The sequence below is a fragment of the Flexivirga sp. YIM B11880 genome (assembly GCF_058148645.1).
Genome location: NZ_JBMAMH010000008.1, coordinates 1 through 107,076, shown reverse-complemented (window position 1 = coordinate 107,076; position 107,076 = coordinate 1). Strand labels below are relative to the sequence as shown.

The following is a 107,076-nucleotide window of genomic DNA, read 5'->3' as shown; positions in this document are numbered from 1 at the left end:
CCACCTCGGCCTGACCAAGCCGTTCTACAAACCCGATGCGTCGACGGTGGAGAAGTCGAACTACTGGCGGCTCACCGAACCGGGCGACGGACCGTTGGGCACCGCGATCCCAGGCAGACCTGAGACGATGACTCCGGCGCCGCCGACGGTGCCGGCGAGCACGCGCTCGAAGCGCAGCCGGGCGCGCCGCCTCGCCGGGCGGGTGCGCAGGACGTTGACCGGCGGCCGGCGACGCCGACAGTGAGGACTGACCGCATGCCTGCACAGACGGCGACCCAGCTCTGCCCGCCCCTGGACACCCTCGACGACCTTCTGCTGCTCCGCAGCGGTGCCGTCCGCGTCGACCCGGAGCACCCGTGGCGGCTGGACCTGCCCGGGGCGCCGACCGGCGGCGCGCTCGAACTGGTGGACCCGGAGGGCGTCCCGCTGGCTCGCGTCGACAACCCGGCGGTGGACGGCGATGACCTCGTCCTCACTGACGAACCAGTCTGGCTGGCAGCGGTGTCCACCCGGCCGTTCGAGCAGCTCTACCTCGCTCCGGACGAGGTACGACGAGAGGCGCGCACCGACGGCTCGACCGCAGTGGTCGTCGAGCGTCCGCTGGAGGCGGCCGAGCTCGACCGCTTCGGTGACACCCCACTGGCACTGCTGGTGCCGGCCGCGCCGTCCGTCGAACCCAGCGCGGCAACGCTCGCGGTCATCCGCTCCGCGCTCGCGGTCAGCACGCAGCGCGCCGGCACCCGGGTGGTGGCCGTGCCGGTCAGTGCCGCCCGTGCAGCAGCGGAGCCGGCGCTGTTCGCGTCCGTCGTCGACGCCTACAGCGCGCAGGCGGCGGAGCGGTTGCCGTCCGTGGACGCCACGGCCGGCGAACCGTCGCCTGCCGGAGCGGTGCTGTTCTTCACCGGGCTGTCGGGCTCCGGCAAGTCCACCGTCGCGCGCGCGGTGCGCAATGCCGTTCTCGAACGCAGCGGGCGGCCCACCACGCTGCTGGACGGCGACGTCGTGCGCCGCAACCTGTCGGCCGGTCTCGGCTTCTCGGCCGCCGACCGGGAGACCAACATCCGGCGGATCGGCTGGGTGGCAGCCGAGATCGCGCACCACGGCGGTCTCGCGATCTGCAGTCCGATCGCGCCATACGACAGCACCCGGCAGGAGGTACGCCGGATGGTGACCGAACGCGGCGGCTCGCTGGTGCTCGTGCACATCTCGACTCCGGTCGAGGAGTGCGAGCGCCGGGACCGCAAGGGCCTGTATGCCAAGGCGCGGCGCGGCGAGATTCCGTTGTTCACCGGCATCAGCGCACCGTACGAACCGCCCGCGGACGCCGATCTCGTACTCGACACGACGCACTTGACCATCCCCGAGGCACGAGACGAGGTGCTCCGCCTGCTGGACCGGCGTGGCCTCTGACCGTCCTGGCCCGGTCGCTAGGATCGCCCGACATGACTGCCTCGATGTCGTCACGCTCGATCACCGTTGCCGCCGCCTGCGTGGTCCTCGCCGGCGTCACCGCGTGCTCGTCGCCGGCGCACCCGGCGACGTCATCCAGCAGCAGCCAGATCTCGGTCCCGACGACGGTCACCGCCGCCCCGACGCCGACGCCGAGCACCTCGGCCGCGGCCGGCAGCATCACCAGCGGTGACAAGTCGTTCTCCGTGGTCGCGCCGACCGGGTGGAAGAAGTTCGACGCCAAGCCGGCGACGTTGGCGATCAAGGCGCCCTCGCCGCAGGACAAGGTAGACACCAACTTCGACGTGGTCGTGCAGAGCCCGCAACCCGTGCCGGCGCTGGACGATGTCGTGTCCCAGGCGGAGATCGCGTGGCGGCAACAGGGGGTGCGGGTCACGGACCGGCCGGAGCGCACCATCGGCGGCCTGCCGGCGAGCGGCTACACCTTCACCCGGACGGCTCAGGGCACGAAGTTCACCCAGACGCAGTTCTTCGTGGTCTACCGCGAGCACGTCTATTCGCTCACCATGACCAGTGCCGCCACCTCCGCGGCCTCGGCGGCCGCCGACCAGGCGCTCGGCGCGATCCTGTCCACCTGGGCCTGGCAGCGGAGCTGACGCCTGTCCTGCTCCGGCCCGGCCACGGTCGTGCTGCCGAACGGCCGGTCGCGTGCGACGATGGCGGACGTGAGTGAGAAGCAGCAGAAGTCGCAGTCCCGCAGCCAGCCGTCCCCGGAGGCGTTCCGCAAGTTCATCAGCTCCGGCTGGGCTCCGCGCAGTGACGAGCGGCCGGCTCGCGCGGAGGTCGCCGAGCACGCGGCGCGACGCCGTGCGGCCGTGTCGGACGCCTTCCCCGGGGAGCGGCTCGTCATACCCGCCGGTGGGTTGAAGGTCCGCAGCAACGACACCGACTATGTCTTCCGGCCGCACTCGGCGTTCGCCCACCTCACCGGGCTCGGCGCGGACCGTGAGCCGGACGCCGTGCTCGTGCTCGAGCCGAGGGAGGGCGGCGGGCACGACGCCGTGCTGTTCTTCCGGCCCCTGGCGGGTCGGGACACCGAGGAGTTCTTCGCCGACGCGCGGTATGGCGAGTTCTGGGTCGGGCGCCGGCCGACGCTCGAGGACGTCGAGGCGGAGCTGGGCGTCACCGCCCGGCACATCGACGAGTTCGCCGACGCCGTCGCCAAGGACGCCGGTGAGATCGGCGTCCGCGTGGTGCGGGACGCCGACCCCGACGTGACCGCGACTGTCGAGAAGGCCCGCACCAGCGAGACGGAGGCCGAAGGCGCTGTGGAGCAGCGCACCGAGGCAGACGAGGAGCTGGCCCGTTTCCTGTCCACGCTCCGGCTGGTCAAGGACGACTACGAGATCGAGCAGATGCGGCTGGCCGTCGCGGCCACTGCGGAAGGCTTCGAGGCCGTCATCGCCGAACTCGCGGAGGCCGTCCGGCGGGGTCGCGGCGAGCGCTGGGTCGAGGGTGTCTTCGGCCTGCACGCCCGGCACCGTGGCAACGGGGTGGGCTACGACTCCATCTGTGCGGCAGGCGATCACGCCAACACGCTGCACTGGATCAAGAACACCGGCGACGTGCACGAGGACGACCTGGTGCTGCTCGACGCCGGGGTCGAGGTCGACTCCCTCTACACCGCCGACATCACCCGCACCCTGCCGGTCGACGGCGACTACAGCGAGCAGCAGCGCAAGGTCTACGAAGCGGTGTATGCCGCCCAACAGGCCGGCATCGCCGCGGTCAAGCCGGGCAACAAGTTCTCCGACATCCACGCGGCCGCGATCCGGGTCATCGCCGAGCACCTGCACGAGTGGGGTCTGCTGCCGGACGGTGTCGACGTCGAGGCGACGCTCGACAAGGAGAAGGGCCAGTTCCACCGGCGCTGGATGGTCCACGGCACGAGCCACCACCTCGGCATCGACGTGCACGACTGTGCGCTGGCGCTGCGCGAGGACTACATGGACGCCGAGCTCAAGCCGGGCATGATCCTGACCGTAGAGCCTGGCCTCTACTTCAAGGCCGACGACGAGCTGGTCCCGCAGGAGCTGCGCGGCATCGGCGTGCGGATCGAGGACGACGTGCTGGTGACCGAGGAAGGCCACGAGGTGCTGTCCGCCGCCATCCCGAGCAAGCTCGAGGACGTCGAGGCGTGGATGGCGCGAGTGAGCTCCGGCGCCCAGCACTGAGTCGCCACGGACATGCGATCGGCGGGTGCCGACGCGCTCACGCTGCGTCGGCACCCGCCGTTCGTCCCCCGAATCTCCGGTCCCCGAACCGGAGGCGAGTCCCCCGATGTGCTGATACCGGTATGACGACGCAGCCGCCGGCTTTGTTGCGGCCGGCTGCCATCCGTGTCCGTTTCGTTACCTGGCCGCGGCCACTCGAGGGCTGACCCGCAGCGCCAGCAGGTAGAAGAGGATGCCGGCGACTCCCCCGACGATCCAGGAGACGTCCACGTGTCCGAGGGCACCGACCAGCGGCCCGGTGAAATAGGTCTGGTCGATGAACGGCAGCTGGACGAGTACGGCGAGCAGGTAGGCGACGAGCCCGGGCCAGATGAAACCCGGATAGCTGCGGTCCGGGGTGAAGAACGACTCCACGTCATACCGTCCGTGCCGGATGAAGTAGTAGTCGGTGAGGTTGATCGCGCTCCACGGGATGAAGACGTAGAGCAGCACGTTGAGGAAGTTCGACAGGTTGTCGACGAACTCGCGATAGCCGAGCAGCGCGCACAGTGTCCCGGCCGCCACGAGGAGCACCGACCCGAGGACCCGCAAGGCGATCGATCTGCGGACCGTCCGGAAGCAGCTGACGATGCTGACCACCGCGAGCATGCCGGTGTAGGCGTTCGCGACGTCGGACCCGATCAGGCTGAGCGCCATCACCAGCAGCATCCAGCGGCCGCCGACGTCGGCGATCGCGCCGATCGTCGAATCGGCGTGCGGCAGCAGGCTGGTCAGGTAGGCGCCGAGCACCGCGCAGCCGATCTGCGGGATCGCCGCGCCGGCGAACACCGCCCAGAAGGTCTTGGTGCGGGAGACCGTCTCGGGCAGGTACCGCGAATAGTCGGAGACGTATGGCGCCCAGCTGACCACGCTGATCACGAACATGCTGGTGCCGGCCATGAAGATGGCCAGGGACGGGAACCCGGTCGACGCGGCCATGCCGGTCGGCCCGCCGCGGAGGAGCGCGCGGACCCACAGGATCGCGAACGTCAGCGCGAGCACCACCGTCATCCAGCGCTGCCAGCGGTGCAGCCAGTCGTGGCCGAAGATCGTGATGATCAGGACCGGTATGGCGATGAGGGCGATCCAGGCCGGGATGCTGACCGAGCCGATCAGCAGGTGGAGCGCCTGCGCCTGGATCACCAGTTGGGCCGCCAGGAAGCCGAAGTCGAGCACGATCGAGGCGGCGAAGACCAGCACCGCGCCGTAGAAGCCGAACTGGGCGCGACTCTGGATCATCTGCGGCACGCCGAGCCGCGGACCCTGGATGGCGTGGAAACCGACCAGGAGCAGCCCCAGCACCACACCGACCACGATCGCCGTCGCCGCCCACAGCAACGGCAGCCCGATGACGACGAGGAGGCCGCCGAGCACCACCACGAAAATGTTGGCGTTCAACCCGAACCACATCGTGAACTGGTCGCGGACCCGTCCGTGTCGCTCGTCGACCGGGACCGGGTCGATCGACAGCAGTTCCGGACCCGCCGTCCCCGGTTCCGCCGGCCGGTCTGCCTCGGCAGCTCTCATGACGTCCTTCTCCGGCGAAGATCGAAGTGTTCACCACGACGATCGCCGGATCGCCGGTTCGCGGCCACCCTGCTGACCGCACCCCCAAGGTAGTGCTACCCGGTCTTCGGCTTCCTGGTGACCCGGAGCCGGTCGGTCAATACACGTAGACCTGCCGACCGTTGACCAGACAGCCGGACCGAATCAGCATGTCCTGCGCGGCGATCGACAGACGGCAGCACCCGTGCGACGCGTTGTACGGCGGAATGCTCGTCGAGCCGTGGACGGCGATGCCGCCGTTGAAGTAATAGGGCTTGTACATCGATCCGAGCGCCCCGGTCTGCCAGCCGTTGGCATGGCTGGAGACCCCGAACTTGCCGCTCGGCGTACGGCCGTCCCACCACTGCCCCCAGGCGTAGAACGGCGTGTTCGCGCCGGTGCTGGTGTTGAGCGTGAAGCGCACCGTCGAACCCCAGACGACGAGCAGCAGTTGCCGCGCCTTGTCGATCTCGACCCGGTAGCCGTAGCCGTACCGCGCCGGCCGACGGGTGTTGGAGGCGACTCTGCCCCACGTCATCGGTCCGACGACGCCGTCCCGCACCAGCCCCCATGCCTTCTGCAGCGCGAAGACGGCTTGCTGCGTCTGCGCTCCGAAGACACCGTCCACCGTGCCGCACCAGTAGCTCACGGCGTTGAGCCGCTGCTGCAGGTAGACCACGTCCGGACCGCGGCTGCCGTACTGCACGGTCGCACGAGTCGCCGCTTCTGCGGTGCCGGTGCCGGCGATCCCGAACGCACCGACAAGACCTGCTGCTGCCGTCGCACAAAGCATGTGCCGACGGCCCACCACTGTTTCCATGGCATCCCCCGATGTCCCTTCATCCCGCTCGCGAGAGCGGACCTTCTCCGGTCGAAGCGCCGTCGGCGGCCTGCTGCCGGGACCGGCTTGCCGGTATGACGCCTGACCAGTCGGTCCGGTTGTCCAGCTGTCCAGGAAATCTTCCTGGACAGGACTGGCTACAGTCGGGTCCGTGTCAGACGTGACGACCGCATTGGCCAAGTCGAAGGTCGCGTGGCTCCTCCTCGCGCCCGACAGCACCGTGCCCTGCTGGTATGCCGGGGTCGGGGAGACGGCATACATCGTCGGGGGTGACGGCGAGCAAACGATCCCGCCACTGCCGGAGAACCTGCGGATCATCCTGCGCGACAAGGAGACTCGCGCCGCGATCGGCCCAGTGCCGGCCCGGGCAACACGCGTCGAGCCGGGCTCGGAGGAGTGGGACACGGCGACGACGGCGCTGCTCGCGACCCGGCAGAACACACCGCCCGGCGATCGCCGGGCGTTCTGGGCCGAGCACGCGACCGTCTGGGCCGTCGACCTGTCTACCGGCCACGCCGAACCGGAGCAGCCGGAGGACAGCTCACCCCACTAACCTTTCGCAGGTGAGCAGCCGAGTTTTCGTCGCCCGGATCGCCGGACTCACCGTGCTGGACCCGCTCGGGGACCGGGTCGGTCGGGTGCGGGATGTCGTCCTGACCTTCGGCAGCTCGCAACCTCGGGCGATCGGTCTGGTGATCGAGGTGCCCGGCAAACGCCGCGTCTTCGTCCCGATGACACGGGTGACGAGCGTCGACGCCGGCGCGGTCATCACCACCGGGTTGGTCAACATGCGCCGCTTCGAGCAGCGCGCTGGCGAGACCCTCGTGTTGGCAGAACTTTTCGACCGCCGGGTGCAGGTGCGTCACGATGGCGAGGAATTCACCGGCCTCGTCGAAGACATCGCGATCGAGCAGGACCTGCGCCGCGAGTGGGTGCTGGTCAAGGTGTTCGTCCGGCAGGTCGACGGCATCTCGTCGGCGTCCAAGGCGATGTCGCGGCTCACCCGCCGGCGCAGCGGCAAGACGCTGCTCGTCGACGCCCGCGACGTCACCGGGCTGCACCAGCAGGCCGGCGCGCAGAGCGCCGAACGCCTGCTGGAGGAGTATGACGACCTCCGGGTGGCCGACCTCGCGGAGGTGATCCACGACCTCTCCCCCAAGCGTCGCGCCGAGGTCGCCGCGGCGATGGACGACAACAAGCTCGCCGACGTGCTCGAGGAGCTGCCCGAGGACGACCAGATCGAGATCATCGCCGGGCTGGACACCGAGCGCGCCGCGGACGTGCTGGAGGCGATGGAACCCGACGACGCGGCCGACCTGCTGTCCGACCTGCCGTCGGAGCAGGCCGAGCAGTTGCTGCAGCTGATGGAGCCGGACGACGCGGCTCCCCTGCGCCGGTTGCTGAGCTATGACGAGAACACCGCCGGCGGCCTGATGACGACCGAGCCGGTGGTCCTCGGGCCGGAAGCCACCATCGCGGAGGCGCTCGCGGTCGTCCGGCGCGAGGAGCTCGCGCCGGCCCTGGCGTCCGCGGTCTTCGTCAGCCGCCCGCCGTTGGAGACCCCGACCGGCCGGTTCATCGGGCTGGTGCACACCCAGAAACTGCTGCGCGAACCCCCGCAGACGGCGGTCGGCACGATCGTGGACAAGACGATCGAGCCGGTCGGCGTGGAAGCGCCCCTGGGCGAGGTGACGCGCCAGCTCGCGACATACAACCTGGTCAGCATGCCGGTGGTCGACGACGCCGGCCGGCTGCTCGGCGCGGTGACGGTCGATGACGTCCTCGACCACATCCTGCCCGACGACTGGCGCGAGGCGCGCCACGACGTACGCCCGTCCGACGCCCCCGCGACCGACGAGGATGTCGTCTGATGGCGGACCGCGACGAGGAGCGTCGCGAGGCGCGCTCCCGCCGCGAGTCCGCGCGACTGGATCAGCCGCGCGAGGCGGTGCGCCGATGGCTACCCCGCCCGCGGATGGACTCCGACACCTTCGGCCGGTTCGCCGAGGACTTCGCGCGCTTCATGGGCACCGCGCAGTTCCTGGTCTGGATGACGGTCTTCGTCATCGTCTGGATCACGATCAACCTGGTGGGGCTCTTCGGGCTGAAGTGGGACCCCTACCCCTTCATCCTGCTCAACCTGTTCTTCTCCACCCAGGCGTCGTATGCCGCACCGCTGATCCTGCTCGCCCAGAACCGCCAGGACGACCGAGACCGGGTCACTCTCGAGGCCGACCGCGCGCGCGACGAGCGCAATCTCGCCGACACCGAGTTCCTGACCCGCGAGGTGGCGTCGCTGCGACTCGCGATGCGCGAGACCGCGACCCGCGACTTCGTGCGTTCCGAACTCCGCTCGCTGCTGGAGGAGATGGAGGATCGCGGTTACCTGCGTTCTGTGGATCCCGAGGGGGACACCGACGAGGAGGCCGCACGGGCGTGAGCAGGGCGCTCGGTCCCGTCGAGTGATCCACGGGCGAACGCCGGGTGATCTGGGCCACGACCTACCATGGAGGCATGCCCACCCCCTCGCTGGACGCCATTCGCGCTGCACTGGCAACTGTGCAGGACCCGGAGATCCACCGCCCCATCACCGAGCTCAACATGGTCGAGTCGGTCGAGGTCGCCGACGACGGCAAGGTCACCGTGACCGTGCTGCTGACGATCGCGGGCTGCCCGATGAAGACGCGGCTGCAGACCGACGTCTCGGCGGCGGTCGGCAAGGTCGAGGGTGTCACCGCCGTCGAAGTACGGCTGGGGGTGATGTCCGACGAGCAGCGGACGGCGCTGCGCGACCAGTTGCGCGGCGGTCAGGCGGAGAAGGAGATCCCCTTCGCCAAGCCAGGTTCGCTCACCCGCGTCTACGCCGTCGCCTCCGGCAAGGGCGGCGTCGGCAAGTCCTCGGTGACCGTGAACCTCGCTGCCGTGCTTGCCGATTCGGGCTTGCGGGTCGGCGTGGTGGACGCCGACATCTACGGCTTCTCGGTGCCCCGCATGCTCGGGGTCACCAACCGCCCGACCCAGGTCGAGGACATGATCCTGCCTCCGGAGAGCCAGGGCGTGAAGGTCATCTCGATCGGCATGTTCGTGCCGGGCAACCAGCCGGTCGTATGGCGCGGCCCGATGCTGCACCGCGCGCTGCAGCAGTTCCTCGGCGACGTCTTCTGGGGTGACCTCGACGTGCTGCTGCTCGACCTGCCCCCGGGCACCGGCGACATCGCCATCTCGGTGGCCCAGCTAATCCCGAACGCCGAGATCCTCGTGGTGACCACCCCGCAGCAGGCGGCCGCCGAGGTCGCCGAGCGAGCCGGCGCGATCGCGCTGCAGACCAAGCAGCGAGTCGCGGGCGTCATCGAGAACATGTCCTGGATGGAGCTGCCCGACGGCACCCGCCAGGAGCTGTTCGGCAGCGGCGGCGGCCGGCAGGTCGCCGAGTCGCTGACCCGGTCGATCGGCGCACCGGTCGAACTGCTCGGGCAGATCCCGCTCGACATGTCACTCCGCGAAGGTGCCGACGACGGCACTCCCGTCGTGCAGGGTCACCCGGACTCCCCCGCGGCCGTCGCGCTGCGCGCCATCGCCAAGGGTCTGGCCACGCGCTCTCGCGGACTCGCCGGTCGCTCGCTGGGTCTCACCCCCGCCGGCCGCTGAGCGAACGTCGCCCGACGCCGTCGGAGTGCGGCGCCCCGCTGCTCGCACCTCGCGACGATCGCGACTTCCACGCGCCCCGCAAAATCCCGCAGACAACTCGCGACGGTCGCGACTTCCGCACGCCATACCGCGGGATCCCGCACACAACTCGCGACGGTCGCGACTTCCGTGCGCCATACCGGAAGGCCCCTGCACCCAACTCGCGATAGTCGCGACTTCCGCGCGCCCCGCGACGGTCGCGACTTCCGTGCGCCATACCGGAAGGCCCCTGCACCCAACTCGCGATAGTCGCGACTTCCGCGCGCCCCGCGACGGTCGCGACTTCCGCGCGCCATACCGGAAGACCCCTGCACCCAACTCGCGACAGTCGCGACTTCCGCGCGCCTCGCGACGGTCGCGACTTCCACGCGCCACACCGGAGAATCCCGCACACAACTCGCGACGGTCGCGACTTCTGCGCGCCTGCCTCAGGTCGCGTCGGCGTCGAAAGGGGTGGCGCGGTCGGGGTCGAACTTGTGCGGGTCGTATGACGGGGCGCCGGTCACCGGCGGCTCCGTGTCGGGGGCATCGTCGACCGGGTCCGGATCGGGGTCGAACAGCGCCTCACGGACGATCTTGCGCGGGTCGTACTGCCGCGGGTCGTAGGCGCGCCAGTTGATGTCCTCGAACTCCGGACCCATCTGGTCCTTCAGCTGCGACTTGGCGCCTTCGGCCATGTCGCGGGCCTGCCGGATGTAGCCGCGCAGCTTGCTGACGTATTCGGGCAGCCGGTCGGGACCGATGAGGGCAGCGGCGAGCGCGATGAGAATGAGGAACTCCCACCCGCTGATGCCAAACATGTCGCGTCCGAACCTTTCACGCTGAAGCCACGGCGGGACGATTGTCGCACCCGCACATGCTGAGTGCAGCGGCGGCGGCTGGGTGCGGCGAGCCGGTCCGCGGGCTCAGGGAGTGGGATGCGCCGCGACCTGCACGAACATCGGCACCGGCTGGCTGACCGACTCGCGTGACTCGGCGCGCTGCGTCACCTGCGGGCTGGAGACGTCGCGCACCAGCGCCGCTCCTCGGCCGGGCGCCTGCTGCCCGGTGCCGTCCGGGCTCTGCGCGACACCGGAGGCGGTGGACGCGACGAGCGCGACCCCGACACAGCCGGCGACGGCGAAGAGCGCGCACGCCATCGACTTGCGCGCCGACTGGTACTGCGGCGGAGCGCTGGAGGTGACGATCGCGGGAGCCGGACGGTCGACGGCCGGTGTCTTCCGCGACGCGGCGGCACCGACGGGCGCGCCCGGCTCGGAGCTCGCCAGCGACAGCAGGCCGGCCATCAGCTGTTCGTGGCCGCCGCAGTCGAAGCTCACCGAGCGCAGCTGCTCGATGATCGCGCGCTCCTGCTGCACGGCGTAGCGGCAGTGCTCGCACACCATCAAGTGGAGGTCGGCACGGTATTCGTCGTCCGCGCTGAGCATGCCGTCGACGTAGTCCGCGACCCGGTCGCCCAAATGCTCCTGCGCTCCACGCAGCTTCTCCCCCACCTGGCCGGGGCGCGGCGAGAACGGCATCACCGCGTCGCTCCGGCGGGCGTGAAGGTCGGCAGGCCGACGTGGGTGCGGGCTGCCGGGCGGTTCTCCGGGGCGCGGTGCGCCAGTGCCTCACGCAATTGAGCGCGGCCACGGTGGATGCGGGACCGAACCGTGCCCAGTTTGATGCCCAGCGTCGCAGCGATCTCCTCGTAGGACAGGCCCTCGATGTCACACAGCACGACGGCGGCGCGGAAATCGGGCGCCAGCGCGTCCAGTGCGCGCTGGATGTCGTCGTCGAAGTGCGCGTCGGCATACAACTGCTCGGGGCTGCCGTCCCGGCTGGGCAGCCGCGCGGCCGCGTCGTCGGCGAGCGCGTCGAAGCGGATGCGCTGCTTGCGGCGCATCTTGTCCAGGAAGACGTTGGTGGTGATCCGGTGCAGCCAGCCCTCGAAGGTGCCGGGCCGGTAGGAGTGGAGCGACCGGAAGACCCGCACGAACACGTCGTGCGTCAGGTCCTCGGCGTCGTGCACGTTGCCGGTGAGCCGGTAGGCGAGCCGGTAGACGCGGGCCGAGTGCTCGGTGACGATCTCCTCCCAGGTCGGCGGCTCCCAGCCCGGGGGCGCCACATCGGGCACCTCGGTCTTCACTGCACCCCGCAGCAGTTGGTCGGTCATCGCGTTCGCGCTTCCATCTCGTGTCGGTGGACCTCGTGCCGAGGCCATTGTGGAGCATGTCCTTATGCCGGCGCTGTGACGCGGCGCGGCGGTGACCCGCTCCCACCTCGACAACGAACGACACCCGCCGATCGTTACCCGCGAGTTGCACTCGATGGGTCTCGGTTCGGCAACGGACCCGCGGAAGCACTAGATTCGGTCTCATGTCATCACAGCGGGCGGCCAGCTGGGGGTATGCCGAGGAGTTCGTGCCCGAGCCGGAAGTCGTCGAGCAGGCCAGAGTGCGGGGCGAGCAACTCGGCTGCACGCCGATCGGCCCGGGCACTGGTCCCGCCCTGCGCCTCCTCACGGCGGCCAGCCGCGCCCGGTCCGTCGTCGAGGTCGGCACCGGAGCCGGTTCGTCCGGCCTGTGGCTGCTCGCCGGTATGCCGCCGGACGGGGTGCTCACCACCATCGACATCAAGGCGGAGCACCAGAGCGCCGCACGGCAGGCGTATGCCGCGGCCGGCATCCCGGCCGCGCGGACCCGCCTGATCACCGGTGACGCGCTGCAGGTGATGGGACGTCTCGCGGACGGCGGCTACGACCTGGTCTTCGTGGACGCGCACAAGCCGGACTACCCGGCATACATCGACGCCGCCCGCCGGCTGCTCCGGCGCGGGGGCCTGCTGCTCATCGACAACATGCTCTGGCACGACACGGTCGCCGATCCGGCGGTCCGTGACGAGACCACGGTGCTCTTGCGCGACCTCGGCAAGCAGCTGCGGGACGACCCGGAGTGGACCACGACCCTGCTGCCGGTCGGCGACGGCCTCCTCGCCGCCGTCAAGGCCTGACGGACGACGACACGAAGCGGCCGCCCACCGGAATCCGGTGGGCGGCCGCTTCGGCGTTCGGAGCCTAGGTCAGCCGATGCAGCCCTTGATGGCCGCGCCGAGGGCTTCCGCCTCCTCGGCGTTCATCTCGACCACCAGGCGGCCACCGCCCTCGAGCGGCATACGCAGCAGGATGCTGCGGCCTTCCTTGGTGACCTCGAGAGGGCCGTCTCCAGTCCTCGGCTTCATTGCCGCCATGGGCTTCCCCTTCCGTCCGCGCGGCTCAGATCTTCGGGCGCACCACTGCCACGCGGGTGATTCGGCGCCGGGGTCCCGGCAGGTGCGACCAACAGTCGATGACATTATTTCAGTCTTTGTCGCGCGGAGGGAAATCCTCACGCCGCCGGCGCCGCCGGCAGGAGCATCGCCCGCCCGGGCACCCGTCGCCGCGACTACCCTGCTGTTCGCCGGGTCCTACACACCACCGCCGCGCCGGCGGACCGCGCCCGAGCGACCGCCCGAGAAGGAGACCGCATGTCCGAGTCCGTCGCCACCGCGTCCGTCGTCACGGAGAGAGCCGGTGGGGTCGCCACCGTGCGGCTGAATCGCCCCGACGCGATGAACTCGCTCGATCTCGCGACCAAGGAAGCACTGCTGACCGCGCTGCAGGAGGTCGCGAACGACGAGGCGGTGCGCTGTGTGGTGCTGGCCGGCACCGGTCGGGCGTTCTGTGTCGGCCAGGACCTCAAGGAGCACGTGGGGCTGCTCGCCGAGGGCGCCGACGCGCTGTTCACCACCGTGCCGGAGCACTACAACCCGATCGTCACGCTGCTGTCGACCATGGACAAGCCGGTGATCGCCGCGGTGAACGGTGTCGCGGCAGGTGCGGGCGCGGCCTTCGCGTTCGCCGCGGACCTGCGCATCCTGTCCGCCGCCGCGGGTTTCAACCTCGCGTTCACCGGCATCGCCTTGTCGAGCGACTCGGGTTCGTCGTTCTGGTTGCCCCGACTGGTCGGTGTCGCCAAGGCCAAGGAGTTGCTCCTGCTGCCGCGCACCGTGCGGGCCGACGAGGCACTGGAGCTCGGGCTGGCCACGCAGGTCGTGCCGGCGGAGGGCTTCGAGCAGACGGTGGCGGAGCTGGCCGGTCGGCTGGCGCAGGGCCCGACGAAGGCGTATGGCGCGGTGCGGCGGGCGGTGGAGTTCTCCGCGACACACACGTTGGCGGAATCGCTGGCGCACGAGGCGGAGCTGATGAGCCTCACCGGCGGGACGGCGGACCACCGCGCCGCTGTCGACGCGTTCCTCGCCAAGGAGCAGCCGGTCTTCGAGGGACGCTGAGGACCCGGGGCTTCGGTAGCGGATCACCTCGAACGGAGCCGGCGTCCCCGCGAAGTATTCGCGGGAGCGAGGCGGGGTCCCCGCGGAGTATCGCGGGAGCGAGGCGGAGACACTTCGTGGGGTGGCGCGAAGCCGCAACCTCGTGACGGCGATCACGGCCGGCGGCGCCATACATGAAAGACTCTCGTCATGGCGGCACTGATCTGGTTCGCGGGCGGGGTGCTGCTGGCCGCCGCGGAGGCGCTCAGCGGTGACTTCGTGCTGCTGATGATCGGCGGCGGAGCGATCGCCGCCGGCCTCGCGATGTTCCTCGGGGCCCCACTGTGGCTGGCGACCATCGTCTTCGCCCTGGTGTCGGTCGGGCTGGTCTTCGGGCTGCGGCCGGTGCTCAAGAGACACCTGCTGAGCAGCCCCACGGTCCCGACCGGCATCGACGCGCTGCGCGGCCGGGAGGCGACCGTCATTCGCGCCTTCGGCAACGACGGTGGCCAGGTGCGGCTGGCCGGACAGGTCTGGACGGCCCGACCGGCCGACGAGAACGACACGTTCCGCACCGGCGAGAGCGTGATCGTCCAAGACATCGACGGCGCAACGGCCGTCGTGAGAAGGGGAGATGACTGATGGTTGTGCTGATAGTTGTCGCGGTGATCGTGATCCTGGTGATCGCGATCGTCGCGAAGTCCGTGGCACTGATCCCGCAGGCGGAGGCCGCGGTGATCGAACGACTCGGCCGCTACACCAAGACGGTGTCCGGGCAGCTGACGCTGCTGATGCCGTTCGTCGACCGGGTGCGTGCCCGGGTCGACCTGCGTGAGCGGGTCGTGTCCTTCCCGCCGCAGCCGGTGATCACCGAGGACAACCTGACGGTCAACATCGACACCGTCGTCTACTTCCAGGTGACCGACCCGCGATCGGCGGTCTACGAGATCAACGACTACATCGTCGGTGTCGAGCAGTTGGCGACCACCACCTTGCGCAACGTCGTCGGCGGTATGACGCTGGAGGAGACGCTCACCTCCCGCGAGATCATCAACGCCCAGCTGCGCGGCGTGCTGGACGAGGCGACCGGCCACTGGGGCCTGCGCGTCGCCCGTGTCGAGCTGAAGTCGATCTTCCCGCCCCCGTCGATCCAGGAGTCGATGGAGAAGCAGATGAAGGCCGACCGTGAGAAGCGGGCGACCATCCTGGCGGCCGAGGGTCACCGGGAAGCCGCGATCAAGTCCGCCGAGGGTGACAAGCAGAGCCAGATCCTCGCTGCCGAAGGCGCCAAGCAGGCGGCCATCCTCGCCGCCGAGGCCGACCGGAAGTCCCAGGTGCTGCGCGCCGAAGGTGAGCGGGCCGCCCGCTACCTGCATGCGCAAGGTGAGGCCAAGGCCATCGAGAAGACCTTCAACGCCATCCGCGCGAGCAAGCCGACCCCGGAGCTGCTCGCCTACCAATACCTGCGCACGCTGCCCGAGATGGCCAAGGGCGAGGCGAGCAAGGTGTGGGTCGTGCCCAGCGACTTCGGTTCGGCGCTGCAGGGCTTCGCCAAGTCGTTCGGCGTGCAGGGCGACGACGGGACCTTCCGCTACGAGATGCCGGCGACCGAGGAGCCGGCGCCGGTCGACGACGCCGAAGTCGCCGACTGGTTCAAGCTGGAGCGCGACCCCGACGTCGTCGAGGCCGTGGCCGCTGCCGAGGCAGTCGCCCGGCAGACGACCGAGGCGAACGAGTTGCCGTCCGGCCGGTCGCGGCCGAGCCTGCCCAAGGTTCCGGCCCCCAGCACGTCGGCTCCCGATCCGGAGCGCCAGCACGAGCCGCCGGCCCGCGCGGACGAGGCCACGCAGGCGCAGCCGCAGCTCACCAGTCCGCCGCCGCAGTACCCGCCGCAGGGCGTGCAGCTGCCGGGCCAGTCGCAGCACGCGCCGCAGCCGGCAGCACCGCCGCAGCAGGGCCCCGGGCAGCAGCCTTACGTGCCCGGTCAGCCGGGTCCGGGAAACCCGCCGCAGCACGATTGAGCGGCATAGCCACACCGTGAGCGGCGTACCGAATCGGCCCGATTCGGTACGCCGCTCCATGCAGAGGTATGCCGGTCGATCAGCCGGGCGCCGCCACGCAGGTGTGGCGGCGACGCGTCAGACGGGATCACCGCTGAAGTGCTTGAGCACCAGCAGGGTCCAGCACCACCAGACCTGCCAGCCGAGCCCGAGGCCGACCCAGATCACGGTGCGCCAGCCGACCAGCAGCCGCTGAGAGTTCTGCTTCCAGCCGGCCCCGACGAACACGATCAGCAGCGGGAACATGAAGAGCAGATAGCGGTAGGTGCTGGTCCACGCGTCCAGCACGGCGAGCAGGTAGAACGCATACGCCAGCAGCCAGGTGCGCATGATCGGTCCCATAGAGTCGGCCCAGGGACCGAGGGTGATGACCAGGAAGCCGACAACGAGGATCACCAGCAGGAGCACGGCGAGCGCCCCGTTGCCGAGCAGCATGTCGAAGTTGGCCACCCACGGCTGGAAGTAGGTGACCGTGCCGTCGCTGCGCCAGGCGCCCATCGTGTCCGTGTATGCCGAGGGCATGCCCGTCACGACCCACGCGACCGCCGGCCAGATGCCGCCCGCGACACCGCACCCGACGAGCGTGGACGTCATCGCGATCCACTCGCGCCGGCCGATCGGGTCGTCCTGACGGTCGCGCCACCTCAGCCACAGGGCGACCAGCGCGACGACGGCGAGTGGCACCGCCACGGGCCGGGCGAGACCGGTGGCGAGCGCGGCGAGCGCCGCCAGCCACCACTGCCGCCGCTGCAATGCGAGCAGCGCGCCGATCAGCAGCACCAGCGCGAGCGACTCCGTGTAGGTCATCTGCAGCACCGGTGACGGCGGGGACGCCGCGAAGACGCACACCACGCAGAACGCCGCAACCGCACCGACCTTGTCCCGGACTAGCAGCGCCATCAGACAGACCGCGACGCCACCGAGAACGAGGGACAACAGCGACCCGACCACCGCGAACGATCCACCGCTGAGATACATCAAGAGCCACACCAGGCCCGGGTACATCGGGTAGAACGCCCACTGGTTCTGCTGCACGACTCCGTCGATGGTCGGCAGCTGCGACGGGTAGCCCTGCTCGACGATCATCTGGTACCACCGGCCGTCCCACACGTGGGTCATCTGCCAGTAGTCCCGGTGGCCGGTCGAATAGAAGAGCAAGCTCGGGTCCTGCCGCCACGCCACCAGCTGCATGACCACCGCGGAGAAGAGACGCAGCAGCAGGTAGGCCACGACGACGCACAGCAGCAGCCGGCGGTGCAGCAGGTCCACCCCGCGTGCTCGCCATCTCTGCAACCTGGTCATCGGTATGACGGGCGGCTGCTCGTGCCCGGACTGTCCGCTCGCCACGGTGGTTGCGGCCGCCATCACACGCTGCCGCGGAAGCACCCGACCACATGGTCGTCGACGACTCCGCACGCCTGCATGGCGGCATACATGGTGGTGGGACCGACGTGGGCGAACCCGGCCTTCTTCAACGCCTTTGCCAGGCTCACGGATTCGGGCGTCTGCGCGGGCGTCGCGGCGAAGTCGCGGGGGCGCCGATGGGTGGTCGGCTGGTGTGACCAGATGAGTTCCTCGAGGCCACCGGACTCACGCAGCCGCAGCACCGCCCGGGCATTGGTGATGGCCGCGTCGATCTTGCGGCGGTTGCGCACGATCGCGGCGTCCTGCATGAGCCGCTCGACGTCGGACGCGTCGTACGAGGCGACGACCTCGGGGTCGAAGCCGGCGAACGCCGTGCGGAAGGCGGGTCGTTTGCGCAGGATGGTGATCCAGGCCAGTCCGGACTGGAAGGCCTCGAGGGTGATGCGTTCGTAGAGCGCGCGTTCGCCGTGCACCGGCACGCCCCACTCGGTGTCGTGGTAGATCCGGTAGTCGTCGCTGCCGTCACCCCAGGCGCAGCGGGCGACGCCGTCCGGCCCGACGACGACCGATGCGCTGTCAGCAGCCACGTTCGGCCTCCCGGACGATCGACCGGACGACGTGCCGGTAGAGCGGAGCCGCGGTCAGCCGGGTCAGCGGTGCCAACAGCCGCCGGGCCAGCGGATTGGCCGGCCCGACATCGGTGCTCCAGCGCAGGAGTGACCCCTGCGCCGACGGCTCGACCGAGAGCGTTGTCGAGCCGCCCAACACCGTTCCCAGCTTTCGCAATTCGCATCGTCCGGACTCGCCGGGCGGGTCCCAGCGAGTCACGATCATCGGGTCGCGGAACCGGACCGGGCCGAGCCGGGTCGTCGCCTCGAAGCGCTGCCCGACGCCCCGCCGGCCGGCCGGCACTTCCATCGTGGTGAGCGGGAAGAACCGGCCGTGCTCGGCCCAGTCGGTCGTCACCTGCCAGAGGTCGGCCACGGGCGCCGAGCACTCGCGCTCCACCACTACCCCCATGATGCGGTCAGTCGCGCGGCGGGCGAGGACCGCCGACCCGCTCGCCCCGGAGCATCGCGATCTCGTCGTCGCGGGCCTGCAGTTCGGCACGCAGCCGGTCGAGAACCTCGTCGACCTGGCCCATGCGATAGCCGCGCAAGGTCTGGTCGAAGCGCACCTCGTCGATGTCCTCCGGCGTGACGATGCCGCGTGGCAGCGACTCGAAGGGTGAAGTGCCGGTCGGATCCTCCAGGTGGGCGCCGAAGTGGCCGAGGATCGCGAAGATCACGAGGCCGATGACGACCACGAGCAGCGCGATGAGAAAGACGAGCACGGCGTCAGCCTAACTCCCGACATCCCCAGCGACCGACCGTCGGCACTTCGGGACGCCGAACCCGCCGGAAACCATCCCCACGGACCGACCGTCGGCACTTCGGGACGCCGATCTACTCCGGACGGGTGGCGCCGAGGTTCTCCCCGTCGGAGCGGATGATCCGCACCGCCTCGCCGGGCTCGTCGACCACCTGCATCCGCCCCAGGTCCTTCTCGCCGACCATGCCCTCGGCATACAGGGTGTCGCTGATGAAGGAGATCATCGGCTTCCAGAACTTCGTCCCGAGCAGCACGATCGGGAAGCTCGTCACCTTCTGGGTCTGCGCCAGGGTGACCGCTTCGAAGAGTTCGTCGAGGGTGCCGAACCCGCCGGGCAGCACGACATACCCCTGGGCGTACTTCACGAACATCGTCTTGCGCGCGAAGAAGTAGCGGAAGTTGACGCCGAGGTCGACATACGGGTTGAGACCGGACTCGAACGGCAACTCGATGCCGAGACCGACGCTGGTGCCACCGGCTTCGACGGCCCCCCTGTTGGCCGCCTCCATCGCGCCCGGGCCACCCCCGGTGATGACCGCGTAGCCCGCTTCAGCGAGCAGCCGGCCCAGCTCGACGCCTTTGGCGTAGTAGTCGCTGTCCGGTTTGAGCCGCGCGGAACCGAAGACGCTGACCGCCGGGCCCAATTCGGCGAGCGTGCCGAACCCTTCGACGAATTCGGCTTGGATGCGCATCACCCGCCAGGGGTCGGTGTGCACCCAGTTGGTGTCCTGCGACTGGTCCAGCAGTCGCTGGTCGGTGGTGGTCGTCGGGACGTGGCGGCCGCGCAGTGTGGTCGCGCCCTTCTGGTATGCCTCGGGTTCCTTGGTCACGCGCTCAATCTCTCACGTCGGCATCGATCGCTTCCGGTATGTCAGTCGCGCCGTATGGCGCGCCGTATGGCGCGCGATCGGCATACCCGGAAGGAGACCGTGTTCAACCCAGCCAGCGGCGCAGCGCGTCATACGAGTCCGTGATCTGCTGCACCGGGCAGCGCTCGTCGTCGGTGTGCGCCAGGTTCGGGTCGCCCGGTCCGAAGTTGACCGCCGGGACACCGAGTGCGGAGAAGCGCGCGACGTCGGTCCAGCCCTCCTTCGCGGTCACCGGCAGGCCGAGCGCGGCGACGAACGACTGTGCGGCAGGGGTGTCCAAGCCGGGCCGGGCGCCGTCCGCGCAGTCGCCGAGGCTCACGTCATACCCGCTGAACACCGAGCACACGTGCGCATACGCCTCCGAGCCGGTCTTGTCCGGCGCGAAGCGGTAGTTGACGGTGAGCACGCAGCGGTCCGGGATGACGTTGCCGGCGATGCCGCCGCTGATGCCGACCGCGCTGAGGGCCTCGTGATAGTCCAGCCCGTCGACGGTCACCGTCTCCGGCTGGTATGCCGCGAGCTTGTCGAGCACCGGCCCCGCGTCGTGGATGGCGTTGTGGCCGTTCCATGGACGGGCCGAGTGCGCGCTGATGCCCTTGGTCACGATGTCGACCCGCAGTGTGCCCTTGCAGCCGCCCTCGATGCCCCCGTCGGTCGGCTCGAGCAGCACGGCGAAGTCCGCGGCCACCCAGTCCGGATGGTGCTCGACGATGCGGCGCAATCCGTTGAACTCCGCGTCGATCTCCTCACAGTCGTAGAAGACGAAGGTGATGTCGCGGTTGGGTTCGAGAACTGTTGCCGCCAGGGCCAATTGGACGGCGACGCCACCCTTCATGTCCGTGGTGCCGCGGCCGACGAGCAGGTCGTCGACCCGGCGGGTGGGCAGGTTCGGCGGGTCGGTCAGGGGCACGGTGTCGAGGTGCCCTGCGAGCACGACGCGTTCGGCGCGGCCCAGCTCGGTGCGGGCCACGACGGTGTTGCCGTCGCGGTCGACGCGGAGGTGCGGCAGTGCGCGCAACGCGGCCTCCACCGCATCGGCCAGCTCTTGCTCGCCGTGGCTGACCGACTCGATGTCGCACAGGTCAGCGGTGAGGTCGACGACGTCGCGAGTGAGGTCCAGGTGCGCCATACCCGCATCTTCTCCCATCGGTGGGTATGACGTGGCGCGGGTCTCAGCACCGGGTCACCGGCCACCCGAGCACCCCTCGATACCCTTTCCCCATGACTGACTCCCCCCGCACCGCCTGGGGTTACGGCCTCGCGACCGAGACCTACGGCGGGGTGCTGCTCGATGCGTGGTTTCCCGAGCCGCAACTGGGCGACGCACCGGCCGCGGATCCCTACGCCGAACCGGCCTCACTTGCGGCACTGGCCCGTGACTTCCCGGCCCGTGAGGTGCGCACCCAGGTCGTGCAGGTCGCGATCGACCTGGACGCGCCGCCCGCCGACGTGCCGGATGCCTACCTGCGGTTGCACCTGCTGAGCCACCGGCTGGCCCTGCCCAACACGATCAACCTGGACGGGCTCTTCGGAGTGCTCCAGAACGTCGTGTGGACCAGCGTCGGCCCGTGCGCGGTCGAGGGTTTCGAACGCGTGCGGCTGCGGCTCCGACAGGACCGCCCGGTCCAGGTCTTCGGCGTCGACAAGTTCCCGCGGATGACCGACTACGTCGTGCCGTCCGGTGTGCGCATCGCCGACGCGGACCGGGTACGGCTCGGTGCCCATCTGGCCGCCGGCACGACCGTCATGCACGAGGGTTTCTGCAACTACAACGCCGGCACGCTGGGCACCTCGATGGTCGAGGGCCGGATCGTGCAAGGCGTCGTCGTCGGCGACGGATCGGACATCGGCGGTGGGGCGTCGATCATGGGCACCCTGTCCGGGGGCGGCACCGAGCGGGTGTCGATCGGCAAGCGGTGCCTGATCGGCGCTGAGGCCGGCATCGGCATCGCGCTCGGCGACGACTGTGTCGTCGAGGCAGGCCTTTACGTCACCGCCGGGACCAAGGTCACCCTGCCGGACGGAACGGTCGTGAAGGCCCGGGAGTTGTCCGGTCAGGACGGCCTGCTGTTCATCCGCAACTCGACCACCGGCGTGGTCGAGTGCCGTCCGCGGACCGGGCACGGCATCGCACTCAACGACGCCCTGCACGCCAACTGACCACGCACCCGACCAGAAGCAGCGAACCGGACCCCAATGCCTTTGCGCCGCAACCGCGACAACAGCCCGAGTGACCGTGAGGTCCACCGGTTGTACGGCGGCAGCGGCCGCGACGACGAAGTGCATCCCGCCCGCTACGTCCAGCACGGCGAGCGCCTCGCCCATGACCCCGAGGAATTCGAGCGCGGCCCGCACGACGGGTTCGACCACGACCCGGAGGACGATGCGGACTGGGCCTTCGGGGACGAGCTCTTCGATCAGGAACACCGCTCGCGCGGGCCGCTACGGCGCACCCTCGGCTGTCTGCTGCCGGTGGCGATCGTCGCCGCTATCGCCGGCGGCGGCTACCTCGCCTACCAGCACGTGCTGGACACGTGGGGTTCCCCGTCGTGCAAGTTCGTCGCGAACGGTTACGACTACCAATGGGATCCGGATCAGGCACGGTCGGCGTCGACGATCGTGGCGGTCGGTGTCTACAAGAAGGGCGTGCCGTCACGGGCTGCGGTGGTGGCGACCACCACCGCCATACAGGAGTCGAAGCTGCGCAACCTCGCGTATGGCGACCTCGACTCGCTCGGGTTGTTCCAGCAGCGAGCCAGTCAGGGCTGGGGCACGACCGCGGAGATCCAGGACCCGGTCTACTCCAGCGGCTCCTTCTACAACGCGCTGCTGCAGGTGCCCGGCTGGGAGTCGATGCCGATCGGTGAGGCGGCCCAGGATGTGCAGCGCAGCGGTTTCCCCGACGCGTATGCCGAGCACGAGACGCAGGGTCAGGTCCTCACGGCGGTGCTGACCGGCACCGCGCACCAGGCGGTCGGCTGCCGGCTCGACCCGACCACCGCCAACGGCTCGCCGGCGCACATCGTCAGCGAGTTGAACGACGAGAGCGGGCTCACCGCGCAGGCGGGGCCGGGCGAGGTGACCTACCGGGCGAAGTCGGTCAACGGAGCATTCGCGGTCGCGTCGTGGGCGATCACCCACGCAGCGGACGACAACATCACCACCGTCACCGTCGGCGACCGGTCGTGGGAGCGGCACCGGGGCCGGGACGGCTGGACGTGGCACCCGGCGCAGCGTCCGACCAGTGGCGCCACCGACGTGCGGATCGCCGTGGAGACCGCCAAGTAGCTCGCCGCGACCGCCCACAACCCCGCGTCGTACCCCCTCGCGCCCCTTCTCGCCAGTGACGGCTTCCTCGCCGAGCGACAGCGAAATCGCGCCGTCAATCGGCGACTTGACCGTCACTCGGCGGTGGCGGGCCGCCCACAACCCGCAACCGTCGCGACCTATATGCAGGAACCCCGCCCGGACCGCCCACAACCCGCGACCGTCGCGACTTATATGCAAGAACCCCGCCCGGGCCGCACGGAACTCGCAACCGTCGCGACCTACGCGCAGCAAGCCCGCCGCGATCCGCAAGACGGCCCCGCAACAAAGGGGCGGGTTTCACGAACTCGTTCGTGAAACCCGCCCCTTTGCGTGGTCGTGAGCAGAACCTCAGCGGCCCTCGACGGCGACGTAGTCGCGCTCGGTCTCACCGATGTAGATCTGCCGCGGGCGGCCGATCTTGGTGGCCGGGTCCTCGATCATCTCGCGCCACTGGGCGATCCAGCCCGGGAGGCGGCCGATGGCGAAGAGCACGGTGAACATGTCCGTCGGGAAGCCCATGGCCTTGTAGATGAGACCGGTGTAGAAGTCCACGTTGGGGTAGAGCTTGCGCTCGACGAAGTAGTCGTCGGTCAGCGCGACCTGCTCCAGCCGCATCGCGATGTCGAGCAGCGGGTCGTCGACGCCCATGGCCTTCAGCACCGCGTCGGCGGACTTCTTGACGATGGCGGCGCGCGGGTCGTAGTTCTTGTAGACCCGGTGGCCGAAGCCCATCAGCTTGACGCCGGCTTCCTTGTTCTTGACCTTCTTGACGAAGGTGTCGACGTCGTCGCCGCTGGCCTGGATGTCGGCGAGCATGGACAGCACGGCCGAGTTGGCGCCGCCGTGCAGCGGGCCGGAGAGGGCGTGGATGCCGGCCGAGATGGAGCCGAAGAGGTTGGCCTGACCGGACCCGACCAGTCGCACGGTCGAGGTGGAGCAGTTCTGCTCGTGGTCGGCGTGCAGGATGAACAGCTGGTCCAGGGCACGCGTGACGACCGGGTCGACCTCGTAGTCCTCGGCGGGGAAGCCGAACGTCATACGCAGGAAGTTCTCGACCAGACCCAGCTTGTTGTCGGGGTAGAGGGTCGGCTGGCCCTGGCTCTTCTTGTGTGCGTATGCCGCAATGGTGGGCAGCTTGGCCAGCAGCCGGATGGTGGACAGCTCGACCTGGTCCTTGTCGGTGATCGACAGCGAGTCCTGGTAGAACGTGCCGAGCGCGGAGACCGCGGCGGACAGCACCGACATCGGGTGCGCGTCGCGCGGGAAGGCCGCGAGCAGGTCCTTGAGGTCCTCGTGCAGCATCGTGTGCCGACGGACGCGGTTGGTGAAGTTCTCCAGCTCCGTGGCGCTGGGCAGCTCGCCGTAGATCAACAGGTAGGCGACCTCGAGGAAGGTCGACTTCTCCGCCAGCTGCTCGATCGGGTAGCCGCGGTAGCGCAGGATGCCCGCTCCGCCGTCGATGTAGGTGATCGCCGACTTGCACGAGGCGGTGTTGACGAAGCCCACGTCGAGGGTGACGTTGCCGGTTTCGCTGAGCAGCTTCGAGATGTCGTAGCCGTCGTTGCCCTCGGTCGCAGGAACGATCCCGAACTCGAGGGTCTTGTCCCCCGCCGTGAACGTGGCAGGTGCCTGGTCAGTCATGTGCTTTCCGTCCTCTTACGTGAACCGGCATCATCGCCGGGGAAGTCAGCGAAATCGACGGTACCTCAGCATCTTTTCTGCCTCGCGAGAGACCCCGCGTCAAGAAATCAATCTCTTCGCAGCAGCGGAAATTCGCTCGTCGGTGGCCGTCAGGGCGATGCGCACATGATGGTCACCGGCCGCGCCGTAGAAATCGCCGGGAGCGGCGAGTATGCCGAGGGCGGCCAGGTCCGCGACGCTCTCCCGGCAGGGCTTGCCCTGGGTGGCCCACAGATAGAGGCCCGCGTCGGAGTACTCGATTTGCCAGTCTGCTTGCAGCAGAGCGGTTTTCAGTTCTTCCCGGCGGGCGGCGTAGATCGCCTTCTGTGCCGCGACGTGCGCGTCGTCCTGCACCGCGGCCAGGATGACGCGCTGGACCGGCCACGGCACGATCATCCCGGCGTGTTTGCGCACCTGCACAAGGCGGTGGACCAGGTGGGTGTCCCCCGCGACGAAGGCTGCCCGATAGCCGGCGAGGTTGCTCTGCTTGGACAGCGAGTAGACGGCGAGCAGCCCGCTGTGACTTCCGCCACAGACCCGGTCGTCCAGGATGCTCGGCGTCGTCGGACCGTCCGGATCGTCACGCCAGTCCAACTCGGCGTAGCACTCGTCGCTGGCGACGATCACGCCGCGCTGGCGGGCCCAGGCGACGACCTTCTTGAGGTGGTCGAGGCCCAGCACCTGCCCGTGCGGGTTGGCCGGGCTGTTGATCCACAGCAGCTTCGGCGCCGAGGGACCGTACTGCAACAAGCTCGCCGCGGGCCTCGGGGTCGCACCGGCGATGCGGGCGCCCACGTCATACGTCGGGTAGGCCAGCTCGGGGAAACCGACCGCGTCGCCCGGCCCGAGACCGAGGAGCGTCGGCAACCACGCCACGAACTCCTTGCTGCCCACGACCGGCAGCACACCGTCGGGGTCGACGCCGGAGGCGCTGCGGCGGCGCGCGAACCAGGCGGCGATCGCCTCGCGCAGGTCGGGCGTCCCCCAGACCTGGGGATAGCCGGGCGCGTTGGACGCCGCGACCAGCGCATCCTGCAGGACCTGCGGCGTGGGGTCGACCGGCGTGCCGACCGACAGGTCGACGATCCCGTCCGGGTGGGCCGCCGCCATCGCCTTGGCGGCGGCGAGCGAGTCCCACGGGAAGTCCGGCAGGTCAGCGACTGGCATGGTGCACGAGACCCCTCGAGGTCACTCCGCCGCGTTCTGCGGCGGCAACGCGGCGATCAGCGGGTGGTCCTTGTCGATGACGCCCAGCTTGGCCGCGCCGCCCGGGCTGCCGATCTCGTCGAAGAACTCCACGTTGGCCTTGTAGTAGTCCGCCCACTGCTCGGGGACGTCGTCCTCGTAGTAGATGGCTTCGACCGGGCACACCGGTTCACACGCTCCGCAGTCGACACATTCGTCGGGCTGGATGTAAAGGCTGCGGTTGCCTTCGTAGATGCAGTCGACTGGGCACTCCTCGACGCACGCACGGTCCTTCACATCGACGCACGGCTGTGCAATGACGTAGGTCATCTCGAACGGTTCCTCCACTGGGTGCGCGGCCGTGAAATGGACGGCCGGCGGGTCGATATCCGCATCTAGTATGCCGCCGTGCCCTTGAAGCCCATCAGCCAGTCTCACCTCAGCTCGGTGGCGGTGGTGGGCGCCCGGGTCGTCCTTCGCCTGCGGCTGCCCGAGACGGAGGTGGCCGCGGGTTGCCCCCACCACACCGACGTGATCGGTGAGGTGCGGTCGATCGACGAGGCGTCGGTGGTGATTGCCACCCGCCGGGGCGAGGTCGCCGTCCCCCGCGACCGCGTCGTGCTCGCCAAACAGGTGCCTCCGGCGCCGACCCGCAAGCGCCGCCGTCCGCCGGTCGCCACGGACGGGACCGGCATCGACGACCTCCAGCTGTTGATGACGGCCGGTATGCCGCCGCTCGACTCGGAGCACGTCGGTGACTGGCAACTCCGGGCGGCGGAGGGCTACACCGGTCGAGCGAATTCCGCCCTTGCCGTGGGAGACCCCGGTATGCCGCTGTCGACGGCCATCGACCACGTCACTGCGTGGTATGCCGAACGCGACCAGCCGGCGCTCGTCCAGCTGCCGCATCCCTCCGGCCAGGACCCGTCCGCGTCGACATTGGGATCGCTTCTCACGGCACGTGATTGGCGCTTCTTCATGCGCACGCTGGTCATGACGAAGCCCGCGTCCTCCGCTGTAGGCGGCGGCCGAGTGCGGATCGACGTCTCCGCTGCCCCCACCGACGACTGGTGGCTCACCGCCTCACCCCGCTCGCTCGAGCATCGGGACACCCTGGGCCGGGTGCTGGCGCGGATCCCGGAGGCGGCATACCTCACGGCATACGTGGGCGACGCTGCTGTCGGCCACGTACGGCTGGCGTTCACCGACGGTTGGAGCGGTGTCTTCGACCTGCACACCGACCCATCGGCACGGCGGCAGGGCGTCGGGAGTGCGCTGCTCGACGCGGCCGACGCGGCAGCCGCGCAACGACGAATCACCGTCCAATACCTGCAAGTTGCCGCCTCGAACAAGGAAGCGGCCGGCCTCTACGAGTCGCTCGGGTGGCGAGTGCACCACGAATACCACTACAGCACGCCCGATGTCTGACGGTCGAAATCGGTATTGACGGTCGAGTTGGGCCGTCAGCGGCCAAATGCGACCGTCAGAGTCTTCTCGCCTTGTGGATAAGCGCCTGGGCGCAGCGCGGGCTGCCACGATCGCCGTATGGCGCATCAGCCGCTCAGCGAGCACGAGATCCTCAGCATCGACCAGCTGCGTCGACAAGGCGTCGCCCCATGGGGGCCGATCGCCCGAGGGGAAGGCAGCTGGACCCGCGTCCGACGCGGCGAATATCTGGCGAAGGGGCGCTGGCAGCGGCTCACGCCGCTCGATCAGCATCGTGCGCTCGTGGTAGCGACCCTGCGCCGCATGAACGAACCGCTCCCCGTCGTGTCCCACTTCTCGGCGGCGGCACTGTGGGGCATGTCGATCATCGGTCAGTGGCCGGACCGGGTCGACGTCACGCTCGACGCGGCCGCGGCCGGTTCCAGCACTACGGTCCGCCGGCATCGGGTGTCCCAGCTGCCCGACCCGACCCTGCTCGGCTCGATACCGGTCACCTCTGCCGCCCGGACAGTGCTCGATCTCGCACGATCCAGCGACCTTGCCTGCGCACTCACGGCTGCGGATCAGGCGTTGCGTCACCGTCTGTGCAACTACGCGGAACTGGATGCCGAGTTGCTCGCCATTCCGAAGCGCGCTCCCGGACGTCGACGCGCGCACACCGTCTGGTTGTTGGCCGACCCGCGGTCGGAGTCGCCCGGGGAGTCGCTGAGCCGGGCGCGGATGTATGAGTACGGCTTTCCCCAACCCGATCTACAGGTCCCGCTGCGCGACATCCTCGGCGACTTCGGCCGTGGTGATTTCGGCTGGCCGGGGCTGGTCGGTGAGTTCGACGGATTGCGCAAATATCGTGCGACGGGCGATGCCGGTGACAGAGCGAGCGAGGACATCGTCATCGAGGAGAAACAGCGCGAGGACCGGACACGCCGCACGGGCGTCGGTGTTGCCAGATGGATCTGGAGCGAAGCGTTGCACGGCGTCGGCATGGTGCGATCTCTGCAAGTCGCCGGTCTGCCGGCGCATGGCGACCACGAATGGGTGCGTCGCACTCCAGCGCGGTGGCATGTCTGACGGTCCGATTGACGGCCGACGGCCGAATTCGACCGTCACTCGTCACTATGGCCGTCAGACTTAGTCGTCTGCCGGGCATCGGTCGCCGGCGGCGGGCCCGGGTCAGTTGCAGGTGACGCGGACAGCGGGCTGGTAGTGCGTGGTGACGCTCTCGTTCTTGACCACCGTTCCCGCGAGGTCCTTGACCACGCGCGTCACCGTCACGCTGAAGCCGTCCTCCGGCTCCTGCGGGATGCACTTCGGGCCGCTGAGGTGCTTGGTGGGGCCGGGCGGGACGATGTGGAACTTGCCGCTGGTGGTTGTGCTCACGGTGAAGGTCTTCACGCCATACAGCCGTATGACGGCCGCGTTGCCTTCGATGCCGGCCTGCATCCGGATCGGGTGACCGGTGTCGTTGGTCCACTGGTTGTCGATCGTGGGGTCCCACATGGTGGCTTCCCGACCCATCGGATAGCGCGGGATCCAGTAGGCGTGCGCGGTGTGCTCGACCAGCTTGACGCCGGCGAAGAACGTCGCGTTGTAGAGCGTCGTGGACACCTGGGAGATGCCGCCGCCCATGCCGGGGACGTCGATCCCGCCCTGCAGCGTCGGCGCGTCGACGTAGCCGTGTGCCGCGTCGAACGGCCGCAGCGTGTTGAGCAGGGAGAAGGTCTGGCCGGGCTGCACCACGATGCCGTTGAGCTTGGCCAGCCCCACCCCGATGTTGTGGGTTCGGGCGGCGTTTTCCGGGCCGGTCGGGAAGACCGACACGAACTGCGAGATCAGCTGGTCTCCGACCGTGGTCTTCTTCAGCTCGGCGGCGGTCACGGTGGGGTGGACCGGCGTGGTCTGCAGCGACATCGTTCGGTCGGGGGCGGTGAGCGCCGCGATCAGCAGCTTGTCGGCACCCTTGGTGTCCGGAGCGGTGCCGTCCGTGCCCGGCGTGATCGTCCGCTTGCCGCCCTGGTAGCTCAGCTTGGCGTTGACGGCAGGTGTGGTCAGGTCACTCGTCCGCTGGTCGATCAGCTTGGCCAGCGCCTGCTGGTCGACCTCGGGGACCAGCTTCGTGCCGTCGAACGTCGTGCTCAGAAGGTTCGAGATGTCGGCGACGGGCAGCATGGAGGTCTTGCCCGCCACTTTCAGCGTGACGGGAGCCGACATCGCAGGATCAGCGAATTCCTTGACGAACCGCTGGATCTCGGCGTCAGTCAGCGGCGCCGGCCGGTGCGAGAGCGTGGCGCTGAACGTCGTGGTGCCGGGCCAGCGTTGCGCGATCTTGCTGCTGATAGCGGCCGCGTCGACGCCGTTGCCGGGCGTGGACCTGGTCGTCACGACCTTGCCGCCGAGGAACTTCACCGTGCCGTTCTTCGGCGCACCCCGCAGCCTGTCCGTGACGTGGGTGACCGCGGCGAGCAGCGTGGTCCGGTCGATCTTCGGGGTGAGGCTGCGGTGCGGGCCGTCGCCGGTCAGCCGGTGCCACACGGTCGACGGGTTGAGCGAGAATCCGCTGAGCCCGTCGAGCACTCCCGTGGTGTCCATCGACAGGCCGGCCTTGGCCGGGTCGAGCCGCAGCGTCGTGCCGTCGACATTGAGGACGACCGGTGTCTTGAGCGGTATGGCGGCAGCGGCCGTCACCTGGGCCTGGGCCGCGGACGGGCTCATGCCGCCGATGTGGCGTCCGGCAACGGTCGTGCCCCGCTCGATCGTGCCGGACTGGGACGCCGCGAGTCCGACATACGCACCCCCCAGCAGCACGACGGCCACCGGGGCGCCGATCAACAGCCCCTTGCGCAGCCTGCTCTTCTTCCTGTCCGCACCACAGCTCGCGCGGTCCCGGACCGATGCGTCTGTCCTCAACGTTGTACTCCAAATGCGCCCCGGTAATAGATCAGGGCGTCCCCCGGCCTATCTGCGATCGACACCGAGACTACGTGCCCGATCACCAGAGTGTGGTCTCCCGCGCTGACCGTGTCGTAGGTGTGACATTCGAGCGTGCCGAGCGCGTTGTCGAGGAGCGCCATACCGGTTCGCGGGCCGCGGTGGAACTGCACCCGGTCCAGCTGCCCGTGCAACGGACGTCCTCGGGTGGCGAGCCAGGCCGCGGTCTTGCGCTCCGACTCCGGCAGCAGGCTCACGCCCCAGGCGCCGGCGTCGGTGACGGCGTCGTGGAAGCGGGCCTCCTTCTCGACACTGATCACCATCAGCAACGGTTCCAGCGAGACCGACATGAGCGCGTTGGCCGTCATGGCGTGGTCGATGTCGCCGATGCGGGTCGAGATGATCGACACGCCGGTGGCGAAGCGCCCCATCACCTGCCGGTAGGCGTCCGGGTCGACCTCACTCTCCGAAGGGCTTCTCCCGAGGTCACTCACGGCTCGAGCCCCGTATGCCGCAGGCCGTCCGTCACCGGCGGCAGCGGGACACCGCTCGCCGCATCCAGTCGCACGAACGCCTCCCGGGCGGCCAGCCGCGTCGCGACGTCGTTGGACAGCGTGTAGTAGCCGTCGAAAACGCTGACCTGGGTGCGGTGCCGGCGCAATGCAGCCGTCTGCCGGACGAGCGCTTCCTCGTCGATCACGGCGTGTGTGACGGCCGCGTCGTCGACCACACTCGGCAGGAATGTCTCCTCGGGTGCGGGCACGATGACGTCGGGCCGGGTCACGTGTTCGGCGAGCCATCCGCGGTCCTGGACGGCCCAACTGCGCGGCGTGACAACGGTGTAGAACGCGGGCGGCGCGGCCGGGCCAGCCACCGCGGTCCGAGTCGCCTCATGGGTCCGGATGTGGTCCGGGTGTCCGTAGCCGCCGTGCGGGTCGTACGTCACGACGACGTGCGGCTGCACCTCCCGCAGGTATGCCGCGATGCAGCCGCTCGTCTCCGCCACCGTGGCGCCGGTGAACGCGCGCGGGTGCTCGGCAGAGGGCGTGCCCGCCATACCGGAGTCGCGGTAGCGACCGTCCGCCAGCACGGTGACCGAGCTGACCCCGAGTTCCTTCACGGCAGAGTGCAACTCGTCGCGCCGGACGTCGGCGAGCGGGTCCGGTGCCGCGGGGTTGCGGGCCTCCCCCGCAGCCAGCTCGAGGTGCCGCAGCTCCGGCGGGATGACCTCGCCCTCCTCACCGAGAGTGCAGGTGAGGACGTGCACGTCATCGCCCCGCGCCGCATGGTGCGCGATGGCGAGGCCGGTCCACAACGACTCGTCGTCGGGGTGGGCGTGCACGAAGACCATTCTCATGGTTACTGTTTCGCGGCGCTCCGGGCGCGAGCGGCGGTGCGAGCGCGCTCGGCGGCATTCAGGACGACCTTGCGGATGCGCACGGTTTCCGGTGTCACCTCGACGCATTCGTCCTCGCGGCAGAACTCCAGGCTCTGCTCGAGCGACAACTTGCGCGGCGGGAAGATCTTCTCGAAGTTGTCCGCGCTGGAGGCGCGCACGTTGGTGAGCTTCTTCTCCTTGGTGATGTTGACGTCCATGTCGTCGGCGCGGGAGTTCTCACCGACGATCATGCCCTCGTACACCTCCGTGGTCGGCTCGACGAAGAGCACGCCGCGCTCCTGCAGGTTGACCATGGCGTATGACGTCACGGCGCCGGAACGGTCCGCGACGAGCGAGCCGGACAGTCGTGTGGTGATCGTGCCGTGCCAGGGCTCGTAGCCGGAGAAGACGTGGTTGGCGATGCCGGTGCCGCGGGTCTCGGTGAGGAACTCCGTGCGGAAGCCGATCAGCCCGCGCGATGGAACGACGAATTCCATGCGGACCCAACCGGTTCCGTGGTTGGTCATCTGCTCCATGCGCGCCTTGCGAGCGGCCATGATCTGGGTGATGGTGCCGAGGTATTCCTCCGGCGTGTCGATCGTCAGGTGCTCGACCGGCTCGTGCAGCTTGCCGTCGATCTCCTTGGTGACGACCTGCGGCTTGCCGACGGTCAGCTCATAACCTTCGCGGCGCATCTGCTCGACCAGGACGGCCAGCGCGAGCTCGCCGCGGCCCTGCACCTCCCAGGCGTCCGGGCGCTCGGTCGGCAGGATCCGCAGCGACACGTTGCCGATCAGCTCGCGGTCCAGCCGGTCCTTGACCAGCCGGGCGGTCACCTTGGAGCCGCGCACCTTGCCGGCCATCGGTGAGGTGTTGGTGCCGATCGTCATCGAGATCGCCGGCTCGTCAACGGTGATGAGCGGCAACGGGATCGGGTTCTCCGGGTCGGCCAGCGTCTCACCGATGGTGATCTCGGGGATGCCCGCCACCGCGATGATGTCGCCGGGACCCGCCGACTCCGCGGGCTCGCGCTCCAGACCCCGGGTCATGAGCAACTCCGTCACCTTGACGGTCTGTTGCGAGCCGTCATGGCGGCACCAGGCGACCTGCTGGCCCTTCTTGATCCGGCCGTTGTGGACGCGCAGCAGGGCGAGCCGGCCGAGGAAGTTGCTGGAGTCCAGGTTGGTGACGTGCGCCTGCAGCGGCGCCTCGTCGTCATACTGCGGCGCGGGGATGGTCTCCAGGATGGTCTTGAACAGCGGCTCGAGGTCGGAGCCCTCCGGCAGTCCGCCGTTCTCCGGGCGCGTCGTCGAGGCGATACCCGCCTTGGCCGAGGCGTAGACCACCGGGAAGTCGAGCTGGTCGGCGTCGGCGTTGGCGTCCTCGAGCAGGTCCATGAACAGCTCGTAGGTCTCCTCCTCGACCTCCTCGATGCGCGAGTCGGGCCGGTCGACCTTGTTGATGCACAGGATCACCGGCATCTTGGCCGCGAGCGCCTTGCGCAGCACGAACCGCGTCTGCGGCAGCGGACCCTCGCTGGCGTCGACGAGCAGCACCACGCCGTCGACCATCGACAGGCCGCGCTCCACCTCGCCGCCGAAGTCGGCGTGCCCCGGGGTGTCGATGATGTTGATCGTGATCGGGTGGCCGTCGGCCGACGGCCCGTCATACGAGATCGCGGTGTTCTTGGCGAGGATCGTGATGCCCTTCTCACGCTCCAGATCGCCGGTGTCCATGACGCGTTCGCCGGTGGTCTCCACCGTCTGGCGTTCGCTGAAGGCGCCCGTCTGCCAGAGCATCTTGTCGACGAGTGTGGTCTTGCCGTGGTCGACGTGGGCAACGATGGCGACGTTACGGACGTCGCTGCGGGACTTCATGGCCATGGAGTTGTCGAGGCTGCGGCGGCACGGGCCGGCAGACTTCGTCCTTTCTTCGTGCGTCTATGGGATCCCCACCAGTGTCTCAGGGTTTTTCCCGCCGGTTGACCACGCCCCGATCGCGGTGGCGATCCCCTCCGTCGTCGGGTCCCGCCATTCGCCTGCGGTTGTTTGTCGCTCGCTGCGCTCGCTCATGGCAACAAGAGGCCACTGTCGCCGAACTCGTGCCACCGGTACCCCTCCCGCACCGCCGCGTCGTATGCCGCCTGCGCCAACGCCGGCCCGGCCACCGCCTCGACGAGCAGCAGGTGCGACGCGTGCGGGTCGTGCCAGCCGGTGATCAGCCCGTCGACCACCCGCGGCGGTTCGGCCCGGGTGATCACCCGGTCCGTCCGGCCCGCGCGCCCGACCAGGAATCCGTCGCCGGCGACGGATTCCTGGTCGGGCGCGCGGGCTGGGCGGACCGGGTGGTCACCCGGTCCGTCCAGCCCGCGCGCCCGACCATGAATCCGTCGCCGGCGACGGCCGACTCCAGCGCCCGGGTCACCGTGGTGCCGACCGCGACGACCCGGCCGCCGGCCGCACGCGTCGCATTGACCAGCCGCGCGGTCGCGTCCGGCACCTCGAAGCGCTCCGCTTGCGGGCCTTCACCGGCTTCCTGTGACGACACGCCGGTGTGCAGCGTGATCGGCGCGACACCGACGCCGGCGGCGACCAGCCGGGTCACCACCTCGGGCGTGAACGGTCTTCCCGCCGACGGCATCTCGGCACTTCCGGGCACTGTCGCGAATGCGGACTGGTAGTCCGCCAACGGATAGCGCCGGTCCAGGTAGCCGTAGCTGATCGGGCGTCCGTGGACCGCCAGGTGCGCGGCCAGATCACCGTCCACCTCGGCACGCCAGAGGCGGTTGCCGTCCCCGGTCGGCGACGACACGAAGGGGTATGGCGCCCGCAGCGTCACCACGAGCGGGCCGAGCTCGAGGTGATCCCCAACCTTCGCGTCGAGGACCGCACGGGCGGCGTCCGGCGCGGAACGCACCTCGACCACCCACGTTCCGTCCTGTAGTGGCGTCGCGGCGTGCAGGACGACGGCGCCGCGGCCGGCCAGCCGGGCGTCGGCCTGCCACGGCATGGTGGCCGAGTTGTTCACCACGACGAGATCGCCGGCATTGAGGTGCTCCGGCAGGTGCCGAAACGTCGTGTGCTCGATGCCGTCGCGACTGGCGACGAGGAGCCGGACCTCGTCCCGTGCGATTCCGCGGCTCTCGGCCGGAGCGGGTGCGGTCCGCTCCTCCGGTGCCGCGAAGGTGGTCAGCGGTTCGACCGCGAGGACGCTCATGCTGGCACCCCGGCCGGCAGGTCGGCCGCCCGGTAGCGCCCGGACGTCGGGCGCGTCTCCCACAGCCGTCGCAGCGCCGGTATGACGGACGCCGGTTCCGGCCGGTCCGAGATGTCCTCGCCCGCGAAGGCCGCCTGGTGCATCGGCGTGCGCATGTCCCCCGGATCGACGGCATAGGCGTGCAGCGACGGGTTCTCCGCCGCCAAGGTGAGCGTCAGGTGGTCGAGTGCGGCCTTGGCGGCGCCGTAGAGACCCCAGCCCTCGTAGTGCTCGACGGCAGCGTCGGACGAGATCGACAGCAGCACACCGTCGTTCGCCAGGAGGTCGGGCAGCAGTTCAACGGCGAGCCCGAACGGCGCGCCGACGTTCGTGCGCCATACCTCGGGCAGGTCCTCGACCGTGCGCTGCGCGAGCGGCGCCAGCGGGGTCGGCCCCAGGGTGCTGGCGTTGTTGACCAGCAGGTCGAGCCGTCCCTCGGCCCGCACCGCGGCGACGAGCGCGTCGCGGTGCGCGAAGTCGGTCACGTCCCCGGTCATCGCCAGCACACCGGGCAGGTCCCGCGTCGCCGCCGCCAGCAGCTCACCCCGGCGACCGTCGGTGATCACCCGCCAGCCATCGGCGGCCAGTGTGCCGACCAGCTCCTGCCCCAACCCCGAGGATCCGCCCGTGACCAGTGCGACTTTGTTGTCAGGCATCGAATCTCCTTGTTGTTCGGTCAATGCCTGCAATCCTTCAAGTTGAAGTAAGCTTCAAGTCAAGCACTCATTTTGCCGAGAGGCTCAGAAAACCTCGAGAGGCTCAGCAAGATCGCCGTTTTCGCGCTGTGTTTCTGAGCCTCTCGACACCGATCTGAGCCTCTCGGCGAAGTGCACACGAGTGGAGTCACTGAGGAAGGAACGGCCACAGATGGACACGCACGACCTGCTCACCGTCGGAGCCGTCGCCAAGCGCAGCGGTTTCGCCGCATCCGCACTGCGCTACTACGAGGCGCAGGGCCTCATCACCGCGCAGCGCAACTCCGGCGGGCAGCGCCGCTTCGAACGCAGCGTGCTGCGCCGCCTCGCCTTCATCCGGGCAGCGTCCAATGTGGGACTGACCCTCGAGGAGATCCGCGCGGAGCTGGGCCGGCTTCCCGAGGGCCGCACGCCGACCAAGGCCGACTGGCAGCGCATCACCACCCACTGGCGCGGCCGCCTCGACGAGCAGATCGCCGCGCTGGAGCGGCTGCGCGACGGACTCGACTCCTGCATCGGCTGCGGCTGTCTGTCGCTGAAGCGCTGTGCCATCTCCAACCCGTATGACGTGGCGGCCGACGGCCAGGGCGCGCCCGGCGCGGCATACCTCCCTCCCCTGCTCCGCAGGCCACACAAACCGAGCTGACGGGCACGCGAAGAAGCATGATCACATTGCGAGATGGTGACGGTGCGCGTCGAAAGCGTTCGCGAGCTCCGGTGACTGGGTAACGTTCGCAACACCGTTTTCAACCTCGGAAGGGTTATACCCATGCCCGTCACCAAGACCGCAGCAACCGTCGCGCTGCTGGCCGCCTCGGCACTCGCCCTGACCTCGTGCGCCAGTTCCAAGCGCGGCGAGACCGGCAAGTCCGGCAACGGCGCGGCGAACACCAACGCCACCCTCAACTTCGGCGCAGCCGGTGCGCCCGCAACGTTCGATCCCTATTACGCATCCGACGGTGAGACGTTCCGGGTGAGCCGGCAGATCTTCGAGGGTCTGGTCGGCTTCAAGCCCGGCACGGCCGAGGTCGCGCCGCGCCTCGCCACGAGCTGGACGCCGTCCAAGGACGGCAAGACCTGGACCTTCAAGCTGAAGACCGGCGTGAAGTTCACCGACGGCACGCCCTTCAACGCCGACGCCGTCTGCAAGAACTTCAAGCGCATGGACAGCCAGAACAGCGCGGGCCAGACGGCCTCGGAATACTGGCTGACCAACATGGGCGGTTACAACGGCGCCAAGGGCGAGCTCTACCAGGGCTGCACCGGCAAGGACGCGTCGACGGTGGTGCTCAAGATCGCCCGGCCCACCTCGAAGTTCCCGGCGCTGCTCGGCCTGCCGGCGTTCTCCATGCAGTCGCCGACCGCGATGGACAAGTACAACGCCAACGGCATCAAGGCCCAGGGCCAAGGCTTCGTCTACCCGGCCTACGCCAACGGCCACCCGGTCGGCACCGGTCCGATGAAGTTCCAGTCCTACGACAAGACCAACAAGACCGTGACGCTGGTCCGCAACGACGACTACGCCGGCAGCGACAAGGCCACCGTCAAGAAGATCGTCTTCTCGATCATCCCCGACGAGACGGCGCGCAAGCAGGCCCTCGCGTCCGGTCAGATCGACGGTTACGACCTGCCCAACCCGGTCGACTGGCCGTCGCTGAAGCAGAACGACAACCTGGAGATCCGGCCGGCGTTCAACATTCTCTACCTCGGCCTCAACGCCAAGGTCGACCCGGACCTGAAGGACCTGCGGGTGCGGCAGGCGCTCTACTACGCCATCAACCGCGACCAGCTGGTCAAGTCGCAACTGCCCACCGGTGCAAGCGTGGCAACCCAGTTCATGCCCAGCACCGTCGCCGGCTACAACAAGTCGCTGCAGCCCTACAAGTACGACCCGGCCAAGGCCAAGTCGCTGCTCAAGGCGGCCGGCAAGTCCAACCTGAAGATCACCCTCTGGTACCCGACCGAGGTCACCCGGCCCTACATGCCCGCACCGGACAAGATCTTCAACGCGATCAAGTCCGACTGGCAGGCCGTCGGCGTGCAGGTGACGCCGAAGCCGATGCCGTGGGCCGGTGGTTACGTCACCGGCACGCAGAACGGCAACGCCGCGGCATACCTGATGGGTTGGACCGGTGACTACAACACACCGGACAACTTCCTCGGCAGCTTCTTCTCCGACCCGAAGGGTCAGATGACGGTCGGCGCCTACCCGTGGGGCAGCAAGCTGGACGCCGCGCTGGCGGCGGACGACTCGATCGTCGACGAGTCCGCGCGCGCCGCGGCATACGAGAAGCTCAACCAGCAGATCATGGAGAACTACCTCCCCGGCCTGCCGATCTCGAGCTCGCCGCCGGCGATCGTCTTCAGCAAGAAGGTCACCGGCGTCACCCCGAGCCCGTTGACCGACGAGCACCTGTGGACGGCGAAGGTCAGCAAGTAGCCGCCCGCCCGCGTGACCGGCGCCCGCGACTTCGCGCGGCGCCGGTCACCGGCGTTCACCCCCGGTAGGAGCAACCCCTCGTGCTGCGATTCATCGTCCGGCGACTGCTGCAGGCCGTGCTGGTCATGTTCATCGTCTCCATCCTGCTGTTCGCCTGGCTCCGGTCCCTGCCCGGCGGCCCGGTCGACTCACTGCTCGGCGAGCGGGCGACGCCCGCCACCCGTGCCGCCCTCAGCAAGACGCTGGGCCTGGACCAGCCGCTGCCGGTGCAGTACTGGCACTTCCTGAGCAATGCCGCCCACGGCAACTTCGGCACCTCCACGCAAGTGCAGGCCGGCACTGACGCCCTCGACCTGTTCCTGCAGCGGTTGCCCGCGACCGTGGAGTTGTCCTTCTTCGCGATCATCATCGCGCTCGCCACGGCAATCCCGCTCGGCTACTTCGCGGCCAAGCGGCACGGTGGGCTGCTCGACACCGGCTCGGTCGTGCTCTCCCTGGTCGGCGTGGCCGTCCCGGTCTTCTTCCTGGCCTTCGTGCTGAAGTACGTCTTCGCGATCCAGTTGCACTGGCTGCCGGTGGCCGGCCGGCAGAGCCCCGACCTGGACGCGACGCGGATCACCAATTTCTACGTCCTCGACGGGCTGTTGACCCGGGAGTATGACGCGTCGTGGGACGCCATCCTGCACCTCGTGCTGCCGGCGATCGCGCTGGCCTCGATCCCGTTCGCGGTGATCTTCCGGATCACCCGCGCATCGGTGCTGGAGGTGCTCAACGAGGACTACGTGCGCACCGCGGAGTCGAAGGGCCTGTCCAACCGGATCATTCGGGGCCGGCACATCCTGCGCAACGCGCTGCTGCCGGTCGTGACCACCATCGGGCTGCAGGTGGGCGGCCTGCTCACCGGTGCGGTGCTGACCGAGACGGTCTTCGCCTATCCCGGCCTGGGTGACGCATTGGCCCAGGCGTTCAGCCAGCGAGATTACGCCGTCCTGCAAGTCCTGATCACGATGGCGGCGATCGGCTACGTCCTGGTCAATCTGCTCGTCGACATCGCGTATGCCGTCATCGACCCGCGCATCCGGACGAGGTGAGTGCGATGAAACCCATGCAACGCAAGAAGGACCGCATCGACGCGCTCGCCGCAACGACCGGCGACGTCACCGATATCCCGGACGCGGGTCACATCAGCGAGTCCGGCGGGCTGAGCCTGATCGGCAGCGCCTGGCTGCGGCTGCGGCGCAACCCGGTGTTCCTGGTCGGGGCCACCATCACGATCCTGTTCGTCCTCGTCGCGATCTTCGCGCCGCTGATCGCACCGCACAACGGCACGACGAAATACCTGATCTCTCAGGTCACCCCCGACACGCCGATCCCGCCGTCGCAGAACGGCTTCCCGCTCGGCGGCGACGATCAGGGGCGCGACTTCCTGTCGCGGCTCATCCTCGGCTCCCGGCAGACGCTCATCGTGGGCGTGCTCGCGACGCTGGCCGGGCTGACCGGCGGCCTGGTGCTCGGCACCCTCGCCGGCTCACTCGGTGGCTGGGTCGACTCGGTCGTCATGCGCATCGTCGACGTGATGCTCTCGCTGCCGTCGCTGGTGCTGGCCCTGGCTGTGGCAACACTCTTCGGCCGGCCGTCGCAGTGGACCCTGATCATCGCGATCTCGATCGTGCAGGTGCCGATCTTCGCCCGGCTGTTGCGCGGCTCGATGCTCACGCAGCGCGCGAGCGATCACGTGCTCGCGGCGCGGGCGCTCGGGGTCAAACCGTCCGCGATCACCTTCCGGCACATGCTGCCCAACTCCCTCGGCCCCGTGCTGGTGCAGGCGACGCTCGTGCTCGCCACCGCCATCATCGAGGCCGCAGCGCTCAGCTTCCTCGGGCTGGGCAACCCGGACGACTCCTCCGCCGAGTGGGGTCAGATGCTGGGCAAGGCGCAGAACCTCTTCGACATCGCGCCGCACGTGGCCTTCTGGCCGGCCGGCTGCATCGTCGTGGTCGCCTTCGGCTTCACCCTGATGGGCGAGTCCCTGCGCGAAGCTCTCGATCCCCGGAACAGGAGGTGAGCGGGATGACCACCGCGGCACCGGAGAAGACCGAAACCCTTTTGTCCGTGCAGGACCTCGTGGTCGAGTTCGGCATCAAGGGGCAGCAGCCGTTCCGCGCCGTCGACGGCGTGTCGTTCGACGTGCGCCCGGGTCAGACCGTCGGCCTGGTCGGCGAGTCCGGCTGCGGCAAGTCCGTCACGTCGCTGGCCATCATGGGCCTGCTGCCGAAGCGCGGCAACAAGGTCGCCGGGTCGGCGATGTATGACGGCACCGACCTGCTCACCCTGGACGACCGGGAGATGCGCGACCGGCGCGGCCGGGACGTCGCGATGATCTTCCAGGACCCGCTGTCGTCGCTCAACCCAGTGGTGTCCATCGGCATCCAGGTCGCCGAGGTCCTGCAGCGCCACCGCGGGATGAAGAAGGCTGCCGCGCTTGCCGAGTCGCGCGACCTGCTCGACAAGGTCGGCATCCCGGACCCCCATCGCCGACTGAAGGAATATCCGCACCAGCTGTCCGGCGGCATGCGCCAGCGCGCGCTGATCGCCATGGCGTTGGCCTGCAAACCCCGACTGCTCATTGCCGACGAGCCGACGACGGCCCTCGACGTGACGATCCAGGCGCAGATCCTCAACCTGCTCAAGGAGCTGGTGGTCGACTCCGGGACCGCGTTGATCATGATCACCCACGACCTCGGGGTGGTCGCCGGTCTGTGCGACGAGGTCAATGTGCTCTATGGCGGCCGCATCGTCGAAACCGCCTCTCGGCACGAGATCTTCGCCAATCCCCGACACCCCTACACCAACGGCCTGCTCGGCTCGATCCCCCGGCTGGACGGTTCGCGGAGCGAGCAGCTGGCCGCCATACCAGGATCCGTCTCGGACAACATCCCCTGGACGTCGGCGTGTGCCTTCGCTCCCCGCTGCCCGCGCGCCATCGAGGTGTGCCGGAAGGAAACTCCTGTCCTCGAGCAGGACTCAGCGTCTCTGGAGGAGCACTGGTTGCGGTGTCACAACCCGTGGCCGACGGGAGGAGAGCAGTGATGACCGAGCAGACGGTGAGCCCGGGCAAGAAGCCGCCGGTCGCAGCGCATGAGGTGCTGCTCGACGCCCGTGACGTGGAGGTTCATTTCCCGATCAAGCGCGGCGTGATCTTCGACAAGACGGTCGGCTACGTCTACGCGGTCGACGGCATGACGTTGCAGATCCGCCAGGGCGAGACCTACGGCCTGGTGGGCGAATCGGGTTGCGGCAAGTCGACGTTCGGCCGCGCGCTGCTCCGGCTCGAGGAGCCGACCAACGGCACGGTGACCTTCGCCGGCACCGATCTGTCCACGCTCAAGGGCGAGGCGCTGCGCGCCAAACGGCGCGACATGCAGATGGTCTTCCAGGATCCCCTGGCGAGTCTCGACCCCCGGCAGACCGTCGAGTCGCTGCTGCTGGAAGGCATGCACGCGCACGGTCTGACCAAGGACAAGCAGGCCGCGGGCGCTCGGCTGCGCGAGCTGCTGTCCGCCGTCGGACTGCCTGCGGCGGCGTTGCGCAAATACCCGCACGAGTTCTCCGGTGGTCAGCGACAGCGGATCGGCATCGCCCGCGCCCTGTCGGTCGACCCGCAGCTGATCGTGGCGGACGAGCCGGTCAGCGCCCTCGACGTGTCGGTGCAGGCCCAGGTCATCAACCTCCTGGAAGACATCCAGGAGCAGTTCGGGCTCACCTACCTGGTGATCGCGCACGACCTCGCCGTCGTCCGGCACATCAGCGACCGGGTGGGCGTCATGTATCTGGGTTCCCTTGTCGAGGAAGCGGATTCGGACGAGCTCTATGCGACGCCGCTGCATCCCTACACGCGGGCGCTGATGTCGGCCGTGCCGATCCCGGACCCAGTCGTCGAGGATCGGCGCGAGCAGATCATCCTGGCCGGTGACCTGCCTTCCCCCGCTAATCCGCCGAGCGGCTGCCGCTTCCACACCCGATGCCCCTGGCGTCAGGAAGAACGCTGCGACACCGAACGCCCGCAGCTGCGGGTGGTGCAGATCGACGGCGTCCCCGCGTCCCACCGCGTCGCCTGCCACTATGCCGAACAGATCCAGTCCGGCGAGATCGAGCGGCACGAAGTGGACGCCACCGCCGTCGACCCGGCGGCGATCCTGGACGCCCCGACGGTCAACACCCAGGAGAACGCCGGCGGGCAGCCCTTCTCCACGCCCTGACCGTGAGAGCCGGCTTGTCCGGGGGGTAATAGCAGCCTTGCCTGCGTGGACAAGGGAGACCGATCGCGGCAGGCTGCTGCCCATGAGCAGGTTACTGACGGACGAGGAGATCACCCGGCAACTCGAGGCGCTGCACGGCTGGTCGCGTGAGGGTGACGAGCTGCAGGCGACATACAAGGCAAAGACGTTCGCCGAGGGCATCGAGTTCGTACGGCTGGTCGCGGCCGACGCCGACCACATGAACCACCACCCGGACATCCGGATCTCCTACACGACCATCGCCTGGTCGCTCTCGACGCACAGCGAGGGAGGCATCACCCAGCTGGACATCGAGCTGGCGCACCGCATCGTCGAGGCCGGCGAGCAGACCGGTGCTCAGGTGAACGCGTGACGTCAGCGATCGACCCGCACGAGGGCGAGCAGCACGACGAGACCCTCACCGGTCGACTGAACTGGTTGCGCGCCGGGGTGCTCGGCGCCAACGACGGCATCGTGAGCGTGGCGGGGATCGTGGCCGGTGTCGCCGGTGCCACCACCGGTCGCAACGCCATCGCCATCGCGGGCATCGCCGGCCTCGTCGCAGGCGCCTTGTCAATGGCCGCAGGTGAATACGTCTCGGTCAGCACCCAGCGCGACAGTGAACGCGCCATGCTCCACAAGGAGAAGCGCGAGCTGCACGAGCTGCCGGAGGAGGAGCTCGAGGAGCTGACCCAGATCTACCAGTCGAAGGGCTTACGACGGGAGCTCGCAGCGCAGGTCGCCGAGGAACTCACCGCCCACGATGCACTTGCAGCGCACGCCGACGCGGAGCTGGGCATCGACCCCGATGACCTGACCAATCCGTGGGAGGCGGCCGGAGCGTCCTTCCTGTCCTTCACCGTGGGCGCCCTGATCCCGCTCATCGCGATCCTGCTGCCGCCGCCCCATTTTCGTGTGCCGGTCTGCTTCGTGGCGGTCGCCGTCGCGCTGGTGCTCACCGGCGCGGTGAGCGCGCGTCTGGGTGCAGCGCCCGCGCGGCCGGCCGTCATACGCAACGTGCTCGGGGGGCTGCTGGCCATGGCGATCACCTATGGCGTCGGCACGCTCGTCGGCACGGCCGTATGACGGGCGTGCTCGATCGCTGAGGCCCCGGCTCAGCCGGCGCTCTCCAGCTCCGCAATGTCCTGCTCGGACAAGGAAACCGAACCGGCGGCGAGGTTCTCCTCCAGATGGCGCAGGGACGATGTGCCCGGGATCAGCAGGACGTTGCCGGAGCGCTGCAGCAGCCAGGCCAGGCCCACCTGGGCCGGAGTAGCGCCCACACGCTGTGCCACTCGTTGCACCACGTCGGAGTCGGTGACCTTCGGCATCTCCGGGAACGCCGAGCCCAGCGGGAAGAACGGCACGTAGGCGATGTTCCGGTCCGCGCACAGCTGCAGCGTCGCGTCGTCGTCCCGGTGGAGGAGGTTGTACGCGTTCTGCACACACACCGCACCGGCCTCGACGGCCGTGCGAGCCTCCTCGGTGGTCACGTTGCTCACGCCGAACGCCTCGATCAGCCCGTCCGCGACCAGCTCGTGCATAGCGGTCAACTGGTCCTCCAACGGACAGAAGTCGGCGTCGCCGATCTCCTCGCGCGGCAGCACCCGCAGGTTGACGACCGGCAGCCGCTCCACCTCGAGCGCCTGCAGGTTCTGCGCCACCTGGTCCTTCAGCTGTTCCGGTTGCTGAGCGGGCAGCCAGCCGCCGGCCTCGTCGCGCCGCGCGCCGATCTTGGAGACCAGCACCAGGTCGTCGGCGTAGGGATGCAGCGCTTCGCGGATCAGCTCGTTCGACACGCCGGGGCCGTAGAACTGTGCGGTATCAATGTGATTCACGCCCAGCTCGACGGCGCGGCGAAGCACCGCGAGCGCCTCGGCGTGATCGCGCGGCGGACCCATCACGCCCGGGCCGGGCAGCTGCATCGCGCCGAAGCCGATGCGACGTACGGAATGACCGGCCAGCGGGAAGCTCTCGTTCGTCATACCCTCAGCTCAGCACATGACCGGCCGCCCGGCGACACCGGCCGCGCCCCGGATGGCCCGCCGGGCACGCGCGTCAGGAGGTCGCGTTGCTGGCCTTGCCACGCACCTCGTCGTGCGTCACGAACCCGCCTGCTTTCGCCCTACCTGCCTTGGTCACCCAGACGGCGGGTAAGAAGCTCCGAGTGACCGATCGAGGGTTGTGATCTGGGCCACCCTCTGCCATAGTGCAGTTAATCGATTTACAAGGAGCAACCATGGTGGTCCGGCTGCGCGACGTCGCTGCGGCGGCGGGCGTCAGTGACGCCACGGTCTCCTTGGCGCTCGCCGGCAACCCGCGCATCTCGTCGGCGACCGCGGCGCGGGTGATCGCGGTCGCCAACGAGCTCGGCTATCGGCCCAACTCGGCGGCACGCGCCCTTCGCACCGAGTCCACCCGCAACCTGGGGCTGATCGTCAGCGATGTCGCCAACCCGTTCTTCGCCGAACTCGCCGGAGCCATCGAGCGGCAGGCCGCACACGAGGGCTACTCGGTGATCCTCTGCAACTCCGACGAGGACGCCGGGCGACAGGACGAATACCTCCTCAACCTGCTCGCCGGCAGTCAGGTGGACGGTGTGCTGCTGGTTCCGACCTCGTCGACGACACCGGGTCTCAAAGCAGTCGCCGGGTCCGGCGCCAAGGTCGTCCTGCTCGACCGCCCGATCACGGTCACCGGCAACAGCGCGGCAACGGCCGGTCTGCGCGCATTACCTTCTGTCAGCAGCGATTCCCAGCAGGCACTGGCTGACGCAGCACAACTGCTCAGCACTCTCGGCCATCGGCGCGTCGGCGTCGTCGCACCACCGCTGGACACACCACTGGGGCGGGTCCGCCGCAAGCAGATCCGCGACGCACTCATCGATGCCGGCATCCGCAGCCGAGACATCTTCGTCGAGGAGGGCGACTTCCGCCAGGACAGCGGCTTCCGGGCCACGACCAGCCTCCTGGAGAAGCGCCGGCCGACCGCGATCATCGCCGCCGACGGACCGATGGGCGTCGGGGCGCTCAAGGCGCTGCGCGCACATGGGTTGCGCGTCCCGCACGACATGTCACTGATCTGCTTCGACGACGCGCCCTGGTTCGACCTGTTCGACCCGCCGCTGACCGCCATCGCCCAGCCGATCGACGCTCTGGCCCGCGCCGCCGTGGCGACGATCCTCGCGCTGCTGCACGGTGAGGCGCCGGGCCGGCCACAAGACAGACACCCGTCGTGCAGCTTCATCCGCCGATCGTCCTGCGGCGTCCCCGCCGAATCGCGCTGAGCCCGCACCTTCCTTCCCAGCCCGTCCAGAACAAGTCAACGGAGAGTCCAGATATGAGAACACAATTCAAATCCACAGCGGTTGCCGTCGTCATCGGCGGCCTCACTCTCACCAGCCTCGCGGCGTGCGGCCGCGGTGGCTCCGATACTGCTAAATCGTCTAACTCGTCCGCGAAGGCCAAGATCGCCATCGTCACCCGCGACTTCTCCAACCCCTACTGGGCGGCGCTACGTGACGGGGCGATTGCCGAGGGCAAGGCGCAGGGTGTCACCGTCACCGTCAAAGCCGGTTCCAACGAAACGGATTCGCAAGGCGAGAACGCGCAGCTCCAGACCCTGGCCGGTCAGGACTACAACTGTTTCGGTGTCGTGCCGGTCAACGCCACCAACGTCATCACCCCACTCGTGCCAGTCGCACGCAAGAAGATCCCGATCCTCGATCTGGACACCCAGATCGACCCGACGGCGTCCAAGAAGGCGGGCGTGTCCTATGCCTCTTTCATCGGTTCGGACAACCTGTCCGCCGGTGAGCAAGCGGGCACTCAGTTGCTGAAGGCGCTCGGTGGCAAGGGCGACGTGGCGGTGCTGCAGGGCATCGCCGGTGAGCAGAACGGGATCAACCGGCTGACCGGCTTCAAGAAGGTCACCGCCGGCAAGCTGAAGATCGTCGCGTCCCAGCCCGCCAACTACGACCAGAACCTGGGCCTCACCGTGACAACCGCGATGCTGCAAGCACACCCGAACATCACCGGCATCTTCGCCGCCAACGACACGATGGGCCTCGGCGCCGCGCAGGCCGTGAAGAACGCCGGCAAGCAGGGCAAGGTCAAGATCATCTCGGTGGACGGCATCCAGGCGATGCTCAAGTCGGTCAAGACCGGGGCGAACACCGGCACCATCACGCAATACCCGTATGCCGAGGGCCAGATGGCCGTGCAGGCGTGCATTGCGAAGGTCGCCGGAAAGTCCATCCCGAGCCGGGTCGTCGCCCCGATCGCCTACATCGACTCCGCCAATGTCGCCAAAGCGATCAGCAACTTCCCGAAGCCGTTCGGTCCCTTCGACGACCCGTTCGGCACCCCGAAATCCAGCAAGTGACCACTGTTTCCAGCAACTGTAGGTGAACCCATGACCGTGCAAGCCGCAGCAGAGGCGCAGGCACCGCCGGCGCTGCACCGGGGCGCGGGCGAGACGATCGCCCGGCATGCCGCGCCCATCGCCCTGGTCGCACTCTTCGTCGTCTTCTTCATCGCCACGCCGAAGTTCCTGACCACGAGCAACATGACTGCGTTGTTCATCTCCGCCGCGATCCTGGTGGTGCTGTCAATGGGTCAGCAACTGGTCATCACGGTGGCCGGCATCGACCTGTCCGTCGGGTCGAACCTGCCCTGGGCTGCCACAGTGATCGGTTGGACCTGGTCGCACGGCTGGGGCACGCCGGCCGCGATCGCGGCCGGCATCGTCGCCGGCCTGCTCGTCGGCATCGTCAACGGCGTGCTGGTGGCCCAGCTGAAGATGGCGGACTTCATCGTGACGCTGGGCTCGCTCTCGGTGGTGAGCGGCTTGACCCTGCTCATCACCAGTGGCAACCAGACTGCGGTGTCCTCCGGCTTCCTGCAGGGCCTGGCGCTGGACGGCATCGGGCCGATCCGGTGGTTCTGGCTGGTCGGCGTGATCGTGGCCGCGCTCACGGCATACCTGCTGTTCCGAACCCGCACTGGCACCTATCTGCTCAGCACCGGCGGCAACCTGGACGCCGCTCGCGACGTCGGGATCCCGGTCAACCGGATCCGGCTGCTGGCGTATGCCGCGTCCGGTCTGGCCTGCGGGATCGCCGGTGTGCTCTTCGTGTCCAACAACGGCGGCTCGGACCCCACGATGCAGACCAATCTGCTGCTCAGCTCCATCGCCGCAGTCGTCCTGGGCGGCTCCAGCCTGGCGGGCGGCCGGGCGTCCGTGCTCGGCGCGGCCGCGGGGGCGGTGCTCTTGCAGACGCTGCTCAACGGGTTCACGCTGCTGAACATCTCGCAGTACTACCAGCCGATCGCGGTCGGCATCGTGGTGCTCGGGGCCGCCTTCCTCTCCCGCTTCCAGCGATAGGACCGACAGCGTGAACACTCAAGTGGAGCTGAAGAAGCCGGTCGGGCAGGACCTACTGCTCGAAGCCGGTGGGCTGAGCAAGTCGTTCGACGCCGTGCGGGCCCTGCGCCACGCCGACCTGACGCTGGAGCGCGGCAAGGTCACCGCACTACTGGGCGACAACGGCGCCGGGAAGTCGACCCTGGTGCGTTGTCTCACCGGTGTGCACCCGCCGGACACCGGCACCATCACGATCAACGGGGAGCAGGTGCACTTCGCCAGTCCCGCAGACAGTCGGCGAGCCGGGATCGAGACCGTCTACCAGACGTTGTCGCTCATCGACGACCTACCGGTGTGGCAGAACCTCTTCCTGCGCCGGGAACTCACCCGCGGGGCGGGGCCGCTGCGCGTCCTGGACAAGAAGGCGATGCGCAGCCAGGCGACGAAGATCCTGACCGAACTGGACGTCGACATCCCCAGCGTTTCCAGCACTGTTCGCCGTATGTCGGGTGGCCAGCGACAGAGCATCGCGATCGCCCGGGCAGCGCACTGGGGCAAGCAGCTGGTGATCATGGACGAGCCGACGGCGGCCCTCGGCGTTCGCGAGACCGCGGCGGTCGAAACGCTCGTCCGCCGACTGCGCGATCGCGGTGTCACCGTGCTCTTGATCAGCCACGACATGGCGCAGGTGAAGCGACTGGCCGATGTCGCGGTCGTGCTACGCCGCGGCACGACGGTCGCCCGACGCGAGGTCGCCACCGTGTCGCCGGACGACCTGGTCGCGCTCATCACCGGCGCGCAACCGGGAGACACCGGTGAGTGATCGGGTCGTGGTCATCGGCTCGGTCAACGTCGACCGCACCGTGACCGTTGATCGTTTTCCACGCCCGGGTGAGACGTTGCTCGCCTCGTCATTGTCCACCGGGGTCGGCGGCAAGGGAGCGAATCAGGCTGTGGCGGCAGCGAAGTCCGGGGCTTCCGTTGCGATGGTGGCCTGCCTCGGCCCTGACGCGGAGGGTGACATCGCGTTCCGCGCTCTGGCCGACGCCGGCATCGACACGAGCGGTGTTCGACGGGTGACGGATGCGCCGACCGGGAGCGCGTGGATCACGGTCGCGTCCGGTGACAACACGATCCTGGTCGTTCCGGGTGCCAATCATCGGTGGTCCGAACACCTTCCACCGCTGACTCCGACCGACGTCGTGCTCTGCCAGCTGGAAATCCCGATGGCGGTGGCGCACGCCGCAGCGACGGCGGCGTCGGGGAGATTCCTGCTCAACGCCGCGCCGGCGGCGCAGCTCAGCGACGAGCTGCTCGGGCGCTGCGACGTCCTCATCGTCAACGAACACGAGCTTGCAGAGGCCAGTGGACAGGCCGCCGTCGACATCGCCAACCACGGCTCGATCGTCACAGCGTCGCGGGCGCTGATCGACCGAGGCGTCGGTGCGGTCATCACGACCCTCGGCGAACGTGGAGCGGTGCTCTGCACGCCCGATGGCGTCTGCACGGCGCCGACTCCGCCCACGCCGTCCGTCGTCGACACCACCGGCGCGGGCGACGCGTTCTGCGGTGTTCTCGCCGGTCGGCTCGCCGCCGGGGCTGCGTTGCCCGAGGCGCTGCGGTATGCCGTCACCGCAGGCTCCCTCGCCGTCGCCGCGCCGGGCGCCCAGGGAGGATACGACCGTTTCGCCACGCTTTCCCATCTCATCGACCGAACACCGCCCATCACCACGGAATCGAGCACATGATCACCACCGGCATCACCCATTCGGAGCTCGCCCGGCAGCTCGGTGGTTTGCGACACACCGAACAGTTCGTGGTGTGCGACAGCGGCCTCCCGCTCGGGAACGTTCCAACTGTCGACCTCGGATACCGCTACGGCGCCGCGAGTTTCGTGGATGTCGTGCAAACGGTGTTGCCGGCGTTGACGCTGGAGGCGAGCTGGATCTCCCGCGAGATGCTCGAGGCGAACCCGACCTGCCTGGACGCTCTCACGCACCTCGGTCTCTCCCCCGAGCCGATCGACCACGAGCAGTTCAAGCGCCGGGCGCTGGCCGCCAAGTTCGCCATTCGCACCGGTGAGGCGACGTTCTTCGCCAACGTTCTCTGCCAGGCCGGAGTGCCCTTCGGCGCGTCCTGACCGGACCGCTCGAGCCCACGTTTTCACAATGAATTATGGTGAAAACCATGTCGAGCTTCGGTCATGGCGTACTGGTGACGATCCTGGTCCTCAGCACCAGTGTGTGGATCGGTGGGTATGTCGCGATCGGTGTCGTTGCACGCGCCGCCACCGCCACGATTGATCCAGCAGCGCGGGTGGCGTTCTTTCGCTCGCTCGGCCGCAGCTATCTGTGGGTCGGCACGCCGGCGCTCGTGATCGGTCTGATCAGCGGCGCGCTGGTCGCGCGCGATCATCCCTGGGATGCGGCGCTGATCATCAGTCTGGTCGTCGCGATCCTGCTGATCGTCCTGCTCGGCGTCGCCGTTCAGCAGGCCCGGCGGATGACCCGATTGCGGCACGCCGCGCTGGAGTCCGGACAGAACCCGGCCACGGCGGAGGCCATCCGGCGAGGCCGTCGCTCGGCCGACGCGCTCCGCGCAACACTCGGCGTACTCAGCCTCATCCTGGTCGTGCTCGGCTGTTTCATGGCCGGCTGAGCCGAGAAACGACATCGGTCAGCAGCTCACTCATCCGGCGGCAAACGCAACGATTCGTCGCCTCGGTCGAACTTGTCGCGCAGGAACACGTCGTTGACCTGCATCTGTTGCTCGCCGCGTTCGGTCGCGCGACGCCGGATCTCCCGGGTGGCGTGCAGCAACGTCGTCAGGTTCCCGACGAGCACCTGGCCCAGCGTCCGGCCGTCAGGCAGGGTGGTGCCGAGGGCGTCCGGCACGGAGACGTAGCTCTGCACGACCGTCGGCGCGTGCTCGTCGCGAATCTGCTCCACCTCGTAGCGGTCGCGCACCGCCGTGGGGTCACGCGCCAGGTACTGCAGTGTCTGCGTCGTCTCGGTGTCCAGGGTGTGGAGCAGCGTCCGCGCCTCCTCGGGGATCCGCGAGGTGCGCGCGAGACGGCCGAGCGCACTCTCCTGGCCCTGAGGAAGCAACTCCGAGAAGGGTTTCGGCACCGACGGACCGTATTCGGGCGGCGGCGGCATCAAGCCACCCCACGAAGTTTCTCCCCCGCTCCGGCACCCCACGGAGTTCTCCTCCGCTTCGCTCCCCCGATACTCCGCGGGGACCCCGCCTCGCTCCTCCGAATACTTCGCGGGGACCCCGGCCCTCCCGTGCCGGCGCTTCCCATGGCCGAACATCAGGTGTCCAGGCTGAGCGTGAGATTCGGCTCCGGCATACCGCTCTCCGGCGAACTCACCACACCGGTGCCGATCGCGAGGAACTCCGACGCGTGCTCACCCCAGATGTGCGCACTGACGTCGGTGCGCACGCCGACGATCCCGTCGGCGCCGAAACGATTGGCTTCGTTCTCCATCCGGGTCATCGCGAGTTCCCGTGCGGTGTATGCAGCTTCGGTGAATTGCGGCATCTCCATGTTGCGGCCGGCCATCTTCATGCTCTGCCGGATCCCTTGGTGGGCAACGTGATAGACGCAGGCACCGAAGACGAATGCCCGCGGGAAGTGGCCGGCACGCACCAGCGTGTAGAAGTCCTGCCCGGACAGGTCGGAGGTGAACGGGCCGCCGTCCTGCAGCTTGTATGACGCACTCGGCTGCCGCGCGCGGATCGCGGTGCCTTGCGCGATGAACTCCAATTCGCCCTGCTGCCAGGCATATCGCTGGATCTGCAGTTTCACGCCGACGATGCCGTCGGCGCCGAGCGCGTGCGCTTCGCTGCGCATCCGCTCGACCGCCAGCGATCGGGCGTGGTACATCGCCGCGGACAACACTTCCAGCTCCATCGATTGTCCCCAGCGCTGCGCCTGGAAACCGATGTGGTAGATCGACGTGCCCATGACGTAGCCGACGGCGTCGAAGCCGAGCTTGTGCACGAGCAGGAACTCGCTCACCGACAGATCGGAGGTGAACGCCGACTTGTCCTGCCGTTCCCGCGCGGCGAGTCGCTGCACCCGCTCCATGGCCGCCGCGGGAATGCCGGACGGGTTCGCCGGCGGCGGCCCGGGCACAGCCTGCGGAGGTGGCGCTCCTTGCGGAAGCACAGTCTGCGGATCGTTGTCCTTCTTGCCGAACGCCATGCGCGATACCCCTCCACGTGGTCCGATGCTGCAGCTTCGGACGAGTTGCTGTGGATTCGCTGAACGCCGCCCGCAGCGCAACGTCACAAATCCTTCTCCAGCAGCGTGAACTCCAGGTCGTCCCGCTGCGGTATGCCGAAACGCTCGTCGCCGTACGGGAACGGGGAATGAATGCCGGTGTCCCGATAACCGCGCCGCTGGTAGAAGGCGATCAGATCGGTGCGCTGGCGGATCACAGTCATCTCCATGTGCCGGCTGGCCCACTGCTCGGCGGCATACCGCTCGGCATACCGGATGACGTGCGTGCCGACGCCGCTGCCCTGCAGGTCCGGCGACACGGCGAAATGCCGAAATACGCTCGTACGCCGCGCCGTTGGAGCTGGCATGTGCCGACGACGCGCCCGCCGCGAAGGGCGACGAGCAGCACACCGTCCGCGCCGGCCAGCAGTGTCGAAACCTCTTCCGCGTCGGTCCGCTGGCCGTGCAGCAGGTCGGCCTCGGTCGTCCAGCCGGTCCGGCTCGACTCACCGCGGTACGCCGACTCCACGAGCGTGACGATCGCCGAGACGTCGGACGAAGTCGCCAGCCGGAAGTGCAGCTCACCGCCGGCAGCCGGCGTCGTGCATCGGCCAGGTTGTGTCACAGTCGCCTCGGCTCTCTCGGGCTGGGTCACGTGCTCCTATTGTGCAAGCCCCCGTCGGCGGCCCGGATGTCGTGTTCCGGGAGACAGCCGATTCCTTGCACGGGACACTGGAACATGTTCATCTCCGAAGCTCCTGCATCCCCGGAACGTGACGCGGCATACGACGCCGATCTCGAAACCGACGGGTATGTCGGAAACCTGACGCGGCTGTGGGCCTGGCGACCCGACCTGCTGGACGCATTCAGCGCTCTCCGGGGGCAAGTATTGGAGTCCAGCGCGCTCGACGACCTGGACCGAGCGGTCCTCGTGGTCGCGACAGCGCGTGCCCGGGAGGACTCGTATTGCTCACTCGCCTGGGGCAGCCGACTGGCCGAGCTGGTCGGCGAGCACCGGGCGGCCGAGGCGCTCCACGGACGGCCCGAGGCATTGGCGCTCCGGCAGCGCACCCTGGCGCACTGGGCGCACGCCGTCGTGTCGGACCCGAACGCGACCACAGCCGAGCAGGTCGCCGAACTGCGGGAGTGCGGACTCTCCGATCAGGCGATCTTCGAGGCAACGGTGTTCATCGCGCTCCGGCTCGCGTTCTCCACCGTCAACGACGCGCTCGCCGCCGCGCCCGATGCGCAGTTGGTGAAGGACGCACCCGACGCGGTGCGCGCCGCGGTCACCTACGGACGGCCACCAGCGGCAAGCCGCTGAGGAGCGGAACGGGCAGGCTCCGGCTGGATCCGCGATGATCGGCGCATGACACCGGAGATGCGATCACCAGCCGACTGGCACTTCGAGGACTTCGCCGTCGGTCAAGTCTTCGACACGCAGGGCCGGACCATCACCGAGGCGGACATCGTGTCGTTCGCCGGCTGGAGCTGGGACACCAATCCGGTGCACACCGATGCGGTGCACAGCGCCGGCGGACGGTTCGGTGAACCGATCGCGCACGGGATGCTCGGCCTGTCCGTCGCGCTCGGCCTCGTCTCCCGCCTGGGCGTCTTCGAGGGGTGCTCGATCGCGCTGTTGGGCATCGACGGCTGGCGTTTCGAGCACCCGATCGTGGTCGGCGACACCGTGCGATGCACGCTGACCATCACCGGCGTGCGGGCCACGAGCAACGGCAAGGCCGGCATTCTCGACCGTGAACTGGTCCTGACCAACCAGGACGGGACGGTCGTCCAGCGCGGCAACATCGGGCTCATGGTCTCCCGCCGGCCGGCCCGGGTCGCGAAACTGTGACCAGTCGGCCCCGACGTCGGCGCTGCTGAGGTAGGTCCGATCAGCGCTTCGCCTGCGGGATCCCGAACGCCTCGACCATCTGCACCCGGCCACCCGGGTCCTTCGCGGCGTCGAAGCCGAGCACCGCGAACGGCGCCCCGAAGGCGACACGGGCGAGGATGTGCAGCACTCTCACCGGGACGCCTCTTTCGGGTATGCCGGCAGCCGTTGTTCGCCTCGAGAGCCTGGCAATCGGACGTCGTCATACGAGCGTCCGAGCGAGGCGCTCAGGGCAGCGTGGCAAGGAACGACAACGTGCGCTGCAGCACCAGACGGGCCGCCTCCGGGTCATAGGACTTGAGCGAGGAATCGGCGAACAGGTGCTGCGTGCCCGAGTAGAGGAACAGCTCGACCGTCGGCGTGGAGTCGGCCAACTGACGGGCGAACTCCAGGTCTTCGGCGAACCATTCGTCATCCGTCCCGCCGTGGATCTGCGCAGGCAAGCCCTCCGGCCACTCGCCGAACTCGGCAACCGGCAGGCAGGAGTCGAAGAACAGTGCGCCGGCCGCGCCCGGACGGGTCTGCGCGAGCTTCTGCGCCGACATCACTCCCATCGAAAAGCCGGCGTAGACAATGTCTTTCGGCAATGCGTCCGCAGCTGCGACGCCTCGTGCCAGGACGTTGTCGAAGCCGATCTCGCGAGCGTGGTCGACCCCTGACTCGACGTCGTCGAAGGTGCGCCCGTCGAACAGGTCGGGGACGTGCACCGTGTGCCCCGCCGCGCGCAGTTCGTCCGCGAATGCGCGGACACCCTCGGTGAGCCCCTGGGCGTGGTGGAACAGGATGATTTCGGACATTGTCTCCGCCTAATGATCCGGAAAAATAGAACGTTCGAAAACGCTAGTATGTTCTGTCATGGATGGCAAGCCGCCCGACTACGACCTCGAGGACCGTCGGGTTCTCACCGATCCGGCGCAGGTCCGCGCACTCGGCAATCCGCTCCGCAATACGATCCTCGGCCTGCTGCACGAGCGTGCGGCGAGCGTGACCGAGCTCAGTGCCGCGGTGGGCCGGCCGAAGAGCACCGTCGCCCATCACGTCAAGGTGCTCGCCGACGCGGGCTTGGTGCGCGTGGTCCGCACGCGCCGGATCCGCGCGATCGACGAGGCGTTCTACGGCCGAACCGCGCGGTTGTTCTACGTCGCACTCCAGGGCACGGACGGTGAGGGCGAACAACCGTTGGACTTCAACGATTTCGAGGTCGCCGCGCGGGAGTCGGCCCCGGCATACCATGAGGGACAGCTGTGGGGCTTCATCCGGCATGCGCGCATCAGCGACCAGCAGAAGAAGGAGTTCTGGCGCCGTATGATTGAGCTGGTCGACGAATTCGACGCTCTCCCCCGCCGCGGCGACCTCGTGCACGGCTTCGCGATCGGGATCTATCCGGTCCGCGACTACCCGCACCTTCCACCGCCGTCGGATCGGGTCACCGAGATGTGAGTTGTTGTCGTTCTCGCCGCCGCAGAACGACAACAACTCACATCTCGCGACGCTCAGACGTTGAAGCGGAACTCCACCACGTCGCCGTCCTGCATGACGTAGTCCTTGCCCTCCATCCGCGCTTTGCCGTGCGCGCGGGCCTCGGCGACCGAGCCGAGTTCGATGAGGTCGTCATACGAGATGACTTCCGCCTTGATGAAGCCCTTCTGGAAGTCGGTGTGTATGACGCCGGCCGCCTGTGGCGCGGTCCAGCCCCGCCGGATGGTCCACGCCCGGGACTCCTTCGGACCCGCCGTCAGGTAGGTCTGCAGGCCGAGGGTGTGAAAACCCTTGTGCGCCAACTGATGAAGGCCCGACTCGGTGGCGCCGAAACCCTGCAACATCTCCAGGGCCTCCTCGTCCGACATCTCGGTGAGGTCCATCTCCAGCTTGGCGTTGAGGAAGATCGCGTCGGCCGGCTCGACCAGCTTCTGCAACGACGCCTGCAGCTCGTCATCGATCAGCTGGTCCTCGTCGACGTTGAAGACGTAGAGGAACGGCTTTCCGGTCAGCAGGCCCAGCTCGCGGATCGGCGTGACGTCGAAACCCTTGGCGAACAACGTGTCTCCGGCCTCGAGGATGGTCTGCGCCTCGCGCGCGGCGTCCAGCACCGACTTGTCGGTCTTCTTGCCCTTGACCTCCTTGTCCAGGCGCGGCAGGGCCTTCTCCAGCGTCTGCAGGTCGGCCAGGATCAGCTCGGTGTGGATCGTCTCCATGTCCGATTCGGGCGAGACCTTGCCGTCGACGTGGGCGACGTCGTCGTCGTGGAAGACCCGGATCACCTGGCAGATCGCATCCGCCTCGCGGATGTTGGCCAGGAACTTGTTGCCCAGGCCCTCCCCCTCGGAGGCGCCGCGCACGATGCCGGCGATGTCGACGAACGACACGGTGGCCGGGACGGTCTTGTCGGACTTGAACAGGGCGGCCAGGTTGTCCAGGCGTTCGTCGGGCAGCGGCACCACCCCGATGTTCGGCTCGATGGTCGCGAAGGGGTAGTTCGCCGCCAGCACGTTGTTCTTGGTCAGCGCGTTGAACATGGTCGACTTGCCGACGTTGGGAAGTCCGACGATTCCGATGGTGAGTGCCACGGGTTCAGGATTCTAGTGGTCGCCGAGACGAGCGGCCGCCGCCATACACTCGGCAGCCACGCACATCGCTGTCAGCTTGCCGATTTGCCCGGCGAACACCGTTGTGAGAACTTGGCATCGGGCCCGATCCCGGCCCCCGGACGATGGCGCCGTACCCGGACAGCGACAAGACGGCCAGTCCGAAGGAGTGTGCCGTCATGGCGTGGATCGTGCTCATCCTGTCCGGGGCGATGGAGGCCGTCTGGGCAACGGCCCTGGGCAAATCGGCGGGTTTCACCCGTCCCGGACCGACCGTCGTCTTCGTCGTCGGCCTGGTCGCGAGCATGACCGGCCTGGCCGTCGCCATGCGCAGCCTGCCGATCGGCACCGCGTATGCCGTCTGGGTCGGCATCGGCGCGGTGCTCACGGTCGTCTGCGCGATGGCCGCCGGCACCGAATCGGCGTCGTTCCTGAAGATCGCGTTCCTGCTCGGCATCGTCGGCTGTGTGATGGGTCTCAAGCTGAGCCACTGACGTCCGCGGCTCGCAACTCGTAGGGTGCGGAACATGCTGGTACACCTGCGGTTGACCGCTCCGGAGAACCTGTCTCGTGCGGTCGTCGGCCTGCTGGAGAAGGACCCGTGCGTGACCAATCTCGTCGTCCTGCCCGGTGCCTGCCGTGATCCGCGCGGCGATCTGATCGAGTGCGACGCGGCGCGCGAGTCCGCCGGGGACCTCCTCGACGCGCTGCGGCGCACCGGCCTGGACGAACACGGCGGCATCGTCATCACCGAGCCCAACAGCACACCGTTCCGGCGGGCCGCCGAACTCGAGCAGGCGGCTCCGGGCGAAGCGGACGACGCGGTGATCTGGGACGAGGTGCTGGACACCGCCCGCTCGGAGAGCCGACCGACGGTCTCGTACCACGTCTTCCTCGTGCTCGCGACCGTGCTCGCGGCGATCGCCGTGATCACCGACTCGTCCGTCCTCGTGGTGGGCGCGATGGTCGTCAGTCCGGACTTCGCTCCCGTCGCGGCGCTGTGCACGGGGGTGGTCTTCGGTCGGGCGGCGCTGGTATGGCGCAGCGCTCAACTGCTCATCGTGTCGTTCCTCTTCGCGATCGCTCTGGTGGCGCTGGTGGCGCTCGCCGCACGCGGCGCGCACCTGATCACGCCGGCGGACGTGACCCGGCCGCGACCGCAGACCGGGTTCATCTGGCAGCCGGACCGGTGGTCGTTCATCGTCGCCCTGGTGGCCGGCGCGGTCGGGGTGCTCGCGATGACGACCGACAAGGCGACCGCGATGGTCGGCGTCTTCATCTCGGTCACGACGGTTCCGGCGGCGGGCAATCTGGCCCTCGGCCTGGCGACCTGGGAGCCGTCGGAGCTGCGCGGGTCGGCGGCACAGCTCGGCGTCAACCTGGCCGGCATGGTGCTGGCCGGCATCGTGACGCTCACCCTGCAACGGCTCTTCTGGCAGCGCCTGACAGCCAGTGCCCACCGCCTGTTCGGCCGGGCCGCGTCCGATTGATCCCATCGATTGTCGGAGGCTCGTGCCAGGGTTTCTCCATGACCGAATTCCTGAGCGGCGTCGTCCTGGGTGCCGTGCTGGCCGCGGTCGTCACGTGGGTCCTGCTCCGGCAGTCGTATGCCGCCGGGCGCGCCTCCCTGGCCACCGAGCGTGACCTGTTGCGCGAGCGGGTGATCGACCTGGAGTCGACCGTTGCCGACGACCAGCAGACCGCGGCGGTGCTGGCACCGCTCAGCGCGACGCTCGGGCGGGTCGAGCAACAGGTCGCAACGCTGGAGCGCGACCGCGTCGAGCAGTTCGGCGAGCTCGGCGAACGTCTCGCGGAGGTCGGCCGGGTCACCGGCGCACTGCACCAGGAGACCACCCAATTGGCCGGTGCATTGCGGGCCACCTCGACCGGCGGCACCTGGGGCGAGGTGCAACTGCGCCGGGTGCTCGAGCACTCCGGAATGCTGGCGCACTGCGACTTCGACGAGCAGGTCACCGCGGTGAGCAGACACGACGCACGGGTGCGCCCGGACGTCGTGGTGCGGCTGCCGGGCGAGCGGGTGCTGGTCATCGACAGCAAAGCACCCACCCGTGCGTTCCTCGACGCCCAGGCGGACGGCCGGTCAGCCCAAGAGCGCGACGCGCTGCTCGGCCAGCACGTCAAAGCGCTCCTCCGACATGTCGATTCGCTGTCCGCGAAGGATTACTGGAGCGCGTTCGAGCAGTCACCACAGCTGGTCGTGTGCTTCATCCCGGCCGATGCCATGCTTGCGGCCGCACTGCGGCAGGACCCGTCCCTCCTCGACCGGGCGATGAGCCGCAAGGTCGTCCCGGCGTCGCCGAGCACGCTGCTGGCGCTGCTGCGCACCAGTGCAGCGGCGTGGCAGCAGGACAGTCTGGCGCGTGGCGCTCGGGAGCTGCTCGCGCTCGGCCAGACCCTCTACGACCGACTCGGCACGATGAGCCGGCACACCGCTCGGGTGGGGCAGTCCCTGACCAGGTCGGTCGAGGCCTACAACGCGATGATCGGCACGCTGGAGTCCCGGGTGCTGGTGACGGCGCGGCAGCTGCACGCGCTCGGGCTGGCGCAGGACGGTCCGCCCGAGGAGTTGCGTGCTGTCGAGGTGGGCGCCCGTCCGCTCACGGCGCACGAACTCATCGATGCACTGGACGCAGACGTCGCACGGCCGATGCTGGACTTCACTGCAGCAGCCCCGTCCTCATCCGGTGAGGAAGCCGCGCGTGATGCCGGCTGACGTCAGCGCAACGATCCGGCGTCGTGCCGGACCTGCACCGTGTCGTCGTGACCCCTGGCCTTCAGGTCGCGGCGCAGCTCGGTCGGCAGCGCGAAGAGCAGACTCTCCTCGGCCGCGGTGATCGTCTCCACGTCGGCATAGCCGCGCTCCGCGAGATAGCTCAGGACGTCGCGCACCAGGATCTCCGGCACGGAGGCACCCGAGGTCACGCCGACCGTGGTCACGCCGTCCAGCCACGACTCGTCGATCTCGTCGGCGTAGTCGACCAGCTGACCGTCGCGCGCGCCGTGCTCCTTGGCGACCTCCACCAGCCGCACCGAGTTCGACGAGTTGCGGCTGCCGACCACGATCATCAGGTCCGTCCGCGGCGCCATCTGCTTGACCGCGAGCTGGCGGTTCTGGGTCGCGTAACAGATGTCGTCCGACGGCGGATCCTGCAGATTGGGGAAGCGCTCCTTCAGCCGGCGCACCGTCTCCATCGTCTCGTCCACCGACAGCGTGGTCTGCGACAGCCACACCAGCCGGTCCGGATGCCGTACCTCGACCGTGTCGGCCTGTTCCGGCGACTCGACCAGCACGATGTTGTCCGGTGCCTCGCCCGAGGTGCCGACGACCTCCTCGTGGCCGGCATGACCGATGAGCAGGATGTCGTATTCGTCGGAGGCGAAGCGCCGGGCCTCCCGGTGCACCTTGGTCACCAGCGGGCACGTCGCGTCGATCGTCCGCAGCGACAAGGCCTTCGCCTGGTCGCGCACCGTCGGGGCGATGCCGTGTGCGGAGAAGATGACGGTGGCGCCTTCGGGCACCTCGTCGGTCTCGTCCACGAAGATGGCGCCGCGCTTCTCCAGCGTCGCCACGACGTGCTTGTTGTGCACGATCTGCTTGCGCACGTAGACCGGTGGACCGTAGAGGTCGAGTGCCTTCTGCACCGTCACGACCGCGCGGTCGACGCCGGCGCAATAGCCACGCGGCGCCGCGAGCAGCACGCGCTTGCGCTGCTCGGCGACGGCCTGGTCGGTGTCGGTCGGTGCGGGCGAAGTCATGTCTCCATGCTAAGCGGCGGAGCGGGCCGCACCCGACCGGGCGGCACCCGCGGTCACACCTTGCCGGCCAGCATGTCGGTCAAGCGCTCGATCACCGCGCCGGTGCGCAGGCCGTCGTGCTCGTACTCGTTGGTCACCCACGGCCGCACGTTGCCGACCCGGCGCGCGGTGTCCAGCGAGAGGTAAGAATCGACATACATGTCGTCGAAGTACACCGCCGCCACCACCGGGACCTCGTTGGCCGCCAGCCGCTCCAGGTCGTAGAGCGGCGGCCAGTCGTCCACCGCCGCGAGCAGGTCGGCCGCGCCGGCGAACGGCCGGAGCAGCGGGATCTGGTCGAACATCCAGCGGAACATCGTCTCCCCGGTGAACAGCAGCGGGTCGGCGTCCGCGGCGAACTCCGGCCGCCGCCCGATCTCCCGGTCCGCGGCCCAGCCGGTCGGCTTGCCGGGAGCGCCGTAGAGGTATTCCTGCAGTGCGTAGATCGGCCCCTGCGCGTATGACGTCTCCGCCATCACCGACTGCCGAAAACGATCGGCGATCTCATCCCCGTCCCACACCGTCTCGAGCAGCCAGTGCACGTGCTCGTAGCCGTAGCTCATCCCGAAGATGCTGCCGATCAGCCGGAACCGCTCGGGGGTGAGCCGCGAACCGTCCGGCAGCAGCACCTCGTGCGTCGCGAGGTGGTCGGCGATCCGGCGCACCGCGGCCACGTCGTCCGGGTACCGCTCGTAGTAGGCCGCGTTCTTGCGGGCGATCCGCGGGAAGGTGCGGGCGTAGACATCCGCCGCGTCCGCCTGCACGCCGGCCAGCCCGCCCGTCACCAGGCAGCCCGCCAAGCCCTCCGGTGCCTGCGACAGGTAGGTCAGGGTGATGAAGCCGCCGTAGCTCTGCCCGAGCGTCGTCCACGGCTTGCCGCCGGCGAGCCGCTGCCGGAAGATCTCGGCGTCGGCGACGATGCTGTCCGCGCGGAAGTGCCGCAGGTATGCCGTGATCTCGGCGGCCGTCATACCGGCGACGGAGCGGGCCGTCAGCGGTGTCGAGCGTCCGCAGCCGCGCTGATCGAGCAGCAGCACCCGATGGGACTTGGTCAGGTGCCCGAGCCAGCCGTCCGCTCGCATCGGCCGGGGACTCTCCCCGCCCGGCCCGCCCTGGAGGAACACCAGCCACGGCAGGTCCTCGCCCACCTTGTCGACCGCGACCGCTTCGCGCGCGAACACATCGATCGTCCCGCCGTCCGGGTCGGCGTGGTCCAGCGGTACCTGCAGGGTGTGATCGGTCAATGCGAGACCGGGGATGCGGATCGTCATACCGCTGAGCGTAGTTCGGGCCGCGCTCAGTCCAGCAGCGACGCCGCGTCCGCAACGCGCAGGGTGACTTCTTCGTCCGTGCGCACCGCCACGGCACCCGCGACTCCGGAACCCAGGTCCAGTTCATCGAGCCAGCACGGCACCGGCGAGCCGTCGGTTGCCGCCCTCGCCGCCCCGGGGACCTCGGGCGGCAGTTCGACCTCCGGCGCCGGCGGGTGCGGGCCGTCGGTGACCGCAGCCGCCACCGCGTCGTGGCGAACGTCCGCCGCGCCGCCGGCTGGACCGACCGCGAGGCCGACCTCACCGGCTGCGGACGCGGCGGCCACGACGAGCGCATCCGCTCCGACCGTGGTGTGCGTGACGGCGACGTGCAGCCGCCGGATCGGCAGCCGGGGTCGCCCGTGCCGCTCGTCACAGGCCGAGCACTCCCGCTCGACGTCCAGGCTGCGCGCAAATTTCTGCCGGTCGTAGATGGACAAGTCGCCGAGGACGAATTCGGCGGCCGCCAGCCGCAGGAGTCCGGCCGCGGTCGTTGCGGCCACTTCCTCCAGCGGGTGCGGTTGCCGCGCCGCCTGGTCGAGCTCCGCCTGGCTGGCAACGGCCAGAACCACCTCCGGCACACTTCTCCCCCGCCAGTACCAGACGTCGCAGGCGGGCCATGATCCGGCGGGCTGGCTTGTCGGCATACCGACCATCCTGGTGCACCTCCCCGGCACGGTGGCCGGGACCGCACCATTCATGCGCAGCACGACCGGGATCGGGCCGGCGCCGCACGCAAGTCGCGACCGTCGCGAGTTATTGCACGAAACCAGGCCCCCACGTGCGCGTACGTCGCGACCGTCGCGAGTTCTGCGCGCGAATGCGGCTGCAGGTGTCCACAAGTCGCGACCGTCGCGAGGTGTGCGCGCGGTGGAGCACCGGAAGTCCGACCGTAAAGTGGCGCTGTGACCAACGCCATGCCGGAGAAGGCGGCCGATACCACGGCCGAGCAGCCGTGGCCGGTGCGCACGCTGTCACTGAAGATCAGCGACTACGTGGACAAGATGTCGCCACTGTGGGTCGAGGGTCAGATCGTGCAACTCAACCGGCGGCCCGGCGCGCCCACGGCATACGTGACGCTGCGCGACCCGGAGGTCGACATGTCGCTGTCGGTCACCGTGCACGTCAACACGCTCGACGCGATGGGCCCGGGGCTGCAGCAGGGAGCGCGTGTCGTCGTGCACGCCAAGCCGCGCTTCTGGACGAAGCGCGGCACGTTGCACCTCGAGGCACGCCAGATGCGGCCGGTCGGGGTCGGTGAGCTGCTCGCTCGCCTGGAGCATCTCAAACAGTTGTTGCGCAGCGAAGGACTCTTCGAGGCGGCGCGCAAGAAGGCGCTGCCGTTCCTGCCACGCACCATCGGGCTGATCTGCGGGCGGGCGAGCGCGGCCGAGAAGGACGTCGTCGAGAACGCTCGCCGCCGTTGGCCGGCAACGCGTTTCGAGATCCGGCAGGTCGCGGTCCAGGGGCCCGACACCGTCCCGCAGGTGACCGCCGCGCTCGCCGAACTCGACACGGCACCGCACGTGGACGTCATCGTGATCTCGCGGGGCGGCGGCGGCTTCGAGGACCTCCTACCGTTCAGCAACGAGACGTTGGTGCGGGCGGTGGCCGCAGCGCGCACCCCGGTGGTGAGCGCGATCGGGCACGACGAGGACACGCCGCTGCTCGACTTCGTCGCCGACGTCCGCGCGTCCACGCCGACGGACGCAGCCAAGCGGATCGTGCCCGACCTCGCCGACGAGTTGCGCGGGCTGCGTCAGCTGCGCACCCGCGGTGCGAGCGGCCTGCACCGCCGGCTCACCGTCGAGCGGCGGCACCTGGAGCAGCTGCGCAGCCGACCGGTGCTCGTGGCGCCGGCCACGATGGTCGCCACCCGGCGCGCGACCGTCGAAGCACTGCGCGACCGGTCACGCGCCCGGGTGACGCACCGACTGGATCGCGCGCACGACCAGGTCGCGCACCTGCGCGGCCAGTTGCGCGCCCTGTCGCCGCTGCAGACGCTCGAGCGCGGGTATGCCGTCGTCCGGCACGCCGACGGCGCGGTGGTCACCGACGTCGCGACGGCGGAGGCCGACGAGCTGCTGCGCGTCACCGTCGCATCCGGCGATTTCGCCGTCCGTCCGGTCTCCTGACCGCGCCGGCGCGTCAGTGCAGTCGCGGCAGGCGCTGCTCGGCATACAGGACGCCGCGGAAGAGGTCACCCCGTTCGGCGAGCCGGTCACCGATGGTGCGGATGGTGAACCGGTCCGGTCGCAGCTCCGGGTCGTCCAGCTCGTCCCAGCTGATCGGCGCGGACACCGGTGCGCCCGGTGCCGGCCGCGGGCTGTAGGGGGCGACCAGCGTCTTGTTGATGGCGTTCTGGGTGTAGTCGAGGCGAGCACGACCACGACGCTCGTTCTTGACCCACTTCCAGCTCACCAGCTCGGGCAGCACCGCGCCCACGGTCCGGGACACCTGCTCCACCCAGGCGCGGGTCTGCTCGAAGCTCGGCCCGCGGGCGATCGGCACCCAGATATGGATGCCACGGCGGCCGGTCAGTTTCGGGAAGGCCCGCACGTCCAGGTGCTCGAACGCCGTCCGGTGCAAGCGGGCCAGCTCGAGCACCTGCTCCCAGGAGGTCTTCTCCCCTGGGTCCAGATCGAACAACGCATAGGTCGGCTGTTCCGGCTCGTCGGTGCGGGACGTCCACGGATGCCATTCCAGCGCCCCGAAATTGGCCGCCCAGACGAGCGCGGCCGGCTCGTTGGCGACCAGATAGGTGTGGGCCTCGCCGGTCTCGGCCGCGGGGTTCTCCCACCGGGCCAGCCAGTCGGGTGCGTGCCCCGGCAGCGACTTGTGCCAGAAGCCCTTGTGGCCGGCGCCTTCCGGATAGCGGTGCATGTTGAGCGCGCGGCCGGCGACATACGGCAGCACGGTCGGCGCGATGCTTGCGGTGTAGCGCAGCAGTTCGCGCTTGGTGACCGGCTCGGCGTCGTCGGTGCCGGGGAAGAGGATTTTGTCCAGGTTCGTCACCCGCAGCGACCGACCGAAGACCCGCCAGGTGCCGTGGTCGCCGAGGTCGTCCAGCGCGGCGAGGGCGTCCTCGTCAGGACCGGCGACCGGCGCGCCGTCGAGCTCGACCGAGGCGGCGGCGGCCGGCAGGTCGGAGCGCCAGAGCCGGTCCGGTTCGGCCTTCACCTCGTCGTTGGTGCGGCCGCTCAGCACCGAGCGTGGATGGTCCTCCGGATCCCAGCCGGGCACCGCGTCGTCGTCGTGCTTGTGCAGCAGCAGCCACTGCTCGTGATCCGACGGCTCGCCGCGGCGCACCAGCACGAAGCGGCCGCGCAGCTTCTCGCCGTACAGATCCGCGTGGAAATCGCCGTCCGCGACGGCCTTGGCCGGGTCATCGGTGTTGTGCGGCTCCCAGGTGCCGCGATCCCAGACGATGACGTCGCCGCCGCCGTACTCCCCGGCCGGTATGACGCCCTCGAAGTCCTCGTACTCCAGCGGATGATCCTCGACGTGCACCGCCATCCGTCGCACGTCCGGGTCGAGCGTCGGCCCCTTGGGCACCGCCCAGCTGACCAGCACACCATCGATCTCGAACCGCAGATCGTAGTGCAGCCGCCGGGCGCGGTGCCGTTGCACGACGAAGCGCCGCGCCCCCTTCGCGGTCGGCGCCGGTCTGGGGTCCCCGGACGGCTCGGGCGTGCGGTCGAACTTCCGCTTCTTGCGGTATGCCGACAACGGCTCGCCACCACGCGACTTGCTCGGCACGCTGTCACCTCCCGCCCAGCCCTACCCGTGACGCGGCGTGCTGACGCGCCGCGGGGCGAAGCCGGGTGTCGCGCTCTGGTTAGGCTGCCCGGTATGCCGAAGAACGCCGCACCCGACGACGACGCCGACGCCGATGTGGCCGAGCTCGGCTACGAGGACGCGCGCGACGAACTGGCGGCGATCGTGGCCCGCCTGGAGAGCGGCACCGAGACGCTCGAGGAGTCGATGCGGCTGTGGGAACGCGGTGAGGCGCTGGCGGCGCACTGCGAGCGCTGGCTGGACGGTGCGCAGCAGAAGATCGACGCGATGACGGAGGACGCCGCGGACGACTAGCCCGCGGCCGTGGTGGCGCCCTTCGTCGCGAGCGAACTCCTGCTCAACGGCTTGAGCGCCGTCGCGAAACGCGTCAGCTGCGACCAGTCACCAGTGCCGTCGACGACGGTCGTGAGTCCGCCGAGCGGCGCACTGCGCACCAGGCTGCGTTCGCCGCCGTCGGCCCGCTCCACCTTCGACCACCGCACACCGTCGATCGTGACGCTGCCCTGCCCTGCGCCGCCGCCGGTCTGGGTCTGCACCCAGTCCGAGCCGCCGTCCTTGGTCTGCAGCACGCGGATGTATTTGTCACCCGGCACGTCATACCCCGCCTGCCAGGTGTCGGGCAGCCGAACAGCGGTGACGAGCCGGACGTTGACCGGCTGCCAGCCCGTCGGCAACCCGTCGGCGACGGCCGGGTCCCAGTGCTCGGAGATGCCGACCTCGCGGGCGATGCCGGCGATGTCGGCGACCGGCTGCGCCGGCTGGTCGGACCGTGGCACGAACGCCCACCAGCCGAGCACGGCGAGCACCACGATCACCATCGAGATGATCATGCTGCGCACGGAGCCGAGCCCGCGGCGTCGCGCCGGTGGCTGACCCTCGGGCCCGTTCGCCGCCTCGGGTGCAGCGCCCGATCCGGTGCCGGCGCCCACGTCGCCACTCATGTCATTCACGTGGTGCATGGTCCCAAACCACTCGACGACGGTCGTGGCCCGGGGCGACGCGCCCGACCGATAGAGTCGTGCCGCACCCACTACGTGAATGCTCCGAGGAGATCTCATGCCGTCCGACAGTCTCACCCCGGAAGCCCCGGACCGTAACCTGGCGCTCGAACTCGTACGGGTGACGGAGGCCGCCGCCATGGCCGGCGGCCGCTGGGTGGGGCGCGGCGACAAGAACGCCGCGGACGGCGCGGCCGTCGCCGCCATGCGTCATCTGGTCGCGTCCGTCTCGATGAACGGCGTCGTCGTCATCGGTGAGGGCGAAAAGGACGAAGCACCAATGCTGTTCAACGGCGAGCGGGTGGGCGACGGCACCGGCCCGGACGTCGACGTCGCGGTGGATCCCATCGACGGCACGACCCTGACCGCGAAGGGTATGACGAACGCCGTCTCCGTCATGGCGGTCAGCGAGCGCGGCTCGATGTACGACCCGAGCGCGGTCTTCTACATGGACAAGCTGGCGACCGGTCCCGAGGCTGCGGACGTCGTGGACATCCGCCTGCCCGTCGCCGAGAACATCCGCCGGGTCGCGAAGGCCAAGCACGGCAGCGTCTCGGACGTGACCGTCGTGTTGCTGGACCGGCCGCGGCACGTGGCGCTGGCCGAGGAGATCCGCAACGCCGGCGCGCGCATCCGCTACATCTCCGACGGTGACGTCGCCGGTTCGATCATGGCCGCCCGGCCGGACACCGGCATCGACCTGTTGCTGGGCATCGGCGGCACCCCCGAGGCGATCATCAGCGCCTGCGCCATGAAGTGCATCGGCGGTGTCCTGCAGGGCCGGCTGTGGCCCAAGGACGACGACGAGCGCCAGCGTGCCATCGACGCCGGCCACGACCTCGACGCGGTGCTCACCACCGACGATCTCGTCCGCAGCGACAACTGTTTCTTCGTGGCCACCGGCATCACCGACGGGGAGCTGCTGCGCGGCGTCCGCTACCGCGGCGGCGGCTGCACGACGCACTCGCTGGTCATGCGGTCCAAGAGCGGCACCATCCGCTCCATCGACGCGGTGCATCCGATGGCCAAGCTGCAGCAGCTCGCCGCGGGTCTGGCCGAGGTCTGAGCGCGAAGGAGACTCGTTCGATGGTCGACACCCTGGTGGTCGGCGAGGCGCTGATCGACATCGTGCACCCGGTCGACGGCCCGGTGACCGAGCACATCGGCGGTAGCCCGCTCAACGTCGCGATCGGTCTGGCCCGGCTGGAGCACCCTGTCCGGCTGGCGGCATACCTCGCCGACGATGCGCACGGGGAACTGATCGTCCGGCAGCTGGCGGCCGATGGGGTGCCGCTGGTCGAGGGCAGTCTCAGCGCCTCCCACACGCCGACCGCTTTGGCTGTTCTGGACGAGACCGGTTCTGCGACATACGAATTCGACCTGACATGGGATCTCCCCTATCCCCTGCCCACTGACGTCGGGCACTTCCACACCGGCTCGATCGCCGCGGCGCTGCAGCCGGGTGCGACGAAGGTCGCGGACGCGATGCTGCTGGCGCGGCGGCACGCCACCGTGTCGTTCGACCCGAACCCCCGGCCGTCGCTCATCGCCGGGGCGCACGACGTCCGCGGGCACCTGGAGCAACTCATCGGCTACTCCGACGTCGTGAAGGCCAGCGACGAGGACGTCGCCTGGCTGTATGGCGCGGACGCCGACCTCACCGAGGTCGTGTCGCTGTGGGGTCTGCTGGGACCGGCGCTCGTGGTCGTGACGCGCGGTGGCGATGGCGCACTGATGCACGTCACGGCGACCGGAGAGACCGAAACCGTAGCCGGCAGAAGCGTTTCGGTGATCGACACGGTCGGTGCCGGCGACTCGTTCCAGTCGGGTCTGCTGTCGGCCTTGCTCGACGCCGAGCTGCTCGGCTCGGTCGAGGCCCGGGAGCGGCTGCGGCGCGCGACCGCCGACGACCTGCGACCGGCCGTCGACCGGGCGATCGCCACGTCGGCGATCACGGTCAGCCGAGCCGGCGCCAACCCCCCGAGGCGCGCCGAGCTGGTCTGATCAGCCTCAGCGCGGACGGATCGACAGATCCTCGACACACGCCTCGTCGGGCACGGTCAACGCGAACCGCACAGCGGCTGCGGCTGATTCGGGACGCAGGTAATCGGATTCGTCATACGCGCCGCCCTCGTAATCCCGCAACTCCCGTTGCATGTCGGTCGCCACCCGCCCGGGATAGACGGTCGACACCCGCACGCCGTGCGCCCGCTCCTCCTGGCGCAACCCGTCGGCGAACGCGCGCACCGCGAACTTGGACGCCGAGTAGAGGCTGCCCTCGGCGCTGGAGCGCAGCCCGGAACCGGAGTTGACGACGACGACCGTGCCCCGCGCGGCGCGCAGCTTGGGCAGCAGCCGTCGGGTCAGGTCGGCCACGGCCACCACGTTGACCTCCAAGGTATGCCGCCAGTCGCGCCGCTCGAGATCCGCGACTGCCCCACTGCCCAGCACTCCTGCGGAGTGGACGACCCCGGCGAGCTCGGGCACCGCGTCCAGCCGCTCGACAGCCGCCGCGACCGATGCCTCGTCGGTGAGATCGGCGACGAACGGAGCCGCGTCCGGCAACTCCGCGCACACTTGCGCAACAGCGGCGGCCGACCGGCCGCCGATCAGCAGCCGGTGGTCCGACGCGAGCGCGTCCGCGACGGCGCGGCCGATCCCTCGGGTCGCTCCGGTAATCAGCACAACAGGACGGTGCACATCAGTCATGCACTCACCGTACGGGCCACTTCACGCCACCCTCGTGCCGAGAGGCTCACAAAGACGCCGAGAGGCTCAGCAAAACCCGGTCGCGATCCCGGATTTGCTGAGCCTCTCGGCGTGATCTGAGCCTCTCGGCAGGAGGGGACTACGCGGACTTCTCGCTGTCGGCAGCGTCCCGCTTGCGCGCCCGCTCCAGCGCGGCCTTGCGCATCTTCTCCGAGTCGGCCGCGATCTCTGCGGCCCTCTGCTCGTCCCGGGTGAGGTTCTCACCCGTCTGCGGGTCGAAGACGTGCATGACGGCCGGGTCGAACGCCAGCTGTGCCTCGTCGCCCTCGATGACGCGCGAGCGCGGGTCGAGGTTGACGATCATCTGGGTGCGCAGCCCTTCGCCGTCGAGGTCGCGGTCGAGCTCTTCGAGTTGATCGCGCACCGCGCCGTCCGCCTCGTAGGGGATGTAGGCGTACTGCTCGTTGCCGAGCCACTCGGTCTGGTCGACGATCTGGTTGAACCTCACCGCGTGCTCCGGGGCCGCCTCCACCGTCGAGTCCTTGATGTGCTCGGGCCGCAGGCCGACGATCACGACCTCCTTGCCCTTGACCTGCTCGGCGAGAGCTCCGCTGATCGGGACGTCGACGAACGGCAGCTTCAGCGTGTCGCCCTCCACCTTGGCCGGCAGGAAGTTCATCGGCGGTGAGCCGATGAAGCCGGCGACGAAGAGGTTGACCGGCTGTTCGTAGAGCTCACGCGGCGAGGCCACCTGCTGCAGGATGCCGCGCTTGAGCACCGCGACCCGGTCACCGAGGGTCATCGCCTCGATCTGGTCGTGGGTCACGTAGACCGTGGTGATGCCGAGCCGGCGCTGCATGCGCGCGATCTCGGTGCGCATCTGACCGCGCAGCTTGGCGTCCAGATTGGACAGCGGCTCGTCGAAGAGGAACGCGTCGGCGTCCCGGACGATCGCCCGTCCCATCGCGACCCGCTGCCGCTGGCCACCGGACAGGTTGCCCGGCTTGCGCTGCAGGTGCTCGTCCAGCTCCAGCATGCTCGAGGCCGCGCGGACCTTGCTGTCGATCTCCTCGCTGCTGTGCTTGCCCTTCTCGAGCCGCAGCGGGAAGGCGATGTTCTCGTAGACGGTCAGGTGCGGATAGAGCGCGTAGTTCTGGAACACCATGGCCAGGTTGCGGTCCCGGGGCGCGAGGTCGTTGACCCGCTTGCCCTCGATCTCCAATTCGCCGGAGGTGATGTCCTCCAGGCCCACGATCATCCGGAGCAGGGTGGACTTACCGCAGCCGGACGGGCCGACGAGTATGACGAACTCGCCGTCCTTGATGTCCAGGTTGACGTCGTTGACGGCGGGGAAGCCGTCGCCATACTTCTTGACAATGTGCTTGAGTTCGATGCTCGACATTGATCTCTCCTTAGCCCTTGACCGCACCTGAGGTGAGGCCGGCAACGATCCTCTTCTGGAAGACCAGGACGAGGATGACGACGGGGATGGTGACGACGACCGCTGCCGCGCAGATGGCTCCGGTCGGCTGGACGAACTGGCTGGCGCCGGTGAAGAAGCTCAGCGCTGCCGGGACGGTCTGCGCGCGTCCCGCGGTGAGGTTGGACGAGAACACGAAGTCGTTCCACGCCGTGAAGAACGCGATGATCGCCGTCGTGAACACACCGGGCGCCGCGAGCGGCGCCACGACCTTGACGAACGCCTGCCAACTGGTGGCGCCGTCCACCTGGGCGGCCTGCTCCATCTCCCACGGGATCTGCTGGAAGAAGGCCGACAGGATCCAGATCGACAACGGCAGCGTGAGCGCCAGGTAGGGAATGATCAGGCCCGGGAGGGTGTCGAACAAGCCGATCTGCCGCCACAGGTTGAACAGCGGAGTCACCATGGCGATGGTCGGGAAGAACGAGACGGCCAGCGCGGTCGTGAGGATCAGCTTCTTGCCCGGGAAGTTCAGCCGCGAGATGGCGTAGGCGCAGAACGTTGCGAGGATGACGCTGATGATCGTCGCCACGACACAGACGACGATCGAGTGCCACAGCGCCGGGAGGAACAAGTCCTTCGCGCCACCGGTGAAGATCAGCTTGTAGTTGTCCCAGGTGATGTTCTTCGGCCAGAAGTTGCCGAGCACATTCTGGGTCGGGTCGGCAAGAGCCGCGGTGCTTTTCAGCGACGTGGCCAGAATCCACAGCAGCGGGATGAGCGTCCAGATCATGATGACGATCGACGCGACACCCAGGCCGTTCTTGGACTTGGTGCTCATGTTGGTCTCCACGGCTCAGCCCCTTCCGCTCGTCGTGAGGTCGACCTTGAAGAGTTTCACGAAGATGAACGCGATGATCAGCACAATGATGAACAGGATCACCGCGAGCGCCGATCCCATGCCGATCTCCACCCGGCTGACCGTCTCGGTGCCGACCAGCATCGACAACGTCTCGGTCTTGTTGGCGCCGCCGGTCATGACATACGGGTTGTCGTAGATGCGGACGGCGTCCAGGGTGCGGAAGAGCAGCGCCACCATTAGGGCGGCCTTCATGTTCGGCAGGATCACCTTGGTGAACCGCTGCCACCAAGTGGCACCGTCCACCTTCGCCGCCTCCTCCTGCGCCGAGTCGACTTGGGCCAGACCGGCGAGCAGCAGCAGCGACATGAACGGCGTGGTCTTCCAGATCTCCGACAGGCAGATGATCGCCAGTGACGACCACCGGCCGCCGAACCAGTTGTAGTCCAGCGGGAAGGCGCCGACCGAGATGAAGTGCAGCCAGTGGTTGAAGAAGCCCGTGCTGATCTGCGCGGCATACAACCAGGAGAAGCCGGAGACCACGGTGACGATCGCGTAAGGGATCAGCACGATCGTCCGCAGCGTCCGACGAGGCCAGACGACCTTGTGCATGACCATGGCGATCGCCATACCGAGGATCAGCTCGAAGACGAGCGTCACCACCACGATGACGAACGTCGTGACGAACGCCTGCCAGAACAACGGGTCGGACAGTGCCGTGACGTAGTTCTGCAGCCCGACCAGCTTCTTGCCCGCCGGGTCGGTCAGCCGGTAGTTGAACAACGACAGATAGATCGCGTAGCAAATCGGATAGAGCGTGACCAGCAGCATGATGATGAAGGCCGGTCCGGCCAGTCGCCAGCCGAGGTTGCGCTCACCCTTGGCCCGGTCGGACAGGTGCGCCCTCTCCTCGGCACTCAGCTCGGTGCTCGGGGTGTCGATCGCGGTGGTCATAGCAGCGCCTTCCCGTTCAGGACCTTCAGAATGAAGGACTGCGTGGTGGCCGGAGTCTTCTGGTTGACGGCGCCCGGAGGACTGAACCGCTGCTGCAGCGCGGTGGAGATGTCACCCCAGTAGGGCGTGAGCGGCCGGGCGGCCGCGACGTCCAGGGACTTGCGGATCTCGGCGGCGATGCCGTTCGGGAATGCCTTCTTCACCTCGGCGGTGTTGTATGCCGCCTTGCTGCTGGCCGGGTTGCCCGAGGCGGCCATGTAGTCCGCCTGGTGCTTGGTGCTCGTGATGCACGCCGCGGCCTGGTAGGCCAGCGCCTGGTGGTTGCTGTCCTTGCCGACCGCCAGCTGAATGCCGCCGTAGGGCGGGCGGGACTTCGTGCCGGCGACCGTCTCGGGATACATGGTGGCCGCGACGTCGGACTTGTCCTTGCCGGTGTAGGCGGCATAGGTGTAGGGCCAGTTGACCAGGAACCCGCCCTGGGGGCTGATGAAGAGGTTCAGCGACTGCGTCTCCTGCGAGGAGCCCATCGCCGGACCGCCGACCCCGGTGGAGGAGACCTTGTGGATGATCCGGGCCGCGTCACGGCCCGCCGCCGAGTCCAGCCCCAACTTGATCTTGTCGTAGGTCGCGTTGGGGTTGTCGACGATCTTCCCGCCCGCGCCGGTGACCAGCGCGTTGATCCAGACCGAATAGCCCTCGTAGAGGGCGGCCTGCACACCGATCTGCTTGTTGGTCTTCTGTGCCGCGGAGATCAGCTGGTCCCAGGACACCGGCTTGCTCATGTCGAGACCGGCCTTCTGAGCGACCGACTTCTTGTACCAGAGCAGTTGGGTGTTGGCCCAGAACGGGACCGACATCAGCTTGCCGTTGTAGGTGGAGGCGTCGATCGACGACTGCACCCGGTCCGCGGTGAACTGCTTGACCATGTTCTTCGGCATCGGCGCGAAATAGCCAGCCGCCGCGAACTCACTGACGAACGCGGGGTCGACGCTCATCAGGTCCATGGTCGGGTCACCGCCGGCGAGCCGGCGCAGCAACTGGATCCGCTGGTCGCTGGCCGAGTTGGGCAGCAACTGCACCTTGATCTGGTACTTGCCGCCCGAGGCGTCGGAGCACTCCTTCGCCAGAGTGGCCTGGCCCCCCTTGGTGGCGTCGGTGTTGCCCACGTCGGGGTTGATGTACCAGGTCAGGTGCGCCGGGCCGGAACCACTGCTGCTGCCGCCGCATGCGGCGAGCCCCGTGGACGCCATCAGCATCGCTGCTGCCAGTGCGGTGAACTTGGTGCCACGACGAGGTGGCCTGAGACGTTTCATATGCATCGCTCCATCGGGATTCGAGCAGTTACACGTCTCTGGTGTCTACACCAGTTCGGCCCCGTTGTCTCGTACTACGGACGGACAACTGTCAAAGGTTGCCGATTCGCGACAGTCCGGGCCCCGATACGCTGAAGCGACCCCCGCGCGTACCGAGTCCACGAGGAGACCGCCCGACGTCATGGCAGATTTCGCCTACGAAGACCTGTTGCCCATCGGCGACGACCAGACCACCTACCGGAAGCTGTCCGCCGACGGCGTGCGCACCGTCGAAGGGCCTGGTGGGCGGACGTTTCTCGAAGTGGATCCGGACGCCCTGCGGCTGCTGACCGAGACGGCCATGCACGACATCGCGCACTACCTACGCCCGGCGCATCTGGCGTTCCTGCGCAAGATCCTCGACGACGACCAGGCCAGCAACAACGACAAGTTCGTCGCGCTCGACCTGCTGAAGAACGCCGGCATCGCCGCGGCGGGCGTGCTGCCGATGTGTCAGGACACCGGCACCGCGATCGTCATGGGCAAGAAAGGATCTCAGGTGCTCGTCGACGGCGACGCGCCCGACGAGGCGTCGATCGCCCGTGGTGTGTATGACGCCTACACCCGGCTCAATCTGCGCTACTCCCAGATGGCTCCGATCACGACGTGGGAGGAGACCAACACCGGCTCCAACCTCCCCGCGCAGATCGAGCTGTATGCCGACACGGCTGCGGGTCACGAGAACACCTACAAGTTCCTCTTCATGGCCAAGGGCGGCGGCTCGGCCAACAAGTCCTTCCTCTACCAGGAGACCAAGGCGATCCTGAACCCCGCGGCGATGATGAAGTTCCTCGACGAGAAACTGCGGACCCTCGGCACCGCCGCCTGCCCGCCATACCACCTGGCAATCGTGATCGGCGGCACCAGCGCCGAATTCGCCCTGAAGACAGCCAAATACGCGAGCGCCAAGTATCTCGACGAGCTGCCGACCTCCGGCGACGCGACCACCGCGCACGGCTTCCGCGACGTCGAGCTCGAAGAGCAGGTGCTGGAGCTGACGCGCAACTTCGGCATCGGGGCGCAGTTCGGCGGCAAGTACTTCTGCCACGACGTGCGCGTGGTCCGGCTTCCCCGGCACGGCGCGTCGCTGCCCGTCGCGATCGCGGTCAGCTGCTCGGCCGACCGGCAGTGCCTGGGCAAGATCACCGCCGACGGTGTTTTCATCGAGCAGTTGGAGACCGACCCGGCGCGCTTCCTGCCGGACACCACCGACGAGGACCTCTCGGCCACCGACGTCGTGCGGATCGATCTCAACCGCCCGATGGACGAGATCCGGGCGGAGCTGACGAAACATCCCGTCAAGACAAGGCTTTCGTTGACCGGACCGCTCGTCGTCGCGCGCGACATCGCGCACGCGAAGATCAAGGAGCGCCTCGACGCCGGCGAGGAGATGCCGCAATACCTGAAGGATCACGCGGTCTACTACGCCGGTCCGGCGAAGACGCCGGACGGCTATGCCTCGGGCTCGTTCGGGCCGACGACCGCCGGCCGGATGGACTCGTATGTCGACCAGTTCCAGGCAGCCGGCGGCTCGATGGTGATGCTCGCCAAGGGCAACCGCAGCAAGCAGGTCACCGACGCGTGCCAGGCGCACGGCGGGTTCTACCTCGGCTCGATCGGCGGCCCGGCCGCCCGATTGGCCAAGGACTGCATCAAACACGTTGAAGTTCTTGAATATCCGGAGTTGGGAATGGAAGCAATCTGGAAGATCGAGGTGGAGGACTTCCCGGCCTTCATCGTCGTGAACGACAAGGGCGACGATTTCTTCGCAGTCACCGCGAAGCCGACCGCCTTCACGATCACCACCCGGCCGGCTCTGTAATGGCCGAGCGCATCACGCCACAGCAGGCGTGGGACCAGTTGCTCGCCGGCAACGAGCGCTTCGTGTCGGGCACCGCGCTGCACCCCAACCAGGACCTGGAGCGCCGGCACCTGCTGGAAGGTGGCCAGAACCCGACCGCGGTGTTGTTCGGCTGCGGTGACAGCCGAGTCGCCTCCGAGATCATCTTCGACCAGGGCCTGGGCGACATTTTCGTCGTCCGCACCGCCGGGCACATCATCGACGACGCCGTCCTCGGCTCGATCGAGTTCGGCGTCGCGCTGCTCGACGTGCCGCTGATCGTGATCCTCGGCCACCAGTCGTGCGGCGCTGTGGCGGCGGCGATCGACGCCGCCGAGTCCGGCACCATGCCGCCGGGCTACGTGCGGGACATCGCCGTGGAGGTGATGCCGAGCGTCGCCGCCGCACAGGCGGCGGGCACGTGCACACCTGCCGATGTCGGCGCACGGCACGTGCGCGCGACCTCAGATCTGCTCGTCGAGCGGTCCCGTATCGTCCACGACGCCGTCCAGCGTGGGGACCTCGGCATCGTGGGCGCGACCTACGCCTTGAGCGACGGCAAGGCGTCGGTCATCACCGCGACGCCGGCGGTTCGTGCCGCGACCGACAGCTGACATGCAGGTCGTCTCGCTGCGTATTCACCCGGTGAAAAGCACTGCAATCACGCCGGTTTCGAGCGCGTATGTCGGCTTCGCCGGATTGCGCGGCGACCGGGAGTGGATGGTCGTGGACGAGAGCGGCGCGATGGTGAGTGCCCGTGAGCTGCCGGAGCTCTTCACGGTGCACGCGCAGCCGCGGCCGGACGCCGCTGCGCCGTCGGTGACGCTCACGGCGGGCGGCTCGTCATACACCGTGACGGCGAGCGGCGCGGACGGCAAGGCGACGATGTTCGGCCGCCCGCCGATGACCGTGCGGGCGACCGAGCCCGAGGCGACCGAGTGGCTGGCGCAGGTGACCGGGCAGGCGGGTCTGCGGCTCGTCTGGTGCGCACACCCGGAGCAGCGGACGCTCAATCCGGATTTCTCGCTGCCGACCGACCGGGCCGCCTTCCAGGACGGCTACCCGGTCACGATCGCGTCCCTGGCGTCGCTGCGGCGGCTGAACGAGTGGATCGAGGAGTCGGGCGGTGACCCGGTCGAGATCGACCGCTTCCGGCCGAATGTCGTGATCGACGGCGACCTGGCGTTCGCGGAGGACGACTGGGCGACCGTGCAGATCGGCGGCGTCCCCTTCCGGGCCGCGAAGCCGGTCGACCGGTGCGTGATGACGCTGGTCGACCCGACTGACCTGACGCGGAAGAACACGGAGCCGATCCGGACGCTGAGCAAGCACCGCAAATGGGACGGCAAGACGTGGTTCTGCCACCATCTGGCCCCCGACGGCGAAGGCGAGATCAGCGTCGGCGACCCGGTCGTCGCGCAGCCCCGCTGAAGACCCGTTCTGCCGAGAGGCTCAGGAACGACCGAAGGGCTCAGAAAATCCGCCGCATCAAGGCGAATTTTCTGAGCCCCTCGGTGCTTATGTGAGCCTGTCGGCGAGGGGGTCGGGTCAGGCGGGCTCGCCGACGACGGTGACCTCGATGTTGCCGCGGGTCGCCTTGGAGTAGGGGCAGACCTGGTGTGCCTTGTCGGCCAGCTCCTGCGCCTTGGCAGCGTCGACGCCCGGGATCTTCGCGGTCAGCTTCGCCGCGAGTCCGAAACCGCCTTCGTTCTTGCCGAGGGTGACGTCGGCGGTCACGGTGGACTCGCTGACGTCGATGCCCTCCTGCCCGGCGACGACGGCGAGTGCGCCACCGAAGCACGCCGAGTAACCGGCGGCGAAGAGGGTCTCCGGGTTCGCCTTCGGGTTGGCCTGGCTGCCCGGCTTGCCCAGCGCCAGGTCGATGACGCCGTCGGCGCTCTGCACGGTGCCTTCACGGCCGCCCTTGGAGGTCGCTTCGGACGTGTAGAGAACCTCGGTGAGTTTGTCGGTCATCTGATCGCCTTTCGAGAAGAAGTGAACGCGCCGGCACACGTCCCCGCAGCCGCGGACGACGCCGCCGGTGTGTACTTACGACTTTCACACAGTGCCTCGTCGGGGCGTGCAGCGGTCCCCCGTCTCAGCCTTCGGTCCGGGCGGCGCCGGCCACCACGGAACGGGCCAGCGCCTGCCACCCGGCGACCAGCTCGTCCTCCGACAGCCCCGGCCGGGTCAGCAGATGATGCACCAGCTCGGCGTCCAGCGGCGCGAGCAAGGCCTCGGTGAACACCTCCACGTCGTGGTCGATGCCGCACTGTCGCAGCAGCATGCGCACGTGCATGGCGGACACCATGCGGGCCGGGACGTCGAACTTGTCCGCCGGGGCCTGCGCCCGCGCGAGCATCAACCGCCCCTGGATGCCGTGCAGCTGCAACCGGCCGGCGCCATACGCCAGCAGTCGCTCGAGGGGTGGAGCGCCGGGGCCGAGGGGCGGCGGACCGGAGAGGTATGCCGCCTGGAAGTGACGCTCCGACTCGTCCGTGAGCGCTGCGAAGAGACCCGCCCGGTTGCCGAACGCCCGGAACACCGTCCCCTTGCCGACACCCGCCTCCGCGGCGAGCCGGTCCATCGTGAGGCTCTCGACACCCTCGGCATCGACCACCCGGCGTGCCGCACACAGGATCCGGTCGGTGTTGGCCACGGCGTCGCGACGCAACCGGGGCTGGGGGCCGGCGACGGGGAGATCACGAGGTGTGGTCATGGCCACATTGTCCCATCTGCGGGTCGCTCGACTTGCCGCACGGAACAAAACCGGACTATGGTCCGTTTAGTTGGTTCGACATCGCATACGACCTTCGAAAGGCATCCGAAGATGACCACCCTCGCCGTTCTCGTCGGCAGCCCCCGCGCCGCCTCCATCCACCGTCAGCTGGCGGACGTCGCCGCGCAGGTCGCGCCGGCCGGCACCGAGGTGCAGATCGTCGACTACCTCGACCTGCTGCCGCTCTACAACCAGGACATCGACACCGACGCGGCACCCGAGCCGGTGCGCCGGCTGCGCGACCAGTTGGGTGCCGCCGACGCGGCGCTCCTGCTGTCGCCGGCCAACAACGGCACGATCAGCGCCGTCCTGAAGAACGCGATCGACTGGGCCTCGCGCCCCTACGGCCAGTCGTCGCTGAGCGGCAAGCCGGTCGCCGTGTCGTCTGCCGCAGCCAACACGTCCACGGTCGTCGATCACACGCACCTGGCGGTGACCGTCGCCGGCGGCCAGCCCCTTCCGGACGCCAGCGCGACCTTCGCGCTCGCCGACCTCGCCGACGTCGATGTCACCGCCCACGAGCCGGTCAGCACCGCCCTGCGCGACACCGTCGAGGCGCTCGTCGCGGCTGCGAGGACAGCACAGGCGGCCTGACCCGCCACGGCTGCCGCCCGGACCAGCCGCCGTTGTGCCGAGCCCGCGCGATGTGCCTGACCCGCAGGCCCCCGTGGTCGGCGGGTCAGGACGCTCAGGCGGGCGTCAGGGCCAGCTCACTCGCGACCACCGCGGCGAGATGCTGCGCGATCTGCTGCGCCCGCTCCGGAGAGGCGGCTTCGACCATGACCCGCACGACCGGCTCGGTGCCGGACTTGCGCAGCAGGATCCGGCCGAGGCCGCCGAGGTCGCGCTCGGCCTCCGCCACCGCGGACTGCACGACCGGGTGGTCGTCGACCGCATGCTTGTCGACACCGGGAACATTGAGCAGGCACTGGGGCAGCCGTGTCATACAGCCCGCGAGCTGGGCGAGCGACCGGCCGGTGCTCGCGACACGTGCGGCCAGCATCAGTCCGGTCAGCACGCCGTCGCCGGTGGTGCCGTGCTCGAGCATGATGACGTGGCCTGACTGTTCGCCGCCCAGGGCGTAGCCGCCGCGACGCATCTCCTCGAGGACGTAGCGATCGCCGACATCGGTGCGCACGACCCGGATGCCCTCGCGGGACATGGCCTGCAGCAGGCCCTCGTTGCTCATGACGGTGGCGACCAGGGTGTCGCCGGCCAGCTCGCCTCGCTCGTGCAGGTCGATCGCCAGGATCGCCATGATCTGGTCACCGTCGACCGGGGCACCGGTCGCGTCGACCGCGAGACACCGGTCGGCGTCGCCGTCGAAGGCGAGACCGAAGTCCGCACCGACCTGCGGCACCAGCGTGCAAAGGCCCTCAAGGTGCGTCGAGCCCACGCCGTCGTTGATGTTGAGACCGTCCGGCTCGGCTGCGATCACGGTGACCTTGGCACCGGCGCGTTCGAATGCCTGGGGAGCGATGCCGCTGGCTGCGCCGTCGGCGGTGTCGAGCACGATGTGCAGTCCGTCCAGCCGGTGCGGAATCGCGTTGAGCAGGTGCTCGACATACCGCTCCGCGCCCTCGTCGAAGCGCTTGACGCGGCCGACAGCTGCGCCGGTCGGGCGCTGCCAGTCCTCGCGCAGGTGCCGCTCGATCGCGTCCTCGGTGGCGTCCGGCAGCTTGTGGCCGCCGCGAGAGAAGAATTTGATGCCGTTGTCGGGCATCGGGTTGTGCGACGCCGAGAGCACCGCTCCGAGGTCGGCACCCGCTGCCGCGGTCAGGAACGCGATCGCCGGAGTGGGCAGCACACCCGCGTCCCACACGTCGACACCGGCCGAGGCCAGACCGGCGATGGTTGCCGCCGTCAGGAACTCACCGGATGCCCGCGGGTCTCGCCCGACGACGGCGGTGGGCCGGTGACCGGCAAACTCGCCCTCCTCGGCCAGCACCCGTGCAGCCGCCACCGACAGGTCCAGGGCAAGCTCTGCCGTGATGTCCCGATTGGCCAGCCCGCGCACACCGTCGGTGCCGAACAAGCGCCCCATGGATCACCTCAAACTCTCGTCGTGCCCGGTGTGCGGCGCACACCGGTGGCCGCAGACGGCCCACCGCAGCGTAAGCGACCGCGGGCGCCGCGGGTTAATCGCGCGCGGGCGTGGACGACGGCCGCTCATCGCGACGCGGTTTCCAGAATAAGACACCCAGTGGTGTCCGACCGGCACGCGCGCCGCGCCGACCTGTCCCGACCTACCGACCGTCGGCCCTTCGGGACGCGAAACGCCCCGGCCGGGCAAGCCGGCCGGGGCGTTTCCTGCTCGCGAGCAGCAGCGATCAGCGCTTGCTGTACTGCGGAGCCTTGCGGGCCTTCTTCAGACCGGCCTTCTTGCGCTCCGGGACGCGCGCGTCGCGGGTCAGGAATCCGGCCTTCTTCAGCGCGGGGCGGTTGAGCTCCGGGTCGACGCCATTCAGCGAACGGGCAACGCCCAGGCGGACCGCGCCGGCCTGACCGGAGGGGCCGCCACCGTGCACGCGCACGAGGACGTCATACGCACCGTCGAGCTCGAGAACCTTCAGCGGCTCGTTGACGATCTGCTGGTGCACCTTGTTGGGGAAGTACTCCTCGAGGGTGCGGCCGTTGATCTTCCACTCGCCGGTGCCGGGCACGATGCGCACGCGGGCGATGGCCTGCTTGCGGCGGCCGGTGCCGGCGCCGGGGGCCGAGGCGCTCGGGCGGGCGGTCGGCTCACCGGTCGGCGCGGTGCTCGACTCGGAGGTGTAGCTGGTCAGCTGCGGCTCGTCGTCCTCCAGGACGTCGACCTGAGTCTGGTCGGTCATCTGTTATTTCTCCTTGGAAGTCCGGCGGGCGCTTACTGCGCGACCTGGTTGATCTCGAACGGCTGGGGCTGCTGCGCCGCGTGCGGGTGCTGCGGGCCGGCGTAGACCTTCAGCTTGCTCAGCTGCTGACGGGCCAGCGAGTTGTGCGGCAGCATGCCGCGGATCGCCTTCTCGACCGCCTTGGCCGGGTCCTTGGCCATCAGGTCGGTGTAGGAGGTCGCCTTCAGACCGCCCGGGAAACCGGAGTGACGGTAGGCCTTCTTCTTCGCCAGCTTGGCGCCGGTCAGCGCGACCTTGTCGGCGTTGACGATGATGACGAAGTCACCGGTGTCGATGTGCGGCGCGAAGGTCGGCTTGTGCTTGCCGCGCAGCAGGATGGCGGCCTGGGAGGCCAGGCGGCCGAGGACGACGTCGGTGGCGTCGATGACGTGCCACACGCGGTCCTGCTGGACCTGCGCCGGCTTGGGCGTGAAGGTACGCACGAGTCTGCCTTTTCTTGTTGTTCGTGAACTGAAGGCGACCTGCGGGCCGCCCGACGTTTCGGTGGTCGTGCGCAAAGCACAACGAAGATCAATTTTACGGGCCGCGCAGTGGTCGCCCAAATCCTGCCGATCCCTTGTTGCTTCAATGCTTTTCGAGCGTATGACGAACCGCCGACTGCAGTTTACAGCGCTTTTGTGCACAACTATTGTGCATGTATGCCGTCCTCCCGCTCCGCCGCGTCCGACCGCCTCCGCGCTCTCGCCCACCCGCTGCGCTCGCGGCTGCTCGCGCAGTTGCGGGTGCACGGCAGTGCCACGGCGACCGAGCTCGCGCTGGCGCTCGGCACGCACACCGGCGCGACCAGCTACCACCTGCGGCGGCTCGCCGAGGCCGGACTCGTCGAGGACACCGGCACCGGCACCGGCCGGCGCCGGGTGTGGGCCGCCGCAACGCCCGCCGATCGCCCGGACGAACCGGACCTGCTCGACGACGACGATCTCGCCGCCGCGCAGTGGTTGCAGCACGACTACGTGGAGCACTTCGCTGAACGCGCGAACGCGTGGGTCGACTCCTCGGGCGAGTGGCCGGACACCTGGCGCGACGACTGCGGACTGACCGACCATGCGGTGCTCGTCACGACGGAGCAACTGACTGCACTGGCCGCCGAACTCGCCGAGGTGATGGAGCGCTATCGCCGCGCGGGAGCCGGCTCCCCCGGCGCGCGGCGGGTCGCGGCATACACCGCGCTGTTGCCGATCGACCCGCCGCCGACCCGCTGAGGCAGTTCGCCCATGCCAGCCGGGAGCTGGGGCTCCCGTCTGGCATGGGCGAAACGCAGATCAGGTCGGGAGCTGGACCTGTGACCAGTCGAGCTCGTCCAGGTTGACGACGATCGCCTCCTGGGTGGTGCGCGCTATCACGACCACCGCCTCGGTGTCGGGGTCCGGGTTCTCCTCGCGGTGCGGCACCCAGGGCGGCACGAAGACGTAGTCGCCGGGACGGGTCTCGACGATCTGCTCGTGCGGCTCGTCGCCCTCGATGTCGAGGAACACGAAGCGAGGATGACCGGACACGACGTAGATAGCGGTCTCGGACTCGCCGTGATGGTGATTCGCCGACGCCGTCGACGCCGGCACGTGCGTCTCGCCCATCCACAGATTCTGCGCACCGACCGTCTTGCCGCTGATCGCCTCCAGCCGCCGCATCCCCGTCGTCTGCGCGGTGTCCGCGATCAGGCCGGACGGCGCGACGTGGTGCAGCACCCGGTGGAACGGATCGATCACCGCGGGCACCAGCGCCCCGCTCGGGGTCCGAATGTATTCGCCGTCGGCGGTGCCGGCCGGCACGTGTTCCACGGGCATGCTGCTCCTTCGGTATGTCGGGCCGCAACGCCTTCCACGGTAGGCCCGCTCCACGTCACCGTGCTCGTACCTCGCGACCTCGCGGGTGGGCGCAGGAAAACCGCAATCCGCGCTCACAAGTCGCGACCGTCGCGAGTTGTATGCAGGAAAACCACAATCCGCGCTCACAAGTCGCGACCGTCGCGGGTTGGGCGCAGGAACTCGCTACGGCATGCCGGCCTCAGCGCAGCCGGTCGACTCGCTCCTCGTCCCACACCGGCGCCGGCGCTTCACGCACCCGGCCGTCCGCACCGAAAACCAGGAACCGGTCGAATCCCTTCGCGAACCAACGGTCATGGGTCACCGCGACCACCGTGCCGTCGAACGCGTCGAGACCCGCCTCGAGCGCCTCGGCCGAGTGCAGGTCGAGGTTGTCGGTGGGCTCGTCCAGCAGCAACAGGGTCGCACCGGACAGCTCCAGCAGCAGGATCTGGAACCGCGCCTGCTGGCCGCCCGAGAGCGATCCGAAGGTCTGCTCCGCGGCACGCGCCAGCTCGTAGCGGTCCAGCGCCCGCGACGCCTGCTCGCGCGGCATACCGTCGCGGTGCTCGTCACCGCGGTGCAGGATCTCCAGCAAGGTGCGTTTGTCCCAGGCGCCGGTGCCGCCGGCCTGCGCCGACTGCGCGAACCACCCCGGCCGCACACGGGAGCCGAGTCGCGCAATCCCCCTGTGATTCACCGGTTTCGGCGGATTGTCGCCCACTGGCCGGTGCTCGACGTCCGGGTCGCTCCCGCCCCTGGCGAGCAGCCGCAGGAAGTGCGACTTGCCGGAGCCGTTCGAGCCGAGGACGGCGACTCGCTCGCCGTACCAGATCTCCAGGTCGAACGGCTCCATCAGTCCGATCAGTTCGAGCTGTTCGCAGATCACCGCCCGCTTCGCCGTCCGGCCGCCCTTGAGCCGCATGCTGACGTGCTGCGCGAACGGGACCACCTCCGGCGGTCCGGCCTCCTCGAACTTCGCCAGCCGGGTCTGCGCGGCGCGGTAGCGCGCCGCCATGTCGGAGTTGTATGCCGCCTTGATCTTGTACATCTGCACCAGGTGCTTGAGTTTGGCGTGCTCCTCGTCCCACCGCCGCCGCATCTCCTCCAGCTTGCTGATCCGGTCGACCCGCGCCTGGTGGTATGTCGTGAAGCTGCCCGGGTGCACCCAGGCGTTGGCACCGGCAGCGGACGGCTCCAGCGTGGCGATGCGGGTCGCGACGCCGGCGAGCATCTCCCGGTCGTGGCTGATGAACAGCACGGTCTTCGCCGACGTGACGAGCTGCTCCTCCAGCCAGCGCTTGGTCGGCACGTCCAGCGAGTTGTCCGGCTCGTCGAGCAGCAGCACCTCCTCGGGGCCGCGCAGCAGCGCTTCGAGCACGATCCGCTTCTGTTCGCCGCCGGAAAGCGTTGAGACGTCACGGAACTGCGCTCGGTCATACGGTATGCCGACGGCGGCGACAGTGCAGACGTCCCACAGCGTCTCCCACTCGTAGCCGCCAATCTCCGCCCAGTCCGCGAGCGCCTGCGCGTAGGCCAGCTGCGCCGGCTCGTCGTCCCGCTCCATGATGGCGAGCTCGGAGTCGTCGACGGCCTTCGCCGCCTTGCGGATCGGCTCCGGCGCAACGGTCAGCAGCAGTTGCCGCACGGTGAACTCCTGAGCCCCGTGTCCGTGGTCCGTCCTTCGGCCGGCACGCTCGCCGTCCGGCCCGGTCCGGCCGATGAACTGCGGCATGACCGCGAGACCACCGGACCGGGTGATCGCACCCTCGTGCGCGTCGAGTTCACCGGCGATGATGCGCAGCAGGGTCGTCTTTCCGGTGCCGTTGGGCCCGACCAGCGCGACCTTGGCGCCCTCGCCGACCCGCAGGCTGACGCCGCCGAGCAACGGCCGCCCGTCCGGCAGGAAGTAGTGCACTCCGTTCACATCGATATGGCCCACGATGGACAAGCATCACGCACTGATCGGGTGCGCGTCACCCGCATTTCGAGACGATCCTCGTACCTCGTCGCCGCTCGGCTGAGCACGTCGTCGGCACCGACCTCGTAGCCTGGTCCCGTGCGCATCGATCTGAACGCCGACCTGGGCGAGTCATTCGGTCGCTGGCAACTGGGCGATGACGAGGCGTTGCTTCCTCTCGTGACCTCCGCGAACATCGCGTGCGGCTTCCACGCCGGCGACCCCGCGACCCTGGTCCGCACCTGCGCCGCCGCAGCCGCCGTTGGGGTCCGCATCGGCGCCCAGGTCTCCTACCGGGACCTCGCCGGCTTCGGCCGGCGCTTCATCGATGTCTCGCCCACCGACCTGTATGCCGACGTGCTCTACCAGATCGGCGCGCTCGACGGCATTGCGCGCAGTGTCGGGTCCCGTGTCAGCTACGTGAAGCCGCACGGCGCTCTTTACAACACGGTGGTGCGGCACGAGGAGCAAGCGGCTGCCGTCGTGCGCGCGGTCGCAGCAGCCGGCGACCACTTGCCGCTGCTCGGGCTGCCCGGTTCGGCGCTGCTGACCGCCGCCGCCGACACCGGATTGCGGCCGGTCCCAGAGGCGTTCGCCGATCGCGCCTACACACCGGACGGCGCCCTCGTCTCCCGCACCCTTCCAGGGGCCGTGCTGACGGACCCGGAGACGATCGCCGATCGCGCGCTCCGGATGGCACGCGATCGCGAGGTCGTCGCAGTCGACGGTTCGGTGCTCGAGGTGCACCCGGAATCGCTGTGCTTGCACGGTGATTCGCCCGGTGCCGTGGTTATGGCGCGGCGCGTGCGCGAAGCTCTCGACGCCGCCGGTGTCCGGATCGCTCCGTTCATCGGCCATGAGTGAGGGGCTCAGCCTGCTGCCCTACGGGCCGCGGGCAGTGTTGGTCGAGCTGCCCGACTCCGCTGCGCGCCGGGCGCTGACCCGGTGGCTGCGGGAGCAGGCCTTCGAGGGCGTCGACATCGTCCCGGCCGAATCGACCGTCCTGCTGGACGTCTCCGACCCGGCCATCCCTGCGGCCAGCGCGCACAACCACCTGGCGCACGCGGTCCGGCGGCTGCGCGGGCTGGACCTCGGCTCGCTGCCACCGGAGCACATCGACGCCGTCGCACCCCTCACCATCGAGGTCCGGTATGACGGGCCGGATCTCGCGGCCACCGCGGCCGTCCTCGGCCGATCGGTCGACGGCTTCGTCGACTGGCACACCGAGTCGCCCTGGCGGGTCGAATTCCTCGGTTTCCTGCCGGGATTCGGCTACCTGACCCGGCCGGACCACACGCAGGCCGTCGAGCGCCGCAGCTCGCCGCGCAGCACCATCCCGACCGGATCGGTCGGCCTGGCCGGGTCCTATTGCGGCATCTACCCGAGGTCCTCCCCCGGTGGCTGGCAGCTGATCGGGCGGACCGCTCAGCTGCTGTTCGACCCGGCGGGCGCCGGGGCTGTCCTCACGCCGGACGCCGGCGTCCAGTTCCGGGCGATCCGATGAGCACCGGCGTACGAAGTTCTCCCCGGGGACGCCGATGAGTCACCTGGAGATCCTGCAGACCGGGCCGCAGTGCCTGGTGCAGGACCTGGGCCGGCCGGGCCGCGCCGGTGAAGGGGTGACGATCTCGGGCGCTGCCGACCGGCGTTCCTACCTGCAGGGAAACCGCTTGGTGGGTAACGAGATCGGCGCCCCCGGGATTGAAGTGTTGCTGGGCGGCCTGACAGCGCGCCCCGGTCGCGACGTCGTGGTTGCCGTCACTGGTGCGTGGTGCCCGGTCACGGTTGACGACAGCCTGGTGTCCTTCGGCACCCCGCTGCTGGTCCGCGCCGGCTCCGTGCTTCGCCTCGGCCGCCCCGAGCACGGCCTGCGCTCCTACCTCGCCGTACGCGGCGGCATCGTCCCGACCGGGGAGTTCGGCGGCTCGTGGAGCACCGACACCTCCAGCGGTATCGGACCGGCCCCGCTGCGCGCCGGCGACGACCTCCCGGTGGGCAGCCGCGTCGCCCGTCAGCCGCTGATCGGCGAGCTGCCGCCCGCCATACCAGCAGGCGACGAACTCACCCTGCACCTCACCCTCGGCCCGCGGCCCGAGCTTCTCGGCACAGAGACCCGCGCGGCGCTGACCCGCGGCTTCGGGGAGATCTCGCCGAACAGCGACCGGATCGGCATACGGCTCCAGGGCTTCCGGCTCGCAGCTGCGCCCGGGGATGGTGCCAGCCGGGCACTCCCGCTCGGCGCCGTGCAGGCGCCACGCGGCGGTGAACTCATCGTCTTCCACGTCGATCACCCGACGACCGGCGGCTATCCGGTGATCGGTGTGGTCGACGCCGAGGACCTGGACCACCTGTCCCAGTCGGCACCCGGCCGCCGGGTCCGGTTCGCGATCCGGCCATCGCCCCGCTATTGACCCGCTCGCTCCCCTGGCCCCTCGCCCCTTTGCCGAGAGGCTCACATAAGGCCGACAGGCTCAGCAAAATCGGCCCCACCGCCGGCTGTAAGTGAGCCTGTGGAGGCGTTTCTGGGCCTGTCGGCGAACGGGTGGTCACCGATCGGTGGGCAGCTCGCGCATCGCACGGGCGGTCTCGGCGCGGGCGGCCAGCTCCTCGTCCGGTGGATAGCTCACTTCTTCCAGACACAGCCCGTGCGGCGGCATCACGGTCACGCCCGGGTCGCGTCTCCCTGCTGTCATCACCGCGAGCGGCCAGTCCACGCTGCGCCGACGAAGGCCCACCGGCACGACGGCGCCGACGAGCGACCGGACCATCGAGTGACAGAAGGCGTCGGCCACGACGGTGGCGACGAGCACGCCGTCCGGCAGGCGGCGCCAGCCGTAGTCCAGCAGCGTGCGCACGGTCGTCGCACCCTCGCGCTTCTTGCAGAACGCGGCAAAGTCCTGCAGCCCCAACAGCTTCCGAGCAGCCTCGTCCATGGCTACGAGGTCGAGGGGACCGCGCACCACGACGGTGTCGCGTCGCCGGATCGGGTCGGTCGCGGCCGGGTCGTCGACCAACCGGTAGCTGTACCGGCGCGACACCGCCGAGAAGCGGGCGTCGAAGCCCGGCGCCGCGCGTGTCACCCGGTGCACGACGACGTCGGCCGGCAGCACACCGCCGAGCCGGGTCACGGCTGCCTCCTCCGGAGTGCGGGTCGACCGGCCGGGCAGTGCGGCATACAACTGCTCCTCCACGTCCAGGTGGCAGACGGCGCCACGGGCGTGCACGCCGGCGTCGGTGCGTCCGGCGACGGTGAGCTTGGGCGGCTCGCTGCGCAGGATGGTGCCCAGGCCTTCGGACAGCACCTGCTCGACGGTGCGCCGTCCGGGCTGTGCGGCCCAACCGGAGAACTCGCTGCCGTCATACCCGAAGTCGATCCGCAGCCGCATGCGGTCAGCCTATCGATCGGCGAACATGGTCGATCGTCCAATTCAGCCCCGCAGCCGGCTGCCACGTGCCAGGATGCCGAGCGTGAGTCAGTCACCCCGAGCCGCGATCGCCGCGGCGTATTTCGCGCAGGGTTGCGTCTTCCTCTCGCTGACCACGCGGCTGCCGAAGTTCGAAGATCATTGGGGTATCTCGCAACTCGGCCTGACGCTGCTCATGCTGATGATCGTTCTGCTCGCCGGCGCCGGCTCGTTGCTGGCCGAGAAGGTCGCGCCGCGCCGCGGCAGCGCGATCGTCCTGCGCACCGGTTTGCTGGGGATCGTCGTCGCGCTGCTGATCAGCGGCACCGCGCCCGACATCCCGGTCCTCGTGCTGGGGCTGGCCATCTACGGCGTCGTGCTCGGCATGGTGGATGCGACCACCAACATGCAGGCGGTGTCCCTCGAGCACCAGCTGCGACGCACGATGCTGCCGTCCTTCCACGGGGCGTGGACCGCCGGTGGCATCGCCGGCACCCTGCTGACCCTCGCGCTGCCACACGCGTCGATCGCCGCGCTCTCCTGCGGTCTGGCGATCCTGCCGCTCGTCGTGGCGTTCGGAAGCCTGCTGCCCGGCTCCGGGACCGCGCCGTCGCCCGAGGCCGCCGAAGGCATCCCCTGGCGCCCGATCCTCGTCGTCGGCGCGGCCTGCGTGATCTTCTACACCGTCGACACCGCCTCCACGACCTGGGGCTCGGTCTATTTCGACCACACCCTGCACGCGCCCGGCGGCCTCGTCGCGCTGGCGACGTTGCCCTATCTCGTCGCGTCGCTGGCCGCCCGGGTCGCCGGCGACCGGCTGACCGACAACCTGGGAGCCAGGCGATTGCTGCGGAGCGGCGCCGGCGTCGCCGTGGTCGGGCTCGCCGGCGTCGTCGTCGCCCCGAACTGGCCGGTCGGGGTGCTCGGCTTCCTGGTCCTCGGCTGCGGCATCGCGGTGGTGGCCCCGCTCTCCTACTCGGCCGCGGCCACGCTGGCCCGGTCCGGCGGCGCGCTCGACGGCGACGTCGCTCGTGCTCGCACGGACGCGGTCATCGCCCGGTTCAACCAGTTCAACTACGTCGGCGCGCTCGTGGGCTCGGTGCTCACCGGCGCCATCGGCACCGGGTCGCTGCGGGTCGGGTATGCCGTGCCGGTGGTCCTGCTCGTCGCGCTGCTGCCGCTGGCCAAGGTGTTCGATCAGCACCGGCTCGTCACGGTGCGCTGACCGTCATACCGGCAAAGACCTGGCCCGGATCCGCACGTGCGGGTCCGGGCCAGGTCAGTGCTGTCTGCAGCCAGGGAGTCACTCCTTCTCGGAGTCGACCTCCTGCTCGTCCGCAACGGCTTCGGTCGAGGATGCCTCGGTCGCAGCGTCGGTCGAGACCGGCTGCTCGGCGTCGACCGGCTCGACGACGACGTCGGCCTCGTCGGTCACAGCGGACGCGTCAGCAGTGTCTTCTTTGACCGCGCGCTTGGTGGCGGCCTCGGCCTCCGCAACGACGGCGCGCTTCGGCTTGGCGTTGACCGGCTCGCGGACGAGCTCGATCACGGCCATCGGCGCGTTGTCACCCTTGCGGGGACCGATCTTGGTGATGCGGGTGTAACCGCCCTGCCGGTCGGCCATGTCGGGCGCGATCTCGGTGAAGAGACGGTGCACGACGCCCTTGTCACGGACCACTGTCATCACCCGGCGGCGGGCGTGCAGGTCACCGCGCTTGGCGAAGGTCACCAGCCGCTCGGCGAGCGGACGCAGCCGCTTCGCCTTGGCCTCGGTCGTCGTGATGCGGTCGTGCTCGAACAGTGCCTGCGCCAGATTGGCCAGGATCAGCCGCTCGTGCGCGGGACCGCCACCGAGACGGGGACCCTTTGTTGGGGTAGGCATTACTTCTCCTTGTATGTCGAGTCGTGTTGCGCGGCAACGCGACTGGAGCTATCTCAGTGGCTGGGCTCAGTACTGCTCGTCTTCGGCGAAGCTGCCGTCGGCGTCCTCGTCGTCATACCGGTCCGCGATCGCGCTCGCGTCGAACCCGGGCGGGCTGTCCTTGAGCTGCAGGCCCATCTCGACCAGCTTGTCCTTGACCTCGTCGATGGACTTCGCACCGAAGTTGCGGATGTCCAGCAGGTCGGCCTCGCTGCGTCCGACGAGCTCACCCACGGTGTGGATGCCCTCGCGCTTGAGGCAGTTGTAGGAGCGGACGGTGAGGTCCAGGTCCTCGATCGGCAGCGCCAGATCCGCGGCCAGTGCGGCGTCGGTCGGGCTCGGGCCCATGTCGATGCCCTCGGCCTCGACGTTGAGCTCACGCGCCAGGCCGAACAGCTCGACCAGGGTCTTGCCGGCGGAGGCCATGGCGTCGCGCGGGGCGATGGCGTTCTTGGTCTCCACGTCGACGATCAGCTTGTCGAAGTCGGTGCGCTGCTCGACACGGGTCGCCTCGACCTTGTAGGTCACGGCGAGCACCGGCGAGTAGATCGAGTCGACCGGGATGCGGCCGATCTCGTGGTCGGCGGACTTGTTCTGCTGCGCCGAGACGTAGCCGCGACCGCGCTCGACGGTCAGCTCCATCTCGATCTTGCCCTTGTCGTTCAGGGTGGCGATGTGCAGCTCGGGGTTGTGCACCTCGACACCGGCCGGCGGCGCGATGTCGGCGGCGGTGACCTCACCCGGGCCCTGCTTGCGCAGGTACATGACGACCGGCTCGTCGTGCTCGGAGGAGACGACCAGGCCCTTGACGTTCAGGATGATCTCGGTGACGTCCTCCTTGACCCCGGGGATCGTGGAGAACTCGTGCTGCACACCGTCGATGCGCAGGCTGGTGACCGCGGCGCCCGGAATGCTCGAGAGCAGGGTACGACGCAGCGAGTTGCCGAGCGTGTAGCCGAAACCCGGCTCCAGCGGCTCGATGACGAAACGCGAGCGGTTGTCGGAGACGACCTCTTCGCTCAGGGAGGGGCGCTGTGCGATAAGCACTTCTTCTTTTCCTTTCCACTGGCCACCGCTATATGAGGCCTAGTGCAAACCGAGGAGCGACTCTGTATTCGCTTCTCGTTATTGAGTTGTATGTCGGTCGCGTGGTCTCGATACGGGCTCTGATCTCGATACGGACTCGGCTAACGCCTCGCCCTACTCGATCGTCGCCCTACTCGACCGACGCGGCCTGGCGACGGCCCACGACAGCCTCGCCGAACGACGAGCGGCGCTGGCGACCGCCGAGGCAAGCTGACCGAACGACAAGCCGACGGCGCGGAGGCGACGACCAGGTCGGTCGCCGGGTGGCAGCGAGCTTGCTCGTTGCCACCCGGCGGCTCGACCTGCGAGGAGCCGCAGCCGACGTACATCGGCGAGAAGAACTGGCCCGAGGAACGAGGGTTAGTTCTTCGAGTAGAGCTCGACGATCAGCTGCTCGGTGAGCGGGATGTCGATCTGCTCGCGGGTCGGCAGCGAGTGGATCAGGATCTGCAGCGTGCCCGGGACGACGTGCATCCAGGCCGGCGGCTGCCGGTCACCGAAGGTCTCGCGGGCCAGCTGGATCGGGAACTTCTCCCGGGACTGCTCGCGGACGGTGATGATGTCGTACTGCTCCACGCGGTATGACGGGACGTCGACGCGCTTGCCGTTGACCTCGAAGTGACCGTGGGTCACCAGCTGGCGGGCCGCACGACGGGTGCGGGCCAGGCCGGCGCGGTAGATGACGCTGTCCAGGCGCGACTCCAGGATGACCAGCAGGTTCTCGCCGGTCTTGCCCTGACGACGGGCTGCTTCCTTGTAGTAGCGGACGAACTGCTTCTCCATCACGCCGTAGGTGAAGCGAGCCTTCTGCTTCTCCTGCAGCTGGGTCAGGTATTCCTTCTCCTGCACCCGGCCACGGCCGTGCTGGCCGGGCGGGAAGGGGCGCATCTCGAAGTTCTTGTCGCCACCGACGAGGTCGGTCTTGAGGCGACGCGACTTCTTGGTGATCGGGCCGGTGTAACGGGCCATGAGTCAAATCTCCTTAGAAGTGTGTTGTCGTCGCTCAGCTACGACGCTTGGGCTGGCGGACGCCGTTGTGCGGCTGCGGAGTGACGTCGGAGATCGCACCGACCTCGAGGCCGGCAGCGGCCAGCGAACGGATAGCGGTCTCGCGGCCCGAACCCGGACCCTTGACGAAGACGTCGACCTTGCGCATGCCGTGGTCCATCGCACGACGCGCGGCGGCCTCGGCGGCCATCTGCGCGGCATACGGGGTCGACTTGCGCGAGCCCTTGAAGCCGACCTGGCCGGCGGACGCCCACGAGATCACCGCACCGGTCGGGTCGGTGATCGAGACGATGGTGTTGTTGAAGGTGCTGCGGATGTAGGCGTGCCCCGCAGCAACGTTCTTCTTCTCCTTGCGGCGCACCTTCTTGGCGCCGGAAGCCTGACGGCTCTTGGGAGGCATGAATTCTCCTGAAAACTAAAGTCGTTGAAGTGTGAGGTGTCCCTGTCGCAGAGGCGACAGGGATTACTTGGCCTTCTTCTTACCGGCGACCGTGCGCTTCGGACCCTTGCGGGTCCGGGCGTTGGTCTTGGTGCGCTGGCCGTGCACGGGCAGACCCCGGCGGTGGCGCAGGCCCTGGTAGGAACCGATCTCGACCTTGCGGCGAATGTCGGAGGCGATCTCACGGCGCAGGTCGCCCTCGAGGCGGTAGTTGCCCTCGAGGTGGTCGCGCAGCTTGACGACTTCGTCTTCGGTGAGGTCACGGACACGGGTGTCCGGGTTGACGCCGGTCGCGGCCAGCGTCTCGTCGGCGCGGGTCTTACCGACGCCGAAAATGTAGGTGAGTGCGACCTCGACGCGCTTCTCGCGCGGCAGGTCGACACCGATCAAACGTGCCATCAGGCATTTCTCCTGTTGTCTCGTAGAGGTCTGGTGCGTGGCCGTTCCCGCATCACCCGGAGTGGGTGGATTGCTGGGTCCCGGGCCTCTACTCCCGGGGTGACATTCCCGCCATACCGATGGCCGGAGGTGTGGGTCACGCGAATCGAAATGTTCAGTTGTGCTCTTCTGCGTCCTGGCGAAGAACGCGAGTCGTGCGGGTGATCAGCCCTGACGCTGCTTGTGGCGAGCGTTCTCGCAGATCACCATGACTCGCCCGTTGCGGCGGATCACCTTGCACTTGTCGCAGATCTTCTTGACGCTCGGCTGGACCTTCATCGCACCTTTTGTCTTGAAGTCGGGCCACCGCGGAAGCAGTGACGGTTGCGAACGTGCCGAGAATCAGCGGTAGCGGAAGACGATCCGGCCGCGGGTCAGGTCATACGGGCTGAGCTCCACCACCACACGGTCCTCGGGGAGGATCCGGATGTAGTGCTGTCGCATCTTGCCGGAGATGTGCGCGAGCACCTTGTGACCGTTGGTCAGCTCCACCCGGAACATTGCGTTCGGGAGGGCCTCGACGATCGTGCCCTCGATCTCGATGACACCGTCCTTCTTGGCCATGCCTTCCTAACTGATTCTCGGCGAGGCGTTCTCCGGATGAGAACGCCCCTGAAGCGTGGGTATGACGTGCCGCATCAGCCGTTTCGGACACACACCGATCCCGCTCGCTGGGGGCGAACCCCGAACCAGGAGGGTGATGGCCGAACGCCGCGAGATGCAGACACTCCAGACCCGAAGGTCCAGTCTACCCGGCGACCCGCGAGCGCCCCAAATCGGCGGGTCTCAGCCGATGGGCGCGTATGACGCACCGACTGCGGCCAGGTCGGCGGCGCCGCCGTCCACGGCGGTCAGCACCCAAAGGCCGCCGTCGGTCACCGCGATGGTGTGTTCCCAGTGCGCGGCGCGCGAGCCGTCATCAGTCACGACCGTCCACTCGTCGTCGAGTTCGTGCGACTCGTGCGTGCCCAGGGTCAGCATGGGCTCGATGGCGACGGTCGCGCCGGGCTGCACGGTCGGCCCCTTGGGACGGACCCGCTCGTTGTAGACGGTCGGCTCCATGTGCATCTCGGTGCCGATCCCGTGACCGGTGTAGCCGTCCAGGATGCCGTAGTCGCGGCCGTCCGCCCGGCCGCTCGCGCGGACCGAGTCCTCGATGACACCGCCCAGTTCGTAGATGCCGATGCCGGGGCGCAGGGCCGCGATGCCGGCCCACAGCGCGCGCCGGGTCGCCGCCGAGAGCTGCAGGTCCTCGAGCCGGGCCGCCTCCTCCCCGCCGACCACCACGGTGATCGCCGAATCCCCGTGCCAGCCCTCGACGATCGCGCCACAGTCGATGGACACCAGGTCGCCGTCGTGCAGCTCGCGGTCACCCGGTATGCCGTGCACCACCTCGTCGTTGACGGAGACGCACAGCGTCCCGGGGAATCCGTAGTAGCCCAGGAAGCTCGGCACGCCGTCGTGGTCGCGGATGAATTCCTCGGCGAGCGCGTCAAGCCGGCCCGTCGTCATACCGGCGTCCACCGACGCGGCCAGCATCGCCAGGCACTCCCCCACCACCAGGCCGGCGCGGCGCATCAGCAGCACCTGCTCCGGCGTCTTGGCCGGCAGCCGTTCGCGGCCGAAGATCACGCGCGGGTCAGCGAGTCCAGCGCGTTGGTGATGCGGTCGGTGACCTCGTCGAGCTCGCCGATGCCGTCGATCTCGATCACCAGGTTGCGCTCGGTGTAGATGCGCACCAGCGGCTCGGTCTCCTCGCGGTAGATCCGCAGCCGCTCCCGGATGACCTCCTCGGTGTCGTCGCTGCGGCCGCTGGTCTCGGCGCGCTTGACGATCCGGGCCACCAGCTCCTGCTCGGCCACCTGCAGCTCGATGACGGCGTCCAGCACGCAACCCCAACCCGCCAGCAGCGCGTCCAGCGCATCGACCTGCGCCACCGTGCGCGGGTAGCCGTCCAGCAGGAAGCCGTCGCGTGCATCATCCTGGGCCAACCGGTCGGCCACGATCTGGTTGGTGATCTCGTCGGGCACATAACCGCCGGCGTCCAGGATGCTCTTGACCTGCGTCCCGAGCTGAGTAGCGCGTCGGATGTTGTCCCGGAAGATGTCGCCGGTGGAGATGTGCGGGATGCCGCGCCGGGCCGAGATGTGCTCGGCCTGCGTGCCCTTACCTGCTCCCGGCGGACCCAGAATGATGAGGCGCATTATCTCAAGAACCCTTCGTAGTGGTGCTGCTGCAGCTTGGAGTCGACCTGCTTGACGGTATCGAGACCGACACCTACGAGGATGATGATGGAGGCGCCACCGAACGGGAAGTTCTGGTTGGTGCCCACGAGGGCGAGCGCGATGAGCGGGATCAGCGCGATGATCGCCAGGTAGATCGCGCCGCCGACGGTGATCCGGGTCAGCACGTAGTTGATGTACTTCGCGGTCGCCCTGCCGGCGCGCACACCCGGGATGAACGAGCCGGACTGCTTCAGGCCGTCCGCGACCTCGTCGGGCTGATAGGTGATCGACACGTAGAAGAACGTGAAGAACAGGTTCAGCACGGTGTAGACGATCATGTATGACGGGTGATCGCTCTTACCGAGGTTGTTGAACACCCACGTCGACCAGCCGGCCGGATGCGCACTCGTCTGCGGGTTGGTGAACTGCGCGAGCATCACCGGCAACGACAGCAGCGAGCTGGCGAAGATGATCGGGATGACGTTGGCCATGTTGACCTTGAGCGGGATGTAGGTCGACGTCCCGCCATACATCCGCCGGCCGATCATCCGCTTGGCGTACTGCACGGGCAGCCGGCGGATGGAGTTCTCGACGTAGACGACGACGGTCAGGATGACCAGGCCCATGATCACGACGAGGAAGAACTTGCCCCAGCCCTGGGTGCGGATCGACCAGATCTCCGACGGCACCCGAGCGGCGACCGCGATGAGGATCAGCAGGGACATGCCCTGCCCGACGCCCTTCTCGGTGATCTGCTCGGCCAGCCACATGATGAGGCCGGTGCCGGCGGTGAAGGTCAGCACCATGATGATCAGCGTCGGCATCGCGCCGTCGGTCATGATGTTGGAGCAGGCCGGGCCGCTGCCCAGGATCGACTGCGGATTGTTGTGCACCGCGGTCACGAGGGTCGACGACTGCAGGATCGCCAGGCCGATGGTCAGATAACGCGTGTACTGCGTCATCTTGGTCTGACCCGCCTGGCCCTCCTTCTTCAGCTGCTCGAACTTCGGGATCACCACGGTGAGCAGCTGCACGATGATCGTCGCGGTGATGTAGGGCATGATCCCGAGCGCGAAGATCGACAGCTGCAGCAGGGCACCGCCGGAGAACAGGTTGGCCAGGCCGAGCAGCGACTGCTGACCGCCCGAACCCTGCTGGCAGAGCTGGACCTGCTTGTAGTCGATGCCCGGTGCCGGGATGTGCGAGCCCAGCCGGAAGACAGCGATGATCGCCAGCGTGAACAAGATCTTGTTCCGCAGGTCGGGCGTGCGGAACGCGCGGCCGATGACGTTGAGCAACGTGAGTCCTCCTGGGCGCGCCCCTCAGGCAAGGGGGGCGCCGTGACAATCCCGGAGCACTACCTCCACACGGGAAGTCGTCCGGGCCGGCGCTCCGCGCTTGTGGCGGGAGGGCCGAAGTTTGAGCTGGGCTTGGGCAGAGATTACCTGGCCGACTCGCCGGGCGAGCCGTCGGGGAGTGCGATAAAGCGCCCTGGGGAACAACGAGACACGTGGTTTCGTCGTTCCCACAGGGCGCTTCACGCGGATGTGGTCACGAGGGCCCTGATCACGCAGCGGTGATCGTGCCACCCGCAGCTTCGACCTTCTCCTTGGCCGAAGCGGAGAACTTCTGCACGGTGAGGTTCACCGCGACGGTGATCTCGCCGGTGCCGAGCACCTTGACCGGCTGGCCCTTGCGAACCGCGCCCTTGGCGACCAGGTCCTCGACGGTGACGTCCCCGCCCTCGGGGAACAGCGCCGAGATCTTGTCCAGGTTGACGACCTGGTAGGTGACCTTGAACGGGTTCTTGAAACCCCGCATCTTCGGCAGCCGCATGTGCAGCGGCGTCTGGCCACCCTCGAAGCTCTCGCGCACCTGGTAGCGCGCCTTGGTGCCCTTGGTGCCGCGACCGGCGGTCTTGCCCTTGGAGCCCTCACCGCGACCCACGCGGGTCTTGGCCGTCTTGGCGCCCGGAGCCGGACGCAGGTGGTGCACCTTCAGTGCGTGCGTCTTCTCTTCAGTCATTTCACTTCTCCTCGACGGTCACCAGGTGGGCGACCGCGCGAACCATGCCGCGGAACTCCGGGCTGTCCGGCTTCTCGACCGTGTGGCCGATCCGCTTCAGGCCGAGCGACCGCAAGGTCTCCCGGTGCTGCGGCTTGCCACCGATCTCCGAACGGATCTGCGTCACAACGAGCGTGTTCGCCATCAGGCACCTGCCTTCTCGCTCTGCGCGGACGCAGCTGCGTCCGCCATCGCGTGCTGCATGGCGACCGGCGCGACCTGGTCGAGCGGCAGGCCGCGGCGGGCCGCAACGGCCTCCGGACGCTCCAGCTCCTTCAGGGCGGTGACGGTCGCGTGCACGATGTTGATCGCGTTGTCCGAGCCGAGCGACTTGGACAGCACGTCGTGGATGCCGGCGCACTCCAGCACGGCGCGCACCGGACCACCGGCGATGACACCGGTACCGGGGCTGGCCGGGCGCAGCAGGACGACGCCTGCCGCCGCCTCACCCTGCACCGGGTGCGGGATGGTGCCGCCGATCATCGGGACGCGGAAGAAGGACTTCTTCGCCTCCTCGACACCCTTGGCGATCGCGGCGGGGACTTCCTTGGCCTTGCCGTAGCCGACACCCACCGTGCCCTGGCCGTCTCCGACGACCACGAGCGCGGTGAAGCTGAAGCGACGACCACCCTGCACGACCTTGGCCACGCGGTTGATGGTGACGACGCGCTCGAGGTACTGGTTGCGGTCGTCGCCGCCGCGGCGGCCGCCACGGTCGTTGTCACGCCCGCCGCGGCGGTTGTCGCGACGGTCGGTGTTCTCGTTGTTCGAGCTGCTGCCGGAGCCGGCAGCGCCTCGACGCTGGGGTCCAGGCATCAGTGCTTCCTCTTCTCGACGTTGAACTTGCGGATCACAGTGTCAAACCGCCTTCACGAGCGCCGTCCGCGAGGGCGGCGACCCGGCCGGCGTACTTGTTCCCGCCACGGTCGAAGACGACGGCCTCGACGCCCGCAGCCTTGGCGCGGGCCGCGACGAGCTCGCCGACCTTGCGAGCCTTGGCGGTCTTGTCACCGTCGAGCGCCCGCAGGTCCGCCTCCATGGTCGACGCGGATGCAACGGTCTTGCCGACGGTGTCGTCGACGACCTGCACGAAGACGTGCCGCGACGAGCGGTTGACGACCAGGCGAGGACGCTCCGCGGTGCCGGACACGCGCTTGCGCAACCGGAAGTGGCGCCGGGCGCGGGCCGCAGCCTTGCTCGTGGAACGCTTCACAATCTTTGCCATGGCTTACTTACCAGCCTTTCCGACCTTGCGGCGGATGTGCTCGCCTTCGTAGCGGACACCCTTCGCCTTGTAGGGGTCGGGCTTGCGCAGCTTGCGGATGTTGGCCGCGACCTCACCGACCTGCTGCTTGTCGACACCGCTGACCGAGAACCGGGTCGGGTTCTCCACAGCGAAGGTGATGCCCTGCGGAGCCTTGACCAGGATCGGGTGGCTGTAACCGAGGGCGAACTCCAGGTCCGAACCCTTGGCGGTCACGCGGTAACCCGTGCCGTGGATCTCCAGCTTCTTGGTGAAGCCGTCGGTCACACCGACGACCATGTTGTTGATGAGGCTGCGGGTCAGGCCGTGACGCGACCGCGACTCACGCTCGTCGTTGGGGCGTGACACGTTGATCACGCCGTCCTCGCCCTTGGCGACGCTGATGGGCTCCGGCACGGTGAAGTCGAGCTGGCCCTTCGGGCCCTTGACCGCGACGGCCTGGCCGTCGATGGTCACCTCGACACCGCTGGGCACCGGAACGGGAAGACGTCCGATACGCGACATCTCGATATCTCCTTAACTGTTCCGGGTCACCAGACGTAGGCGAGGACTTCCCCGCCCACACCCTTGCTCGCCGCCTGCTTGTCGGTCAGCAGGCCGGACGACGTGGACAAAATGGCAACGCCCAGACCACCGAGGACCTTCGGCAGGTTGGTGGACTTGGCGTAGACCCGCAGACCGGGCTTGCTCACGCGGCGGACGCCGGCGATGGAGCGCTCCCGGTTGGGGCCGTACTTCAGGTCGATCGTGAGCGTCTTGTCGACGCCCTCGCCCTCGACGCGAAAGCCGGCGATGTAACCCTCCGCCTGGAGGATCTCGGCGATGTGCGTCTTGAGCTTGCTGTGCGGCATGGTCGCCGAGTCGTGGTGCGCCGAGTTGGCGTTCCGGACGCGGGTCAGCATGTCCGCGATCGGGTCGGTCATGGTCATCGTGGGCACTTGCCCTTCTCACCGTGGTTTCTGCTGGCCGGAGCCGGTGCGGACCTTCGGTGTAGTTGTTACGTGGTTTTTGCTTGGTTGGCTGGTCGATCAGGTATGGCGAGACGCTGCCCGCCATACCGGACTCACCAGCTCGACTTGGTGACGCCGGGCAGTTCGCCGCGGTGGGCCATCTCGCGCAGACAGATCCGGCACAGGCCGAACTTGCGGTAGACCGAGTGCGGGCGGCCGCAGCGTTGGCAGCGGGTGTAACCGCGCACCGCGAACTTCGGCTTCTTCTCGGCCTTGTTGACCAGGGCTTTCTTCGCCATGCTCAGTTCTCCTTAAAGGGGAAGCCGAGGTGCTTCAACAGGGCCCGGCCTTCGTCGTCGTTGCTCGCAGTGGTGACGACCGTGATGTCCATGCCGCGGACCCGGTCGATCTTGTCCTGGTCGATCTCGTAGAACACGGACTGCTCGGTCAGACCGAAGGTGTAGTTGCCGTTGCCGTCGAACTGCTTGGGCGACAGGCCGCGGAAGTCGCGGATGCGCGGCAGTGCGATCGACACCAGACGGTCCAGGAACTCCCACATGCGGTCGCCGCGCAGCGTGGTGTGCGCACCGATCGGCATACCCTCACGCAGTTTGAACTGCGCGATGGACTTGCGGGCCTTGGTGACCGCCGGCTTCTGGCCGGTGATCGCCGCGAGGTCCTTGATGGCGCCCTCGATCAGCTTGGAGTCACGGGCGGCGTCGCCGACACCCATGTTGACGACGACCTTGGTCACCGTCGGCACCTGCATCACGTTGGCGAACTTGAACTCGTCCTGCAGCCGGCCCTTGATCTCGGACTGGTAGCGCGCCTTCAGGCGGGGCGCCACCTTCTCCGGTGCTGTTGCACTCATGCCAGATCCTTTCCGGACTTCACGGCCACGCGGGTGCGTACGGTCTTGGTGCGACCGTCGCGCTCCACCTGCTCCTCACGGATGCGGATGCGGGTCGGCGTGCCCGTCTCGGGGTCCACGATCATCACGTTGCTCACGTGGATCGGAGCTTCGGTGACCTCGATGCCACCGGCACCGCCACCCGGCTGACCGGCCTTGACGTGCTTGGTGATCCGGTTGACACCCTCGACGAGCACGCGACGGCGCTCCGGGTCGACCGAGATGACCTTGCCCTGCAGGCCCTTGTCCTTGCCGGAAATGACCTGGACCAGGTCGTTCTTCTTGATCTTCATCTTCGGCTTGCCTGCCATGGCTTACAGCACCTCCGGCGCGAGCGAGATGATCTTCATGAACTTCTTGTCACGCAGCTCGCGGCCCACGGGGCCGAAGATGCGCGTGCCGCGCGGGTCACCATCGCTCTTGAGGATGACGGCAGCGTTCTCGTCGAACTTGATGTAGCTGCCGTCCGGGCGGCGCTTCTCCTTGCGGGTACGCACGACAACGGCCTTGACCACATCGCCCTTCTTGACGTTGCCGCCCGGGATGGCGTCCTTGACGGTCGCCACGATGGTGTCACCGATGCCGGCGTAGCGACGTCCCGAGCCACCGAGAACCCGGATGCACAAGATCTCCTTGGCACCGGTGTTGTCGGCGACGCGCAGTCGCGACTCCTGCTGGATCACGTTTCTTCTCCTGTCGTCTCACTGGTTCTCGCACGACGCGAGCCTTGTGGAACGGTCAATGTTGGTTGCGGTGTTGCCACCGCGGTGTGTTGTCGTATGCCGCGAGCGGCATACGACCACGTATTACTTGGCCTTCTCGAGGATCTCGACCACGCGCCAGCGCTTCTGCGCCGACAGCGGACGGGTCTCCATGATCAGCACGCGGTCGCCGACGCCGCAGGACTCCTGCTCGTCGTGCGCCTTGACGCGAGCCGTCTTGCGCTGGACCTTGCCGTAGAGCGCGTGCTTGACGCGGTCCTCGACCTCGACCACGACGGTCTTCTGCATCTTGTCGCTGACGACGTAGCCCTGCCGGGTCTTGCGGTAGTTGCGCTCGCCCTCGGCCTTGCCGGTCTCCTGCGTCACGGTTGCTTCCTTGTTCTCGTCACTCATGCTTCGGCCTTCTCCTGCGTGCGGCCGATGCCGAGCTCACGCTCACGCAACTCGGTGTAGATGCGGGCGATGTCCTTGCGGACCGCACGCAGCCGCGAGTTGTTCTCCAGCTGGCCGGTGGCGGACTGGAACCGCAGGTTGAACAGCTCCTGCTTGGCCTTGCCGAGCTCGTCGGCGAGGGCCGCGTCGTCCAGTTCACGCAGCTTCGCGGAAGTCAGGTCCTTCGAACCCACTGCCATCAGAGGTCACCACCTTCACGCGCGACGAAGCGGCACTTCATCGGCAGCTTGTGCATCGCCAGGCGCAGCGCCTCGCGTGCAACTTCCTCGGACACACCGGACAGTTCGAACATGACCCGGCCCGGCTTGACGTTGGCGACCCACCACTCGGGCGAGCCCTTACCGGAACCCATGCGGGTCTCGGCCGGCTTCTTGGTGAGCGGACGGTCCGGGTAGATGTTGATCCAGACCTTTCCGCCACGCTTGATGTAGCGGGTCATGGCGATACGAGCGGACTCGATCTGCCGGTTGGTGACGTATGCCGGCTCCAGCGCCTGGATGCCGTAGTCACCGAACGACACAGCGGTGCCACCCTTCGCCATACCGCGGCGACGGGGGTGGTGCTGCTTGCGGTGCTTCACACGACGGGGAATCAACATCAGGCTTCAGCTCCCTGGTTGCTCGACTCTGTCGGCGCGACCTCGACGACAACGTCCTCGGCGACCGGAGCCTCCATCGGAGCGTCGGTGGTCGCGGAGCCCGCGTCACGACGTCCGCGGTTGCCACCACGACGGTCGTCGCGGCCGCCGCTACGGCGGTCGTCACGACGGCCACGGGCCGGGCGGCTCGGGGCCGCAGCCTGCTCGCGCGCCAGTTCCTTGGCGGTGAGGTCGCCCTTGTAGATCCAGACCTTCACGCCGATGCGGCCGAAGGTGGTGCGGGCCTCGTAAAAGCCGTAGTCGATGTTTGCGCGCAGCGTGTGCAACGGCACACGACCCTCGCGGTAGAACTCGGTGCGGCTCATCTCGGCGCCGTTCAGCCGGCCGGCGACCATGACCCGGATGCCCTTGGCACCGGCCCGCTCGGCCGTCTGCATGCCCTTGCGCATGGCGCGACGGAAGTTGACCCGGGCCGACAGCTGCTCGGCGATGCCCTGGGCGACCAGCTGCGCATCGGTCTCGGGGTTCTTGACCTCGAGGATGTTCAGCTGCACCTGCTTGCCGGTCAGCTTCTCCAGCGAACCGCGCAGGCGGTCGGCCTCGGCGCCACGGCGGCCGATCACGATGCCCGGACGGGCGGTGTGGATGTCGACGCGCACGCGGTCACGGGTGCGCTCGATCTCGACCTTGCTGATGCCGGCGCGCTCCATGCCGGTCGACATCAGGTTGCGGATCGCGACGTCTTCCTTGACGTAGTCGCGGTAGCGCTGGCCCGGCTTGGCCGAGTCGGCGAACCAGCGGCTCTTGTGGTCCGTCGTGATGCCGAGACGGAAACCGTTCGGGTTGACCTTCTGACCCATTACCGGCCACCGTCCTTTCGCTCGGGCTGGGCAACGTACAAAGTGATGTGGCTCGACCGCTTGAGGATCCGGCTCGCGCGACCCTGCGCACGGGGACGGAATCGCTTCATGGTCGGGCCCTCGTCGACATACGCCTCGGTGACGACCAGCAGACGCTCGTCGAACGCGACCGACGCCTGGTCCGCCTTCTGGCGGGCGTTGGCGACGGCGCTGTTGAGGGTCTTGAGGACCTGGTCGCTCGCGCTCTGCGGCGCGAAGGTGAGCAGGTGGATCGCCTCTTGGACGTTCTTGCCACGCACCATGTCGACGACCCGACGCGCCTTCATCGGTGTGATGCGGACGAACCGCGCCTGCGCCTTGGCTCCCACGGTCGGGGTGGTGTTCTCAGTAGTAGACATATCAGCGACGCCGTCCCTTCCGGTCGTCCTTCTCGTGACCCTTGAAGGTCCGCGTCGGGGCGAACTCGCCGAGCTTGTGGCCGACCATCGCCTCGGTCACGAAGACCGGGACGTGCTTGCGGCCGTCGTGCACGGCGAGCGTGTGGCCGAGCATGTCGGGCGTGATCATCGACCGGCGGGACCAGGTCTTGATGACGTTCTTGGTGCCCGCTTCGTTCTGTGCGTCGACCTTCTTCTGAAGGTGATCGTCGACGAAGGGGCCCTTCTTCAATGAACGGGGCATTTCTTACCGCTTCTTTCCAGTACGACGGCGACGCACGATGAGCTTGTCGCTCTCCTTCTTCGGGCGACGGGTGCGGCCCTCGGCCTGACCCCACGGGCTGACCGGGTGGCGACCACCGGAGGTCTTGCCCTCACCACCACCGTGCGGGTGGTCCACCGGGTTCATCGCGACACCGCGCACGGTCGGGCGCTTGCCCTTCCAGCGCATGCGGCCGGCCTTGCCCCAGTTGATGTTGCTCTGCTCGGCGTTGCCCACCTCGCCGACCGTCGCGCGGCAGCGGACGTCGACGTTGCGGATCTCACCAGACGGCATACGCAGCTGGGCGTAGGGGCCGTCCTTGGCGACGAGCTGCACGCGCGCGCCGGCCGAGCGGGCGATCTTCGCACCGCCACCGGGCCGCAGCTCGATGCAGTGCACGACGGTGCCGGTCGGGATGTTGCGCAGCGGCAGGTTGTTGCCGGGCTTGATGTCAGCGCTCGCGCCGTTCTCGACCTGGTCGCCCTGCTTGAGGCGGTTCGGCGCGATGATGTAGCGCTTCTCGCCGTCGGCGTAGTGCAGCAGCGCGATGCGCGCCGTGCGGTTGGGGTCGTACTCGATGTGCGCGACCTTCGCCGGGATGCCGTCCTTATCGAGGCGGCGGAAGTCGATCACGCGGTAGGCGCGCTTGTGACCGCCACCGATGTGACGGGTCGTGATGCGGCCCGACGCGTTACGACCGCCGGTCTTCGGCAGCGGGCGCACCAGCGACTTCTCGGGCGTCGAGCGGGTGACCTCGGCGAAGTCGGCCACGCTCGAGCCACGACGGCCCGGCGTCGTCGGCTTGTACTTGCGGATAGCCATTGTCTGTCCTTAGGAGTCTTGTCTGCGGGCGATCGTTCTCAGGCTTGCGTGCCGAAGATGTCGATCGCGCCTTCCTTGAGCGAGACGATGGCGCGCTTGGTGTCCTTGCGCTTGCCGACGCCGAAGCGGGTCCGGCGCGTCTTGCCCTGCCGATTCATCGTGTGGACCGAGGAGACCTTCACGTCGAAGATCTCCTCGACGGCGATCTTGATCTCGGTCTTGTTCGCCCGGGGGTCGACGAGGAAGGTGTACTTGCCCTCGTCGAGCAGGGCGTAGGACTTCTCCGAGACGACCGGCGCGATCAGGATGTCGCGCGGGTTCTTGCCCAGTTGCGTCATGGCCAGAATCACTTGTCCTTGTCGGTCTTCGTCGCGGCGGCCGGTCCGGCCAGGAAGCGCTCCAGCGCAGCCTGGGTGAAGACCAGGTCGTCGGCGCACAGGACGTCGTAGGTGTTGAGCTGGTCGGCGAACAGCACGTGCACGTCGGCCAGGTTGCGCACCGACAACAACGCTGTCTGCTCGTCGCGGCCCAGGACCACCAGCAGGTTCTTGCGCTCGGTGAGCTCGGCCAGCAGCGTGGCTGCCGCCCGGGTCGACGGCTTGTCGCCCTCGACCACGGAGGTCAGCACGTGAATGCGGTCGTGACGCGCCCGGTCGGAGAGGGCTCCGCGCAGGGCGGCGGCCTTCATCTTCTTGGGGGTCCGCTGCACGTAGTCACGCGGCTTCGGGCCGTGCACGGTGCCACCGCCGGCGAACTGCGGCGCACGAGTCGAACCCTGGCGGGCGCGGCCGGTGCCCTTCTGGCGGTAGGGCTTCTTGCCACCACCGCGGACCTCGCCGCGGGTCTTGGTGGAGTGCGTGCCCTGACGTGCCGCCGCGAGCTGCGCCACCACGACCTGGTGGATCAGCGGGACATTGGTCTGCACGTCGAAGATCTCGGCCGGCAGCTCGACGGTGCCCGCCGCAGCGCCCGAGGCGCTCTTGATGTCAACGGTCGTCATCTGGCTCAGGCCTCCTTGACGAAGTCGGGCGTCTTGGCTGCTGTTTTCACCAAGACGATGCCGCCGCGGGGGCCGGGAACGGCGCCCTTGATCAGCAACAGACCCTTGTCGGTGTCGATCGCGTGAATCGTGAGGTTCTGGGTGGTCTGGCGCTCGCCGCCCATGCGGCCCGCCATACGCATGCCCTTGAAGACACGACCCGGGGTGGCGCAGCCACCGATCGAGCCCGGCTTGCGGTGGTTGCGGTGCGCACCGTGCGAGGAGCTGACACCGGCGAAGCCGTGCCGCTTCATGACGCCGGCGAAGCCCTTGCCCTTGGTGGTCCCGACGGCGTCGACCTGCTGGCCGGCCTCGAAGGTCTCCACGGTGACTTCCTGGCCGAGCTGGTAGTCGCCGGCGTCAGCGGTGCGGATCTCGGCGAGGTGGCGGCGCGGGGTCACGCCGGCCTTCTCGAAGTGTCCGGTCAGCGGCTTGTTGACCTTGCGCGGGTCGATCGCACCGTAGCCGATCTGGACCGCGTGGTAGCCCTCGGTCTCGCCGCGGACGGCGGTGACGACGCACGGGCCGGCCTGCACGACGGTGACCGGAATCAGCCGGCCGTTCTCGTCCCAGACCTGGGTCATGCCCAGCTTCTCGCCCAGGACGCCCTTCACGGAGCGCTCAGTGATGTGAGTCATGTCGAGTCATCCCTCCTGATCAGAGCTTGATCTCGATGTTGACGTCGGCCGGCAGGTCGAGACGCATGAGCGAGTCGACGGCCTTCGGCGTCGGGTCAACGATGTCGATCAACCGCTTGTGGGTGCGCATCTCGAAGTGCTCGCGGCTGTCCTTGTACTTGTGCGGTGACCGGATAACGCAGTAGACGTTCTTCTCCGTCGGCAGCGGCACGGGGCCGACCACCGTTGCACCGGCACGAGTCACCGTGTCGACAATCTTGCGCGCCGAGCTGTCGATGACTTCGTGGTCATACGACTTCAGTCGGATGCGGATCTTCTGTCCCGCCATTCGCCCGTGTCTCTCTCTCGCCGTACTCGTTACTTACTTAGGTCTGGTCGGTGCGGGGCCAGCGTCCGGCTCCGACCCCCGCGCTCGGGTGTGTCGCGTGTGCTCCGCAGCACGACGCCGACATCTCTGGCGTGGGTGGCCGGGCGAAACCGATGGATCTCGCACCTGTGGCTTGCGCTTCCCGACCTCACCCGCACGGCCCGCCTGGCGGCGGACTGGGTGCTTTCGGGGCGGCAGTCGCGCGGCTCGCCTTCCTCGAATCGCTTCGAGTCGAACGGCGACGCACGTGATCACTGCACGTCAAGCAACTTGAACAGTCTGCCAGAGAGCGGGACACAGGCCAAATCG

General features: G+C 68.6%; 128 protein-coding genes and 1 riboswitch (1 of these 129 only partly in view). Of the genes, 50 read left to right on the top strand and 78 right to left on the bottom strand.

What is annotated here, in order from left to right; all coding sequences use genetic code 11:
• The 4 genes from ACN8HC_RS13130 to ACN8HC_RS13115 form a co-directional block, all read left to right on the top strand.
• Positions 1-244: the final stretch of an acyltransferase gene (locus ACN8HC_RS13130; protein WP_490075281.1), read on the top strand. The gene continues 602 nt to the left of window position 1, outside the view; 244 of the gene's 846 nt are visible here — the last part of the coding sequence; its start codon lies beyond the left edge, outside the window; its stop codon occupies positions 242-244.
• 11 nt (positions 245-255) lie between these two features.
• Complete coding sequence (gene cysC / locus ACN8HC_RS13125) at positions 256-1,410, top strand: adenylyl-sulfate kinase (protein ID WP_490075280.1); 1,155 nt, start codon at positions 256-258, stop codon at positions 1,408-1,410.
• A 32-nt stretch (positions 1,411-1,442) separates the two neighbouring features.
• Positions 1,443-2,066, top strand: a complete 624-nt coding sequence (locus ACN8HC_RS13120; protein WP_490075279.1) for a hypothetical protein — start codon at positions 1,443-1,445, stop codon at positions 2,064-2,066.
• Positions 2,067-2,135: 69 nt separating this feature from the next.
• Positions 2,136-3,644: an aminopeptidase P family protein gene (locus ACN8HC_RS13115; protein ID WP_490075278.1), complete on the top strand. Its 1,509-nt coding sequence runs from the start codon at positions 2,136-2,138 to the stop codon at positions 3,642-3,644.
• 177 nt (positions 3,645-3,821) lie between these two features.
• Here ACN8HC_RS13115 and ACN8HC_RS13110 read toward each other — a convergent pair whose 3' ends face one another.
• Together ACN8HC_RS13110 and ACN8HC_RS13105 are read right to left on the bottom strand one after the other, a co-directional pair.
• Positions 3,822-5,210: a purine-cytosine permease family protein gene (locus ACN8HC_RS13110; RefSeq protein WP_490075277.1), complete on the bottom strand. Its 1,389-nt coding sequence runs from the start codon at positions 5,208-5,210 to the stop codon at positions 3,822-3,824.
• Positions 5,211-5,346: 136 nt separating this feature from the next.
• Positions 5,347-6,021 carry a L,D-transpeptidase family protein gene (locus tag ACN8HC_RS13105; protein WP_490075276.1) on the bottom strand — a complete coding sequence of 225 codons (675 nt, stop codon included), beginning with the start codon at positions 6,019-6,021 and terminating at the stop codon, positions 5,347-5,349.
• Between the two features lie 199 nt (positions 6,022-6,220).
• Between ACN8HC_RS13105 and ACN8HC_RS13100 the strand changes: the two genes are divergently transcribed.
• From ACN8HC_RS13100 to ACN8HC_RS13085, 4 genes are all read left to right on the top strand, one after another.
• A complete protein-coding gene (locus ACN8HC_RS13100) occupies positions 6,221-6,622 on the top strand; it encodes a hypothetical protein (protein ID WP_490075275.1) in 402 nt (133 codons plus the stop codon).
• 10 nt (positions 6,623-6,632) lie between these two features.
• On the top strand, positions 6,633-7,940 hold the full coding sequence (locus ACN8HC_RS13095) for a magnesium transporter MgtE N-terminal domain-containing protein (protein ID WP_490075274.1): 1,308 nt from the start codon (positions 6,633-6,635) through the stop codon (positions 7,938-7,940).
• Positions 7,940-8,509 (top strand): DUF1003 domain-containing protein, encoded by a 570-nt coding sequence (locus ACN8HC_RS13090; protein WP_490075273.1) that lies wholly within the window; start codon positions 7,940-7,942, stop codon positions 8,507-8,509. Before ACN8HC_RS13095 ends, ACN8HC_RS13090 begins: the two co-directional genes overlap by 1 nt.
• 74 nt (positions 8,510-8,583) lie before the next feature.
• Positions 8,584-9,717 carry an Mrp/NBP35 family ATP-binding protein gene (locus ACN8HC_RS13085; RefSeq protein ID WP_490075272.1) on the top strand — a complete coding sequence of 378 codons (1,134 nt, stop codon included), beginning with the start codon at positions 8,584-8,586 and terminating at the stop codon, positions 9,715-9,717.
• 467 nt (positions 9,718-10,184) lie between these two features.
• Here the strand turns inward: ACN8HC_RS13085 and ACN8HC_RS13080 are convergent, their stop codons facing one another.
• From ACN8HC_RS13080 to sigE, 3 genes are all read right to left on the bottom strand, one after another.
• Positions 10,185-10,556 carry a twin-arginine translocase TatA/TatE family subunit gene (locus tag ACN8HC_RS13080; protein WP_490075271.1) on the bottom strand — a complete coding sequence of 124 codons (372 nt, stop codon included), beginning with the start codon at positions 10,554-10,556 and terminating at the stop codon, positions 10,185-10,187.
• A 105-nt stretch (positions 10,557-10,661) separates the two neighbouring features.
• On the bottom strand, positions 10,662-11,276 hold the full coding sequence (locus ACN8HC_RS13075; protein WP_490075270.1) for a zf-HC2 domain-containing protein: 615 nt from the start codon (positions 11,274-11,276) through the stop codon (positions 10,662-10,664).
• On the bottom strand, positions 11,276-11,911 hold the full coding sequence (sigE, locus tag ACN8HC_RS13070; RefSeq protein WP_490075269.1) for an RNA polymerase sigma factor SigE: 636 nt from the start codon (positions 11,909-11,911) through the stop codon (positions 11,276-11,278). The genes ACN8HC_RS13075 and sigE overlap by 1 nt, the downstream gene beginning before the upstream one ends.
• Positions 11,912-12,114: 203 nt before the next feature.
• Here sigE and ACN8HC_RS13065 point away from each other — a divergent pair, with 203 nt between their 5' ends.
• Positions 12,115-12,747, top strand: coding sequence for an O-methyltransferase (locus ACN8HC_RS13065; RefSeq protein WP_490075268.1), 633 nt, complete (start codon positions 12,115-12,117; stop codon positions 12,745-12,747).
• A 69-nt stretch (positions 12,748-12,816) separates the two neighbouring features.
• On the opposite strand, the gene ACN8HC_RS13060 is transcribed toward ACN8HC_RS13065, so the two are convergent.
• Entirely contained in the window at positions 12,817-12,984 is a 168-nt protein-coding gene (locus tag ACN8HC_RS13060) for a DUF3117 domain-containing protein (RefSeq protein ID WP_183322895.1), read from the bottom strand.
• A gap of 276 nt (positions 12,985-13,260) precedes the next feature.
• Here ACN8HC_RS13060 and ACN8HC_RS13055 point away from each other — a divergent pair, with 276 nt between their 5' ends.
• From ACN8HC_RS13055 to ACN8HC_RS13045, 3 genes are all read left to right on the top strand, one after another.
• On the top strand, positions 13,261-14,064 hold the full coding sequence (locus ACN8HC_RS13055; RefSeq protein WP_490075267.1) for an enoyl-CoA hydratase/isomerase family protein: 804 nt from the start codon (positions 13,261-13,263) through the stop codon (positions 14,062-14,064).
• Positions 14,065-14,253: 189 nt separating this feature from the next.
• A complete protein-coding gene (locus ACN8HC_RS13050; protein ID WP_490075266.1) occupies positions 14,254-14,685 on the top strand; it encodes an NfeD family protein in 432 nt (143 codons plus the stop codon).
• Positions 14,685-16,064, top strand: coding sequence for an SPFH domain-containing protein (locus ACN8HC_RS13045; RefSeq protein WP_490075265.1), 1,380 nt, complete (start codon positions 14,685-14,687; stop codon positions 16,062-16,064). The genes ACN8HC_RS13050 and ACN8HC_RS13045 overlap by 1 nt, the downstream gene beginning before the upstream one ends.
• 117 nt (positions 16,065-16,181) lie before the next feature.
• On the opposite strand, the gene ACN8HC_RS13040 is transcribed toward ACN8HC_RS13045, so the two are convergent.
• The 6 genes from ACN8HC_RS13040 to dapE form a co-directional block, all read right to left on the bottom strand.
• Positions 16,182-17,468, bottom strand: coding sequence for a DUF2079 domain-containing protein (locus tag ACN8HC_RS13040; RefSeq protein ID WP_490075264.1), 1,287 nt, complete (start codon positions 17,466-17,468; stop codon positions 16,182-16,184).
• Positions 17,468-18,055, bottom strand: coding sequence for a DNA-3-methyladenine glycosylase I (locus ACN8HC_RS13035; protein WP_490075263.1), 588 nt, complete (start codon positions 18,053-18,055; stop codon positions 17,468-17,470). The genes ACN8HC_RS13040 and ACN8HC_RS13035 overlap by 1 nt, the downstream gene beginning before the upstream one ends.
• On the bottom strand, positions 18,045-18,488 hold the full coding sequence (locus tag ACN8HC_RS13030; protein ID WP_490075262.1) for an SRPBCC family protein: 444 nt from the start codon (positions 18,486-18,488) through the stop codon (positions 18,045-18,047). The genes ACN8HC_RS13035 and ACN8HC_RS13030 overlap by 11 nt, the downstream gene beginning before the upstream one ends.
• Positions 18,489-18,495: 7 nt before the next feature.
• On the bottom strand, positions 18,496-18,801 hold the full coding sequence (locus ACN8HC_RS13025; protein ID WP_490075261.1) for a DivIVA domain-containing protein: 306 nt from the start codon (positions 18,799-18,801) through the stop codon (positions 18,496-18,498).
• A gap of 112 nt (positions 18,802-18,913) precedes the next feature.
• Positions 18,914-19,669: an LOG family protein gene (locus ACN8HC_RS13020; protein ID WP_490075260.1), complete on the bottom strand. Its 756-nt coding sequence runs from the start codon at positions 19,667-19,669 to the stop codon at positions 18,914-18,916.
• A 103-nt stretch (positions 19,670-19,772) separates the two neighbouring features.
• Positions 19,773-20,837, bottom strand: coding sequence for a succinyl-diaminopimelate desuccinylase (dapE, locus tag ACN8HC_RS13015; RefSeq protein ID WP_490075259.1), 1,065 nt, complete (start codon positions 20,835-20,837; stop codon positions 19,773-19,775).
• A 92-nt stretch (positions 20,838-20,929) separates the two neighbouring features.
• Between dapE and dapD the strand changes: the two genes are divergently transcribed.
• Positions 20,930-21,868, top strand: coding sequence for a 2,3,4,5-tetrahydropyridine-2,6-dicarboxylate N-succinyltransferase (dapD, locus tag ACN8HC_RS13010; RefSeq protein WP_490075258.1), 939 nt, complete (start codon positions 20,930-20,932; stop codon positions 21,866-21,868).
• Between the two features lie 36 nt (positions 21,869-21,904).
• Complete coding sequence (locus ACN8HC_RS13005) at positions 21,905-22,996, top strand: hypothetical protein (protein ID WP_490075257.1); 1,092 nt, start codon at positions 21,905-21,907, stop codon at positions 22,994-22,996.
• Positions 22,997-23,365: 369 nt separating this feature from the next.
• Here ACN8HC_RS13005 and ACN8HC_RS13000 read toward each other — a convergent pair whose 3' ends face one another.
• The 3 genes from ACN8HC_RS13000 to fdxA all read right to left on the bottom strand — a co-directional run bounded on the left by ACN8HC_RS13000 (position 23,366) and on the right by fdxA (position 26,212).
• A complete protein-coding gene (locus ACN8HC_RS13000) occupies positions 23,366-24,658 on the bottom strand; it encodes a citrate synthase (protein ID WP_490075256.1) in 1,293 nt (430 codons plus the stop codon).
• 99 nt (positions 24,659-24,757) lie between these two features.
• Positions 24,758-25,864: a succinyldiaminopimelate transaminase gene (gene dapC, locus ACN8HC_RS12995; protein WP_490075255.1), complete on the bottom strand. Its 1,107-nt coding sequence runs from the start codon at positions 25,862-25,864 to the stop codon at positions 24,758-24,760.
• Positions 25,865-25,885: 21 nt separating this feature from the next.
• Positions 25,886-26,212, bottom strand: coding sequence for a ferredoxin (gene fdxA, locus ACN8HC_RS12990; RefSeq protein ID WP_490075254.1), 327 nt, complete (start codon positions 26,210-26,212; stop codon positions 25,886-25,888).
• Positions 26,213-26,290: 78 nt separating this feature from the next.
• On the opposite strand from fdxA, the gene ACN8HC_RS12985 reads away from it, so the two are divergent.
• Positions 26,291-27,310: a GNAT family N-acetyltransferase gene (locus ACN8HC_RS12985; RefSeq protein ID WP_490075253.1), complete on the top strand. Its 1,020-nt coding sequence runs from the start codon at positions 26,291-26,293 to the stop codon at positions 27,308-27,310.
• 117 nt (positions 27,311-27,427) lie between these two features.
• Positions 27,428-28,396, top strand: a complete 969-nt coding sequence (locus ACN8HC_RS12980) for a hypothetical protein (protein WP_490075252.1) — start codon at positions 27,428-27,430, stop codon at positions 28,394-28,396.
• Positions 28,397-28,498: 102 nt separating this feature from the next.
• Here ACN8HC_RS12980 and ACN8HC_RS12975 read toward each other — a convergent pair whose 3' ends face one another.
• The 7 genes from ACN8HC_RS12975 to ACN8HC_RS12945 all read right to left on the bottom strand — a co-directional run bounded on the left by ACN8HC_RS12975 (position 28,499) and on the right by ACN8HC_RS12945 (position 35,542).
• The gene (locus tag ACN8HC_RS12975) at positions 28,499-30,232 is read right to left on the bottom strand and encodes a VanW family protein (protein WP_490075251.1); all 1,734 of its coding nucleotides are present in this window, start codon (positions 30,230-30,232) and stop codon (positions 28,499-28,501) included.
• Positions 30,229-30,747, bottom strand: coding sequence for a flavin reductase family protein (locus ACN8HC_RS12970; RefSeq protein ID WP_490075250.1), 519 nt, complete (start codon positions 30,745-30,747; stop codon positions 30,229-30,231). The genes ACN8HC_RS12975 and ACN8HC_RS12970 overlap by 4 nt, the downstream gene beginning before the upstream one ends.
• Entirely contained in the window at positions 30,744-31,610 is an 867-nt protein-coding gene (mshB, locus tag ACN8HC_RS12965; protein WP_490075249.1) for an N-acetyl-1-D-myo-inositol-2-amino-2-deoxy-alpha-D-glucopyranoside deacetylase, read from the bottom strand. Before mshB ends, ACN8HC_RS12970 begins: the two co-directional genes overlap by 4 nt.
• Before the next feature lie 2 nt (positions 31,611-31,612).
• A complete protein-coding gene (gene typA / locus ACN8HC_RS12960; protein ID WP_490075248.1) occupies positions 31,613-33,514 on the bottom strand; it encodes a translational GTPase TypA in 1,902 nt (633 codons plus the stop codon).
• A gap of 185 nt (positions 33,515-33,699) precedes the next feature.
• Positions 33,700-33,891 carry an S-adenosylmethionine:tRNA ribosyltransferase-isomerase gene (locus ACN8HC_RS12955; RefSeq protein WP_490075247.1) on the bottom strand — a complete coding sequence of 64 codons (192 nt, stop codon included), beginning with the start codon at positions 33,889-33,891 and terminating at the stop codon, positions 33,700-33,702.
• The gene (locus ACN8HC_RS12950) at positions 33,888-34,847 is read right to left on the bottom strand and encodes an S-adenosylmethionine:tRNA ribosyltransferase-isomerase (RefSeq protein ID WP_490075246.1); all 960 of its coding nucleotides are present in this window, start codon (positions 34,845-34,847) and stop codon (positions 33,888-33,890) included. Before ACN8HC_RS12950 ends, ACN8HC_RS12955 begins: the two co-directional genes overlap by 4 nt.
• Positions 34,844-35,542: an SDR family NAD(P)-dependent oxidoreductase gene (locus tag ACN8HC_RS12945; protein WP_490075245.1), complete on the bottom strand. Its 699-nt coding sequence runs from the start codon at positions 35,540-35,542 to the stop codon at positions 34,844-34,846. Before ACN8HC_RS12945 ends, ACN8HC_RS12950 begins: the two co-directional genes overlap by 4 nt.
• A 211-nt stretch (positions 35,543-35,753) precedes the next feature.
• On the opposite strand from ACN8HC_RS12945, the gene soxR reads away from it, so the two are divergent.
• The 8 genes from soxR to ACN8HC_RS12905 all read left to right on the top strand — a co-directional run bounded on the left by soxR (position 35,754) and on the right by ACN8HC_RS12905 (position 43,384).
• Entirely contained in the window at positions 35,754-36,227 is a 474-nt protein-coding gene (soxR, locus tag ACN8HC_RS12940; protein ID WP_490075244.1) for a redox-sensitive transcriptional activator SoxR, read from the top strand.
• Between the two features lie 123 nt (positions 36,228-36,350).
• Positions 36,351-38,021, top strand: a complete 1,671-nt coding sequence (locus tag ACN8HC_RS12935) for an ABC transporter substrate-binding protein (protein ID WP_490075243.1) — start codon at positions 36,351-36,353, stop codon at positions 38,019-38,021.
• Between the two features lie 80 nt (positions 38,022-38,101).
• Complete coding sequence (locus ACN8HC_RS12930; protein WP_490075242.1) at positions 38,102-39,112, top strand: ABC transporter permease; 1,011 nt, start codon at positions 38,102-38,104, stop codon at positions 39,110-39,112.
• 5 nt (positions 39,113-39,117) lie between these two features.
• Entirely contained in the window at positions 39,118-40,086 is a 969-nt protein-coding gene (locus tag ACN8HC_RS12925; protein ID WP_490075241.1) for an ABC transporter permease, read from the top strand.
• Positions 40,087-40,091: 5 nt separating this feature from the next.
• A complete protein-coding gene (locus ACN8HC_RS12920; RefSeq protein WP_490075240.1) occupies positions 40,092-41,111 on the top strand; it encodes an ABC transporter ATP-binding protein in 1,020 nt (339 codons plus the stop codon).
• A complete protein-coding gene (locus ACN8HC_RS12915; protein ID WP_490075239.1) occupies positions 41,111-42,280 on the top strand; it encodes an ABC transporter ATP-binding protein in 1,170 nt (389 codons plus the stop codon). Before ACN8HC_RS12920 ends, ACN8HC_RS12915 begins: the two co-directional genes overlap by 1 nt.
• Before the next feature lie 82 nt (positions 42,281-42,362).
• Positions 42,363-42,671, top strand: a complete 309-nt coding sequence (locus ACN8HC_RS12910) for a 4a-hydroxytetrahydrobiopterin dehydratase (protein WP_490075238.1) — start codon at positions 42,363-42,365, stop codon at positions 42,669-42,671.
• On the top strand, positions 42,668-43,384 hold the full coding sequence (locus ACN8HC_RS12905; RefSeq protein WP_490075237.1) for a VIT1/CCC1 transporter family protein: 717 nt from the start codon (positions 42,668-42,670) through the stop codon (positions 43,382-43,384). The genes ACN8HC_RS12910 and ACN8HC_RS12905 overlap by 4 nt, the downstream gene beginning before the upstream one ends.
• Positions 43,385-43,413: 29 nt before the next feature.
• On the opposite strand, the gene ACN8HC_RS12900 is transcribed toward ACN8HC_RS12905, so the two are convergent.
• On the bottom strand, positions 43,414-44,283 hold the full coding sequence (locus ACN8HC_RS12900) for an oxidoreductase (protein WP_490075236.1): 870 nt from the start codon (positions 44,281-44,283) through the stop codon (positions 43,414-43,416).
• A gap of 254 nt (positions 44,284-44,537) precedes the next feature.
• Here ACN8HC_RS12900 and ACN8HC_RS12895 point away from each other — a divergent pair, with 254 nt between their 5' ends.
• The 7 genes from ACN8HC_RS12895 to ACN8HC_RS12865 are packed head-to-tail and all read left to right on the top strand — an operon-like array spanning position 44,538 to position 50,320.
• Complete coding sequence (locus ACN8HC_RS12895) at positions 44,538-45,584, top strand: LacI family DNA-binding transcriptional regulator (RefSeq protein WP_490075235.1); 1,047 nt, start codon at positions 44,538-44,540, stop codon at positions 45,582-45,584.
• A gap of 53 nt (positions 45,585-45,637) precedes the next feature.
• Positions 45,638-46,681 carry a sugar ABC transporter substrate-binding protein gene (locus ACN8HC_RS12890; RefSeq protein WP_490075234.1) on the top strand — a complete coding sequence of 348 codons (1,044 nt, stop codon included), beginning with the start codon at positions 45,638-45,640 and terminating at the stop codon, positions 46,679-46,681.
• A gap of 30 nt (positions 46,682-46,711) precedes the next feature.
• Complete coding sequence (locus tag ACN8HC_RS12885; protein ID WP_490075233.1) at positions 46,712-47,683, top strand: ABC transporter permease; 972 nt, start codon at positions 46,712-46,714, stop codon at positions 47,681-47,683.
• 10 nt (positions 47,684-47,693) lie between these two features.
• Entirely contained in the window at positions 47,694-48,485 is a 792-nt protein-coding gene (locus tag ACN8HC_RS12880; RefSeq protein WP_490075232.1) for an ATP-binding cassette domain-containing protein, read from the top strand.
• A complete protein-coding gene (locus ACN8HC_RS12875; RefSeq protein ID WP_490075231.1) occupies positions 48,478-49,410 on the top strand; it encodes a ribokinase in 933 nt (310 codons plus the stop codon). The genes ACN8HC_RS12880 and ACN8HC_RS12875 overlap by 8 nt, the downstream gene beginning before the upstream one ends.
• Entirely contained in the window at positions 49,407-49,802 is a 396-nt protein-coding gene (locus ACN8HC_RS12870) for an RbsD/FucU domain-containing protein (RefSeq protein ID WP_490075230.1), read from the top strand. Before ACN8HC_RS12875 ends, ACN8HC_RS12870 begins: the two co-directional genes overlap by 4 nt.
• Positions 49,803-49,849: 47 nt before the next feature.
• Positions 49,850-50,320, top strand: a complete 471-nt coding sequence (locus tag ACN8HC_RS12865; RefSeq protein WP_490075229.1) for a hypothetical protein — start codon at positions 49,850-49,852, stop codon at positions 50,318-50,320.
• 26 nt (positions 50,321-50,346) lie between these two features.
• Here ACN8HC_RS12865 and ACN8HC_RS12860 read toward each other — a convergent pair whose 3' ends face one another.
• From ACN8HC_RS12860 to ACN8HC_RS12850, 3 genes are all read right to left on the bottom strand, one after another.
• Complete coding sequence (locus ACN8HC_RS12860; RefSeq protein WP_490075228.1) at positions 50,347-50,790, bottom strand: hypothetical protein; 444 nt, start codon at positions 50,788-50,790, stop codon at positions 50,347-50,349.
• 185 nt (positions 50,791-50,975) lie between these two features.
• Entirely contained in the window at positions 50,976-51,872 is an 897-nt protein-coding gene (locus ACN8HC_RS12855) for a heavy metal-binding domain-containing protein (protein WP_490075227.1), read from the bottom strand.
• 83 nt (positions 51,873-51,955) lie between these two features.
• Positions 51,956-52,210: a GNAT family N-acetyltransferase gene (locus tag ACN8HC_RS12850; RefSeq protein WP_490075226.1), complete on the bottom strand. Its 255-nt coding sequence runs from the start codon at positions 52,208-52,210 to the stop codon at positions 51,956-51,958.
• A gap of 419 nt (positions 52,211-52,629) precedes the next feature.
• Between ACN8HC_RS12850 and ACN8HC_RS12845 the strand changes: the two genes are divergently transcribed.
• Positions 52,630-53,214: a carboxymuconolactone decarboxylase family protein gene (locus ACN8HC_RS12845; RefSeq protein WP_490075225.1), complete on the top strand. Its 585-nt coding sequence runs from the start codon at positions 52,630-52,632 to the stop codon at positions 53,212-53,214.
• A 45-nt stretch (positions 53,215-53,259) separates the two neighbouring features.
• Entirely contained in the window at positions 53,260-53,745 is a 486-nt protein-coding gene (locus tag ACN8HC_RS12840; protein WP_490075224.1) for a MaoC/PaaZ C-terminal domain-containing protein, read from the top strand.
• 40 nt (positions 53,746-53,785) lie between these two features.
• Here ACN8HC_RS12840 and ACN8HC_RS12835 read toward each other — a convergent pair whose 3' ends face one another.
• Both ACN8HC_RS12835 and ACN8HC_RS12830 read right to left on the bottom strand, forming a co-directional pair.
• Positions 53,786-53,920, bottom strand: coding sequence for a hypothetical protein (locus tag ACN8HC_RS12835; protein WP_490075223.1), 135 nt, complete (start codon positions 53,918-53,920; stop codon positions 53,786-53,788).
• A gap of 91 nt (positions 53,921-54,011) precedes the next feature.
• Positions 54,012-54,581, bottom strand: a complete 570-nt coding sequence (locus ACN8HC_RS12830) for a dienelactone hydrolase family protein (RefSeq protein WP_490075222.1) — start codon at positions 54,579-54,581, stop codon at positions 54,012-54,014.
• A gap of 58 nt (positions 54,582-54,639) precedes the next feature.
• Between ACN8HC_RS12830 and ACN8HC_RS12825 the strand changes: the two genes are divergently transcribed.
• A complete protein-coding gene (locus ACN8HC_RS12825; RefSeq protein WP_490075221.1) occupies positions 54,640-55,224 on the top strand; it encodes an ArsR/SmtB family transcription factor in 585 nt (194 codons plus the stop codon).
• A gap of 53 nt (positions 55,225-55,277) precedes the next feature.
• Here the strand turns inward: ACN8HC_RS12825 and ychF are convergent, their stop codons facing one another.
• Entirely contained in the window at positions 55,278-56,351 is a 1,074-nt protein-coding gene (gene ychF, locus ACN8HC_RS12820) for a redox-regulated ATPase YchF (protein WP_490075220.1), read from the bottom strand.
• Between the two features lie 116 nt (positions 56,352-56,467).
• A riboswitch (guanidine-III (ykkC-III) riboswitch) is annotated at positions 56,468-56,530 on the top strand.
• A gap of 18 nt (positions 56,531-56,548) precedes the next feature.
• Here ychF and ACN8HC_RS12815 point away from each other — a divergent pair.
• The 3 genes from ACN8HC_RS12815 to ACN8HC_RS12805 are packed head-to-tail and all read left to right on the top strand — an operon-like array spanning position 56,549 to position 59,103.
• Entirely contained in the window at positions 56,549-56,863 is a 315-nt protein-coding gene (locus tag ACN8HC_RS12815) for a DMT family transporter (protein WP_490075219.1), read from the top strand.
• A gap of 33 nt (positions 56,864-56,896) precedes the next feature.
• Positions 56,897-57,859 (top strand): DUF389 domain-containing protein, encoded by a 963-nt coding sequence (locus ACN8HC_RS12810; protein WP_490075218.1) that lies wholly within the window; start codon positions 56,897-56,899, stop codon positions 57,857-57,859.
• Positions 57,860-57,897: 38 nt separating this feature from the next.
• On the top strand, positions 57,898-59,103 hold the full coding sequence (locus ACN8HC_RS12805) for a DNA recombination protein RmuC (protein ID WP_490075217.1): 1,206 nt from the start codon (positions 57,898-57,900) through the stop codon (positions 59,101-59,103).
• Between the two features lie 2 nt (positions 59,104-59,105).
• Here the strand turns inward: ACN8HC_RS12805 and ACN8HC_RS12800 are convergent, their stop codons facing one another.
• Genes ACN8HC_RS12800 through ACN8HC_RS12790 form a run of 3 tightly spaced genes read right to left on the bottom strand, consistent with a single transcriptional unit; the run spans position 59,106 to position 62,142 of the window.
• Positions 59,106-60,146 carry a 4-hydroxy-3-methylbut-2-enyl diphosphate reductase gene (locus tag ACN8HC_RS12800; RefSeq protein WP_490075216.1) on the bottom strand — a complete coding sequence of 347 codons (1,041 nt, stop codon included), beginning with the start codon at positions 60,144-60,146 and terminating at the stop codon, positions 59,106-59,108.
• Positions 60,147-60,199: 53 nt separating this feature from the next.
• A complete protein-coding gene (locus ACN8HC_RS12795; RefSeq protein WP_490075215.1) occupies positions 60,200-61,456 on the bottom strand; it encodes an alpha/beta fold hydrolase in 1,257 nt (418 codons plus the stop codon).
• Positions 61,457-61,482: 26 nt separating this feature from the next.
• A complete protein-coding gene (locus ACN8HC_RS12790) occupies positions 61,483-62,142 on the bottom strand; it encodes a hypothetical protein (protein ID WP_490075214.1) in 660 nt (219 codons plus the stop codon).
• Positions 62,143-62,412: 270 nt separating this feature from the next.
• Between ACN8HC_RS12790 and xseA the strand changes: the two genes are divergently transcribed.
• Positions 62,413-63,630 carry an exodeoxyribonuclease VII large subunit gene (gene xseA, locus ACN8HC_RS12785; RefSeq protein WP_490075346.1) on the top strand — a complete coding sequence of 406 codons (1,218 nt, stop codon included), beginning with the start codon at positions 62,413-62,415 and terminating at the stop codon, positions 63,628-63,630.
• Between the two features lie 13 nt (positions 63,631-63,643).
• On the opposite strand, the gene ligD is transcribed toward xseA, so the two are convergent.
• Positions 63,644-65,254: a non-homologous end-joining DNA ligase gene (ligD, locus tag ACN8HC_RS12780; RefSeq protein WP_490075213.1), complete on the bottom strand. Its 1,611-nt coding sequence runs from the start codon at positions 65,252-65,254 to the stop codon at positions 63,644-63,646.
• Between the two features lie 93 nt (positions 65,255-65,347).
• Between ligD and ACN8HC_RS12775 the strand changes: the two genes are divergently transcribed.
• Entirely contained in the window at positions 65,348-65,587 is a 240-nt protein-coding gene (locus tag ACN8HC_RS12775) for an exodeoxyribonuclease VII small subunit (protein WP_490075212.1), read from the top strand.
• On the opposite strand, the gene ACN8HC_RS12770 is transcribed toward ACN8HC_RS12775, so the two are convergent.
• On the bottom strand, positions 65,584-66,234 hold the full coding sequence (locus ACN8HC_RS12770; protein ID WP_490075345.1) for a DUF4245 domain-containing protein: 651 nt from the start codon (positions 66,232-66,234) through the stop codon (positions 65,584-65,586). The two genes, ACN8HC_RS12775 and ACN8HC_RS12770, sit on opposite strands and share 4 nt — an antisense overlap.
• Positions 66,235-66,349: 115 nt before the next feature.
• Here ACN8HC_RS12770 and glpX point away from each other — a divergent pair, with 115 nt between their 5' ends.
• Positions 66,350-67,357: a class II fructose-bisphosphatase gene (gene glpX / locus ACN8HC_RS12765; protein ID WP_490075211.1), complete on the top strand. Its 1,008-nt coding sequence runs from the start codon at positions 66,350-66,352 to the stop codon at positions 67,355-67,357.
• Between the two features lie 20 nt (positions 67,358-67,377).
• On the top strand, positions 67,378-68,295 hold the full coding sequence (locus ACN8HC_RS12760; protein ID WP_490075210.1) for a carbohydrate kinase family protein: 918 nt from the start codon (positions 67,378-67,380) through the stop codon (positions 68,293-68,295).
• Positions 68,296-68,301: 6 nt separating this feature from the next.
• On the opposite strand, the gene ACN8HC_RS12755 is transcribed toward ACN8HC_RS12760, so the two are convergent.
• The 5 genes from ACN8HC_RS12755 to ACN8HC_RS12735 form a co-directional block, all read right to left on the bottom strand.
• Positions 68,302-69,000 carry an SDR family oxidoreductase gene (locus ACN8HC_RS12755; RefSeq protein ID WP_490075209.1) on the bottom strand — a complete coding sequence of 233 codons (699 nt, stop codon included), beginning with the start codon at positions 68,998-69,000 and terminating at the stop codon, positions 68,302-68,304.
• 139 nt (positions 69,001-69,139) lie between these two features.
• The gene (locus ACN8HC_RS12750) at positions 69,140-70,402 is read right to left on the bottom strand and encodes an ABC transporter ATP-binding protein (RefSeq protein WP_490075208.1); all 1,263 of its coding nucleotides are present in this window, start codon (positions 70,400-70,402) and stop codon (positions 69,140-69,142) included.
• Positions 70,403-70,412: 10 nt separating this feature from the next.
• Entirely contained in the window at positions 70,413-71,261 is an 849-nt protein-coding gene (locus tag ACN8HC_RS12745) for a carbohydrate ABC transporter permease (protein ID WP_490075207.1), read from the bottom strand.
• 15 nt (positions 71,262-71,276) lie between these two features.
• Positions 71,277-72,233, bottom strand: coding sequence for a carbohydrate ABC transporter permease (locus tag ACN8HC_RS12740; RefSeq protein ID WP_490075206.1), 957 nt, complete (start codon positions 72,231-72,233; stop codon positions 71,277-71,279).
• Complete coding sequence (locus ACN8HC_RS12735; RefSeq protein WP_490075205.1) at positions 72,230-73,546, bottom strand: extracellular solute-binding protein; 1,317 nt, start codon at positions 73,544-73,546, stop codon at positions 72,230-72,232. The genes ACN8HC_RS12740 and ACN8HC_RS12735 overlap by 4 nt, the downstream gene beginning before the upstream one ends.
• 181 nt (positions 73,547-73,727) lie before the next feature.
• Between ACN8HC_RS12735 and ACN8HC_RS12730 the strand changes: the two genes are divergently transcribed.
• Genes ACN8HC_RS12730 through ACN8HC_RS12720 form a run of 3 tightly spaced genes read left to right on the top strand, consistent with a single transcriptional unit; the run spans position 73,728 to position 76,856 of the window.
• Positions 73,728-75,407 carry a fumarate hydratase gene (locus tag ACN8HC_RS12730; RefSeq protein WP_490075204.1) on the top strand — a complete coding sequence of 560 codons (1,680 nt, stop codon included), beginning with the start codon at positions 73,728-73,730 and terminating at the stop codon, positions 75,405-75,407.
• Complete coding sequence (locus ACN8HC_RS12725; protein WP_490075203.1) at positions 75,407-76,039, top strand: carbonic anhydrase; 633 nt, start codon at positions 75,407-75,409, stop codon at positions 76,037-76,039. Before ACN8HC_RS12730 ends, ACN8HC_RS12725 begins: the two co-directional genes overlap by 1 nt.
• Before the next feature lies 1 nt (position 76,040).
• On the top strand, positions 76,041-76,856 hold the full coding sequence (locus ACN8HC_RS12720; RefSeq protein ID WP_490075202.1) for an MOSC domain-containing protein: 816 nt from the start codon (positions 76,041-76,043) through the stop codon (positions 76,854-76,856).
• Positions 76,857-76,973: 117 nt separating this feature from the next.
• Here the strand turns inward: ACN8HC_RS12720 and ACN8HC_RS12715 are convergent, their stop codons facing one another.
• Together ACN8HC_RS12715 and ACN8HC_RS12710 are read right to left on the bottom strand one after the other, a co-directional pair.
• Complete coding sequence (locus ACN8HC_RS12715; RefSeq protein WP_490075201.1) at positions 76,974-77,399, bottom strand: organic hydroperoxide resistance protein; 426 nt, start codon at positions 77,397-77,399, stop codon at positions 76,974-76,976.
• 124 nt (positions 77,400-77,523) lie between these two features.
• On the bottom strand, positions 77,524-78,144 hold the full coding sequence (locus ACN8HC_RS12710; protein WP_490075200.1) for a TetR/AcrR family transcriptional regulator: 621 nt from the start codon (positions 78,142-78,144) through the stop codon (positions 77,524-77,526).
• 111 nt (positions 78,145-78,255) lie between these two features.
• On the opposite strand from ACN8HC_RS12710, the gene ACN8HC_RS12705 reads away from it, so the two are divergent.
• Positions 78,256-78,798, top strand: coding sequence for an NADPH-dependent FMN reductase (locus ACN8HC_RS12705; protein WP_490075199.1), 543 nt, complete (start codon positions 78,256-78,258; stop codon positions 78,796-78,798).
• Between the two features lie 94 nt (positions 78,799-78,892).
• Here ACN8HC_RS12705 and glmM read toward each other — a convergent pair whose 3' ends face one another.
• From glmM to rplM, 3 genes are all read right to left on the bottom strand, one after another.
• Positions 78,893-80,248, bottom strand: coding sequence for a phosphoglucosamine mutase (glmM, locus tag ACN8HC_RS12700; RefSeq protein WP_490075198.1), 1,356 nt, complete (start codon positions 80,246-80,248; stop codon positions 78,893-78,895).
• Positions 80,249-80,534: 286 nt separating this feature from the next.
• Positions 80,535-81,038 (bottom strand): 30S ribosomal protein S9, encoded by a 504-nt coding sequence (rpsI, locus tag ACN8HC_RS12695; RefSeq protein ID WP_490075197.1) that lies wholly within the window; start codon positions 81,036-81,038, stop codon positions 80,535-80,537.
• 32 nt (positions 81,039-81,070) lie between these two features.
• On the bottom strand, positions 81,071-81,520 hold the full coding sequence (gene rplM, locus ACN8HC_RS12690) for a 50S ribosomal protein L13 (protein WP_490075196.1): 450 nt from the start codon (positions 81,518-81,520) through the stop codon (positions 81,071-81,073).
• Positions 81,521-81,736: 216 nt separating this feature from the next.
• Between rplM and ACN8HC_RS12685 the strand changes: the two genes are divergently transcribed.
• Positions 81,737-82,300: an ArsR/SmtB family transcription factor gene (locus ACN8HC_RS12685; protein ID WP_490075195.1), complete on the top strand. Its 564-nt coding sequence runs from the start codon at positions 81,737-81,739 to the stop codon at positions 82,298-82,300.
• A gap of 60 nt (positions 82,301-82,360) precedes the next feature.
• On the opposite strand, the gene ACN8HC_RS12680 is transcribed toward ACN8HC_RS12685, so the two are convergent.
• Complete coding sequence (locus tag ACN8HC_RS12680; protein ID WP_490075194.1) at positions 82,361-82,882, bottom strand: cupin domain-containing protein; 522 nt, start codon at positions 82,880-82,882, stop codon at positions 82,361-82,363.
• Between the two features lie 220 nt (positions 82,883-83,102).
• The gene (locus tag ACN8HC_RS12675; RefSeq protein ID WP_490075193.1) at positions 83,103-84,842 is read right to left on the bottom strand and encodes an ABC-F family ATP-binding cassette domain-containing protein; all 1,740 of its coding nucleotides are present in this window, start codon (positions 84,840-84,842) and stop codon (positions 83,103-83,105) included.
• 117 nt (positions 84,843-84,959) lie between these two features.
• Here ACN8HC_RS12675 and ACN8HC_RS12670 point away from each other — a divergent pair, with 117 nt between their 5' ends.
• The 3 genes from ACN8HC_RS12670 to ACN8HC_RS12660 are packed head-to-tail and all read left to right on the top strand — an operon-like array spanning position 84,960 to position 87,271.
• The gene (locus tag ACN8HC_RS12670; protein ID WP_490075192.1) at positions 84,960-85,724 is read left to right on the top strand and encodes a LamB/YcsF family protein; all 765 of its coding nucleotides are present in this window, start codon (positions 84,960-84,962) and stop codon (positions 85,722-85,724) included.
• On the top strand, positions 85,717-86,364 hold the full coding sequence (locus tag ACN8HC_RS12665; RefSeq protein WP_490075191.1) for a 5-oxoprolinase subunit B family protein: 648 nt from the start codon (positions 85,717-85,719) through the stop codon (positions 86,362-86,364). Before ACN8HC_RS12670 ends, ACN8HC_RS12665 begins: the two co-directional genes overlap by 8 nt.
• A gap of 34 nt (positions 86,365-86,398) precedes the next feature.
• Complete coding sequence (locus tag ACN8HC_RS12660; RefSeq protein ID WP_490075190.1) at positions 86,399-87,271, top strand: 5-oxoprolinase subunit C family protein; 873 nt, start codon at positions 86,399-86,401, stop codon at positions 87,269-87,271.
• A gap of 135 nt (positions 87,272-87,406) precedes the next feature.
• Here ACN8HC_RS12660 and ACN8HC_RS12655 read toward each other — a convergent pair whose 3' ends face one another.
• Positions 87,407-88,246 (bottom strand): tRNA pseudouridine synthase A, encoded by an 840-nt coding sequence (locus ACN8HC_RS12655; protein ID WP_490075189.1) that lies wholly within the window; start codon positions 88,244-88,246, stop codon positions 87,407-87,409.
• A gap of 82 nt (positions 88,247-88,328) precedes the next feature.
• On the opposite strand from ACN8HC_RS12655, the gene ACN8HC_RS12650 reads away from it, so the two are divergent.
• Positions 88,329-89,489 (top strand): MFS transporter, encoded by a 1,161-nt coding sequence (locus ACN8HC_RS12650; protein WP_490075188.1) that lies wholly within the window; start codon positions 88,329-88,331, stop codon positions 89,487-89,489.
• A 78-nt stretch (positions 89,490-89,567) separates the two neighbouring features.
• On the opposite strand, the gene rplQ is transcribed toward ACN8HC_RS12650, so the two are convergent.
• The 31 genes from rplQ to rpsJ all read right to left on the bottom strand — a co-directional run bounded on the left by rplQ (position 89,568) and on the right by rpsJ (position 106,728).
• On the bottom strand, positions 89,568-90,146 hold the full coding sequence (rplQ, locus tag ACN8HC_RS12645; protein ID WP_490075187.1) for a 50S ribosomal protein L17: 579 nt from the start codon (positions 90,144-90,146) through the stop codon (positions 89,568-89,570).
• A gap of 66 nt (positions 90,147-90,212) precedes the next feature.
• A complete protein-coding gene (locus ACN8HC_RS12640) occupies positions 90,213-91,232 on the bottom strand; it encodes a DNA-directed RNA polymerase subunit alpha (RefSeq protein ID WP_490075186.1) in 1,020 nt (339 codons plus the stop codon).
• Between the two features lie 399 nt (positions 91,233-91,631).
• Positions 91,632-92,240, bottom strand: coding sequence for a 30S ribosomal protein S4 (rpsD, locus tag ACN8HC_RS12635; protein WP_490075185.1), 609 nt, complete (start codon positions 92,238-92,240; stop codon positions 91,632-91,634).
• A 34-nt stretch (positions 92,241-92,274) separates the two neighbouring features.
• Positions 92,275-92,679 (bottom strand): 30S ribosomal protein S11, encoded by a 405-nt coding sequence (gene rpsK / locus ACN8HC_RS12630; protein WP_171153451.1) that lies wholly within the window; start codon positions 92,677-92,679, stop codon positions 92,275-92,277.
• Between the two features lie 63 nt (positions 92,680-92,742).
• Complete coding sequence (rpsM, locus tag ACN8HC_RS12625) at positions 92,743-93,117, bottom strand: 30S ribosomal protein S13 (protein ID WP_183322779.1); 375 nt, start codon at positions 93,115-93,117, stop codon at positions 92,743-92,745.
• A 204-nt stretch (positions 93,118-93,321) separates the two neighbouring features.
• Complete coding sequence (gene rpmJ / locus ACN8HC_RS12620) at positions 93,322-93,435, bottom strand: 50S ribosomal protein L36 (RefSeq protein ID WP_019286332.1); 114 nt, start codon at positions 93,433-93,435, stop codon at positions 93,322-93,324.
• Between the two features lie 63 nt (positions 93,436-93,498).
• Entirely contained in the window at positions 93,499-93,720 is a 222-nt protein-coding gene (infA, locus tag ACN8HC_RS12615; protein ID WP_006946284.1) for a translation initiation factor IF-1, read from the bottom strand.
• A gap of 222 nt (positions 93,721-93,942) precedes the next feature.
• The gene (gene map, locus ACN8HC_RS12610; RefSeq protein WP_490075344.1) at positions 93,943-94,785 is read right to left on the bottom strand and encodes a type I methionyl aminopeptidase; all 843 of its coding nucleotides are present in this window, start codon (positions 94,783-94,785) and stop codon (positions 93,943-93,945) included.
• Entirely contained in the window at positions 94,785-95,363 is a 579-nt protein-coding gene (locus tag ACN8HC_RS12605) for an adenylate kinase (RefSeq protein WP_490075343.1), read from the bottom strand. Before ACN8HC_RS12605 ends, map begins: the two co-directional genes overlap by 1 nt.
• Complete coding sequence (secY, locus tag ACN8HC_RS12600; RefSeq protein ID WP_490075184.1) at positions 95,360-96,679, bottom strand: preprotein translocase subunit SecY; 1,320 nt, start codon at positions 96,677-96,679, stop codon at positions 95,360-95,362. Before secY ends, ACN8HC_RS12605 begins: the two co-directional genes overlap by 4 nt.
• Before the next feature lie 268 nt (positions 96,680-96,947).
• Complete coding sequence (gene rplO / locus ACN8HC_RS12595; protein ID WP_490075183.1) at positions 96,948-97,406, bottom strand: 50S ribosomal protein L15; 459 nt, start codon at positions 97,404-97,406, stop codon at positions 96,948-96,950.
• A 1-nt stretch (position 97,407) separates the two neighbouring features.
• Positions 97,408-97,590 carry a 50S ribosomal protein L30 gene (gene rpmD, locus ACN8HC_RS12590; protein ID WP_188839002.1) on the bottom strand — a complete coding sequence of 61 codons (183 nt, stop codon included), beginning with the start codon at positions 97,588-97,590 and terminating at the stop codon, positions 97,408-97,410.
• Positions 97,590-98,261 (bottom strand): 30S ribosomal protein S5, encoded by a 672-nt coding sequence (gene rpsE / locus ACN8HC_RS12585; protein WP_490075182.1) that lies wholly within the window; start codon positions 98,259-98,261, stop codon positions 97,590-97,592. The genes rpmD and rpsE overlap by 1 nt, the downstream gene beginning before the upstream one ends.
• 34 nt (positions 98,262-98,295) lie before the next feature.
• Positions 98,296-98,670: a 50S ribosomal protein L18 gene (gene rplR, locus ACN8HC_RS12580; protein WP_490075181.1), complete on the bottom strand. Its 375-nt coding sequence runs from the start codon at positions 98,668-98,670 to the stop codon at positions 98,296-98,298.
• Between the two features lie 3 nt (positions 98,671-98,673).
• On the bottom strand, positions 98,674-99,213 hold the full coding sequence (gene rplF / locus ACN8HC_RS12575; protein WP_490075180.1) for a 50S ribosomal protein L6: 540 nt from the start codon (positions 99,211-99,213) through the stop codon (positions 98,674-98,676).
• Between the two features lie 26 nt (positions 99,214-99,239).
• Positions 99,240-99,638, bottom strand: a complete 399-nt coding sequence (rpsH, locus tag ACN8HC_RS12570) for a 30S ribosomal protein S8 (protein ID WP_183322948.1) — start codon at positions 99,636-99,638, stop codon at positions 99,240-99,242.
• 134 nt (positions 99,639-99,772) lie between these two features.
• Positions 99,773-99,958 carry a type Z 30S ribosomal protein S14 gene (locus ACN8HC_RS12565; RefSeq protein ID WP_490075179.1) on the bottom strand — a complete coding sequence of 62 codons (186 nt, stop codon included), beginning with the start codon at positions 99,956-99,958 and terminating at the stop codon, positions 99,773-99,775.
• Between the two features lie 2 nt (positions 99,959-99,960).
• On the bottom strand, positions 99,961-100,530 hold the full coding sequence (gene rplE, locus ACN8HC_RS12560; protein WP_490075178.1) for a 50S ribosomal protein L5: 570 nt from the start codon (positions 100,528-100,530) through the stop codon (positions 99,961-99,963).
• Entirely contained in the window at positions 100,527-100,880 is a 354-nt protein-coding gene (gene rplX, locus ACN8HC_RS12555; RefSeq protein ID WP_490075177.1) for a 50S ribosomal protein L24, read from the bottom strand. The genes rplE and rplX overlap by 4 nt, the downstream gene beginning before the upstream one ends.
• A gap of 3 nt (positions 100,881-100,883) precedes the next feature.
• The gene (gene rplN / locus ACN8HC_RS12550) at positions 100,884-101,252 is read right to left on the bottom strand and encodes a 50S ribosomal protein L14 (RefSeq protein ID WP_123271422.1); all 369 of its coding nucleotides are present in this window, start codon (positions 101,250-101,252) and stop codon (positions 100,884-100,886) included.
• Positions 101,253-101,375: 123 nt separating this feature from the next.
• A complete protein-coding gene (gene rpsQ, locus ACN8HC_RS12545) occupies positions 101,376-101,684 on the bottom strand; it encodes a 30S ribosomal protein S17 (RefSeq protein WP_490075176.1) in 309 nt (102 codons plus the stop codon).
• Positions 101,681-101,923 carry a 50S ribosomal protein L29 gene (rpmC, locus tag ACN8HC_RS12540; RefSeq protein ID WP_490075175.1) on the bottom strand — a complete coding sequence of 81 codons (243 nt, stop codon included), beginning with the start codon at positions 101,921-101,923 and terminating at the stop codon, positions 101,681-101,683. The genes rpsQ and rpmC overlap by 4 nt, the downstream gene beginning before the upstream one ends.
• Positions 101,923-102,342 carry a 50S ribosomal protein L16 gene (gene rplP, locus ACN8HC_RS12535; protein ID WP_490075174.1) on the bottom strand — a complete coding sequence of 140 codons (420 nt, stop codon included), beginning with the start codon at positions 102,340-102,342 and terminating at the stop codon, positions 101,923-101,925. Before rplP ends, rpmC begins: the two co-directional genes overlap by 1 nt.
• Entirely contained in the window at positions 102,342-103,202 is an 861-nt protein-coding gene (gene rpsC, locus ACN8HC_RS12530) for a 30S ribosomal protein S3 (RefSeq protein ID WP_490075173.1), read from the bottom strand. The genes rplP and rpsC overlap by 1 nt, the downstream gene beginning before the upstream one ends.
• Positions 103,202-103,570 carry a 50S ribosomal protein L22 gene (gene rplV, locus ACN8HC_RS12525; protein ID WP_490075342.1) on the bottom strand — a complete coding sequence of 123 codons (369 nt, stop codon included), beginning with the start codon at positions 103,568-103,570 and terminating at the stop codon, positions 103,202-103,204. Before rplV ends, rpsC begins: the two co-directional genes overlap by 1 nt.
• Before the next feature lie 31 nt (positions 103,571-103,601).
• Positions 103,602-103,883 (bottom strand): 30S ribosomal protein S19, encoded by a 282-nt coding sequence (gene rpsS, locus ACN8HC_RS12520; RefSeq protein ID WP_188839014.1) that lies wholly within the window; start codon positions 103,881-103,883, stop codon positions 103,602-103,604.
• 3 nt (positions 103,884-103,886) lie between these two features.
• Positions 103,887-104,723 (bottom strand): 50S ribosomal protein L2, encoded by an 837-nt coding sequence (gene rplB, locus ACN8HC_RS12515; RefSeq protein ID WP_490075172.1) that lies wholly within the window; start codon positions 104,721-104,723, stop codon positions 103,887-103,889.
• 38 nt (positions 104,724-104,761) lie between these two features.
• The gene (rplW, locus tag ACN8HC_RS12510) at positions 104,762-105,061 is read right to left on the bottom strand and encodes a 50S ribosomal protein L23 (protein WP_490075171.1); all 300 of its coding nucleotides are present in this window, start codon (positions 105,059-105,061) and stop codon (positions 104,762-104,764) included.
• Positions 105,062-105,069: 8 nt separating this feature from the next.
• Positions 105,070-105,723: a 50S ribosomal protein L4 gene (gene rplD / locus ACN8HC_RS12505; RefSeq protein WP_490075170.1), complete on the bottom strand. Its 654-nt coding sequence runs from the start codon at positions 105,721-105,723 to the stop codon at positions 105,070-105,072.
• Positions 105,724-105,728: 5 nt separating this feature from the next.
• Positions 105,729-106,400, bottom strand: coding sequence for a 50S ribosomal protein L3 (gene rplC / locus ACN8HC_RS12500; RefSeq protein ID WP_490075169.1), 672 nt, complete (start codon positions 106,398-106,400; stop codon positions 105,729-105,731).
• Between the two features lie 19 nt (positions 106,401-106,419).
• A complete protein-coding gene (rpsJ, locus tag ACN8HC_RS12495) occupies positions 106,420-106,728 on the bottom strand; it encodes a 30S ribosomal protein S10 (RefSeq protein ID WP_114930053.1) in 309 nt (102 codons plus the stop codon).
• Between the last annotated feature and the right edge of the window lie 348 nt (positions 106,729-107,076).

Coding starts and splice junctions, on each gene's coding strand:
- dapC (WP_490075255.1), bottom strand. CDS start 25,864: ATGCCAGTCGCTGACCTGCCGGACTTCCCGTGGGACTCGCTCGCCGCC.
- rplW (WP_490075171.1), bottom strand. CDS start 105,061: ATGACGCAACTGGGCAAGAACCCGCGCGACATCCTGATCGCGCCGGTC.
- ACN8HC_RS13075 (WP_490075270.1), bottom strand. CDS start 11,276: ATGCCGTTCTCGCCGCGCCCCGGCCAGGTGGGGGAGAAGCTGCGTGGA.
- rplF (WP_490075180.1), bottom strand. CDS start 99,213: ATGTCGCGTATCGGACGTCTTCCCGTTCCGGTGCCCAGCGGTGTCGAG.
- ACN8HC_RS13055 (WP_490075267.1), top strand. CDS start 13,261: ATGTCCGAGTCCGTCGCCACCGCGTCCGTCGTCACGGAGAGAGCCGGT.
- ACN8HC_RS12705 (WP_490075199.1), top strand. CDS start 78,256: ATGACCACCCTCGCCGTTCTCGTCGGCAGCCCCCGCGCCGCCTCCATC.
- ACN8HC_RS12745 (WP_490075207.1), bottom strand. CDS start 71,261: ATGAGCACCAAGTCCAAGAACGGCCTGGGTGTCGCGTCGATCGTCATC.
- ACN8HC_RS12795 (WP_490075215.1), bottom strand. CDS start 61,456: ATGACGATCCGCATCCCCGGTCTCGCATTGACCGATCACACCCTGCAG.
- ACN8HC_RS12980 (WP_490075252.1), top strand. CDS start 27,428: ATGGCGCATCAGCCGCTCAGCGAGCACGAGATCCTCAGCATCGACCAG.
- ACN8HC_RS13120 (WP_490075279.1), top strand. CDS start 1,443: ATGACTGCCTCGATGTCGTCACGCTCGATCACCGTTGCCGCCGCCTGC.
- rplE (WP_490075178.1), bottom strand. CDS start 100,530: ATGAGTGCAACAGCACCGGAGAAGGTGGCGCCCCGCCTGAAGGCGCGC.
- ACN8HC_RS12825 (WP_490075221.1), top strand. CDS start 54,640: ATGGATGGCAAGCCGCCCGACTACGACCTCGAGGACCGTCGGGTTCTC.
- ACN8HC_RS12915 (WP_490075239.1), top strand. CDS start 41,111: ATGACCGAGCAGACGGTGAGCCCGGGCAAGAAGCCGCCGGTCGCAGCG.
- ACN8HC_RS12655 (WP_490075189.1), bottom strand. CDS start 88,246: ATGCGGCTGCGGATCGACTTCGGGTATGACGGCAGCGAGTTCTCCGGT.
- ACN8HC_RS13040 (WP_490075264.1), bottom strand. CDS start 17,468: ATGGCGGCCGCAACCACCGTGGCGAGCGGACAGTCCGGGCACGAGCAG.
- ACN8HC_RS13005 (WP_490075257.1), top strand. CDS start 21,905: ATGCCTTTGCGCCGCAACCGCGACAACAGCCCGAGTGACCGTGAGGTC.
- ACN8HC_RS13000 (WP_490075256.1), bottom strand. CDS start 24,658: ATGACTGACCAGGCACCTGCCACGTTCACGGCGGGGGACAAGACCCTC.
- ACN8HC_RS12715 (WP_490075201.1), bottom strand. CDS start 77,399: ATGACCGACAAACTCACCGAGGTTCTCTACACGTCCGAAGCGACCTCC.
- ACN8HC_RS12660 (WP_490075190.1), top strand. CDS start 86,399: ATGAGTCACCTGGAGATCCTGCAGACCGGGCCGCAGTGCCTGGTGCAG.
- soxR (WP_490075244.1), top strand. CDS start 35,754: ATGGACACGCACGACCTGCTCACCGTCGGAGCCGTCGCCAAGCGCAGC.
- rpsS (WP_188839014.1), bottom strand. CDS start 103,883: ATGCCCCGTTCATTGAAGAAGGGCCCCTTCGTCGACGATCACCTTCAG.
- ACN8HC_RS12900 (WP_490075236.1), bottom strand. CDS start 44,283: ATGACGAACGAGAGCTTCCCGCTGGCCGGTCATTCCGTACGTCGCATC.
- ACN8HC_RS12775 (WP_490075212.1), top strand. CDS start 65,348: ATGCCGAAGAACGCCGCACCCGACGACGACGCCGACGCCGATGTGGCC.
- ACN8HC_RS12885 (WP_490075233.1), top strand. CDS start 46,712: ATGACCGTGCAAGCCGCAGCAGAGGCGCAGGCACCGCCGGCGCTGCAC.
- ACN8HC_RS12945 (WP_490075245.1), bottom strand. CDS start 35,542: ATGCCTGACAACAAAGTCGCACTGGTCACGGGCGGATCCTCGGGGTTG.
- ACN8HC_RS12755 (WP_490075209.1), bottom strand. CDS start 69,000: ATGACTGATGTGCACCGTCCTGTTGTGCTGATTACCGGAGCGACCCGA.
- ACN8HC_RS12815 (WP_490075219.1), top strand. CDS start 56,549: ATGGCGTGGATCGTGCTCATCCTGTCCGGGGCGATGGAGGCCGTCTGG.
- rpsE (WP_490075182.1), bottom strand. CDS start 98,261: ATGCCTGGACCCCAGCGTCGAGGCGCTGCCGGCTCCGGCAGCAGCTCG.
- glpX (WP_490075211.1), top strand. CDS start 66,350: ATGCCGTCCGACAGTCTCACCCCGGAAGCCCCGGACCGTAACCTGGCG.
- ACN8HC_RS12855 (WP_490075227.1), bottom strand. CDS start 51,872: ATGGCGTTCGGCAAGAAGGACAACGATCCGCAGACTGTGCTTCCGCAA.
- ACN8HC_RS13110 (WP_490075277.1), bottom strand. CDS start 5,210: ATGAGAGCTGCCGAGGCAGACCGGCCGGCGGAACCGGGGACGGCGGGT.
- ACN8HC_RS12680 (WP_490075194.1), bottom strand. CDS start 82,882: ATGCCCGTGGAACACGTGCCGGCCGGCACCGCCGACGGCGAATACATT.
- infA (WP_006946284.1), bottom strand. CDS start 93,720: ATGGCCAAGAAGGACGGTGTCATCGAGATCGAGGGCACGATCGTCGAG.
- ACN8HC_RS12805 (WP_490075217.1), top strand. CDS start 57,898: ATGACCGAATTCCTGAGCGGCGTCGTCCTGGGTGCCGTGCTGGCCGCG.
- ACN8HC_RS12750 (WP_490075208.1), bottom strand. CDS start 70,402: ATGTCGAGCATCGAACTCAAGCACATTGTCAAGAAGTATGGCGACGGC.
- rpmC (WP_490075175.1), bottom strand. CDS start 101,923: ATGGCAGTGGGTTCGAAGGACCTGACTTCCGCGAAGCTGCGTGAACTG.
- ACN8HC_RS13090 (WP_490075273.1), top strand. CDS start 7,940: ATGGCGGACCGCGACGAGGAGCGTCGCGAGGCGCGCTCCCGCCGCGAG.
- rplX (WP_490075177.1), bottom strand. CDS start 100,880: ATGGCAGGCAAGCCGAAGATGAAGATCAAGAAGAACGACCTGGTCCAG.
- ACN8HC_RS13060 (WP_183322895.1), bottom strand. CDS start 12,984: ATGGCGGCAATGAAGCCGAGGACTGGAGACGGCCCTCTCGAGGTCACC.
- ACN8HC_RS12810 (WP_490075218.1), top strand. CDS start 56,897: ATGCTGGTACACCTGCGGTTGACCGCTCCGGAGAACCTGTCTCGTGCG.
- ACN8HC_RS12895 (WP_490075235.1), top strand. CDS start 44,538: ATGGTGGTCCGGCTGCGCGACGTCGCTGCGGCGGCGGGCGTCAGTGAC.
- rpsD (WP_490075185.1), bottom strand. CDS start 92,240: ATGGCCCGTTACACCGGCCCGATCACCAAGAAGTCGCGTCGCCTCAAG.
- ACN8HC_RS12730 (WP_490075204.1), top strand. CDS start 73,728: ATGGCAGATTTCGCCTACGAAGACCTGTTGCCCATCGGCGACGACCAG.
- rplR (WP_490075181.1), bottom strand. CDS start 98,670: ATGGCAAAGATTGTGAAGCGTTCCACGAGCAAGGCTGCGGCCCGCGCC.
- ACN8HC_RS13085 (WP_490075272.1), top strand. CDS start 8,584: ATGCCCACCCCCTCGCTGGACGCCATTCGCGCTGCACTGGCAACTGTG.
- ACN8HC_RS12725 (WP_490075203.1), top strand. CDS start 75,407: ATGGCCGAGCGCATCACGCCACAGCAGGCGTGGGACCAGTTGCTCGCC.
- ACN8HC_RS12800 (WP_490075216.1), bottom strand. CDS start 60,146: ATGACTTCGCCCGCACCGACCGACACCGACCAGGCCGTCGCCGAGCAG.
- ACN8HC_RS13050 (WP_490075266.1), top strand. CDS start 14,254: ATGGCGGCACTGATCTGGTTCGCGGGCGGGGTGCTGCTGGCCGCCGCG.
- rplO (WP_490075183.1), bottom strand. CDS start 97,406: ATGACTGAAGAGAAGACGCACGCACTGAAGGTGCACCACCTGCGTCCG.
- ACN8HC_RS12910 (WP_490075238.1), top strand. CDS start 42,363: ATGAGCAGGTTACTGACGGACGAGGAGATCACCCGGCAACTCGAGGCG.
- glmM (WP_490075198.1), bottom strand. CDS start 80,248: ATGGGGCGCTTGTTCGGCACCGACGGTGTGCGCGGGCTGGCCAATCGG.
- rpsH (WP_183322948.1), bottom strand. CDS start 99,638: ATGACCATGACCGACCCGATCGCGGACATGCTGACCCGCGTCCGGAAC.
- ACN8HC_RS12925 (WP_490075241.1), top strand. CDS start 39,118: ATGAAACCCATGCAACGCAAGAAGGACCGCATCGACGCGCTCGCCGCA.
- ACN8HC_RS13030 (WP_490075262.1), bottom strand. CDS start 18,488: ATGGGGGTAGTGGTGGAGCGCGAGTGCTCGGCGCCCGTGGCCGACCTC.
- ACN8HC_RS12710 (WP_490075200.1), bottom strand. CDS start 78,144: ATGACCACACCTCGTGATCTCCCCGTCGCCGGCCCCCAGCCCCGGTTG.
- rplP (WP_490075174.1), bottom strand. CDS start 102,342: ATGTTGATTCCCCGTCGTGTGAAGCACCGCAAGCAGCACCACCCCCGT.
- ACN8HC_RS12950 (WP_490075246.1), bottom strand. CDS start 34,847: ATGAGCGTCCTCGCGGTCGAACCGCTGACCACCTTCGCGGCACCGGAG.
- mshB (WP_490075249.1), bottom strand. CDS start 31,610: ATGAGAATGGTCTTCGTGCACGCCCACCCCGACGACGAGTCGTTGTGG.
- ACN8HC_RS12565 (WP_490075179.1), bottom strand. CDS start 99,958: ATGGCGAAGAAAGCCCTGGTCAACAAGGCCGAGAAGAAGCCGAAGTTC.
- ACN8HC_RS13105 (WP_490075276.1), bottom strand. CDS start 6,021: ATGCTTTGTGCGACGGCAGCAGCAGGTCTTGTCGGTGCGTTCGGGATC.
- rpsM (WP_183322779.1), bottom strand. CDS start 93,117: ATGGCACGTTTGATCGGTGTCGACCTGCCGCGCGAGAAGCGCGTCGAG.
- rplQ (WP_490075187.1), bottom strand. CDS start 90,146: ATGCCTACCCCAACAAAGGGTCCCCGTCTCGGTGGCGGTCCCGCGCAC.
- ACN8HC_RS12790 (WP_490075214.1), bottom strand. CDS start 62,142: ATGCCGACAAGCCAGCCCGCCGGATCATGGCCCGCCTGCGACGTCTGG.
- ACN8HC_RS12760 (WP_490075210.1), top strand. CDS start 67,378: ATGGTCGACACCCTGGTGGTCGGCGAGGCGCTGATCGACATCGTGCAC.
- sigE (WP_490075269.1), bottom strand. CDS start 11,911: ATGACCGACCAACTGCTGCGGGGTGCAGTGAAGACCGAGGTGCCCGAT.
- rpmJ (WP_019286332.1), bottom strand. CDS start 93,435: ATGAAGGTCCAGCCGAGCGTCAAGAAGATCTGCGACAAGTGCAAGGTG.
- rplC (WP_490075169.1), bottom strand. CDS start 106,400: ATGACTCACATCACTGAGCGCTCCGTGAAGGGCGTCCTGGGCGAGAAG.
- ACN8HC_RS12845 (WP_490075225.1), top strand. CDS start 52,630: ATGTTCATCTCCGAAGCTCCTGCATCCCCGGAACGTGACGCGGCATAC.
- ACN8HC_RS13080 (WP_490075271.1), bottom strand. CDS start 10,556: ATGTTTGGCATCAGCGGGTGGGAGTTCCTCATTCTCATCGCGCTCGCC.
- rplB (WP_490075172.1), bottom strand. CDS start 104,723: ATGGCTATCCGCAAGTACAAGCCGACGACGCCGGGCCGTCGTGGCTCG.
- rpsK (WP_171153451.1), bottom strand. CDS start 92,679: ATGCCTCCCAAGAGCCGTCAGGCTTCCGGCGCCAAGAAGGTGCGCCGC.
- rpsQ (WP_490075176.1), bottom strand. CDS start 101,684: ATGAGTGACGAGAACAAGGAAGCAACCGTGACGCAGGAGACCGGCAAG.
- xseA (WP_490075346.1), top strand. CDS start 62,413: ATGCCGGAGAAGGCGGCCGATACCACGGCCGAGCAGCCGTGGCCGGTG.
- ACN8HC_RS12840 (WP_490075224.1), top strand. CDS start 53,260: ATGACACCGGAGATGCGATCACCAGCCGACTGGCACTTCGAGGACTTC.
- ACN8HC_RS13045 (WP_490075265.1), top strand. CDS start 14,685: ATGGTTGTGCTGATAGTTGTCGCGGTGATCGTGATCCTGGTGATCGCG.
- rpsI (WP_490075197.1), bottom strand. CDS start 81,038: ATGACCGACCAGACTCAGGTCGACGTCCTGGAGGACGACGAGCCGCAG.
- ACN8HC_RS12720 (WP_490075202.1), top strand. CDS start 76,041: ATGCAGGTCGTCTCGCTGCGTATTCACCCGGTGAAAAGCACTGCAATC.
- rpmD (WP_188839002.1), bottom strand. CDS start 97,590: ATGGCGAACACGCTCGTTGTGACGCAGATCCGTTCGGAGATCGGTGGC.
- ACN8HC_RS12665 (WP_490075191.1), top strand. CDS start 85,717: ATGAGTGAGGGGCTCAGCCTGCTGCCCTACGGGCCGCGGGCAGTGTTG.
- rpsC (WP_490075173.1), bottom strand. CDS start 103,202: ATGGGTCAGAAGGTCAACCCGAACGGTTTCCGTCTCGGCATCACGACG.
- cysC (WP_490075280.1), top strand. CDS start 256: ATGCCTGCACAGACGGCGACCCAGCTCTGCCCGCCCCTGGACACCCTC.
- dapE (WP_490075259.1), bottom strand. CDS start 20,837: ATGGCGCACCTGGACCTCACTCGCGACGTCGTCGACCTCACCGCTGAC.
- ACN8HC_RS12685 (WP_490075195.1), top strand. CDS start 81,737: ATGCCGTCCTCCCGCTCCGCCGCGTCCGACCGCCTCCGCGCTCTCGCC.
- dapD (WP_490075258.1), top strand. CDS start 20,930: ATGACTGACTCCCCCCGCACCGCCTGGGGTTACGGCCTCGCGACCGAG.
- ACN8HC_RS12740 (WP_490075206.1), bottom strand. CDS start 72,233: ATGACCACCGCGATCGACACCCCGAGCACCGAGCTGAGTGCCGAGGAG.
- rpsJ (WP_114930053.1), bottom strand. CDS start 106,728: ATGGCGGGACAGAAGATCCGCATCCGACTGAAGTCGTATGACCACGAA.
- ACN8HC_RS12830 (WP_490075222.1), bottom strand. CDS start 54,581: ATGTCCGAAATCATCCTGTTCCACCACGCCCAGGGGCTCACCGAGGGT.
- ACN8HC_RS12890 (WP_490075234.1), top strand. CDS start 45,638: ATGAGAACACAATTCAAATCCACAGCGGTTGCCGTCGTCATCGGCGGC.
- rplD (WP_490075170.1), bottom strand. CDS start 105,723: ATGACGACCGTTGACATCAAGAGCGCCTCGGGCGCTGCGGCGGGCACC.
- ACN8HC_RS12870 (WP_490075230.1), top strand. CDS start 49,407: ATGATCACCACCGGCATCACCCATTCGGAGCTCGCCCGGCAGCTCGGT.
- ACN8HC_RS12865 (WP_490075229.1), top strand. CDS start 49,850: ATGTCGAGCTTCGGTCATGGCGTACTGGTGACGATCCTGGTCCTCAGC.
- ACN8HC_RS12770 (WP_490075345.1), bottom strand. CDS start 66,234: ATGAGTGGCGACGTGGGCGCCGGCACCGGATCGGGCGCTGCACCCGAG.
- ACN8HC_RS12735 (WP_490075205.1), bottom strand. CDS start 73,546: ATGAAACGTCTCAGGCCACCTCGTCGTGGCACCAAGTTCACCGCACTG.
- fdxA (WP_490075254.1), bottom strand. CDS start 26,212: ATGACCTACGTCATTGCACAGCCGTGCGTCGATGTGAAGGACCGTGCG.
- typA (WP_490075248.1), bottom strand. CDS start 33,514: ATGGCCATGAAGTCCCGCAGCGACGTCCGTAACGTCGCCATCGTTGCC.
- ACN8HC_RS13065 (WP_490075268.1), top strand. CDS start 12,115: ATGTCATCACAGCGGGCGGCCAGCTGGGGGTATGCCGAGGAGTTCGTG.
- ACN8HC_RS12935 (WP_490075243.1), top strand. CDS start 36,351: ATGCCCGTCACCAAGACCGCAGCAACCGTCGCGCTGCTGGCCGCCTCG.
- ACN8HC_RS12920 (WP_490075240.1), top strand. CDS start 40,092: ATGACCACCGCGGCACCGGAGAAGACCGAAACCCTTTTGTCCGTGCAG.